Below are 115,343 nucleotides of genomic sequence, written 5' to 3'. Positions count from 1 at the left end.
AACAACATTTCTAATTGCAGCTATAGTTTCTTCTTCTTTTAACATTTCTCGGTTATCCCAAGCTTTCTCTATGATTGAACGAATCTCTGTCATTATTAAAATATTTTAAGCAAATATAAATTAGTATCTATTTTTGAATAGCGAAAATACATTTTTTAAACAGAAAACGATTCCTTGTTTAAAATGAGTATTTTTGCAAAAAATAAAATAATTTGGCACGAATACTTGCTATAGATTTTGGATTAAAACGAACAGGAATTGCTGTTACAGATGAATTACAGATTATAGCTTCTGGATTAACAACTGTTCCTACAGAAGAATTAATTTCATTTTTAAAAGATTATATCTCTAAAGAAAACGTAGAATTATTTATTGTTGGAAAACCAAAGCAAATGGATAATACCGACAGTGAAAGCGAACAACTTATCCTACCTTTTCTTGAAAAATTAACTAAAGAGATCCCAACTGTACCCGTTCAGCGTATAGATGAACGTTTTACCTCTAAGATGGCTTTTCAAACAATGATTGACGGTGGTTTGAAAAAGAAACAACGAAGAAATAAAGCATTAGTTGATGAAATTAGTGCTACCATAATTCTTCAATCATATTTGTACAACAAATAATTTAAAGAAATAAACGTTATTTGTACTTTTGCATGCGTTTAAAAAAATAATTTATTTATGGTTTTACCAATTGTTGCTTATGGCGATCCTGTTCTTAGAAAGGTTGGAAAGGAAATCGATAAAGATTACCCTAACCTTACAGAACTGATTGCTACCATGAAAGAGACGATGTACAATGCTTCTGGTGTTGGTTTAGCAGCTCCACAAATCGGAAAAGACATTCGTTTATTTGTTATTGATGCATCACCTTTTGCTGGTGATGAAGATTTAAGTGATGATGAGCGTAAAGTTTTAGAAGGTTTTAATCGTGTGTTTATTAATGCAAAAATTCTTGAAGAAGAGGGTGAAGAATGGGTTTTTAACGAAGGTTGTTTAAGTATTCCTGATATACGTGAAGATGTATGGAGAAAACCTACTATAACCATTGAATATCAAGACGAAAATTTTGAAAAGAAGACCGAAGTTTTATCTGGTTTAGCTGCTAGAGTTTTTCAACATGAATACGACCATATTGAAGGTGTTTTATTTACCGATAAACTTTCTTCTCTTAAGAAAAGATTAATCAAGAAAAAATTAGAAAATATTTCAAAAGGAAAGATTAATGCAGATTACAGAATGCGCTTTCCTAACTTAAAAAGATAATTATATACATGGAATTTAGTAAAATTATAGCAGTAGCAGGAAAACCTGGTTTATTTGAAATTTTATCACAAACAAAAAGTGGTGTAATTGTAAAATCATTATTAGAAGATAAGCGTATGCCAATAACGGCTACTCATAATGTAAGCTTATTAGAAAACATTGCTATTTTTACCTATGCTGAAGATATTCCTTTAGCACAAGTATTTAAAAATATTGCTGATAAAGAAGGTGGTAAAGAAGCTATTTCTCATAAAGAAAGTGCAGCAAAGTTAACAGCATACTTTGCTGAAGTATTACCTGATTATGATGATGAAAGAGTATATACTTCAAATATTAAGAAAGTAATTCAGTGGTATAATATTTTAGCTAAAGCTAATTTTGACTTCTCTACTTTAATTCAGGAAGAAGTTACTACTGACGAAGAAGAATAGCATATGTTAAACACTCGTAAACAACAATTAGAAGCTTTCAATCGTCTTTTAGATATCATGGACGATTTACGAGAAAAGTGCCCTTGGGATAAAAAACAAACACTAGAAAGCTTACGTCATTTGACTATTGAAGAGGTTTACGAATTAGGAGACGCTATTTTAGATAACGACTTAGAAGAATTAAAAAAAGAATTAGGCGATGTGCTTTTGCACATCGTTTTTTATGCAAAAATAGGAAGCGAGAAAAAAGCTTTCGATATTGCTGATATTGCCAATGCAATTTCTGACAAACTTATTGAACGACATCCACATATTTATGGCGATGTTTCTGTTGAAAACGAAGAAGATGTCAAAAGAAATTGGGAAAAACTAAAGCTTAAAGAGGGGAAAAAATCTGTTTTAGAAGGTGTTCCTAAAAGCTTACCTGCATTGGTAAAAGCAAATAGAATACAAGATAAAGTTGCTGGAGTTGGTTTTGATTGGGAAGAACCACACCAAGTTTGGGAGAAAGTTCAGGAAGAATTAAATGAACTGAATGAAGAAATTGAAAAAGGAAATCAACAAAACATAGAAAAAGAATTTGGAGATGTACTCTTTTCAATGATTAACTACGCACGATTCATTAAAGTAAACCCAGAAAATGCCTTAGAGCGAACTAATAAAAAATTTATCAGTCGTTTTCAATATCTGGAAAGTAAAGCTAAAGAAATTGGAAAAGAGTTATCGGATATGAGTTTAGCTGAAATGGATGTGTTTTGGAATGAGTCCAAAGCATTTTTTAAGTAAATAACATGAATGTACTGTTTGTTTTAGGTGGTGGTAATTTAAACACCCAAATTGCTCAAGTTGCTTTATTTCTTGGTCTTAAAGAAAAAGGTGTACATATTTACTTAATTGGTCCAATTACAGATGATGTTCGTGAGTTTATTTCTTCACAAAACCCAAATGCTACATTTTTAGATGTATATCCTAAGAAAAAAATAGATGCTGAATATCAAGAAGCCTTTTCAGAATTAATAATTCAACATACTATTGATCTAGTCCATTTTATTAGCGGAAAAGCTGCTAGAAGTGGATTAATAGCATTACGTAAACACCCTGAAGTTAAAACAGTTATTTACTTTGGTTCTGTAAGTTTACACTGGTACGATCCAAGTTCTTATTTGACCTATTTAAACCCTAGGATTGATGCAATTATTGGTAATAGTAATTTTGTTTACAACCATGTAAAAAAGCAACTTTTCGGCAAACATAAACAAAAAGCTATTCGCATCTTTAAAGGATATAGTTCTGAGTGGTTTTCTGACGTAAAATCCTTTGATTACACACAAATTGGAATTCCAGAAGATGCTGTTGTTGTGTGTTCTATAGGAAATCATAGAAAAGTAAAAGGAACTAGGTATTTCTTAGAATCTTCTAATTTTTTAGATTCTGAAAAAGAAATTCATTATGTGTTAATAGGAGAAAATACAGACGCTCCACACATAGATAGTATCAGAAAAAATAGTAAGATTAGTAATCGTATTCATGTTTTAGGAAAACGAAATGATGTTCCTAATTTACTTGCCGGTTGTGATATGTATGTTCAAACTTCTTTAAGTGAAGGTTTTGGAAGAGCAATTAGTGAAGCCATGAGTATAGGTAAACCTATTATTATGACCAATGCTGGTGGATGCACAGAACTTATTGATGAAAACTCTGGTATTGTAGTTCCTTTAAAAGATTCTAAAGCAATTGGAAAAGCAATTTCAAAATTAGCTAATGATTCAGTATTGTGTAAACAAATGGGTAAAAATGCTAAAAACAGAATCTTAAATGTGTATAGCATTGAAAGAACTGTAAACGAAACATTAGATTTGTATAAAAAACTACTTAGTGAGTAATATTGTAATTATAACAGGAGGAAGTAAAGGAATAGGATTTGCATTGGCTAATAAGTATGCCGAAGAAAAGTATATAGTTTTTACTCTTTCTCGATCAATTACAGAAAATAAAAACCTAAAAGAAATAGCTATTGATTTATCCGATATTAAGTCTGCAACTAATAGCTTTACTAAACTTTTAGAAGAAATTAAAGAATTAAATCCTGCATCAATAACGTTAGTTAATAATGCTGGAAGGCTAGGAAAAATTGGTAATTTAGAAACCATTCCATCTGATGATATTCATCAATCAATTTTATTAAACACAACTATCCCTTTAGTCTTATCTGGTTTATTTATTGATAAACTTTCAGAAACAGATTGTAAAAAACAAATAATTTCTATTTCATCGGGAGCAGCAACTAAACCATATAGTGGTTGGAGCGTTTATTGTAGTTCAAAAGCTGCTATTGACATGATGACAGCAACCATAGCACAAGAACAAAGTGAATTAAAAAACGGTGTAAAAGCTTATGGAATTCGTCCTGGAGTTGTTGATACTAATATGCAAACTCAAATACGTAACACTTCTGTTTCCGACTTTAAAAATGTGCAGCGTTTTATCGATTTAAAGGAAAACAAAGAATTATACACACCCGAATTTGTAGCACTCCGTATTTTTGATTTAGATACTAAAAGCAAATTAAAAAACGGAAAAACTATAGATTTAAGAGATTCGTAAAATAAAAAAGCCTCACAAATGTGAGGCTCTCTATTAATCTAATTTCTTAGCATTCTTTACTTTTTGCTTTGTAAGTGCGATATCAATTACTTCACTCATTTCAGTCACATAATGGAATTTCAATCCTTTTAAATAACTTTCTTTAATTTCGTCAATATCTCTTTTATTCTCAGCACACAAAATAATTTCTTTGATATTAGCTCTTTTTGCTGCTAATATTTTCTCTTTTATTCCGCCAACTGGTAATACTTTTCCTCGTAACGTAATTTCACCAGTCATTGCTAATTTATTTTTTACTTTTCGTTGGGTAAAAACTGAGACTAAAGAAGTCAACATTGTAATTCCTGCACTAGGTCCATCTTTAGGTGTAGCACCTTCAGGAACATGAATATGTACATCATAATTATCAATTATTTCTGGGTTGATTCCAAACAACTCAGCATTAGATTTGATATACTTCATTGCAATCGTAGAAGACTCTTTCATTACAGTACCTAAATTACCTGTAATAGAAAGATTTCCTTTTCCTTTAGATAAAATTGATTCTATAAATAATATATCTCCACCAACACTTGTCCACGCTAAACCAGTAACAACACCAGCAGTGTCATTATTTTCATACTTATCACGCTCTAACCTTGCTGGACCCAAAATAGTCTCTATATCTTCATTAGTTAGCGTAACGTTATACTCATCTTCCATTGCGATAGATTTAGCAGCAAAACGGACTACTTTAGCTACTTGCTTTTCTAAACCACGAACTCCCGATTCTCTAGTATATCCTTCAACAATCTTTTCTATTTGAGCTTTTCCTAACTTTAAGTGTTCATCTTTTAGTCCATGCTCTTTTAATTGTTTTGGTATTAAATACTTTTTGGCAATTTCTACCTTTTCTTCAATCGTATATCCAGTAACATTAATTATTTCCATACGATCTCTTAATGCCCATGGAATTTGATTAATATTATTAGCTGTTGCTATAAATAACACTTTAGAAAGGTCATAACCAACTTCTAAGTAATTATCGTAAAACTCCGTATTTTGCTCAGGATCTAATACCTCTAGCATTGCTGATGACGGATCTCCTTGATGACTCTGACTTAACTTATCTATTTCATCTAATACAAATACAGGATTAGAAGTTCCTGCTTTTTTAATATTCTGGATTAATCGACCTGGCATAGCTCCTATGTATGTTTTTCTATGTCCTCTAATTTCTGCTTCATCACGTAAACCTCCTAATGACATTCTAACATACTTTCTGCCTAAAGCCTCTGCTACTGATTTACCTAACGATGTTTTTCCAACACCTGGAGGACCGTATAAACAGATTATAGGAGATTTCATATCACCTCTCAACTTTAATACCGCTAAATGCTCGATAATACGCTGTTTAACTTTTTCTAATCCAAAATGATCTCTGTCTAATATTTTTTGTGCCTTTTTAAGATCGAATTTATCTTCTGAGTATTCGTTCCATGGCAATTCTAATAATAATTCTAAATAGTTACGTTGTACACCATACTCTGCCATTTGAGGATTCATTCTTTTTAATCTATTCAGCTCCTTCTCAAATGTCTCTCCTACCTCTTTCGTCCATTTTTTCTTTTTAGCCTGAGCTTTCATTTCTTCAAGCTCCTGATCATGAGATACCCCACCAAGTTCTTCTTGAATGGTTTTTAATTGTTGGTGTAAATAATATTCTCTCTGTTGTTTATCTAAATCAGATCTGGTTTTAGATTGAATATCATTACGTAACTGAAGCTTTTGTAACTCTCTATCTAAGTTTTTAAGTGTTAAAAGCGCTCTTTCCTTTAGATTATCTTTTTCTAATAAAACCTGTTTCTGCCCAACACTTAAATCCATATTAGAAGAAATAAAGTTGACTAAAAATGAGTTTGATTGAATGTTTTTGATAGCAAAAGACGCTTCTGAAGGTAACATTGGATTCTCTTTGATAACATCCAAAGCCAATTCTTTAATAGACTCAATAATTGCATCAAATTCTTTTTGATCGTCTATCGTACGTTCTTCAATTGCTTCTGAAACTCTAGCTTTTAAATACGGTTCTTCTTGTATAAGCTCCTCAATTTCAAAACGCTTTTTCCCCTGAATAATAACAGTAGTATTACCATCAGGCATAGTTAAAACTCGTAAAATTTGGGCTACAACTCCAGTATGATAAATATCGTCTAAGGTTGGATCTTCAACCTCACTATTACGTTGTGCTACAACTCCAAGAATTTTACTTCCTTTATTAGCATCTTTAATTAATTGTATCGATTTATCTCTTCCTGCAGTAATTGGTATTACTACTCCTGGAAATAACACTGTATTTCTTAAAGGAAGAATTGGTAATTCATTAGGAACATCCTCATTATTAATAATTTCCTCATCCTCAGGCGTTAATAAAGGGATTAATTCAGAATCTTCATTTAACATATCTTGTAAAGACAAGTTGTCTAGATGTATTACTTTAGATCTACTCATATCTTAATTATCTGTCAATATGACATTATATAGCTTTCTTTATTAAAATAAAAAAGAAGTGTTAATTTATAAAAACATTGAAAAACAACAAGTTAGTAATTATTACACTCTTAATTCAATGTATGTAAGTCAATAGTTATGCCAACTACTAAATTTTAAGTAATTACGATGTAACATATCTTTATTAGATTCGTCTTATTTTTATTACTTTTTAATACTACTATGAAAACCAAACTATTATTCAGCATTTGCTGTGCACTATTCTTACTAAATTGTACTTCAAAAAAAAATACCGATGAGTTTATAAGCAATGCATCTGGTCGTTACTTTTTCAACGCAGATGAAGTTATTGAGGTTGTATTTAAAGATAAAGAGTTATATTTAAATTGGAGAAATTCTGATTTAAAGCCATTGAAAGTAAATGACAGCATATTTTATGTAAGAGAATTAAATGAAAAATTAATTTTTAACACAAAAAAACATAAAATAGTTTTAGCTGAAAAAAGGGAACATAAAGGTGAAAAATTCACTTTTTTAAAGTTAAAAAAAGGAGAAAAAACTCCTAGTGAATATTTAGAAGACAACAACTATGAGCTTGCTTTAAACGGATATAAGGAAATTCAAGAAAGAGATAGTTTAAATCCTATAATTAAAGAGCGAAATTTAAACAGAACAGGATATCGATATCTTAACAATGATGAAATTGAAAAAGCCATCAATGTTTTCAAAATAAATACAGAGTTATATCCAACCAGTTCTAATACCTTTGATAGTTTAGGTGATGCTTATCTTAAAAGTAATGATACTATTAAAGCTATCGATAGCTATAAGAAAGCGCTAAGTATTAATCCTGAAAACAGAAGTTCTATGAGAAACTTGAAAAAACTTACGGACGAGAAATAGCATGGAACATTTAAAATATCCTATTGGTAAAGTTGTAATTCCTTCCGAAATTAAAAAAGAGAATATTAAAAGTTGGATTGTAACTATAGAAGAATTTCCAACTAGATTAGAAAAGCTTGTAAATAATCTTACTGAACAACAATTAGATACGCCTTATAGAGATGGTGGATGGACAATTAGACAGGTTGTACATCATTGTTCAGATAGTCATCATAATTCTTACACTCGATTTAAATGGACTTTAACAGAGGATAAACCTGTTATTAAAGCCTATTATGAAGATCGATGGGCTGAGCTTTCTGATACTAAAGAAGGTCCAATATATTTATCTATAAATACCTTAAAAGCTTTGCATGCCAAGTGGGTATATTTTTTACGATTATTATCAAATGAAGATTTAGAAAAATATTTCATTCATCCTGATGGTAATGAAAAAGTAACCTTAAAAGAAAATATTGGAATTTATGCATGGCATTGTAATCACCATTATGCACATATTGAGAATTTAATTAAAAAGATGGGTTGGTAGCTATTTTGAATCTGGTAAAAGAATAAAAATAGCTATTCCAACAAAAACTATAATCTGTAACCATTTCAAATAGACTCCTACGTTCTGATTCTTTTTAATTAACTCTGATATAGAACCTGCCAAAATTGCTATTAGAGAAAATATTATAAATGAAACCAACATAAAAATTCCTCCTAAAACATAAAACTGTATAACTGTCGATGTAGTTATAGAAAATAAAAACTGTGGAAAAAATGCTAAAAAGAAAATGGTAACTTTTGGATTTAAAATATTCATCCAAAAACCAGTTTTAAATAATTGAAACGTTGTCTTCTTTTCTATATTTTCGGTTGAAAAAGCAATTTTAGCGTCACTTTTATAAACCATATAAGCTAGATATAATAAGTACCCCGCTCCAAATAGCTTTATAATAAAGAAAATATTTTCGTTGGCTTTTATTACTTCAGAAACACCAAAAGCAATTAATGTTGTATGAATAATACAGCCAGTTATTAATCCTAAAACAGTTGCAATACCAAACTTTTTGCCATTTACTATACTTTGTGTAAGTACAAAAATATTATCTGGACCTGGTGAAATAGCTAATGCAGCTGTTGTTAATGCAAAAGAGATTAATGTTTCAAACATGAATTAACTTCTTTTTAAAATTGCTTTATTGATTCTCTTCACTAAAGAAGGTCCTTCATAAATAAAACCAGTATAGATTTGAACTAAATCAGCCCCAGCATCGATCTTTTCTAGCGCATCTTTTTCAGAATGTATACCTCCTACTCCAATAATTGGAAAAGCTTTATTAGAATTATCCGCTAAATATTTTATTACCTTCGTACTCTTCTCTTTGATTGGTTGACCACTTAAACCTCCATTTCCAATTTCTTTTAATCTATCTTCGGAAGCTTTTAAACCTGTTCTATCTACTGATGTATTAGAAGCTATAATTCCATCAATTTTAGTTGCTGCAACTAGTTCGATGATTTCGTCTAGTTGATTTGTGTTTAAATCTGGAGCGATTTTTAATAAAATTGGTTTCTGTACTGATTTTAAGTTGTTAATTTTTTGGACTTCTGTAATTAACTCCTTTAAATAATCTGCATCCTCTAGCTTTGCATGACTTGAAACATTTGGACAACTTACATTTAGCACAAAATAATCTACATAAGGATGTAATTCTTCAAAACATTGTGTATAATCTGCTGTATAATTCTCAGGTTTTGTAGCAGTGTTTTTACCAATATTACCTCCAATAATTACCTTACCTTTATTCTTTTTTAATTGCGTTATTGCTGCTTGTAAACCTTCATTATTAAACCCCATTCTATTGATAATTCCTTTATCATCTTTTAATCTAAATAAACGCTTTTTAGGATTTCCTTCTTGGCCTTCTGGTGTTACAGTACCAATTTCAATAAAGCCAAAACCGAAATCAGCTAATTCATTATATAAAACTGCATTCTTATCAAAGCCTGCTGCTAACCCAACCGGATTTTTAAATGTTAACCCGAATAAATTACGCTCTAACTTCTTGTTATTCAACTGATATAAACTTCTAAAAATTGAACTTACAAAAGGTATTTTAGATAAAACTTTTATCAATGAAAAAGTAAAATAGTGGATTTTTTCAGGATCAAAAAGAAAAAATATCGGACGTATGATTAATTTGTACATTACTTTTATTTTATAAAAAAAGCTCCCAAAAGGAGCTTATATTATCTTAATTCTGCGCCAACATTCTTTTCGAATGTTTGCTGTAATTTTTGCATTATTTTATCTATCTGCTTATCGTTAAGTGTTTTATCTTCATCTTGTAACACAAAACTTACTGCATAAGATTTTTTACCTTCAGGTAGATTTTTTCCTTCATAAACATCAAACAAATCTACTTCTTTTAACAATTTACGTTCAGCTTGAAAAGCTAAGTTATATAAGTCTTTAAACTCAACTTTCTCATCTAACAATAAAGCTAAATCTCTTTTTACAACTGGGAATTTTGCCAAATCACTTACTTTAATTTTTTTATTTCCAACCAACGGTAAAATAACATCCCATTTAATATCAGCAAAAACAACTTCTTGTTTAATAGAAAATTCTTTTAAAATAGCTCTTTTTACTACACCAAAATCTACCAACTTAGTTTTTCCTAAACTCAACGTTAACCCTTCAGAGAATAAGTCAGATTTAACCGGAGTAGTTTTAAAGTTAGCTAAACCGATTCTTTCAAATAAGCTAGTTAACACTCCTTTTAAATAAAAGAAATCAGATGGTTTATTCTCTAAAGTCCAAGTATCTTTTACTCTATTTCCTGTAACAAATAACGTTAAATGCTTTTGCTCTTCATATCCACTTTCATATTTGTGATATGTTTTACCAAATTCAAAAAACTTTAAACTGTTGTTTTTTCTATTAATGTTATATGCTATGCTTTCTAATCCACTAAAAAGTAACGATTGTCTCATGACTTTTAAATCGCTACTTAAAGGATTCAACATTTCTACATTAAAGTTTTCATTTAAATCCTCCGATAATTCAATATAATCTTCTTTAGTTAAAGAATTTGACATCGTTTCGTTGAATCCAACTGCTACTAACTGATTAGCAATAGTGTTTTCAACTTTTACTTGTATATCGTTATCAAATGAAATTGACGCATTTAACTTATGAGAAAACTCGATATTGTTATATCCATAGACTCTTAAAATCTCTTCAATAATATCAGCTTCTCTTTGAACATCAACTCTATAAGATGGAATTACTAGACCTAAACCGGCTTCCGTAACACTATTAATTTTGATTTCTAAAGAAGCTAAAATCTTCTTGATAGTTTCTTTAGGAATCTCTTGACCGATTAATCTATAAACACTATCAAAAGATAAAAACACTTCAAAGTCATTTACCTTTTCTGGGAAGAAATCTAAGATATCTGAAGATAATTTTCCTCCTGCATATTCTTCAATTAACAAAGCAGCTCTTTTCAATGCATACTTTGTTTGATTGATATCAATTCCTCTTTCGAAACGGAAAGAAGCATCGGTGTTTAACCCATGACGTTTTGCTGTTTTACGAATAGCAACTGGATTAAAATAGGCGCTTTCTAAGAATACAGTGGTAGTATTTTCTGTAACTCCTGATTTTAAACCACCAAAAACACCTCCAATACACAAAGGATTACCTTCAGCATCACAAATCATAATGTCCTCAGAAGATAATTCTCTTTCAACTTCATCTAATGTGATAAACTTAGTTCCTTCTTCTAATGTTTTAACAACTACTTTATTTCCTCTAATTTTAGATGCATCAAAAGCATGTAAAGGCTGACCTAATTCATGTAACACATAATTTGTAATGTCTACAATATTGTTCTTAGGTGTAATACCAATTGCCTTTAACCTATTTTGAATCCATTCTGGTGAATCTTTTACTTCTACATCAGTAATAGTAATACCACAATATCTAGGAACTAATTCTTTATTTTCAACCTCAATATCAATCTTAAGTCTTCTCTCATCAACATGAAAATCAGAAACAGAAGGTGATATTAATTCAAGATTTACATCTTTTTGCATTAAACCAGCTCTTAAATCACGAGCAACACCATAGTGACTCATAGCATCCGCACGGTTTGGTGTTAAACCAATTTCAAAAACATGATCCGTTTCTATATTAAAAACTTGAGCACAAGGAGTACCAGGAACTAAATCTTCGCTTAAAATCAAAATTCCATCATGACTGCTTCCTAAACCAAGTTCATCTTCGGCACAAATCATTCCGTGACTTTCCTCTCCACGAATTTTACCTTTCTTTATTTTGAAACCTTCCCCTTTTTCATCATATAACATTGTTCCAATAGTAGCAACAGGAACTTTCTGACCAGCATCTACATTTGGCGCACCACAAACAATCTGAACAGGTTCACCTTTTCCTAAGTTAACAGTGGTAACTTTTAATTTATCTGCGTTAGGGTGTTTTTTACATGTTAAAACTTCTCCTACTACAACTCCCTCTAAACTTCCCTTAATACTTTCCTTTAACTCAATACCTTCAACTTCTAACCCAAGATCAGTTAATAATTCTCCTGTTTTTTCAGGAGACCAATCTAATTGTAAAAATTGTTGTAACCAGTTATACGATATCTTCATGTTGTTTTTTCTCTTTTGGCTTGCAAATTTACACTTTTATATAGAAATAATAGACAATTTTAGCGATATATAACTTTACTCTTAATTTTAGACTTAATTGATAATAAGTATGTTAATAACTTATTAATTCATAATGTTTTGTTAATATTTTGTTAACATAAACTAATGAAATTTGCTTGGTTTTAACAAAATAAAAAATGAGAAAATTACTACCCTTACTCCTACTGATACTCTCGCTATCGGTAGAAGCTCAAATTCCGTCGTACTATAACGATGTAAATTTAAGCTTAAACGGTTCGGCATTGAAAGACGAACTAGCTACCAAAATTATTTCTACACACAATATTTTTTTAAGCTATACTCCAGGTGTGTGGGATGCTTTAAAGCAAACAGATTTAGACCCGACCAACTCTTCTAGAGTTATCTTAATTTATGGTTGGAATGATTCGGACTCTGATATCACAAATGATAGAACAAGAGGAAGAGATCAAAATGGAGGAAACTCTGGAGACTGGAACAGAGAACATGTATATCCTAAATCTTTAGGGAATCCTGATTTGGGAACTTCAGGTCCAGGTTCAGACGCACACAGTTTACGACCTTGTGATGGTTCTAGAAATTCCTCAAGGAATAATAGAAAATTCGCAGCTGGTAGCGGAGTTGCTTCTTACATTACGCCAGAAGGATACTGGTATCCTGGTGATGAATGGAAAGGTGATGTTGCCAGAATGATGATGTACATGTACTTGCGCTACGGAAGTAGAACTTTACCTACCAATGTTGGGGTTGGTAGTTCTGTACCTACTGATACAAATATGATTGACTTATTCTTACAATGGAATGCAGAAGATCCTGTATCTGATTTAGAAAAACAACGTAATCCGATTTTACAAGTTGAACAAGGAAATAGAAATCCGTTTATCGATAACCCAGCATTTGCTACTCAAATTTGGGGTGGTCCGCAAGCTGAAGATTTATTCGGTAATACTGGTGGAAACGACACACAAGCTCCTACTACTCCAACCGGATTAGTTGCTTCTAGTGTAACACAGAGTACTGTTGATTTATCGTGGTCTGCATCAACAGATAATATCGCTGTTTCTGGGTATACTATTTTTAGAAACGGAACTCAAATTGCAACTACACAAAATACTAACTACACAGTAACTGCCTTAAGCTCTGGAGTTACGTATTCTTTTTTTGTAAGAGCATATGATGCCGCTGGAAATACTTCTGGAAATAGTAATACTGTTTCAGCAACTACACAATCTGGCGGAGGATCTGGAAACGGAAATGCTTCAGACTTATTAATCTCTGAATATGTAGAAGGATCTTCTTACAATAAAGCTATTGAAATTGCTAATTTTACTGGAGCTTCGGTTGATTTATCTTCTTATTCTTTAAGAAAAGCTACAAATGGTTCAGGTAGTTTTTCAAGTATTTTAAATTTAAGTGGTCAATTAGCAAACGGACAAGTATATATAATTGCTAATACAAGTGCTTCTGCTGCTATTACTAGTGTTGCAAATATTACCGAAAATAGTGTAACTACCTTTAATGGAAATGATGCCATAGGTTTATTTAAAAATGGCGTTTTAATTGACTTGGTAGGAAATCAAAGTAGCAGTGCAACTTTTGCACAAGATGTTACTTTGAGGAGAAAGTCTTCAATAACTGCTCCAAATAGTAGTTATGTAACTTCTGAATGGGATACATTTACGATAGACACTTTTTCTGATTTAGGAACTCATACAATGGATACTGCTGTAGCGGATACAACTGCTCCATCTACTCCATCTGGATTAATTTCTTCTAACACTACTCAAACATCTACGGATTTAGCTTGGAGTGCTTCTACTGATAACGTTGCTGTATCTGGATACGATGTATACCAAGGAAGTACTAAAATTGCAACTGTAACAACAACAAGTTACTCAGTAACTAATTTAACAGCAAATACTGGTTATAACTTCTCTGTTAAGGCTTTTGATGAAGCTGGAAATGTTTCAAACTCTAGTAATACAGTTAGTGTAACTACATTACCTGAACCATCAACAAATGGAGATTTAATTATTTCTGAATATGTTGAAGGATCGTCAAACAATAAAGCTATTGAAATTGCAAACTTATCTGGAGCTACGGTAGATTTATCAGAATATTCTTTAAGAAAAGCAACTAATGGTTCTGGAAGTTTTACAAGTGTTCTAAATTTAAGTGGACAATTAGCTAACGGTGATGTTTATGTAGTGGCGAATTCTAATGCAACTGCTGCCATTATAAATGTAGCTAACATCACTGAAGCAAGTATTACTACTTTTAACGGTAATGATGCTATCGGTTTATTTAAAAACGGAGTTTTATTAGATTTAATAGGAAATCCTAGCAGTAGTGCTAATTTTGCTCAAGATGTAACATTACAGAGAAAATCTACTATAACTTCTCCTAACGCTACTTACACAACTTCTGAATGGGATGTTTTAAGTGTTGATACTTTTAGTGGGTTAGGTAATCTTAATAATGGTGGAACTAACCCAACGGGACCAGTAGTTTTATCTGAATCTTATTTTGAATCAGGATGGGATAATTGGACTGATGGTGGTAGTGATGTTGACAGATATTCTGGAACTCGTTCTTTTGAAGGATCTTTTTCTATTCGTTTAAGAGATAATTCAGGAACGGGATCAGCTATGACTTCTGAAACTTATGATTTAACTACTTATGATACCGTAGAAGTTGATTTCTATTTCTATGCCTATAGCATGGAAACTGGAGAAGATTTCTGGTTACGTTACTATGATGGAAGTACTTGGCAAACTGTAGCTGTTTGGGCTAGCGGAACTAATTTTAATAACAGTACTTTTTACAATGCAACAGTTACTTTAAATAAAGCTGATTATAATTTTGCTTCTAACGCACAATTTAGATTACAAGCAGATGCTTCGAATAATAGCGATTATATTTATATAGATCAGGTTACCATTACAGGTACTTCTGGTACTGCAGCAAGATCTACAAATGCAATAGCTGCAACTACTTTAACAGAATTAAATTACGTAAACACTGATGAGTTTGATGCTTTTGAAGGTGACTTTAAAATGTATCCTAACCCAGTGGCAGGTAATTTTATTACTATTCAATTACAAGATAGAAACGTTGAGAACGTAACATATACCATTACTTCTATTTTAGGACAAGTTATAACAACTGGAAACCTAGAAGAAAATCACATTAACGTAGGTACACTTAAAACTGGAGTGTATTTACTAGAAATTAATGATGGAGAAGAAAGAATGACTCAAAAGTTTATAAAGAAATAAGTTTGCAAGCTTTATAAATAAAAAACTCGGAAGATATCTTCCGAGTTTTTTTATGCTTTAAAACTATTTTGTTTGTTTAAGTATTCTTTACTTTTAAAATAAAGAAGTAATAATTTCTTTTATCGTTATTCCTTCAGCTTCTGCTTTATAGTTCTTAACAACTCTGTGAGACAAGATTGGAACTGCAATAGCTTGAACGTCTTCAATATCTGGTGAGTATTTGCCATTCACAGCAGCATGCGCTTTTGCAGCTAAAATTAAGTTCTGTGAAGCTCTTGGTCCAGCACCCCAATCAATATACTTTTTTACCATATCTGTAGCTAAATTCGAGTTTGGTCTTGTTTTACCAACTAAAGAAACTGCATACTCTATTACGTTATCTGCTACAGGAATTTTTCTTATTAGCTTTTGAATTTCAATGATTTCAGAAGGACTAAATAAAGAATTAACTTTTTGCTCATTAATCGAAGTCGTACTTTTAACAACTTCAACTTCTTCTTCAAACGAAGGATAATCTAAATTAATAGAAAACATAAAACGGTCTAACTGAGCTTCTGGTAAAGGGTAGGTTCCCTCCTGCTCAATTGGGTTCTGCGTTGCTAATACAAAGAAAGGCAAATCTAATTTATAATGATTTCCAGCAATTGTAACCGATCTCTCTTGCATCGCTTCTAATAAAGCAGCTTGAGTTTTAGGTGGTGTTCTGTTAATCTCATCAGCCAAGATGATATTGGAGAATATTGGACCTTTAATAAATTTAAACTTTCTAGTTTCATCCAAAATTTCACTACCTAAAATATCAGAAGGCATTAAATCTGGTGTAAACTGAATTCTGTTAAAACCTAAACCCAAAGAATTAGAGATTGTGTTTACTAACAATGTTTTGGCCAAACCAGGCACTCCAATTAACAGAGAATGTCCTCCACAGAAAATGGATAATAATGTAAAGTTAACAGCTTCGTTTTGCCCTATAATAACTTTACCTATTTCTTGTTGTAATTGGGCGTATTTTTTAACAAGATTATCTACCGCTGTAACTTCAGACATATATTCTTAGTTTTCTTTTTTCCAATTAGCTTTAAAAGTACATTTTTTATAGTCTTCTCCAAGCTTTATATAGGTTTCTAATATTTTCTCTTTAGACCACTTTTCTATAGTTTCTTCTTTTTTCTTAGCTAATGCTAACTGTTGAACCTTCACATAATCTTTCACCAAATCTGCAGTATGTGTATTGGTTCTGTTTTTCATTAAAATTAACATATACATTTTCTTTTGAGTATTTGTTTCTTCGTAAAAGACCTCCGAATACTCTCCTGTTTGTAATTCATTAATTCTACCATATAAAGCAGGGTCCATACGTGTTAATTCCCATGTTGGTTCACCAGTGTAAGGATTGATGTAAAGTCCATCACTATTTTTAGTATCCTCATCCTGTGAATATTTTTTAACCGCTTCTTCAAAAGTTATCTTTCCATCGACTAATTCCTGTCTTACTTTTTCAAGTTGATCTTTTGTCTGTTTAAGCTTTTCATCGGTAACTTGAGGCATGATTAAAATATGAGAAACCTCTCTTGCTTTACCTTTAATTTTATGAAGTAATACAATGTGATACCCGAAATCTGTTTTAAAAGGCTCCGATATTTGTCCTTCATCCAGACTAAACACCACTTCTTTAAACTCTCTAATAAACTGCGTTTCTTTTGTTACTGGTCCTAAAAACCCTCCAGTTTGACCAACATTTGGCTCATCAGAATTGATAATAGCTTTTAACTTAAAACTAGCACCATCTTCAATAATTTGTCTTCTAATTTCAGTTAACTTGTCAATTACTCTTTTATTTTCTTCTTCTGTAGGTTCAGCTTTTATAACAATCTGTGCCAATTCTACTTCAGCTGGAAACTCAGGAAGTTCTTCCTTTTCTTTTAAACCGTTGAAGTATAAACGTACTTCTTCTGGAGTAACATCAACATCTTCAGTAACTTTAGCTTGTTCTTTTTCTATTAAAGTATTTTCCTTTTGTACACGAGACAATTCCTTCTTAAGATCATCTATATCGTTAAAACCATACGCGGCAACAACTTTATCTACCGAACCATACTCTTGAGTAAAATATTGAATACTTCTATCGACTCTAGAATCAATTTCAGATTTTGAAACTGTTACACTATCTACAACAGCATGATGCGCTAAAAGTTTCTGTTGCATTAATTCTTCTAACATTTCACAGTTAGAAATCTTAATTTTTCCCTCACTCCTAAGTTCTACTTCTTGTTTAAACTTTTCAATATCTGAATCTAAAACAATATTCTTACCAACTACAACGGCAACTCCATCAATTTTTACTTTTTGTGCAAACAAATTAGCAGTTGTAAACATCATAAAAAGTGAAAGGCTAATACTCTTTAAATTCATTATTTTTAATTGCATCATTAATCAACGTTTTTTCTATATCTCTAACTAATTCTATCTTACGTTTATGTAAGATTAATTGTTTAATATTATTTTCTATGTAACTCAGTGGAGCAATGTCGTTTCTTAGCAAAACATCGTTCACAGCGACCAAATATACTCCTAAACTATCTTCCCTCTTTATGAATTTTGATTTTTTTAACAAATTTTCTTTCGCTTCATATCTAAAAGGTGGAATTTTTTGAAGAACATTGTCATAAGTAGTCCAAGAAGAATCTCTTAATTGATAATCTTTAAAATTAATTGTTAACGACTCTAAATCTTCTAAATCTTCTTCTTCTTCAGATTTAAATTTCTCGATAGCTTCCTTTTTGTCTAAAAAGTCGTTTCCAAAGTACACGTATTTTATCTGTAACAATTCTTCATTAAGCTTAAAATTCTCTTTATTATTTTCATAATAGGTAAGAATTGCTTCTTCAGTTACAATAGTATCTAACTGTTGCTTAATTAAACTTTCTTTATAACCATTTATATAAAGGCTTTGCCTGTAGGTTTTAATTAGATCGTCTATTTTTTTACTGTTAACTTCCGAAATATTTTCTTCTGCTTTTTGTAATAAAAGTTGTTGTTTTGCCCAAGTATTTATGTAACTCTTAGCTAATACAATACTATCATTTCTTGAAATTCCCCTAGGAATAACACCAGCTAATTCTGATAAATACAAGTTTGTTTGTCCTACTGAAGCTACAATAGGCTCTTTACGTTCTTCTTTTTTAGTAAAAAGATCAAGAGATTTTAATTTGTCACAAGAACCAATTACAAAAAGACTCAAAAAAATGATAACAAATTTCCTCACGTTTCTTTTTTTATTGATTGTAATACTTTTTTAATTTCTTTAAAACTTTGTTATTAATCTTAATAGTGTTTTCTTTCTTCAAAGCCGTAAGCCACTCTTCTTCTAAATATTTTTGATAATCATTAATTACTTCTCCTTTAATATTTTTGATATCCTCAGATTTGTAGTTTGATTTGTTTTTTTCAAAATAACTTGTCAATCCTTCATCATCTTTTTGAGAAGCATCCCAGATTTTAGTTTTCATTAAATCGAAAAGTAAAAGTCCGTCTTTATACTCTTGTAAGGTATTTTTATATTCAGGATACAGATTCACCAAATCCTCTTTGTAATAATTTAATACTTGATCATCTTCAAACTTACTCCACAACTCTTCAATACTTAAATACTTCTTATTCTTTATATAGTCTAAAAATTCTTTAAGAGGAATGGTATTTTCTTCAATCGTTAAAATAGCATTCTTTTTATCCTCGTCTGAAAACTGAAAATCTCTGTTTAAACTAACCTGATTTAGAATATCTTTATGAACAGTAACTTTGTATTTAGATTTTAAATCCTTTATTAATTTCTGCATAGAAAGCTTTCCTCTGTTACTAGTTCTAATTCTAGCTTCTAATTCAGATTTTAATTCTTTTAACGGTTTAACTGGATAATTCTTAAGTAGCTTAACAATATGCCATCCATATCTAGTTTTAAAAGGCTCGCTAATGGCTCCCTCTTTTTCTAATTTAAAAACTTCGTTTTCAAAAGAAGGGACCATTCTACCTGATGAAAACTTTGGTAAAACTCCACCATTAACAGCAGATCCTTTATCTTCTGAATATTTTTTGGCTAATTCTTCAAAGGACTCTCCTTTTTGTAATTTCTGGTAAACTGAATCTATTTTAACTTTTCCTATGATGCTATTATCTCTAGCTAAAATATGTGCAACTTCAAAAGCTCCTTTTGATTTTCTCTTATCAGTTACTTTTACTATATGATAACCAAACCTAGTTTTAAATGGCTCAGAAACATTCCCTACTTCGGTGTTATAAGCAGCGTTTTCAAAAGGATATACCATTCTAAACGCAGAAAAATAACCTAAATCTCCACCATTCATTTTAGCTGAAGGATCATCTGAATACTCACGTGCTAACTTGTCGAAAGATTCTCCTTTGTTAATTCTATCTTTAATAGAATCTAAAATACTGATGATTTCAGTAGTATCTCTTTTAGTACTTTTCTTAGAATACGATATAAGAATATGACTAGCTCTAACTTCTTCTGTAGTTCTATTATATGCCTCTTCTAACAATGCTTTCTTAAAATCTTCGTCTTGAAGATAAGGAGTCATTAATTGATTCTTATAACTTCTAAACTCACTCTTATACGTTTTAGAAGTATCTAATTTAAGCTTATAAGCTTCTATCAGCTTTAATTTGTAATTTATAAAAAGAGCTAGATTTTTATCTATTCCTTTCTCACTATCGCTTATCTGATCTAAGTTTTTCTCATATACTCTTTTAAACTCAGATACATATACCGGATCATCATTAATAGTAAGTAATACTTTGTCTTTCTGAGCAAAACTCATTTTACCGAAAAACAAAAAAATAGTTGCAAAAATGATTTTCTTCATAAAATTATAACGATATGATTCCTTCAATTTTTTCGGCTCTTTGATAGTATTCTATAATTTCATCTGAACTCTTCATACTTATATGAATAGAAACACTAACATATTTACCTGTTCTTGATTTTTTAGTTTCAATTACTGCTCCTCCTTTATCAAATAGATCTTTAACTTCTTCTACTTGATTCCCATTAGTTGGAACGATAAATTTATATAAGTATTTTAAAGGAAATGTAGATGTTTCCTCTAATTTGGTTTTAAGTTTTATGTAAAAAGCCTCTCTGTCAGTCATGGTATCCCCTTTTGAATAGTTACTTTTTTCTTGAATAAATTAAGCTCTAAAATATTTAGGAGAACAAAATTACACTATTTATTACATATAACTAATGAAACTTTTATTTTTGCCGTATGCAACAAAAAATTGTTTTAATTGGTGGACCAGGCACTGGAAAGTCTTCCGTTTTAAGGTATTTAAAGCGTCAAGGATTTATGTGTATGCCTGAAATTTCTAGAGAAGTAACAAAAAAAGCTCAAGAAGAAGGAATTGAACAGCTATTCTTAACAGACCCTATTTTATTTAGTTACAAACTATTAGAAGGAAGAGAACAGCAGTATCTTGATGCTGAAAAATCAAATGACAGAATTGTTTTTTTTGATAGAGGGATTCCAAGTATTCATGCTTACATGCGCTATTTTAACACTGAATTTCCATCTGTTTTCCTAGAAAAAAGTGAACAATATCGTTATACCAAAGTTTTTCAATTTTTGCCTTGGGAAGATATTTATCGATCTGATAACGAGCGTTACGAAACTTTTGAACAGTCTGAAACCATCAGTAAATATTTAAATGAAGCCTATGCTGAATTAAATTACGAAATTATAAACGTACCTTTTGATACTGTAAGAAATCGTTGCGATTTCATTTTGAGTCATATGTAAAAAATGTCTGATCCTTTAAAAATATTGGAAACCTATTGGGGTTTCTCTTCTTTTAGACCAAAACAGAAAGAAATTGTTGATAGTATCCTTTCTAAAAATGATACTGTTGCATTGCTTCCAACTGGTGGTGGTAAATCAATTGCTTTTCAAGTTCCTGGTTTATTTTTTGATGGTGTATGCGTCGTAATATCTCCTTTAATTGCTTTAATTGAAGATCAAGTTACCAATCTTCAAAACAAAGGTATAAAAGCAACACACATTCCTTCAGGATCTTCTGTAGATGATATTGTACGTATTTTTGATAATATTAAGTACGGTAACTATAAATTTTTATACCTATCTCCAGAAAGACTGCAATCTAAATTAATTCAAGATAGAATTAGCGATTTAAAGATAGCTCTTATCGTAATAGATGAAGCGCATTGTATATCCGAATGGGGACATGATTTTAGACCTTCGTACACTAAACTAAATATTCTTAGAAAACTAGTCCCAAACTCAAAAATAGTAGCGTTAACTGCAACTGCTACTAAAAAAGTTTTAGAAGATATTATTCAAATTCTTGAATTAGAAAAGCCAACGATTCTTAAAGAGTCTTTTCATAAAAAAAATCTTCATTATCATATAATAAACACAAACGATAAGTTGTCTAAGCTTAGTCAAGTTTTTAAAAAAAATAAAGCTCCAAGTATTGTCTATGTTAATTCTAGAAAGAAAACCAAAGAATTATCAAATTATTTAAACTATTCTGGATTTAATAGTAGTTTTTATCATGGCGGATTATCTGTAAGTGAGAAAAAAAATGCTTACGAAAATTGGATGAGTGAGAAAACTCCAATTATGGTTGCTACTAATGCTTTTGGAATGGGAATTGACAAAGCAAATGTAAAAACAGTAATTCATTATAATTTACCTTCCTCTATTGAAAATTATGTACAAGAAGCAGGTAGAGCTGGCAGGAATAAAGAAGATGCTTTTGCGATTTTCTTAACTAATCTTTCTGATATTGAAACTTCAAAAGAGATTTTTAAGAGATCTCAACCTTCAATCAACGAAATTAAAGAAGTACATAAAAAACTATATCAATATTTTCAAATTGCAATCGGTGAATATTCAGAAGAAAAGTACAGATTAAACATTTTAGAATTTTGTAATTCATATAAATTTATTTCTCTAAAAGTATTTAGTATTCTACAGATTTTGAATAATTATGGAATAATTGAACTAAATCAAGCCAGTCAGAAAAGCTCTAGTATTCAATTTTTAGTCAATAATCGTCAGCTTTTAAATTACAAAGAATCACACAATGCCAGAAGAAAATTTTTAGATACTTTATTGAGAATGTATGCTGGACTTTTTGAAAACGAAGTTAAAATCAATGAATTTTCAATTGCGAAAAACGTAGGCATTACTTCCGATAACGTAATTGAATCATTAGAAAAATTAGCTCTAGATGGTATTTTAAAATACCATAAGTCAACTTCAGATAGTGAAATAGTTTTTTTAGTTCCGAGAGAAGATGATAAAACAATCAATAGAAACAGTAAATTAATTACTAGCTTCTTAAAACATAAGGAGGAAAAATTAGAAACATTAATTAACTATGTTCTAAATGATAAAGTTTGTAGAAATATACAATTACTTAATTACTTTGGCGAATTTGTAGATAAACCATGTGGGAACTGTGATGTTTGCAGAAAAAACAATAAACCAGCGCCTACCATTTCTTCTAGTATAATGGAAGTTTTAAAAACTAAAAAATCGTTGAACGCTCTTGAGTTATGTGAATTATTACCGTATCCTGAAAATGATATTTTAATACATTTGCGAGAATTAATAGCGGAAGAAATAATAGAAATCACAAACACTAATACATACTTTTTAAAATAAATGAAAGATATACGAATTGTTTTTATGGGTACTCCCGATTTTGCGGTTACCATTTTAAAAAAACTAATTGATACTAATTATAATGTTGTTGGAGTTATTACTGCTCCTGACAAACCTGCTGGTAGAGGACGAAAGCTAAATCAATCGGCAGTAAAAAAGTATGCATCTACACTAAACATTCCTATTCTCCAACCTACCAATCTAAAAAGTGAAGATTTTATAAATGATTTAAAAGCTTTAAACGCAAATTTACAGATTGTAGTTGCCTTTAGAATGCTTCCTACAATTGTGTGGAAAATGCCAGAGTACGGAACATTTAATTTACATGCGTCCTTATTACCAGAATATAGAGGAGCTGCTCCTATTAATTGGGCTATTATTAATGGTGAAAAGAAAACTGGAGTAACAACATTCTTTATAGATGATAAAATTGATACAGGTGAAATCATCTTAAAAAGTGAAATTGACATCAAAGAAGATGAAATTGTTGGAGATCTGCATGATAGACTAATGTATCTAGGTGCCGATTTAGTCACTAAAACTGTTGATTTAATTGCTTCGGATGAAGTTGCTACATCTAAACAACCTGAGCTTGAAGAAAAAGCTGCGCCAAAGTTATATCCTCACAATTGTAAAATTGATTGGTCTCAATCACTTTCTGACATTTATAACCATATAAGAGGTTTAAATCCTTATCCTGCTGCTTGGACAACCATTAAAAATGGAGATGAAGAAATTACAGCTAAAATATATGGTGTATCAAAAGAAGTTATTAATCATAATTTAAACACTGGAACTATCGTGACCTCTAAAAAAGAATTAAAAGTTGCTGTTAAAGATGGTTATTTGATAATTAATGAGATAAAGCTTTCTGGTAAGAAATTATTAGATATTCCAAGCTTATTAAATGGTTTTACATTTGAAAAAGAAGCGATGATGCTCTAGCCCTTTATAGACGTGGGGTTAATGAATTTTTCCGTTTTTTATTTAGGGTTATTAACAAATTGATATAACTTATTAACAAATTATTGGATTTTTACCCCCTAAACTTGCGCAATATCGCATTAAATCTATATTTGTTGAGCATTAATGCAAAAAACATTAATTAATTTTAAAAATCTATAAATTATGAACAAGTCTGATTTAATCGACGCGATGGCTGCTGACGCAGGAATTTCAAAAGCTGCTGCTAAAGCTGCTTTAGATTCTTTAACTAACAACGTAACTAGCGCTTTAAAGAAAGGTGACAAAGTTGCATTAGTTGGATGGGGAACTTGGTCAGTTTCTAAAAGAGCTGCTAGAAATGGTAGAAACCCACAAACTGGTAAAGAAATCAAGATCGCTGCTAAGAATGTTGTAAAGTTTAAAGCTGGTGCTGGTTTAAGCGATTCTGTAAACTAAAAAATTTATAGTTTAAGAACATAATAGAAACACTCGATTTTTTATCGGGTGTTTTTTTTGTGTAACAATTCAAAAAATGATGTGTCTTTAGTATAAACGATAAAATTTAACATCATGAAATATATAATTACTTCCTTAGCTTTATTTATTGCTACTTTTTCATTCTCTCAAAAAACAGTAAATGCTTCAGATATTTTAAGAGATATAAAAGATGGGAAAAAAATTACTATTAATAATGCAATAATTGAAGGAGTATTAGACTTGACTTATATGGATGACGCTCTACCTTCTTTACCGAAAAGAAGTCGTTGGTGGAATAATGGAGGTTCTAACACTGTTGAAAAAGATATATCTAGTAGTATTTCTTTTACAAATTGTACGTTTAAAGACGATGTTTTAGCGTACGTTCCTCATGAAGATAGTGGATACACTTTTATTGCTAATTTTGAAGATACTGTAGTTTTTAAAAATTGTACTTTCGAAAGAAAAGCTATGTTTAAATACTCTGATTTTGATGAAAATACTGATTTTAGCGGGACTAAATTTTTAGATGATAGTACCTTTAAATATGCTGAGTTCTCAAGAAATATCTCTTTTGAAAACACTCTTTTTGACGAACCTGCTACATTTAAATATGCTGATTTTAGAAAATTTGTAAGCTTTGCCAACTCAACTTTTAAGGAAACTGCTACCTTTAAATACACTAAATTTAAAAACGGGGTTTCGTTTAACAACGTTAAGTTTCAAGAAGACTTAGATATTAAATACACAAAGGTTGATGGAGAGTTTGATATTAAAAATATGGAAGTTGGGTTTGATATTGACTCAAAGTACACAAAAATAAATGGTAAAAGCTTTAGTAAATACGTATTGAAAAGCAAATAAACTTATCTACTATATAAAAAAAAAGAAGAAGTGCTTATTCCGGCACTTCTTCTTTTTTTTGTTTCTTACTTCCTTCGTACAACTCGTATTTCACAAATCGACAATCTAAATCACCATTTTTAATTGGCAATCGTTGAGAGGTTCTTAATCCAACATATTTTAATGCAGAAAAATCTGATGTTATTAACCAAGCTGTAGAATTCGGATAACCATTCTTTAACGTATCTCCAATACTTTTGTAAAACTCTTCAACGTTAATGTTTAAACGCTCTCCATAAGGTGGATTGAATAAAATTGTTGTTTTACCAAACACTTCTTTTTTAGAATTGAAAAAGTTCACATGGTGCACACCTATAAATTCTTCTAAGTTAGCATTTACAATATTTTGTCTAGCTTTATTTACAGCTGAAGGTGCTTTATCAAATCCCATAATTTTAAAATGAGAACTTCTAATTTTCTTTAATAAAGAATCCTGAATTATAAAGTATAAATCTTCATCATAATCTTTCCAATTTTCAAAAGCAAAATGCTTACGATTAATGTTAGCCGGAATATTATTAGCAATCATTGCTGCTTCAATTAACAATGTTCCAGAACCACACATTGGATCAATAAAATTTTCTTCACCTTTATATCCTGATAATAATACAAGTCCAGCAGCTAAAACTTCATTAATAGGTGCAATATTTGTAGCGCTTCTATAACCTCTTTTATGAAGTGAATCTCCAGAGCTATCTAAAGAAACAGTTAACCATTCTTTATGAATATGAATATGGATTTTTACATCAGGTTGTTTTAAATCAACATTCGGACGCTTCTTGTATTTAAGCATGAAATAATCCGCAATAGCATCTTTTGATTTTAAAGAAATATAATGTGAATTTGTAGTGAAATTTCTGGAAAAAACTACTGCATCAACTGCAAAAGTTCCATCAACATCTAAAATACGTTCCCATTTTATTCTTTGAATAGCTTCATATAAATCCTCTTCATCAAAAACCTTACTCTTCTTAATTGGTTTTAAAATTCTAATAGCAGTACGTAAAGCGATATTAGCTTTATACATAAAACCTTTATCTCCCTTAAAGTAAACGCTTCTAATAGCCTCATTTACATCTCTAGCTCCTAACTTTCTTAATTCATCCGCTAATACTCCTTCTAGTCCAGAAATGGTAGTTGCTACCATTTTAAAATCTTTATCCATGCTCATTGTTTAACACTACAAAAGTACGCTTTACTCTCTAAAGTTTAAAAGTATAAAGACTAAAGTTCTAAGATTAAGAGAATTTTGAATTTTATTAATTTACAAGCTCATCACTTCTAGTTTTCAGCTATTTGATAATTAAAACTGAATATTGAAATTTAAAAACAGAGAACTGAATGCTCAATACAGAAAATGTAACTATTAAAATACTGTAAGTTTTCACTACTTTTGCGTCCAACTTATTCCTATGGAGACAAAAGATTGGTTTACTTCTTGGTTTGATACCACTTATTATCATACTTTATATAAAAACAGAGATGATAATGATGCTCAGTTATTTATGCAAAACATCACTAACTTTTTAGAGCTTCCTAAAGATGCGCACATAGCCGATTTACCATGTGGTAAAGGAAGGCATTCTATCTACTTAAATTCGTTAGGATATAGAGTTACCGGTGGAGATTTAAGCAAAAATAGTATTGAACATGCTAAGCAATTTGAGAACGAAAAATTGCATTTCGAGGTTTGGGACATGCGAAAATCTTTAGAAAATAAATATGATGCTGTTTTCAATTTATTTACAAGCTTTGGTTACTTTGATGACGATCAGGAAGATTTAAAGGTTTTAAAAGGAATGAAAAGTGGACTTAAAGATTCGGGTGTATTGGTACTTGATTTTTTAAATGTTCAGAAAACCAAAAATAATCTTGTTGAAAAAGAGACCAAAGAAGTAGACGGAATTACATTTCATATAGAGAGGGAAATAAGAGATGGTTTTATTTTAAAACATATCTCCTTTTTTGCTGATGACCAACAACACTCCTACACTGAAAAAGTTAAATTTTTAGATTTAGCAAAAATGAAACACTATTTTAATAGTGCAGATTTAACTATTATAAATACATTTGGAGATTATAATTTAAATGAATTCGACGAAGAACAATCTAGTCGATTAATATTAATTGCTAAATGAGTTATATACTCTTAATTGGAGCTGTTTTATTAGGTGGTGTCTTTGTATTATTTAAAAAACCTAATAAATTGTATACGAGATTATTATTAGCTTTTAGCGGAGCTTATTTATTGTCTGTAACAATTTTACATCTACTTCCTGAGATTTACTATAATCATTCTAATGAACACGATTCTCATACTTTAGGAATTTTAATTTTAGTTGGAATTTTAGTGCAGTCCGTACTTGAATCCTTCTCAAAAGGAGCTGAACATGGTCATGTACACTTACATTCTCATTCTAATAAGTTTCCTTGGTTATTATTTGTGAGTTTGTCTATTCATGCGTTTTCAGAAGGATTACCTATACACAATGCTAATGATAATTTATTATGGGCAATTGTTGTACATAAAATTCCGATTGCCATTATTTTAACCACCTTCTTTTTACATTCAGAATTCTCAAAAACTAAGACTTTTTTATTTCTTTTTGTTTTTAGTTTAATGAGTCCGTTAGGTTATTTTTTAGGAGAAAATATAGACTTCTTACAACAGTACCACAAACAAATTACCGCATTAATTATTGGAGTTTTTCTTCATATTTCTACCATTATCCTTTTTGAAACATCTGAAAACCACAAATTCAATTTTCAAAAGTTTACAGCTATTCTTCTAGGTATCTTATTGACCGTTTTTACTTTACATTAAAATATATCCATATATTTAAATATCCTAAACTACCTATTAGTAGGTATATTTATTTATCTATGTAGTTCAGATATTTGAAACTACTAATCAATATATATTTGTAATGAAAAAAAATCCAAATTGGCCAATTTGTAAACCAGGTAAACCTGGAAATGGTTACTCTAGTTTGCACAAAAAAAATTTTAATGTTCTATTAAAAGAAAGTTACTTTAACCCTTCAAAAAAATATGTTAGTGTTAAAATACCTTGTCCTAAAAAAGATTTCGAAATTCAAAAAGTCTATGAGGTTTCGAGCGATATTTTTTTAGAAATAGGAATAAATGTTAGTAATTTAAGAATTTTACTAATACATATTTCTGAGCCAACTGCTGCTTCTACATTAGGTTTAGACATAAATTTTTTTCTAGATGGTAAAATTTTATTTGATGAAATATATGATCTAGAAACCTGTCAACCGATAAAATTCGACATTAAAAATCATGAATCTCTTTTAGTTATAACGTTAAACGATGATAAAGATTTATGTTCTAGTAAAATATTAGACAATAAAATTGATAAGCTATCTGAATTGTTAATAATAAAACCAGAAGAAGCTGGAGGTGGAGTAATTGTTACTGGTCCTTAAAACTAATGACTTTATCAAAAAAAATCACTCAAAATATTCTACAAATCATGCTTTTAATGGTTTGTAGTTTTATGTATGCTCAAAAAGAAAAGCCTACTAGTTATTATTATAAATCTGCTATTCATTTTGGAAACTTAAACAAAACTGACTCTGCTTATTTTTTAATGAAGAAAGCCAAAGATGGATATAAAGTTTTAAAAGATAATGATAGTATATTTCTATGTAATTTAAAATTATTTGATATTGTAGGTTGGCAAGAAAATCTAAATAAAGATAGGCTACATTACTTAACAGAAAACGAAGAAATTAGCACTAAAGACAAATTATTATTAATTGGATTGAACAATCGGTTTGGAGTTTATTTTTTTAATCAAAATTCTCCAGAAAAGTCGGCCTCATATTTTCATAAATCCATCTATCTTACAACTAAAATCAAAAGACCTGATTACAAATCAAATGTATTTATCAATTTAGGGCTACTATATTCTAAAAAGTACCAGGACTCTGCCAATGTTTATTTAAATAAAGCTTTAAATATTATTCCAAAAGAAAACACAAATAAAATTGCTAGTGTTTATATCAACTTAATTAATCTTTATCAAAATCAATCAAAATTTACAAAAGCCATAGAACTTTTAAAAAAAACAGATCAATTGATTTTAAATGAAGGGAAATTGAAATATAAAAAAATTATTTATAGAAAATTTTCAGAATGTTATCAAAGGTTACAAGACTATAAAAAAGCTTTTCAATATCAATCTAAATACATTACTTATAAAGACAGTTTAGATGTTTTTAATCAGAATAAAGCTATTAAAGAATTAGACGAAAAATATAAAGTAGCTGAAAAAGACAAAGAGAACTTAGAACTTCGACAAAAAAATCTACTAACCGAACAAAAAAGAAAACAAACGCAAAACTTCCTTTTTGGTTCTTTAATACTTTTATTTTTCGGTGGAACTATTGCTTATCTAAACCTCAAAAACTCTCGAAAAAAACGTTTATTAGCAGAACAGCAAAAAGAACTTGAAAAACAGAAAAATTTAACGCTATTAAAAGAACAAGAAATCACAACTATAAATGCAATGGTTGAAGGTCAAGAAAAAGAACGTATACGAATTGCAGAAGATTTACACGATAATATTGGAAGTGTTCTTGCCACTTTAAAATTACATTTTGAAAATTTAAAACTTAACAGAGAGAAAAAACACTTCAACCAAGAAGAACTGTATAATAAAACTGAAAAATTAATTGATGAAACCTATTTAAAAGTTCGCAGTATTGCTCATGCAAAAAATGCTGGTGTTATTGCTAATCAAGGCTTACTAGTTGCTATTAAAATGATGGCTGAAAAAATTTCATCTGCCAATCAATTAAACATTGAAATTGTAGATTTTGGTTTGGATAGAAGATTGGATTCAAATACAGAAATAACAATCTTTAGAATTATTCAAGAACTCATAACGAACATTATAAAACATGCTGAAGCATCAGAAGCTACTATCAATATTTCTCACTTTGATGATAACTTAAACATTATTATTGAAGATAATGGCAAAGGTTTTAATCCAAGTATAATTCCTTACAATAATGGAATGGGATTAGGTTCTATTAAAAAAAGGGTTGAATATTTACACGGAAATTTTCAGATTGATTCTGCTATAAAAAGAGGCACCTCAATAATTATTAATATCCCTTTATAATACCTAATTATGAGTATAAATTAGGAAACGTTATTTCCTATATTTGAGTAAAGACCAATTAATTATGATAACAATAATCATGGCTGAAGATCATCAAATGCTAATTGATGGTGTTAAATCTTTTTTTGAATATGATGAAACTGTAAACATTATAGGTACTGTAAATAATGGTGAAGACTTGGTTAAGTTGGTTTTGTTAAAACAACCTAAATTGGTTATTACTGATATCCGTATGCCAAAAATGGATGGTATTGAAGCTACTAAAATCATAAAAACTAGACTTCCTCATATTCGTGTTCTCGCACTAACAATGTTTGACCAACCTGATGCTATAAAACAAATGTTAGATGCTGGTGCCTCTGGTTATTTATTGAAAAACTCAGGTATTAAAATGCTCTCTAAAGCTATTGTTACCGTTGCGCAAGGTGAGACTTTTTTTGATCCTAACGTTGCTTTTAATTTTATGAATGATTATATAGATACTAATGTTACTGTAGGAAAGTCAGAAAAAGTACTACTATCCAATAGAGAAAAAGAAATACTGAATTTAATTGCTAATGGAAAAACTTCAAAAGAAATAGCTGAAGCCTTATTTATTGCAAAAACTACAGTTGACACACATCGAAAAAACATGATTCGTAAACTCGATTTAAAAAACGGTAACGAACTAGTTAAATACGCTATTGATAAGAAATATCAGTTTTAATTTTACCTATTTGTAGGTAGAAAAAACACTTCCTTTTAAACATACTTTTGAATATACACAAACCAAAATTCAACAAGTATGTTTTTAATCAGTTTACAACTCTTCATTCCAAGTTTTCTTGGTGCACTAGGACAAGAAGTTCTGCACTGGTTTAATTTAAGTAGAAGTTTAGGAAATAATGTTAAAGTTTTTAACTCTAAAATCTACTGGATTATTACCATAGTTTCAATACTCTTTTTTGGAATTACCTCAAATTACATTGTCGATTTTATAAAAATTGATGCTATAACCACAAATACGAAGCTATTTCTAACCGGAATGTTTTATCCAATAATTATCAAAAGTCTATTAAAAGTCGTTACTAACTTATTTAATAGCGCTGATAGTATAACAGAAGAACATTCAGATAACATACAAATAAAAACCTTTAATAACACAAAAGAATTTAAACCATTAGATTATTTAAATAAATATTAATATTATGAATCAAAAAATCACTCTATTTTTAAATGAGTCAGAGCTACTACAACTCAAGAACTTTATCAATGATCAAAGTAATTCACAAAATCTAAGCAATCAAATTCAATTATCTACAGAAAGAAATAATTTAGATGATTTTGTAAAAAGAAAAGTCTTTGAAGAACTATCAAGTTTAAGTGGATTTGAAATCCAAGATATCAAAGAAAGTCAAAGTTTAAAAGATGATTTAGGTTTAAGAATATATCACAAAAAAGCTTTAAAAATACCTTTTCAAAGAATTGTATGGAATTTTAACTCCTCAGGCATAATTACTGTGAGTGAGTGTGCTAGTTTAGTAACAGTAATCAACTGCATCAATTTAATAAAATCTAAATCATGAGAATCAAATATTTTATTTTTTTATTCATAATGTCATTGAAAATATATTCACAGCAAATAAATAATGACTCTAGTAACTTCTGGGAAAAAATAACATTAAGAAAATCTTTTGAAAGTAAAAACTCAAATGCTGAACCAGCTCAAATCACTTACACCAAACCGAAAAACAAAGTGGACTCATGGTTATTGAACGCCGCTATAGGTTTCAATATACTTAAAGAAAATAAACACAACAAAGTATTAACATTATCTCCTTATTTTGAATACCACTTGAATACATTAATAGAGAAGGAACAAGATAATTGGTTAGCCGGCTTAGCTTTAGAGATACAAATTCATGATATCTCATTAAATTCCGACAATAGCTGGACTCCTATTTTAATTTCATCTGTAAAATACAATAATGATAATATAAAAGATATAACATCTTTTCAAGGGAATTACTATATTACTTTTATTGCACGAGGAACAGGTATGAAAGCTAGAACTTTTTGGATCCCTAATAATACTGTAAAATTTGGTAATTTAACTAAATTCTTATGGTCTCCATATATTGGATTAGAAAACGAAAATAGAATATCTACTGAATCTAATAATGATAAAGGAAATATTTACAGAGCTTACTTAAGAATCAATAGTAATTTTTCTCTTTTTCCTAATAATGATAAAATTAAGAATAAATTTGAAATAAATTTCGATTGGCAGTATCGCTATAATTTAGTAGAAAATGTTACGAACTTAGAAAAAATAAGTCATAACTATTTTTCCACTAGTTTCAATTATCTGTTTTACATTAGTGATGATGAAAAAAAATCGGCTAAAATTGGGATTGATTATGTTAATGGAGAAAACCCCTCTATAAATTTCGAAGAACAATCTTTTTATGCTGTAACATTAAAATTTAAACTTTAATTAATATTCATTTTATTCCCCCTCTCTATTCACCAAATCCATAGAAAATGCGGGTAAGCAAATAGCTATATACTCGCATTCTTCTTTAAAAGGGTTTGAGTATTGAACTCTCACATTCTTTTCAATTTTAATTGATTGTCCTGCTTCTAAAACAATAGTTTCTCCATCTATTATAAATTGCTTTTTCCCTCTAATGATATAAGTATACTCTTCAAATTCTGGAGTTTGAAAAGGTTCACTCCAACCAGAAGGAGCTATCATATGTGCAATGCTAATTTTTGAATCTTGTGTAGTGGCATTACCAAAATGTTCTTCTATTAATTTTCCATCTGTGGTAGGAACAACAAACGGAGATTTTTGTATCGTGTATTTTTTCATGATAAAAATTAATATCTGTAACAAAAATAAAAAATGGAACACCAATTGTGCTATATAGATTAAATAAATTAATTATAACTAAACAACTAAAAAACGGTGTAGTTTTGCTACATTTGTCGCGTTTTTCTCAGCTAATTTTTTGAGAAATGACAAGTTGACATTTAATATTTATCGATGGAAGAAAAAAAATTTGACTTCAACTCCTTTTTAGGAATGTTATTATTAGTGGGAATTTTATTATGGTGGATGAACTCTAATAAACCAAATGTTGAAGAAGAGCAATCTAAAACAACTCAAACTGAGTTAACTACTCAAATAGACTCAACGGCTACAAGTCCTACACTTACTGAAAATACTATCGCAAATGATTCTTTAAAGCAAATCGCTTTACAAAATCAATTAGGTGCTTTTGCTTATGGAGCAGCTACTAGTACTGATGGTGAAACTACAATTGAGAATGAATTAGTAAAATTAATCATCAGTAATAAAGGAGGACAAATAAAAGAGGCTTTAGTTAAAAATTATAAAACATACGACTCTTTACCTTTACACATTATTAAAGATAAAAACGCGTCTTTTAACATCAATTTTGGTACTACAGATAATAGAATTTTAAATACTAAAGATTTATTATTTAGTCCTGAATTAACTAAAAATGGAGAGAATACTATTCTTTCTATGAAGTTAAAAGTTTCTGAAACTAAATTTTTAGAGTATCGCTATGAAATTAAACCAAACGATTATAGAATTGGTTTTGCTGTGCGCTCTCAAGGTTTAAGTAATGTTATTAATGGCGGACAACCAATTAACTTATCTTGGGATTTAAAAGCTTTACGTAAAGAAAAAAGTTTACGTACTGAAAACATGTATTCATATTACTACTATAAGCAAGATGGTGATGTTGAATATTTACAAATGAAAGATGATGAAGTTGCAAGTCAAGTAGACTGGGTTGCTTATAAACAACACTTCTTCTCTGCTGTTTTATCTACTGACACTCCTTTTAAAGATGCAAAATTAAAATCTGTAGATTATTTAGGAGAAGAGCAAGATTCTGTTTTTACAAAAACTTATAGTTTAAATACACCTTTAGCTTTACAGAGTGGAGAACTAAATTATAACATGCAGTGGTTTTACGGACCAACTGATTATAATTTATTAAAGACATATGAAGGAACAGATTTAAAAGAAATTTCTGACTTAGGTTGGGGTATCTTCGGATTCTTAAACAGAACTATTTTCTATCCTGTATTTAACTTATTAAAAGGATTTATTGGAAATTATGGTTTAATTATTATTTTAATGACCATTGTTACAAGAATTATCTTATCTCCTGTATTATATAAGTCATATTTATCTAGTGCAAAAATGAAGGTAATTCGCCCAGAGATGGAAGAAATAAACAAAAAATACCCTGGTAATGAAAATGCAATGAAACGTCAGCAAGAAATTATGGCGGTGCAACGAAAAGCTGGAGTTAGTATGATGTCCGGTTGTATTCCTGCATTATTACAAATGCCTGTGTTCTTTGCTTTATTTAAGTTTTTCCCAACCAATATTGATTTTAGACAGAAAGCATTCTTATGGGCGAACGATTTATCTTCTTATGACACCATAGCTAAACTACCATTTAGTATTCCATTCTATGGAGATCATATTAGTTTATTCCCGATTTTAGCTTCTATTGCTATTTTCTTTTACATGAAAATGAATCAAAGTCAACAATCAGCTATGCAAGCTCCTCCTCAAGAAGGAATGCCAGACATGACTAAAATGATGAAGTATATGATTTACTTCTCTCCTATCATGATGTTATTCTTCTTTAATAACTATGCAAGTGGATTAAGTTTATATTACTTTATTTCTAACTTACTTACAATTACAATTATGTTTATCATTAAAAACTATGTAATTGATGAAGCAAAAATTCATGCACAAATAGAGGAAAACAAGAAAAAACCTGTTAAAAAGAGTAAATTCAGAGAGCGTTTAGACGCTGCCATGAAACAAGCTCAAGAACAACAAGAAGCACAAAAAAAGGCTGCACAAAACAGAAAAAAATAATATATAAATAAGTTTATATTTTAACGTAAAAAGCTGCATTTGTTATGTTTAACGATGCAGCTTTTTTGTTTAACAAACTTTTAACATCAAGTGCTTAAACCATTACGGAACTTTGCTGTCAAAGTATAGTTAATCTATTATCATCACATACATGAATAAAATTACAATCCTATTTATACTCTTTTGTACTTCCATATTTGCACAAAGAGGAACTAATATAACTGTTACTGGAAAAATTATGGAGGCTTCTTCTAAACAACCTCTGGAATATGCAACATTTATTATAACAGATGTAAAAACTAAAAAAGTTACCGGTGGCGTTACCGATTTAAATGGAAACTTTTCAGTTGCAGTACCAAAAGGACTTTACGATATGAAAGTAGAGTTTATCGGTTTTAAAACTAAGCAATTACCACAAAAAGAGCTGTCTGCTGACATCAATTTAGGTGTAATTACATTATCTGAAGATACAGAAACCTTAGAAGAAATTGAAATCGTAGCTGAGAAATCTACTGTAGAGATCCGTTTAGATAAAAAAATATATAATGTAGGGAAAGACATGACTATTAAAGGAGGAAATGCTTCTGATGTGTTAGATAACGTTCCTTCTGTAAATGTAGATGCTGAAGGTGCTGTAAGCTTACGTGGTAACGAGAATGTTCGAATTTTAATAGATGGTAAACCTTCTGCTTTAGTTGGTTTAAATGGAACTGATGCTTTACGTAATTTACCTGCCGATGCTATTGAAAAAGTTGAAGTTATCACCTCTCCTTCTGCACGTTACGACGCTGAAGGTACAGCTGGAATTTTAAATATTATTTTACGAAAAGGTAAAATTACTGGATTCAATGGTTCTTTAAACACTACGGTTGGACATCCAGCTCAATTTGCTTTAGGTACGAGCTTGAATTATAGAACTAAAAAAGTAAATTTATTTTCAAATCTTGGATACAATTTTAGAAAAGGTCCTGGAAATTCTCAAAGCTTTTTCTCAAATTATGATAATGGTGTGTTAAATGATTTTAGAAATGAGGATAGAACTTTTAATCGAAAAAGTAATAATTACAATGGTTCTATAGGATTAGAATACTACATCAATAAAAATAGTTCCATAACAGGTACATTTTTTTACAGAACATCTAAGGATGATGATATTGCTACCAACTTTACTGAATTCTTTGACGTTAATAGAAATAAAACAGGTGATCAAACTCGTATTGAAAACGAAAAAGAAGATGGGACAGATACTCAATATTCTATTAATTATACCAATAACATCGATGACAAAGGTCAAAAATTGACAGTTGATTTACAATATGGCGATAGTAAAGAAAGTGAACCTGCTTTAATTACAGTTGATGGAGTTTTATCAGAACAAAATTCTCAAATCACAAATTCAATTTCTAAATTAGTTCAAATCGATTATGTTTTACCTATTGGAGAAAATAGTCAATTTGAATTAGGACATAAGTCCGATTTACAAGATTTAAATTCTGATTTTAGAGTTCGTGATGGAAACGGAAACACATTACCTTCTGATCCTTCTAATGCTATAGATTTTAAACAAGATATTTATGCTTTTTATACTCAGTTTGGTAGTAAACTTAACAAGTTTTCATATCTATTTGGACTTAGAACTGAGATTACCAATATTGATTTATATTTAATTAATAACGATTCTTTTAACGAAAAGAATTATACTGAATGGTTTCCTACAATCAACTTTGGATATGAGTTGAATGATAATGATAATTTTACACTAGGATATGCAAGACGTTTAAGAAGGCCTCGTTATTGGTTTTTAAATCCTTTTGAAAGTAGAAGTTCTGCAACCAATGTTTTTAGAGGAAACCCTGATTTAAATCCAACATATACGAGTTCTTACGATCTAGGTTACAATACAAGAATTAGTAAATTTAATTTAGGAGCTTCAGTATATTATCAATACTCCACTGATGTTATTCAAAGAGTTTCTATTTTGGAAGAAAGAAATGTAGACGGGGTGTTAACTGATGTTACTGTTCGTCAACCATTAAACTTAAATGATGAACAACGTTATGGCTTTGAGTTTACTGCAAATTATAATCCAGCTAAAAGTGTTCGTTTAAGTGGTTCTTTCAACTATTTCAAATTTAAAACAGATCCTTTTAATTTTACTTATACTAGTAATTCAGGCGAAACAGTTGTAACTAATTTAGATGAAGTAAATGAAAGTAGTTGGTTTGCACGTTTCAATTCTCGTGTTACTTTACCTGCTAAAATAGAATGGCAAACAAGAATTATGTATCGTGGCCCACAAGATGATGCGCAAAGCACTAGAAAAGGTATGTTTGTTACAAATATAGCTTTAAGTAAAGATTTATTTAATGAAAAGGCTACGTTGGTTTTAAACGTAAGTGATTTATTCAACACCAGAAAAAGAGAAAGCACAACTTTCTTATATGAAGAAGATGATACATTACGCTCTGTAAATGAAAGTAGTTTTCAATGGAGAGAACGCCAAATATCATTAAATTTTACCTATCGTTTCAATCAAAAGAAAAAAAGAGAACGCCCTGAGAGAAATAATGGAGATGGTGATGGAGGCGAAGGATTCGGAAGTTAATATTTAGAACCTATTTATAAATCAAAAGCTCACATTATAGTGAGCTTTTTTTATGACCGTATTTTAGTGCATAAAAAAAGCCCGCAAATTGCGGGCTTTTATATATTATATTTTTAAAACTACTTTCCTTCAGCAGCTTTTTTTGCTTCTCTCTTCAATTTTAAATTTTCCCAGATAGTTCCACCAATCCAATAAGGAACTACAAACGTTAATAAGAAAATTAACAACCAAAAACCAGTTGTAAATATGAACATAAATAATACTAATCCTGAAAACTCTGAAAAATTTAACATCTTTTGTTTTGATAAATAATTACTGCTTGCAAAAATAGAATATATTTTCGTTTTTTTCTATGATTTCTTAAAATATTTCAACAATAATTTAAACAAACAATTCTACTAGTTTTCTTAACTTTGAAACCACTTATAAACTAATCGTATAATAATGGAATATAGAATTGAAAAAGACACAATGGGTGAGGTAAAAGTACCTGCCGATAAGTATTGGGGAGCACAAACTGAGCGTTCTAGAAATAACTTTAAAATTGGACCAGCTGGTTCAATGCCTTTAGAAGTTGTTTACGGATTTGCTTATTTAAAGAAAGCTGCTGCTTATGCCAATTGTGAATTAGGTGTACTTGCTGAAGAAAAACGTAATTTAATCGCACAAGTTTGTGATGAAATTTTAGCTGGTAAGCACGACGATCAATTCCCGTTAGTAATTTGGCAAACTGGTTCTGGTACGCAAAGCAACATGAATGTAAACGAAGTTGTTGCCAACAGAGCTCATGAGATCGCAGGAAAAAAGATTGGTGAAGGAGAAAAAACAATTCAACCAAATGATGATGTAAATAAATCGCAATCATCTAACGATACATTCCCAACAGGAATGCACATTGCTGCTTACAAGAAAGTAGTTGAAGTTACCATCCCAGGAGTTGAGCAATTAAGAGATACATTACAAAAAAAATCAGAAGATTTTAAAGACGTTGTAAAAATTGGACGTACGCATTTAATGGATGCTACTCCCCTAACCTTAGGTCAGGAATTTTCTGGGTATGTAGCACAATTAAACTTTGGTTTAAAAGCATTAAAAAATTCATTAGCACATTTAAGTCAGTTAGCTTTAGGTGGTACAGCTGTTGGTACTGGATTAAATACTCCTGAGGGTTATGATGTTCTAGTAGCTAAGTATATTGCAGATTTTACTGGTTTACCATTTATTACTGCAGAAAATAAATTTGAAGCTTTAGCTGCACACGATGCTTTAGTTGAAACGCATTCAGCTTTAAAACAATTAGCCGTTTCGTTAAACAAAATTGCGAACGATATTCGTTTAATGGCATCTGGACCACGTTCAGGTATTGGGGAACTAATTATTCCAGCTAATGAACCAGGTTCTTCTATCATGCCAGGTAAAGTAAACCCAACACAAGCAGAAGCTATTACTATGGTTTGTGCGCAAGTTATGGGTAATGATGTTGCTGTTACTGTTGGAGGAACACAAGGTCATTATGAATTAAACGTTTTCAAACCAATGATGGCAGCCAATGTATTACAATCTGCTCAATTAATTGGAGACGCTTGCGTGTCTTTTGATGTAAATTGTGCACAAGGAATTGAGCCTAATTATGGAAGAATAACTGAGTTAGTAAACAATTCTTTAATGTTAGTTACGGCTTTAAACATTAAAATTGGTTATTACAAAGCTGCTGAAATAGCAAATACAGCTCATGCTAACGGAACTACTTTAAAAGAAGAAGCTATTAATTTAGGCTACGTTACTGCAGAAGAATATGATGAGTGGGTAAAACCAGAAGATATGATTGGAAGTTTAAAATAAGCTCCTTTTAAAATTATAAAATCTAATAGAACCACAACGCTTGTTGTGGTTTTTATTTTTTTATTACAAATAAAAACACTGATATTAAAACACTTATAAAACCAATATAAATCAAATCTAAAAATCTTAGATTATTGGCATGCTGTTTGAAAATAGCTTATTAATAACTAAAAACAAAACTTATGAAACTACGAATACTACTCTTATTAGGCTTATATATTTCATTTGCTACTTATGGTCAAAAGAAAACTAAATATGAATCTTTTAAAAACGAGCTTACACAAAAAAAGTATGCTCCAGAAATGGTTTTAGACAAAGCCATGAATTATACTTCTCAAAACGATATTTATGTTTCTGAATTAATCGACGCTTGTCGTTTTTTTACTAGTGATAGAAGAAAATACAGAATTTGTGTAAATGCATATCCAAAAGTAATTGATAAACGAAATTTCTTTCAGGTGTATGATCTTTTTTCTAGCTTTTCTTTTGCCATGAAATTATATCACAATACACAAGCAAATCAAAATGTTATTTCCCAAATTGATTACCCTAATGCAGATTATTATCATGGAATTATAACAAATACGTGTAAGCAACCTATGTCCGAATATCAATTCAATAATTTATATAACAAAAGAGGAAATAGGAGAAATTATACTGTAAACGATTTAAAAGATATTATTTCTCATAACTGTTTAAGCACAGCACAAATTATGAAGTTGACAGAAATGGTACAGTCTAATGGAGAGCGTTTTGAATTGCTACAATTTTCTTTTCCTTATTCATTTGATTTAGAAAATTTCTATTATACAGAACAATTAATCAATGAGAATTATTTAAAACAACGTTTAATTAGGTTTATAGATCTTGAAATTACAAAAATAAACAATCAACCTGGCTATAATAATTGTTTGCCTTTATCTCAAAATGAATTTGAGTATGTTTTAAAATCTATAAAAGATGAACGATTTTCTAAAGAACGTTTACAATTAGCAAAACAACATTTAGAGCGTAATTGCTTTTCAATTCCTAGAATTAGAGCTATTGTAAATGAATTTAGTTTTGATAAAGATAAATTAGATATCCTAAAAGTTAGTTTTCAAAATTGTCCTGAAAAAGATCAATTTTACAAGCTAAAAGAAACACTAAGTTTTTCTAGATACAAAAGAGAATTTGATCAGTTTCTCCTTAATAACTAAAGTAAAGGAACTTTTTATTATATATGATTTAAAAGCACAGTTAATAACTGTGCTTTTCTTTTTTAGCACTACAAAAGAATCACCCATAACCAAAAAAAATACGTTTGGGGAATATTTTTCATTAAATCAGTAGATTAAATCTTATTTTTAGTACTGATTAACCTAAACTTTAAACTTACTAATCAATGGAAGAATCTAATAACTACAAGTCATCTTCATGTTGGAATTGTGATGGAGATATTGAAACTATTACAAAACGTCTTAAAGAGATGTTTGTTGAAATGGGACAAAAAACACGCATAGAAAGAGGACAAAAACCTGCAGAAAGAGCTGTTTTTAGAAAACAACACGGAATTGCCTACGGAAATTTTGTTATTAATAAAGATATAGAAGAACGTTTTAAATTAGGACTATTTGCTGGCGATTCTTATGAGTGTGCTGTTCGTTTTTCGAGCGATACTACTCCTACTTCACCTGATTTGCATTCTACTTTAGGTGTTGGTCTGAAACTTTTCGGTATAAATGGAGAAAATATTTTAGACGGTGGTACAAATGCAGACTTCATCATGCAAAATATCGATCGCTTTTTTGCTCGTGATGCTCAACAAATGTGCAGTTTTACAACTGCTGGTGTAATTGATAGAGATTATGATTCATATATAGATAAACATCCTGAACTTGCTGCTATATTACAAGCAATGACTAAGGAAGAAGCGAGTGTTTTAAGTGCAAGTTATTGGGCGATTCTTCCTTTTAAATTAGGCGACAATCAAATCGTAAAGTATCGTTTAGTTCCAGAAAACACTTATAAAGGAACTCCTTTCAATGAAAATGATTATTTAAAAATTGATCTTGAAAAACGTTTATTACAAGGCGATGCTACGTTCAGGTTTGAAATTCAATTAAGAACAAATCCTGATACCATGCCAATTGATGATGCACAAGTGGTTTGGAGTACGGAAGAAAGTCCATATATCTGTATAGCAAAACTTCATTTACCAAAGCAAAATGTTGCTGGAATTGGTCAGGCTGAATTTGGAAGCAATTTAGCCTTCAATATTTGGAGAACACTACCACAACATGAACCATTAGGTTCTATTGCTGAAGTTAGAAAAGTAGTGTACGCTGCAAGTGCAGAAGCTCGTCATCAAGCGAATGGAGAATTATTAGAAGAGCCAAAAGAAAGAAATCCTAAGTTCCAAGGAAATACTGATGAAGATGATGATTGTATTGTTACTGCTGGAATTTATCCACCAATAGGAATAATGCGAGTTGGAAATAGCCAAAAAGAATATTTCATTGGCCCTTTAACCGATGAACCAATAGCGCAAGAAGATCCTTATGCTTATAGAGATGAAATCGGAGCCTTGAAAAGACAAGCTGCACAATTTAGGGTTTATGGTTTTAATGCCGCTGGGAAGGCAGTAAAAGAATTAACTGCTGAAAATGCAAAAATTACTTGGCATTGCCATTTAGCGAATCAAAAAGCTTCATGGTATCAGTTTCAATTGGCTTTAGATATTCCTGAAGCTGCCGATGCTCCGCCTTCATTCTTACGAAATATTAATGTTCCTAATCGTGAATCGTTATTAATTGATGGAGGAGCAAAGTCCATTTCCGGAACTAATATTCAAGATGGTCCTTTCTTCGAAGGAGAGTTTTTATCTAAAAAAGTGTATTTAGGTGAAATGAAAACCGATGAAAAAGGTAGATTAATTATGTTAGGTGGACATGGAAAATCTGAAAATATAGATGGCGATATCGCTATTACATTTGCCAATAACGAAGGTTGGTATGATGATACTTCTGACGGACCTGTTACTGCTGAAGTAGAATACAACGGAACAAAATTAAAAGTTGATCCTGCTTGGGTTGTTTGTGCCCCACCAGATTATGCTCCGATGCAAAAATCGGTAAGAACCATGTGGGATTTAATGAGAAGTGTAGCCGTAAAATCTGGAATGTTAACAAGACCGCAACGACCTTCTTTTACAAAAGATATATTGCCAATTTTCCAACGTATGACAGATTTACAATGGGTAAATGCTGGATTTGCTGGTGCTTTTGGTTGGGGTGGACAATTCAATTACACTTCGAAAGAATGGATCAAAAAGTTGGGTAATCCTTCTCCTGCATTTTTAGAAATGAGAAGAACGATTTCTAATAACTTTAGAAGAATTGAAGTAACAGGTGCAGAAGCTCCACAATTATGGCCTTGGTTATATGGAGATGCTATTAGTATTCCTTCAACAGGTTCTGTACGTCAGCATGCTACCTTATCTGAATTACAATTGGAATTTTTAGATCAGTGGGTTACTGGTGATTTTGACGCTGATTATATGGATACTGAAGGTTGTCCGTTTCATGAAAAACAAAAAACCATTGATGATTTGCCTGTTCATGAACAACCTGATATGCTAACTAAAGCCGCTATGGATTTTTGTTTAGCAGATGCATTCCATCCTGGGTGTGAAATGACTTGGCCTATGCGTTCTTCTGGAATGTATATGGCTCCGTTTAGAGTAAAACACGCAAAAGCTACGCCTCCTGTAAACAATATATATTACGGGCCAACCATGAGTAGTGATACCTTAACGTTAGCAAAAGGTCCGATTTTAGGAGGACAAGTTGCTGGTGGAATTACACGTTGGATGGCAATTCCATGGCAAACTGATACAGCAAGTTGTAGAGATGGATATACAACGACATATGATCCATATCTACCTACTTTCTGGCCGGCAAGAGTTCCGAATAATATCTTGAACGAAAAACGTTATGATCAAACTTTAGATACTAATTTAGCAGAAGAAACTCGTATGGAAGCTTTTGCAGACAGAGCAGATTGGTTAAATGATCTTCCTTTAGATGGTGCTGCACCTAATTATACTAATCAGATTAATAGTATGATTAAGTATTTTGACAAACTTGCAGTTGTTCAAAAACGTCCTGGAGTTCAAAATGATCCAAATTTCCCAAAGGAAATGCAAGTAGGTATTACGCCTACTCCAGCCCAAGAAGAAGCACTTTTAAAAGCTACCTTAAAAGATTTACATACTACTTTAAATACTGATAGTTTAAATTCTGCAACAAAAGATGTTTTAGTTGACGCAGTAGATAAATTATCACATGACAATTTATTGAATGAAGAATTCTTATTAGAAGGAGCTCAAAATCAATTATTAACTTTAGTTGAAGACGAATTAATGAAAGATTTTGTTCAAACTCCAAATGTTATTCATACAATTAGTTTATTAGCTTCAAAATTGCATAACATTAATAGAACAAAATCTCATCAAGAAGCTCCTCAAAAGAGAACAGAAGTTGGAATACCAGAGAAAATGACACGTTTTTCAAGATATATTCCAAAATAATAAAGGAGTTTGTTTATATGATGGATAATAATGATACAGAAATAGCAATAATTGGTGGCGGCATTGCAGGTTGCATTGCCGCCATTGCTTTATCGAATAACTATAAAGTAACCCTTATTGATAAACTAGAACAACCGATTGATAAAGTTGGAGAATCTTTAGCTCCTGCTACACAACGTGTTTTTAATGCATTAGGAATTTCTTTAAATAATACTGAGCTAAAAAACTTATTCATTGATAATTTAGGAATGCAATCCTATTGGGGAAGTGATCAATTACAAATACTTGATCATTTGAGAAACCCAGATGGATTATCAAAAAGTGTTGACCGAAAAAAACTCTGTTTATTTCTAAGAGAAAAAGCTTCGGAAAAAGGTGTAAAAGGATTTTGGGGATTTAGATTATTTAATAGTACTTATTCGGATGAAAAATGGAAAATAACTTGTAAAAAAGATAATCAAAAGAATAGAGAAGCAATTACAGTCTCTGCAGATTTTGTAATAGATGCTACAGGTAGAAACGCTCACTTTGCAAGAAGTTTAGGAATAAAAAGAACCAATTATGATTCTCTACTCTCTTGTTGGTTTACACTTCCAAATACAGAAAGAAACACCATGAGTTCAATTATAAGTGATGAGTTCGGCTGGTGGTATACAGCAGTTCTTCCAGATAACAAAAGAGTTATTTCCTACCAAACTGATACTGATATCTTTGATAAAAGTCTTTTTAAAAATTTCTTGTCGTTTTCTCAATTAACGAAAACCAATTCAGTTATTTCTAAATTAATTGAGCATAAAGAAAATGAAATTGATTTTAAAGGTGTTGTAAGTGCTAATTCTACAAAACTACATACGGTAGTTGGGCAACAATGGATTGCTTTAGGCGATGCTGCAATTAGTTTTGATCCTTTATCTTCTCAAGGAATGTTTAATGCCATGGCTAATGCTATGCAAGCTTCACAACTTCTAAAAAAATATGATATTTCTTCATTAAAATACCAAGAAGAAATGAGTCAGTTTTCAAAAGAATATACTTCACAAATTAATTCTGTTTGGACTCATTATTTAAAACATAAAAATCTTTTCTACAGCGCTGAAAATCGATGGACTAATGCTATATTTTGGAAAAGAAGACTAGAAAATGCTTTCGTATTGTAAAATCTACTATTTTTGCTGCCCTTTTTTTATCTTTAAAATAAAAATATGAATACACACGAAGAATATATGAGTGAAGCAGTAAAAGCTGCTTTAAAAGGAATGCAAAATAATGAAGGTGGTCCGTTTGGATGTATTATAGTTAAAGACGGAGAAATAGTTGGGCGTGGAAACAATAAAGTTACCTCAACTAATGATCCTACAGCGCACGCAGAAGTAACTGCCATTAGAGATGCGTGTAAAAACTTAGGTTCATTTCAATTAGATGGATGTATCGTATATACGTCTTGTGAACCTTGCCCTATGTGTTTAGGAGCAATATACTGGGCAAGACCAGACAAAGTATACTATGGAAGTAACCAAATAGATGCAGCAAATATCGGATTCGATGATGAGTTTATCTATAAAGAAATACCATTACCTTACGAAAAAAGAAGTATTCCGTTTGAGCAGGTAGGAAGAGAAATCGCTTTAGAACCATTTCAGAAATGGTCTGAAAAAGACGACAAAATTGAATATTAAATATTAAAATCCTTACTTTGTTAGTAGGGATTTTTTATAACCTAATACTAATGATTACACTAGAAAACGAACAAATTAAAGCTACTTTTTCTTTATCTGGAGCCGAACTCATAAAGCTATATTCTAAAGAAACAAAACTTGATTATTTATGGAATGGTAATCCTGATTTTTGGAAACGCCACGCTCCTATTCTATTTCCAATTGTTGGTAAACTAAAAGACAACTCCTATCTAGTGGATAATAAAACATTTCATTTATCACAGCATGGCTTTGCCAGAGATAATGAATTTACACTTGTTTCTCAATCGATAACTGAACTAGTGTTTGAATTGTCTTTTTCAGAAAAAACACTAGCTATATATCCATATAAATTCAGACTTTTAGTTGCATATCGTTTGGAAAAAAACAAACTCGAAACTTCTTACAAAGTTGAAAATGTAGACAATAAACCTATATTCTTTTCAATTGGAGCACATCCTGCTTTTAAATGTCCAATTACTGAAGAAACTTCGTTTTCAGACTATTTCATTGAATTTGAGAAAGATGAAAATCCGTTACAATTTTCATTGAACAAAGAAAATGGTTTACGTATTGAAACACCAACGGAAAAACAACTTCCAAAAGAACTTCCTTTAAATTATAATTTGTTTATAGAAGATGCTTTAATTTATAAGAATATTACTTCTAAAGTAATGTCATTGAAATCAAAAAAACACAAACACGGAATTAATTTTGAATGTTCAGATTGGGAATACGTTGCATTTTGGACCGTAAATAAAGCTCCTTTTATATGTTTTGAGCCTTGGATGGGAGCCGCCGACTTAGAAACTACTAATCAAGATTTCACAACTAAAGATGGAATTATTGAATTAGATATAAATAAAGAGTTTAAGCAGTGTTATGTTGTTACTTTATTTTAGTGAGTTTTACGTGTTATTTAATCTGAAAAATTATTAGGCTTTTATAAAAAATAGATTAAAATTCCAGCTATTCCCAGAAATACACACAAAGGTGAAAAATACTTATAATCATTCTTAGCAAACTGAGTTCCTTTTACCTTTTTAAAAAAGCCTACATAGTTAAAATCACCAATGGCTCTTATGATAAAAATCGAAGAGAAAAAAATGATACCATATTGTTTAAGGAACAACGGTAACATAGAAAAATCAAAAACTTTTGAGGCTTGTAAATAAATAACAGCCACAAAGAATAAAAATACCGCAACCAAAAAGGTTAAAATCGGTGGCGCTTTAAAAATTCTTACCTCATCCGTTTTAGTTGGGATTACTCCACCTAATGCGAAGTTCCCTCCAAATGCCCAGTAAATATGAAGAAATGAAATCGCTAAAAAAATAATTCCGCATGTAATCCCTAGAAAAAATACCATAATAATTCGTTTTTTAATGTAAGTTTGTCACTGCTCAAAGTTATAAAGCTTTTATGGTAACAATATTGATTAATATCAAGGAATTAGTTCAAGTTAGAGATAAAAATGTAAAAAAGGTTTCAGGCAAAGAAATGGCTGAGTTACCTACTATAAAAAATGCCTTTTTAGCTATTGAAAAAGAACGAATTATCAATTATGGTTCTATGGAAGAGATTCCATCTTACCAAAGTGCAATGATTGTAGACTGTAAAGGAAAAATGGTATTTCCTTCTTGGTGTGATAGTCACACTCATATTGTTTATGCTGGTAATAGAGAACAAGAATTTGTTGATAGAATTAATGGTTTAACGTATGAAGAAATTGCTAATCGTGGTGGAGGAATTTTAAATTCAGCTAAAAAATTACAAAATACATCAGAAGAAGAACTATACGAGCAATCTAGTAAACGTTTAAAAGAAATCATACAATTAGGAACTGGGGCAGTTGAAATTAAATCAGGTTATGGTTTAACCGTTGATGCTGAACTAAAAATACTTCGTGTTATAAAAAAGCTAAAGGAAAATTTCCAAATTCCTATTAAAGCAACTTTCTTAGGAGCACATGCTTTTCCTACTGAATATAAAGAAAATAAAGATGCTTATATTGATGTAATTATCAATGAAATGCTTCCAGAAATTACCAAAGAAAACTTGGCCGATTTTATTGATGCTTTCTGTGAAACTGGTTATTTTTCTGTATCGCAAACAGAAAGAGTAATTGATGCTGGAAAAAAGCACGGACTTGTTCCTAAAATTCATGTAAATCAATTTACCTCAATTGGTGGTTTACAAGCTAGTGTAGTAAAAGGAGCTTTATCTGTAGATCATTTAGAAATTATGACAGATGATGATATTGAAGCTTTAAAAGGTTCTGATACAATGCCTGTTGCATTGCCATCCTGTTCTTATTTCTTGAGCATTCCTTATACTCCAGCTCGTGATATTATAAATGCTGAATTACCTTTAGCATTAGCAACAGATTATAATCCTGGTTCAACTCCTTCTGGAAATATGAATTTTGTTGTTTCTTCGGCTTGTATTAAAATGAAAATGACTCCAGAAGAAGCTATTAATGCAGCTACTATAAATGGAGCATTTGCCATGAATTTATCTGACGAAGTAGGTTCTATTACGAAAGGAAAAAAAGCGAATCTTTTTATTACAAAAGAGATTCCTTCGTATGGCTTTTTACCTTATAGTTTTGGTTCAAATGTAATTGAATCTGTATATCTTAATGGAAAACGAGTTTAGTTTATGTTACAAACTTTTTCTCAAGAAAATATTAGTGAATTTGTAGCTACCAGAAAGGGAGAAACAAAACTAGGAGAATGTGTACAGTGTATTACAGATTCAAAAAAAGTCGAGGAAGAACTCCAAAACTCTGATGCCAAGTTTGTAATAATTGGTGTCCCAGAAGATATTGGTGTTCAAATGAATTATGGAAATCCTGGTGCACACACAGCGTTTATTCCTGCTTTAAAAGCTTTATTAAATACACAACAAAATCAGTTTATTAATGGTAATGAAATTATGATTCTAGGTTATTTAGATTTCTTAGATGAAGTTGTGAATTTTAATCCTAATGATAGAGAAAAAGGTAATGAACTTGTTCAAGAAATAGACGCTGAACTATCTAAATGGATCGCACTTATTATTGCTTCTAATAAAATTCCAATTGTTATTGGAGGAGGACACAACAACGCCTATGGAAATTTAAAAGGACTATCCGAAGCAAACAATGATGCCATAAACGTTGTAAATCTTGATGCTCATACTGACCTTCGAAAATTAGAGGAAAGACATAGCGGAAATGGTTTTTCTTATGCTCTAAAGAATGGTTTTTTAGATCACTATTTTATGTTTGGTTTGCATGAAAATTATACTCCGCAATATATTTTTGAGTTTATTCATGATAATATCAATCTAGAATACAACATGTACGAAGAGATAGAAGTTTATCAAACTACCTCTTTTAAAAGTGAATTACAACGAGCATTAAACTTTGTTTCAGAAAAACCATTTGGTATAGAAATAGATTTAGACTGTATTCAATATTTTCCAAGTAGTGCAATGACTCCGAGTGGTTTTACACCTCAACAAACCAGGCAGTTTGTTCATTATTTTGGAAAACATAAAAATGCTTCGTATTTACATGTTTGTGAAGGAGCTCCTTCTATTTCTAATGAAAAAATGGCAACAGCTCAAGTGGGAAAATTTATAAGTTATTTAATTACAGATTTTATAAAATCAAGAAATAACTAGTATAAAAAAAGACCATTTTTAAATGGTCTTTCTTGTTTTATCTCAGAATTGTTCTCCCTACTTTTCCTTCTAAATGTTTCTTGTTCTTATCTTCTATAATTTCGAGCTTATGATTATATACATGAATCAAACTTGTATCATATCTGTTATAATTTAACAATACCTCTCTTTTTGTATCTATACAATTTGAATCTAGAACCCAACTGCTGTTGCATCTTGCTGGAAATCGCTGTCTTTCAATATATCTGATGAGAAAAGATTTTCTACTATTCGGCTTAATTCGAATTTTGTAATCTTTCTTACCGTCAATTAAAACACCATCAACAATTCCTTCTAATAACACCGGATAATCATAATCGTTGATAAATTCTATCTTTGCGTATCGACCTCTATTAACGGATGCAATATGATACGATATTTTAGTATTTGCTATACTTCCTCTATTAAAGGCCTTAGACTTATTTGAAGCTTCTTTAAGTACTTTATTTTTATTCTCATTGACTGGTGAAATAAACATACTAATTGCAAAAACACATGATAATAATAGTTTCATAACTTTCTCTTTTTAAAATTATAGCTATAAGATACAAAATACTAGCTGTATAGTAGGTCCACATAATATTAATATTGCTTATTTGATTCATAAGCTTATCTTATCCATGAAAAAGTTCATTATATATTATACAATACACTTCTTTATTAAAAATAATCAAAACGTCATTTTTTTGTTGTTTCTAACATTTTCAATTTTACATTTTTAAAGAAATTTCAACAAAATTTATACTGTTCCAATTAAAAAACTATAACAATTAATACTTTTTTTATAAAAAAGCTTATATATTTAAACTGTAAGTTTTTCCCTAAAAAACATTCATTGAAAAAAAGAATATTTATCTTAACGGTAATAGTTATTGCTCAATTTCTATGCACATCTTTGTGGTTTGCTGGCAATGGTATTATAAATGATTTAATAAGTGCTTTTGATTTAAACGAGAGCTCCTTAGCAAATTTAACATCCTCTGTACAATTTGGTTTTTTAGTTGGTACTTTACTATTTTCATTACTAAATATTGCTGATCGATTTTCTCCTTCTATAGTATTCTTTTTTTGTGCTTTAGCAGGAGCTTTATGTAACTTAGGTATTATCTATAGTTCAAACACTTTTATCAGTCTTATGGCTCTTCGTTTTTCAACTGGTTTCTTTTTAGCTGGTATTTATCCTGTAGGAATGAAAATTGCAGCGGATTATTTTAATAAACAATTAGGAAAATCTTTAGGTTTTTTAGTAGGAGCTTTAGTTTTAGGAACTTCTCTTCCTCACTTACTAACTGCTTTAAAAACTTCTTTACCTTGGGAATCGGTTATTGCTGGTACTTCTATTTTAGCTGTTCTTGGTGGTGGAGCAATGTTAGTTTTAATTCCTGATGGTCCTTTTAGAAAACGCACCGATAAATTGCATTTAAATGCTATAGTAGATGTGTTTAAAAATAAGTCTTTTCGTTCTGCTGCTTTTGGTTATTTTGGTCATATGTGGGAATTATATACTTTTTGGGTCTTTATTCCTTTGATACTTAAAACGTATAATACGTTACACCCAGAATCCTCTTTTAACATCTCTTTATGGTCTTTTATAATCATAGCTATTGGTAGTCTAGCTTGTGTAGTAGGTGGATATTTATCGTTAAAATGGGGTGAACAAAAAATAGCTACAGCTGCATTACTACTATCAGGTATATGCTGTTTGATATCTCCTACACTATTTCTATTTAATGAAATCTGGCTGTTTTTCTTATTGTTGATATGGGGATTTGCAGTAATTATGGATTCTCCTCTTTTTTCAACACTAGTCGCTAAAAATGCTCCTAAAGAAATTAAAGGAACTGCGTTAACCATTGTAAATTGCGTAGGATTTTCTCTAACTATAGTAAGTATTCAAACAATTAATTTTTTGTCGGATTATATTAATATACAATACCTATTTATGTTTTTAGTAATAGGTCCAGTTTTTGCTTTGCTAAATTCCAAAAAGGATTCTGTTTATTAGCCAATCCAATTTTTAAAATCTTTTACACGCTCTCTACTTACAATAATTTCTTGCTCGTCATAAGAGTGAAGTACTAACTTTAATCTTGAGTTACTGTACTTTTCCACCTGTTTTATTTGATTTTTATTAATGATAATTGATCTATTAACCCTAAAAAAATAAAATGGATTTAAAATTTCTTCAAGTTTACTAAGAGAAAAATTTACTATTCCTTTACTGGAATTAGAATTCAAATATGTATAATTATCATTACTTTCAAAATAATGAATATCTCTATCTTTTATAATTTTAATTTTGTTTCCAAACTTTATTGTATAAGTTGTCTTGAATTTATGAGAAGTAAATTCTGAATGTATTTTCATTAAATTATTATAGTTTTCCTCCCTTTCACAAATTTGACTAGCTTTTAAAAGTGTTTTAATTAAGTCATTATCATTAATTGGTTTTAACAAATACGAAATACTATTAAAATCAAAAGCCTTTATACTATAATCGCTGTAAGCAGTAGTGAAAATAATATTTGAATGTATATCTATTTTTTTAAATATTTCAAAACATAATCCATCAGATAATTGAATGTCTAAAAAAACTAAATTTGGATGATTATTATTTTTGAACCAAGAAATAGAGCTTTTTATTGAAGTCAATGATTTGACTACTGTAATATTGTTTTTTATCAATAAACGTTCTAATCTTCTTGCCGAAGGTAACTCATCTTCTATTATTAATGCAGTCATTTTAATCTGAAAGTAATGGTAATCTAATTATATATAAATTTTCTGACTCTTCAATCTCTACTTCACTGTTAGAAATAAATGCATACCTCTTCATTATATTATTTATCCCAATTCCTCTTCTTATAAACTCTGAATATCTTTTATTTTTTTTATTTTTAATTTGTAAATAATTATTTTCTGAACATATTTCTATTTCCATAGGCACTTCATAGGATACTTCATTATGTTTAAAAATATTCTCCAATACTTGTTGGAGGGAATTAGTTAAAATATATTTTTCCAATGCTTCCTCATTTACATCTAGTTTTAATTGAACTCCATCTTCAAATCGCATTCTCATTAATTCTAAATAACTTTCTGCAAACTTTATTTCATCCTTTAATTTAATAACATCATTTTTCTCATTATCTAAAAAATACCTATACACATTTGATAAGCTTTGTGAAAACTCTATAGCTTTATAGGGTGATTCCTCAATTAAACCTGTCAAAACATTTATATTGTTAAATAAAAAATGAGGACTCAATTGTTTTTTCAATAAAGAATAATTTATTTCTGAAGCTAAAGACTTTTGTTTCAACTCTTCTTTTTCTTGATTATCTAACTTTTTTAAATAATAAAAATGTGTTAGAAGAATGACATAGATAACATAAGGTAAATGCAATATTATTATCGGTATTGCAATCATCGTAATTCTACTAACCATGTTACCTTTAAAAAGGTAAAAAGCTTCACTTGAAAAAATTAAAAACGAGACTAAAAGCGTTAAAATAGTTAAATACAATAAGAAAATATTTCTGGTGCGATTTACTTCTAACCCTTTACTATAAATCTTATTTAAGAAATGAAAAGCAATAAATGTAGTTAAAAAACCTATTGGAAAAAGTTCTGTCCAAACTGTTAGTATATTAAAAGAATATGAACTTCCTATATAAATGATAATGGAATAAAAAATTACGCCCGACAAAGGAATTAATATGATTTGCTTTAACGAATACTTAACTAGACCTTTTTTATTATCTGAGACAGATTTATCTTTTGCAATTAAAACTTGAATCAAAAAAGACAAAGCTCCAAAAGCAACCCCTAAAAGACCTATTATAAAGCCTTTTATATGTAAAAGAACTAAATAGTTTTTATCAATAAAGTTTGTTACAAATAAACACAGAACAAAAATTGTAACCGACATTAACAAAAAACCTCTTCGTTTGTTTTGACTATTTTCGAAAAATAAAATAGAAAAAAAAATTACTATAAGAGATATTGATAATGTAATTGGAATAACTCTAAAAATATCTGGCTGTGAAATTTTAGCAGTGAAAAATAGAAGGATGAAAGCTAATAAGTGAAGAGAAAAAACAATTAATATTGACTTTTTTAACGGTGAAACAAATTTATACATACTTTTTTTACTACTAAAATGAAGTATAATTTAAACTCCTTAAAACTTAATTAAGTGAACTGTTGTTTTTTACTAGTAAACTGTTAACCAATCCAATTTTTAAAATCTTTTACACGCTCTCTACTTACAATAATTTCTTGCTCGTCATAAGAGTGAAGTACTAACTTTAATCTAGAATTACTGTAAGCTACAATATCTTTTATGGCATTAACATGCACTATATATGTTCTATTAACTCTAAAAAAAGACTCTGGATTTAGTTGATCATGCCAATGTTCTAATGAGTAGTCTATTAAATAGTTTCTATTTTCACTGGTATGAATGTATGTCGCTTTATTTTCGGAATACAAACACTCAATATTATCTGTATGAATAATCTTAATATGCTGTCCAATTTTAATAGTAAATCGCTTCTTATACTTACGATCAATTGGATTTATTAATAGTTTACGTATTTCATCAATATTCACCTGCAAACTACTTTCAGCTGGTTGTTGCTCTTTATATTTATTTACAGCCACTTTTAACTCGTCATCATCAATTGGCTTTAATAAATAATCAATAGAATTTAATTTAAACGCTTTTAAAGCATACTCATCATAAGCTGTTGTGAAAATAATTGCTGACTTCACCGGAATTTCTTCAAAAATTTCAAATGATAAACCATCAGACAATTGAATATCTAAGAAAATTAAATCAGGATGCGCGTTCTCTTGAAACCAATTTAAAGCTTCCTCTACAGAATGTAACATGGTGTTTACCTCTATTCCCAACTCATTAAGCATTCTATTTAATCTTCTTGCTGCTGGCTTTTCATCTTCTATGATAAGTACGTTCATTATATTAATTTTTAATATCTATTATTACGCATGTGCTTTTGGATAGTTCTCTGCTCCCAATCTCTACCGAAAAGAAAGTTTAATCCAAATAGTTTAAATGCTTGAATAGCGATTGCAATTCCCCAAAAAATCCAAACCGCAAATGTATCAAAATCAAATAAAGCTTCTTCGAAAGTTTCTCCATTATTAATATTTCTACGGATTTTCATAACAGATATGAAAACGTTGATAATAATGTACACTGCAAGGTGTTTATAAAACTTTTTTAAATCTTCAACTCTCTTTTTAGCTATTAAATAATTAGCTTCATCTTTGTTATTTTCTAAAAACATATCACTACTATTTATTTAATAATCTTTTATCCTTATTCTGTTCTTTTTCCATTAGCTCTCTAATCTTACGTTCTTCCCAGTCTTTAGATATTACATTTCCAAAGCCGAAAACTCCCAACCAATGAAAAAAAACTCCAATACCCCAAAACAACCAAGTTGAGTATGCCCCGAAATGTGTAATAGAATCTGTAAAACTTTTTCCATCATTCATCATTCCAAAAACAATTATAGCTGTTAAAAAGATATTTACTCCAACGTACGCTATAAAATGGCCATAAAAACCTTTTATATCTTTTACTCTTTTTTTCGCTTTTAAATAGCGTTGTTCTTCTATATAATTACGTTCCATAATTAATTGTTTTTATTCATTAATTCTCGAATCTTCTTTTCTTCCCAGTCTTTTCCTAAAAGATTTTCATTAAATGCTAAAAACGCATGAATTCCTACGGCTGCTCCCCAACCTAAAACAGAAAACCAAAACCATTGAAACTGTGGTGATGTAAGTAAATTAACTGCAATAATTATCGGTGTATTTAAAAGAAAAAGTGTCAAGTGAATATAAAACCCTTTAATTTCTTTTACTTTCTTTTTAGCTTTTAAATATTTCTGTTCTTCTATATATTTATTTTCCATTTTTATAATCTTGTTTCATTAATTCTTTAATTTTATTCTCTTCCCAATCTTGTCCTAAAAAGATTTTATAACCTTCGAAGATTTGTAATGCATGTAATGCTAGGCCAACTCCCCATCCAATCATTGAAAACCAAAACCAGTGATAATTTGGTGTATATTTTAAATTTATTACAATTAGTATTGGTATAATAATCATGTATACTAGTAAATGGCTATAAAACTCTTTGATTTGTTGAACTCGTTTTTGAGCTTTTATAAATCTTAATTTTTCTTCATCGGTTTTCATAACACTAAAACTTATCGTTATCCATTAACTCTCTGATCTTTCTTTCTTCCCAATCTTTTCCTAAAAACAAACTGTAGTTATAGGCTTCTAATCCGTGAAATAATACTCCTATTCCCCATCCGATAATTGGAAAGTAAAACCAGTGAAATTGTGGAGAAAAGCGTAAGTTAATGAATATGAATATTGGTATAAAAATGATATAGGTTATTAAGTTTTGATAAAACTCTTTCATTCTTTCAACCTTTTCAACTGCTTTTATATATCTACTATTTTCAAAGTCATCTATAATTTTCATGGTGTTATTCGTTTTAAGTAACAGTGGTAAACTCACTGTAAATGTTTTGTTATTATTTTCAATATGAACTTCTTCATCTGATATCAATCCATATCTATCTGCAATATTCTGTAATCCTACTTTTGTGCTCTTTTTTCCTATCGCTTCTTTCGGATTTATAGTATTTTGAATTTTTAAATAACCATCTTCTTCAAAAATTGATATTCTTAATGGTTTAGAACTTGAAACTACGTTATGCTTTACTGCATTTTCTAATAGTAATTGTAAAGACAACGGAACTATTTTTAAGTCATTATTACTAACTGCAGTTGGTAATTCAAACTCCAATGCATCTTCAAAACGCATTTGTAGCAGTTCCATATATGTTTTTGCAAACTGTAACTCTTCGGAAATAGGAATCAATTCTTTATTTCTCTGCTCTAAAACATATCGATATACTTTAGATAGCTTAGTGGTAAATTTTTCTGCTTGAATTGGATTTTCTCCTATCAAAGAAGTTAACACATTTAAGCTATTGAATAAAAAATGTGGATCTATTTGACTTTTTAAAGTTTCGAATTTAGCCGTTTCAGTTTTCGCAACAATTTGCTGTTGTGTAGTTTCTTGATTCATGGTTTTCTTCCACTCAATCATAAAACCTTTTGCATGAAAAAATGCAGCAACTCCTAACGAAAGAACAATAGCAAATAAGTGTACATAAAGCATTCTTTCAATAAACAAAACACTAAACTCGTTATCAAGTACAAGAACATATTGTATGTAGTGAATTACAAAAACTCCAACAGTTGTATAAATTACAGTTGCTATTATCCCTGCCCAAACTCTGCTATTTGTTTCTCTAACCCAATCCCATTTATCATTTAAAAATTCATTAATAATGCCATTTCCTAATCCAAGAATAAATGAGTATAAAGCTGAAAACATAAAGACAATACTTGCTCCTCTAATAGTGAATTGTCTGTTGATTAATGTAAATAAAACTCCGAAAAATACAGTCATTTTTACACAGACAATAATGTCGTTTTTTAATTCAGTTTTCCAATAGTTTGCAATACTCATATTTCAGCTTTAAATTCTTCTTATAATTTAATATCTAAAGATACATCTTTATCGGTAATGGTAAATTTTGCATCGTCGTATTGTGGAGGACCAAAATTCATCACATTGTTAGATGCTCCATAAGCTTCTAAAGGCATACCGTTTGATTGAAAATCCATTTTACCGTTGTTGTTTTTATCATGAAAACATGTAATTGCATATTCTCCAGCGGGAACATTTTTAAATACAATTTTACATTTTCCGTTTTCTATGGTACTTTCAGCTACTTGAAGAGGATTCATCTTCATAAACGTTTCTTTGTTATGCAACCCAAACTTTACAGTTCCTTCATTAGATGAAACATTAGAAATAGTTACCGTAATAGTTTGTGCATTTTGAGAAAACAAACTAAAGGTAGTTGTTGTTAGTGCGATTAATAAAGTGATTAAAACTTTCATGTTATGTTGATTTTAAGATTAATTACACAACAAAGGTGCTCTGATATTGTTTATTTTGAAACTAAACAATACTGAATTGTAATTTTTTAATGATGAATTGTAATTTTTTGAAAATAAAGTTTTGTGTATTCGTTTTTTTTATACATTTACACCATGCATTCAAACAATAAGACAAATCAAATTTACATCCGACGCCGCCGCCCCATGCGACGTAGCTAGTCTTTCTAGCTGAAGAGTCTAGTAATATTTGTACCATCTTATTTATCCTTATTATGCATCTTACATTTACATTTTATATTTTATCTAAAGAAGTTATCATTACTGATAACAATATAAATGCACGACGATTTTTTCCTCGCCCGTAAGGGCAATTCTACTTTATAGAACTTAGGTGAGTCCGGTTCTGATTAAAACAAATAAGTACAACAAACAAAACAATTAAACATCAAAATAATGGAGATCATTATTGCAGATATATCACATAGTCGTTACGCAGAAGAAATCTGCATTACTATTGAAAATGCCGCAAAAATTAGAGGAACAGGTATTGCTAAAAGACAACCTGAATATATTATTTCTAAAATGCAAGAAGGAAACGCTGTTATTGCCTTAGACAATGATAAGTTTGCTGGTTTCTGCTACATAGAATCTTGGAGTCATGGAAAATTTGTTGCCAATTCTGGATTAATTGTTCATCCTGATTATAGAGGTCTAAGCTTATCCAAAAAAATAAAGCAGAAAGTATTTGATCACTCTAGAAAAAAATTTCCAGAGGCAAAGATATTTAGTATTACAACAGGATTAGCTGTGATGAAACTAAATAGTAATTTAGGATATAAACCTGTTACCTTCTCTGAACTAACTACAGATCAAACCTTTTGGAATGGCTGTAGAACTTGTGTAAACTATGATGTTTTGCAAAGAACAAATCAGAAGATGTGTTTATGTACTGGAATGTTGTATGATCCTGCTACAGAAAATAGCAATCAACCTAAAAGAAAAATAACTGAAAAGACATTCGCTAGGTTGAAAAGAATCAAACAACATTTATTCTTAAAAAAAGAGAAAAAATAATAACTCGTCATACTGCTTCGAATATCCGAAAGCTTATGAAATAATAAGACAAGACTTTACAATACAAAAATAAAGTCAACATAAGTAAGTTCAGAATGACGGAAGCTAATTAAAATAAAATGAAAAAATTAGTCTTAGCCTACAGTGGTGGATTAGACACCTCATATTGTGCAGTTCATTTAACCAAAGATAAAGGTTTTGAAGTGCATGCCGTAAGTGTAAATACCGGTGGTTTCTCAGAAAAAGAAATCAAAAATATAGAAACTAAAGCATATGAATTGGGTGTAAAAACTTATAAAAATATAAATGCTATTAGTAATTACTACGAAAAGGTAATTAAATATTTAATCTATGGTAATGTTCTTAAGAATAATACCTATCCATTATCAGTTAGTGCAGAAAGAATTATTCAAGCAATAGAAATAATTAATTATGCAAAAAGTATCGATGCAAAATACATTGCGCACGGAAGTACCGGAGCAGGAAATGATCAAGTAAGATTTGACTTGATATTTAATACCTTAGCACCAGAAATTGAAATTATTACACCAATTAGAGATCAAAAACTAAGTAGACAAGAAGAAATTGAATACTTACAAAGTCATGGTGTAGATATGAAATGGGAGAAAGCGAAATACTCTATTAATAAAGGATTATGGGGAACAAGTGTAGGTGGAGATGAAACCTTAACCTCTCACCTACCTTTACCAAATGAAGCATATCCTTCTCAACTAGAGGCTACTTCAGAACAAACTATATCTATTACATTTAAAAATGGAGAGCCAATTGCTTTAAATAAGCAAATTAGCAAACCTGCTGTAGTTATTGAGCAGTTAAATGAATTAGCTTCAAAATACGCTATTGGTAGAGATATTCATGTTGGTGATACTATTCTTGGAATTAAAGGTAGAGTTGGTTTTGAAGCTCCTGCAGCAATAATATTGATAAAAGCACATCATTTATTAGAAAAACACAACCTAACCAAATGGCAATTACAGCATAAAGATTATGTCGCTAATTGGTACGGAACTCATTTACATGAAGGCTTGTATTTAGATCCGGTTATGAGAGATTTAGAAGCCTTATTAAGTAGTAGTCAGAAACAAGTTTCTGGTGAAGTATTTATTACCTTAAAACCATATCATTTTTCATTAGACGGAATTAACTCTAAAAACGATTTACTACAATCTAAATTTGGAAGTTATGGGGAAATGAATAATGCGTGGACAGCTGAAGATGCTAAAGGTTTTATAAACATCTATGGAAATCAAACTAAAATCTATCAAAACACTGTACATCATGATTAAAGTTGGAATTATAGGTGGTGCTGGTTATACAGCTGGAGAGTTAATTAGATTATTGATTCATCATAAAGAGGTAGAAATCGATTTTGTATTTAGTACTTCTAATGCTGGAAACAATATCAGTCATATACATCAAGATTTAGTTGGTACAACAAATCAAAAGTTTACAAATACTATAAATCCAAATGTAGATGTTGTTTTTCTGTGTTTAGGTCATGGTAATTCAGGAAAATTTTTGTCTGAAAATGAATTTTCAAAAACTACAAAAATTATTGATTTAAGCAACGAATTCAGATTAGAAAGTGATTCGACTTTTCAAGGAAATCAATATGTTTATGGCTTACCAGAAATTTATAGAGAAGAAATAAAAAATGCTAATTATATAGCAAATCCAGGATGTTTTGCTACTGCAATTCAACTGGCAATTATTCCATTAGCCTTTCATAAGTTAATTAAAAATGATATTCATGTAAATGCAGTTACTGGCGCGACTGGTGCAGGAACAAGTCTATCACTAACAAGTCATTTTACTTGGAGAGATAATAACTTCTCGTATTACAAGCCTTTTGTACATCAACATTTAGGAGAAATCAATCAAACTATTAGTAATCTTCATGGAAAAAACGAACACAAAGTTCATTTTCTACCTAATAGAGGAAATTTTTCCAGAGGAATATTTGCTACTGTATATACTGAATTTGATGACAGTTTAGATGTTGCTGTTGCGTTATATAAAAGTTTTTATAAAGATGCTGCTTTTACATTTATAAGTGATGATTTTCTTCATTTGAAACAAGTGGTGAATACAAACAAATGTTTAATTCATTTACACAAGCATGAAAATCAATTATTGATTACTAGCTGTATTGATAATTTAGTGAAAGGTGCTTCTGGACAGGCGATTCAAAATATGAACTTAATGTTTGGCTTTGAAGAAACAGAAGGTTTACAATTAAAAGCTAATTTTTTCTAAATCTTATTTTCATGAAAATAGCAATCATAGGAACAGGAAATTTAGGAAAATCAATAGCTAAAGGATTGATTAATGCTAATGCTATTGCAAGCTTATACCTAACAAAGAGAACTCTAGAAGAAATTGAAGAATTTAATGCATTTGGTAATGTAGAAATAACTACAAACAACGAAGAAGCTATTAAAAATTCTGATATATTAATCTTTGCCGTTCAGCCAAAACACTTTGAAAACATATTAAAGAATGTAAAAGGTTTTCTTACTGAAAAGCATGTGATTATTTCAACAATTACAGGTTTTTCAATAGAAAAGATCGAAGCTATTATAGGACAAGAGCATTTTATCATCAGAGCTATGCCAAATACGGCAATCGCTGTTGGAAAATCAATGACTTGCTTATGTGCCAATACAAAAGGAAATGAACGTATTGAATTAGCCAAAACCATCTTTGATCAATTAGGAAACTCAATGGCTATTTCAGAAAGCTTAATGCAATCTGCAACAGTAGTTTGTGCAAGTGGTATTGCCTTTTGGATGCGCTTAATTAGAGCAACTACTCAAGCAGCAATTCAGTTAGGTTTTGATGCTAAAGAAGCACAAGAATTAGCCATGTTTACGAGTGAAGGTGCTGCTAACTTATTAATTCAATCTGGTAACCATCCAGAACAGGAAATTGATAGAGTTACTACACCGAAAGGTTGTACTATAGAAGGATTAAACGAAATGGAACATAAAGGTTTAAGTTCTTCTCTAATTCAAGGGATGGTTGCATCCTACAATAAAATTAATACCATTAAAAAAGAACAACTATGAGTTTATTTAACGTTTACCCTTTATTCGACATTACACCTGTAAAGGCAAAAGATGTATACGTATACGATGAAAATGGAACACAATACTTAGACTTATATGGTGGACATGCAGTAATATCAATCGGACACTCACATCCTACCTATGTTGAAAAATTACAAAAGCAAGTAGCTACTTTAGGTTTTTATAGTAATTCAATTCAAAATCCACTACAAGAAGCCTTAGCTGAAAAACTAACAAAACTTTCAAAATGTGAATCGTATGAATTGTTTTTATGTAATTCAGGTGCGGAAGCGAATGAAAATGCTATCAAACTAGCATCTTTTCATACTGGAAAACATAAAATAGTTGCTTTCAAGAATTCATTTCATGGAAGAACTTCTGCGGCTGTAGTTGCTACAGACAATCCTAAAATTGTAGCTCCAGTAAATGCACAACAAGCTGTTGAATTTATCGAATTTGGTGATGTAAATGCATTGACTGATATACTAGCTAAAGGAGATGTTTGTGCTGTAATCACAGAAATTATTCAGGGAGTTGGTGGTTTAGATGAAGCTACAACTGAATTTTACAAAACAGCAGAAACACTTTGTCAAAAATTCGGAAGCTTATTGATAGCCGATGAAGTACAATCTGGCTTTGGAAGAACAGGAGATTTTTTCGCTTTTCAAAAGCATGGAATTGAACCTGATATTATTTCTATGGCTAAAGGAATGGGGAATGGTTTTCCTATCGGAGGAATCCTAATTCACCATAAAATTAAAGCTTCTTTTGGTTTATTAGGAACTACTTTTGGAGGTAATCATCTTGCCTGCACTGCTTCTTTATGCGTTTTAGAAACTATTGAAAACGAAAACTTATTGCAAAACGTTGAGGAAGTTTCATCGTATTTTATCAATAAAACAAATCATATATCAGAAATAAAAAATATCAAAGGTCGGGGACTAATGCTTGGATTAGAATTTGACTTTCCAATTGCTGAATTGCGGAAAGATTTGATTTATAACCATCATATCTTCACAGGAAGTTCAAAAAACCCGAACCTACTACGTATTCTTCCATCTTTAACATTAAAGAAAGAACATGTAGATGTATTTATCGATGCACTAACAAAAGCATTAGAGTTACAGAAAGTATAGAATTAATATCGTCATGCTGAATTTATTTCAGCATCTCATTAATGATAATTCAAATTCTCTTGAGATCCTGAAACAAGTTCAGGATGACGTTATACTAAAAACTCAAAACCATGAAAAAATATACTGATATAAATGATATCACAAACATATCTCAAACTATAAACGAAGCAATTCAATTAAAAAAGGCTCCTTTCGAATACAAAAATTTAGGAACTAATAAAACACTAGTAATGCTGTTTTTTAATGCTAGCTTAAGAACTAGATTAAGTACAGAAAAAGCAGCAAGAAACTTAGGAATGGATGTAATATGCCTTCAAATTAATAATTCTTGGAATTTAGAGTTTGAAGACGGAACCATCATGAACCTTGATACTTCTGAACATATAAAAGAAGCTGCCAAGGTTATAGCGCAATATGCTGATATCATTGCTGTAAGAGCTTTTCCATCATTAAAAAACAAGGATTTAGATTATGCAGAAGTGATTATCAATAGTTTTACAAAGTATGCAAATATTCCAGTTGTAAATTTAGAAAGTGCAACAGCTCACCCTTTACAAGCACTTGCTGATGCAATAACTATTAATGAATTTTCTACAAATAAAAGACCTAAAGTTGTGTTATCTTGGGCTCCACACCCGAAAGCGTTACCACAATCTGTGGCAAATTCTTTTGTTACCATGATGCAACTGCTACCTGTTGATTTTACAATTACACATCCAGAAGGTTATGAATTGAATTCAGAAGTGACAAAAAACACTAAAGTAACTTATAACCAAGATGAAGCTCTTAAAGATGCTGATTTTGTGTACGTTAAAAACTGGAGCTCTTATAAAGATTATGGAAATATACTTTCACAGGATGAAAACTGGATGATTACTCAGAAAAAAATAAATAATGCCAAATTTATGCATTGTTTACCTGTAAGAAGAAATGTAGTTGTTGAAGATGCTGTACTAGATTCAGATAATTCAATCGTCATCAATCAGGCAAATAATAGAACCTATGCAGCGCAAATTGTGCTTAAGCAAATATTAGAAGAACTAAATACTTAAAAAAGTCTCGACTTAGCTCTAATTGACTTTTGTCACCTTGAGCGCAGTCGAAAGACTTTTCACTAAAATTAAAAGCATGAAAACTCTTAAGATTATAAAAATTGGAGGAAACATCATTAATAATGAGGTCTTACTAAATGAGTTCTTAGATGATTTTGCTACATTAGAAACTCCAAAGCTATTAGTACATGGTGGAGGAAAATCAGCTTCAGAACTTTCTCTTAAAATGGGAGTTGAACCTAAAATGGTAAACGGAAGACGGATTACAGACGAAGAAACTTTAGAAATTATCACCATGGTTTACGGTGGTAAAATCAATAAAAATATTGTTGCTCAATTGCAAGCGAGAAATGCTAACTCAGTTGGGTTTTCGGGCGCTGATGGCAATACTATTGTAGCTTTAAAGAGACCTGTAAAAGACATTGATTATGGTTTTGCTGGTGATGTTGTAAATATTAATACAGAAACTATTAGTGTTTTATTAGCAAATAATATTGCTCCTGTTTTTTGTGCAATTACTCATAATCAAAAAGGACAATTATTAAATACCAATGCAGATACTATTGCTTCGGAATTAGCTGTAGCACTTTCAAAAGAATATAAAGTTGCTCTTTATTACTGCTTTGAGAAAAATGGTGTACTTAGTAATATTGAAGACGACAATTCGGTTATTGAATACATTAATAATCAAAAATTTGAACAACTTAAAAACGAAGGTATTATAAACGACGGAATGTTACCGAAAATACACAATTGTTTACAATCTATACAAAAAGGAGTATCAACTGTACACATCGGAAATAATAAAATGCCTTTTGAACCACATATAAAATGTACCACATTTCAACAATAATGACACAAAAAGAATTAACCTATAGCGCTATTGATTTACTCAAAAAACTCATTGAAACTCCTTCTTTTTCTTCTGAAGAAGATAAAACTGGTGATTTACTAGCTTATTGGTGTACAATTCATAATATAGAATTCAAAAGGACTAAAAATAATATTTGGGCAGTTAATAAATACTTTGATGAAAGTAAACCTACCATTCTTTTAAATTCTCATCACGATACTGTATATCCTAACAACGGATACACAAAAGATCCTTTCAAAGCTATTGTAGAGGATAGGAAATTATATGGATTAGGTAGTAATGATGCCGGTGGTTGTTTAGTTTCTTTATTAGCTACATTTAGTTATTTCTACAATCAAAAAAACTTAAAATACAATTTAGTTTTTGTTGGTTCTGCTGAAGAAGAAAGTAGCGGTCCTGATGGCTTAAATAGCATGCTATCAATTATTCCTAAGATAGATGTAGCTATCGTTGGCGAGCCTACTCAAATGCAATTAGCCATTGCAGAAAAAGGATTAATCGTGTTTGATGCAAAAGTAAAAGGAACTCCAAGTCATGCTGCACATCCAAATAACGACAATCCGATTTACAATACTATTGAAGTTTTAGAATGGTTTAAAAATTATCAATTTGAGAAAACTTCAGATGTTTTAGGTGATGTAAAAATGACGGTAACTCAAATTAAAGCGGGAAAACAACATAACGCAGTTCCTTCTGCAGTTGATTTAGTTGTTGATGTTCGTGTAAACGATAAATACTCTAATCAAGAAATCGCAGATATTTTAAAAAAGGAGGCACCTTGTGTAATGGTACCAAGAAGTTTACGATTAAACTCGTCTTCAATAGATATCAATCACCCGCTAATACAATCAGGAATAGCTATCGGTAGAACTACTTATGGATCTCCTACCCTTTCAGATCAATCTGTATTAAGTTGTCAATCTGTAAAATTAGGACCTGGAGATAGTACACGTTCTCATACCGCTGATGAATACATCAATATTGATGAAATCAAAGAAGGAATAGATATTTATATTAAGATTTTAGAACAAGTAATAAAATAATTTAATGTCATTTCGAATGAAGAATAAATGAAGGAATCTAAAGATTACTTCTAGTTGTAGAATAGCTTCGACTCCGCTCAGCTACCAATTACAATGATAAGGAGATTGAGCGAAGTCGAAATCATACGAATCTGTATTAAATACTAAAAATAAGATAAGTTATCATTCCTTACTTGATGCAGAATCTATATTAGTTTATTTAGATTCCTGCCTTAGTAGGAATGACAAACAAACACCATTTATTATGAAACTTTGGAAAAAAGAATTTTCTCTAGACAAAGCCATTGAAAATTTTACCGTTGGAAACGATAGAGAAATCGATATTCATATTGCAAAATACGATGTAATAGCTTCTAAAGCTCATGCAAAAATGCTAGCTTCTGTAGGTATTATTTCTTCTGAAGAAGCAACTGCACTTATCAATGTACTTGATAAGTTATTAGTACAAATTGAAAACAATGAATTTACCATCGAACAAGATTTTGAGGATGTGCATTCAAAAATAGAGTTTGAACTTACCAAAGAACTTGGAGAAACTGGTAAAAAAATTCATACAGCAAGATCAAGAAACGATCAAGTTTTGGTGGCTTTACAACTGTATTATAAAAGTGAGCTTACTATCATTATTGAACAAGTTAAAACACTTTTTAACACACTTATTTCTTTAGCTAATCGATATAAAGATACGTTACTACCAGGCTATACTCATTTACAAGTTGCAATGCCTTCTTCTTTTGGCTTATGGTTTTCTGCCTATGCAGAAACGTTGTTAGACGATATAGAACTGCTTACATCTTCACTAAAAATAGTTGATCAAAATCCGTTAGGCTCTGCTGCAGGATATGGTAGTTCCTTCCCTATAGATAGAGATATAACAACTAAAGAATTAGATTTTGCAACACTAAAGTACAATGTGATTGCCGCCCAAATGGCTAGAGGTAAAAATGAACGAATAATTGCAAGTTCCTTAGGAAATTTAGCAAATACTTTGAGTAAATTTTCAATGGATATTTGCTTGTATATGAGTCAGAATTTTGGTTTTATTACTTTTCCAGATGAATTAACTACAGGAAGTAGCATTATGCCTCATAAAAAAAACCCAGATGTTTTTGAATTGGTTAGAGGAAAATGTAATCAACTACAAGTATTACAAACCGAAATGCTTTTAATTTCTAATAATTTACCGAGTGGTTATCATAGAGATTTTCAATTACTTAAAGAAAATATGATTAATGGTTTTGAGAATATGAAAACCATTCTAGACATTTTCAATTATAGCATTCAACAAGTTATAGTTAAGGAAATTGATATACATGATGATAAATACAAATACCTCTTTACCGTAGATAACATCAATAACTTAGTAACAAACGGAATTCCATTTAGAGAAGCCTATATCAAAATAAGTGCTGAAGTTGAAAAGGGCACTTATGTTCCTGATTTGTCAAAAAAACACACTCATATTGGGAGTATTCATAACTTAAGTTTAGATAAAATTAAGGAAAAGCTTGCTGCTAAATTTTAGTTAAAGTTGTCATACTAAGTAATACTTACACATATTAAAATGTACTTTGGAGAAAATCTTTTATTTATGAAAGTTATTTTCTTTGGGTACATTTTTTTAGTATCATTTTTAGGTTACAGCCAAACAAATAAAGTTCTTCCAGTAGATGAATCTTTTAAGCAATTCTTAAGTTGTAGAGATTTTACCATTTCTTATAATGAAAAAGAAGCTTATTTTACTATTCAAAATTTGAATGAAACGAAAGGAGCTATTGTGAAGGCAGAAAAAGTAAAAGATGAATGGAAAAACTTTGAAATTGTTTCGTTTTCAGGAGAACATAGAGACATTGAACCTTTTTTAACTCCCGATAATTTAAGATTGTATTTTTCATCTAATCGACCAAAAGATAATACTACTGAAGAAGGTGATTATGATATTTGGTATGTAGAACGTGCATCCATAGATTCAGCTTGGTCTAAACCAAAAAATGTTGGAAGTCCAATAAATACTCAATACAACGAGTTTTATCCTTCTTTAAGTAAAAATGGAAATCTATACTATACTTCTGATAAATTTACAACAATAAGTAAAGATGATATTCTTCTTTCAAAATGGAACGGAACGACCTACGAACATCCAATCCAATTAAATGAAAACATTAACAGTAAGGGATATGAATTTAATGCCTTTATTTCACCTGATGAAGATTTCATACTATATACGGTTTACGGAGCTAAAGACGGTCTAGGAAGTGGCGATTTATACATCAGTTTTAAAGATGAAAACGGTGAGTTTTTAAAACGAAAAAATTTAGGAAACCAAATAAATTCAAATAGAATGGAGTATTCTCCTTTTTATGATAAGGTTTCTGAAAACCTATATTTTACAAGCAAAAGAGACGAAACAAAGAATAAAAAAGCTACTAATTTATCAGAGTTTAATGAACTTGCAAAGAGTTATATAAACGGTCTTAGTAGGATATATAAGATTAAGATTGATATTAAAGAATTAAAAAGAAACTAGTCCTTTTTCTTAAACTTCTCAATTAAAAATACATTACCAAATAACATGGTAAAGGCATAGCCAATATCTTCTATTGGAATGGTTAATAAACGAATTCCTAAGTTTTCATCATTATTATACCAAACAACAGGCTCTTCAAGTCCTGTTCCAGTTAGAATACCGTTTACGATAAAAAACGGAATTAGAATGATTAAAAAAGCAATGTAGAAACGTCGTAAATACTCTAAACCATAAATAAGACTTACTCCTAACAAAACAATTAAAAAAGAATAATTTACCGCAGTATAGGCTCTATCAAAATTGAAAAAAAGTATTGGTAGTAGCACACAGATAATGGTAATTGTAATTGCTTTTGTAATATCTTTGGCAATCAGTAAGTTTGGTTTAAAGTACGCTAAAGAATAATGAATAAAAATACTTGCATAAGGTATACAGAAGAAAAATAACCACTCCTCTATCGGCATTCCAAATAGCAAAAACGGTAAATGATAATCTGGATTAAAACCCCACACACCATTTTTGGTAAATATAGCATCCCAAATTAAAAATACTGTAGCAACTATAGTTAGAGATAATAAAACAGCTTTCCAATGTTTTATAAATCGCATATTCTTTTCAAAAGAATACAACAAAGGAATGCTTATTGAACCTATATTGAGAAGTAAGTATAGGTATTCCACTATTTTAAATATTCTTTAAAATATCTCATAGGAACATATAACATTCCAAAACACTCACTTTCGTGTTTACCCATATTTTTATGGTGTATTTTATGTGCTTTACGCAAGGCTCTAAAGTACCAATTATCTGTTTTATCAAACCATTTAAATCTTCTATGAATCAGTACATCATGAATCAAGAAATAAGCAATACCATAAAACAAGATTCCTAAACCTATAAAAAATAGAAAGTTTAGTTCTGGACGAATACCAAAAAAGAATAACAACATACTTGGAATCGCAAAAACAACGAAAAAAGCATCATTCTTTTCAAAAACGTGAGGATACCCTGGTTGGTGATGATCTTCATGTAAATACCACCCAAACCCATGCATAACATATTTGTGTGTACACCAAGTTACACCTTCCATTAAAATAAAAGTTCCTAAAGTAACTAAAGCGAATACTAACATTAAATAAGGTTTAATTTATATTTTACATAACTTCTTGCCAACAAATTTATCTTCATTGGATTAGAAATCCTAATTCTAGTGTCCATTATTTTTGATGATGGAGTAGCTTTTAATTTATTTAATAGTTTTCTGTAATATCTGTACGCCATATAAACACCAAACTTTGCTTCAACAGGTAATTGCAATATTCCATTAGAAAAAGCAAATTCAAAATCAGCTTCAATATCTTTTACAATTTCTTCTTTGGACTTATTATCTAATTGATGAAAATTTACATTAGGAAAATAAGATCTATTCAACAACTCTACATCATCCTTTAAATCTCTTAAAAAATTTACCTTTTGAAAAGCTGAACCTAAACGCATTGCAGCTTCTTTCAATTTATTGTACTTTTCTTCATCACCTTTAACAAAAACACGAAGACACATTAATCCAACTACATCTGCAGACCCATAAATATATTGGTCATACTCTTCTTGTGTTTTATACTCAGTTTTTGATAAGTCTGCTCTCATGCTACTTAAAAAAGCCTGGACTAAATCATCTGTAATATTATTAGCTTTTACCGTATGAATGAAAGAATTTAATATCGGATTTAAACTAATTCCTTGATGTAAAGACAAATAATAATCTTTTTCAAACCTGTTCAATAACCCTTCTTTATCGTAATCGTGAAACGTATCTACGATTTCATCGGCAAAACGAACAAAACCATATATATTATAAATATGCTCTCTAATTGATTTAGATAACATGCGTGTAGCCAATGAAAAAGAGGTGCTATAACTTGTAGTTACTAGCTTACTGCATTTGTAGGAAACATTGTCAAAAATAGTTTTCATGAAAGGGAAGTTTTTAGGATTAAATCTGATGCTATTTTTCCTGAAATTAACGATGGTGGCACGCCAGGTCCCGGAACCGTTAATTGACCAGTGAAATATAAGTTCTTAACTTTTTTGCTCTTTATTTTTGGTCTCAAAAATGCTGTTTGTGTTAAAATATTTGCTAATCCGTATGCATTACCTTTAAAAGAATTATAATCTTTAATAAAATCATTAACACAATAGCTCTCTTTAAAGATAATATTTTCTTTTACATTTTGTCCAGTTAATTTTTCTAATCTTTCTAAAATGATATCAAAATATTTGTCTCTAAGTTCCTGATTATCTTCTAATCCAGGTGCTAGTGGAATTAAAAAAGTTGCTGCTTCTTTACCTTCTGGTGCAAGCGAACCATCAGTTATACTTGGAAAGCTTGCATAAAAAAGAGGTTTTTCGGGCCAAGTTATAGTATCATAAATAGACTCCGCATGAACATCAAAATCGGTATCAAAAAATAATGTATGATGTTCTACATTTTTTAGTTTTTTATCAAATCCTACATAAAAAAGTAATGAAGAAGGTGCAAAAACTCGTTTATTCCAATAGTCCTTAGAATATTGTCTTACGTTTTCTGGTAGTAATGATTCTGTGTGAGCATAATCTGCACCACTTAAAACTAAATCAGTCTCTAATCTTTTACCATTTATTATAATAGCTTCAACTTTACTAGTTTTATCAACAATAATCTCTTCAACATTTGCACTAGCTACAAAATTTACTCCCAATTGCTCAGCAAGTGTAACCATTCCTTCTACCACTTTATACATACCTCCTTTTGGATGCCAAGTACCTAAGCCGAAGTCTGCATAATTCATAAAATTATAAAAAGCAGGTGTATTACTTGGTTTAGCGCCTAGAAACAATACAGGAAATTCAAGAATTTGGATTAACTTCTTACTTTTAATCTTTTTTCGTACTTGCTTACGAATAGTAGAAAAAAACTGACTTACACGAACTGCAGTTTGTGGTGTTATTAATTCTAACGGAGAAACGCCAGGTCTGTAAACAATATCTTTAACTGCAATATCATAATTTTGTTTAGCTGCATTTATGAACTTCTTCAAATGCTTTGAACTTCCTTTCTCCTCTTGCTCAAATATCTCGCAAATTTCTTCAAAGTTTCCAGGAATAGTAATACTATCCAAAGTATCAAAGTAAACCTGATAGGCTGGGTCTAGTTTTTCTAATTGATAATAATCTGAAGGCTTTTTACCAAAATCGGCAAAGAATTTTTCAAAGACATCTGGCATCCAATACCAAGTAGGCCCCATATCAAAGGTAAAACCATTGTTTAAGTATTGACTAGCTCTACCGCCAAACGTATTATTTTTTTCAAACACCGTTACTTCGTAACCTGCTTTTGCCATGTAACAAGCGGCAGAAAGTGAAGAAAACCCTGAGCCAATTATAGATATTTTGTTATTCAAAAGGTTAATTTTTATTGTTTAAAAGTATAAAAAAAAACCCAATTGTTTAATTATTTTAACTAATATTTAAACAAAATAAAATTAAAAATCTTCTAACATCTCAATAACAGAAGGGTACAATAAAATATTTGATGTAAAATTATAATTTTTAGCTTCCTCAGCTTTTTTCCCCATAGCTATGAGTTTATGATCTGTTCCTTTTAAGATAGCATCAATCTCAGAAAAATAGTCTTCTAATTTATCATCATAAGGTTTAACTGTCATAGATGTTATAAAACAAACTTTAAGCTCTCCTTCAAAAAAGTAGTTTAAATTATCTAACGGTAAACTTTGTCCTAAATAAATGGTTTGACAACCTCTTAAAACCAATTCGTAATTCAGATACATTAATCCTATTTCATGAATTTCTCCATCTGGTAAAAACAACACATAAGTGTAATCTTCATTAGTAGCAGCATATTCTAATTTTTCTGTATTTAATTGAATTTTTTGAATAATTAAATTAGAAATAAAATGTTCATGAGCTGGCATTAGTGTATTGGTTTGCCATAGAAGACCAATATGATTTAAAAAAGGTAGAAATACCTCTTTGAAAATCTGCCTAAACGTTTTCTTATGTAATAGCTTATTATAAGTATTATTAAAAAGTACTTTGTCAAATTGAAACATTGCCATTTTGAACGCATTGATAGCCTCATCATTAACAGCATATTTAAATGCTAGCTCTCTTGCATTAGTAACAATTTGCTCTTCAGACATTTCTGCTATCTTAGAAATCTTATAATTATGTTTATTAAGAAGAACGACATTCAATAATTTTAATAAACTTTCGGAAGAATAATAACGGATATTAGTATCTGACCTATTAGGCTCTAATAAATTATATCTCTTTTCCCATATTCTTATGGTATGAGCCTTGATTCCAGATATGTTCTCAAGGTCTTTAATAGTAAAAACTGTCTTTATATTGTTCAACGTTACAAGGCTTTTATTAAACAAATATATTAATTTTTTAGCTTTTAGATAAATTTTGAGCGTTAATATGTAACATTTTATATATTCGACCTACTTATTGTTTAAACTAACTAGAGGAAATTGTGTCAGATAGTCTTGAAGACAAGTTTTTAAATGATTTTGAATCAAATCAGAATATAGTTCATAAAATTTGTAGAATTTATACTACAAATTCGAATGATCATAATGATTTGTTTCAGGAGATAACTATTCAAGTTTGGAAAAATTATTCCAAATTTAGAGGTGATGCGAAGTTTAGTACTTGGATGTATAGAGTTGCATTAAATACAGCTATTTCTTTATACCGAAAATCTACTAAATCTGTAAAAACTCAAGACATATCAGACATAGCCTATAAAATTAAGTCTGTTGATTATGATGATACAGAAGAAAAACAACTGAAAGCATTATACAATGCAATTCAGAAGTTAAATGATATTGACAAAGCTCTAGTGTTTCTTTATTTAGAAGATAAATCGTATAAAGATATCTCAGAAACGTTGGGAATAAGTGAAGTGAATGCTCGTGTTAAAATGAACAGAGCAAAGGATAAATTAAAAAAAGTATTAAACCCATAAACACGTATGGATTTATTAGATAAGTATAAAAAAGCTTGGGAAAACCAGCCTGAGGATGATCAAAAAGTATCAAAAGTTGATATTTATAGAATGACTAAGTTACGATCTTCGTCGATTGTAAAATGGATTTTTATTATTGGGCTGATGGAATTTGTTCTATGGAGTGTTTTAAACATCATGATATCTAAAACTAAATATTTGGATATCTATGAAGAGTTAAACATGCTAACATTGCTCAACTACACCTATTATTTTAATCTTGTAGTTGTTATTGTTTTCTTATATCTATTTTACAAAAATTTCACTTCGATTAATACTACTGATAACACCAAGAGTTTAATGAGTAAAATTATTAAAACTCGTAAAACAGTTAAGTATTATATGTACTATAACATTATTGGAGGTGTTTTATTAATGATTATTTTCAATATTATTATTCTTAATACTCCAAATGGTATTGAAATGCTAATGCCAAATGAAGCTGGAAAATTTGCTGATAGTTCAGAACTAGTAACAGCATTTTTAATATCTCAAACTATTGTCATATTATTAATGATTGGATGTTTAGTCTTGTTTTATTACTTATTATACGGAATTTTACTTCGTAAGCTAAATAAGAATTACAAAGATTTAGCTAAACTGGATGAATGATGAAAAAAGTATTTTTACTTATTTTTCTATCAATTGCTTTCACTGGAATTAGTCAAGAAGCTAATGATTCAAAATTCTGGGACAAGGTACGATTTGGTGGTAGTTTTGGCGTTGGTTTTGGTAATAATACATCCAATGTAGCCATATTTCCTTCTTCCATTTACGAATTCAACGAAACTTTTGCTATGGGTGTTAATTTAGGATATCAATATGCCAAAAGAAATGATGTAAAATCCAATGTTTTTAGTAGTGGACTTCTTGGTTTAGTAAATCCTATATATGAAATTCAGCTTTCTGCTGAATACGAACAATTATTTGTAAATAGTTCATTTGGAGATTTCCGTGAAAGCTATAATTACCCCGCTTTGTATTTTGGTGCGGCATATCAAATTTCAAATAATTTTGTAATTGGTTTACGATATGATGTTTTATACAATACTAACGAAAGCATCTATGCATCTGCCTTATCACCTATCGTAAGAATCTTCTTTTAGAAATTTTTTAACTCTGTTAAAAGCTTTTTATGCATTGAGTCTGTATAATCAAGATGGGTAACTATGCGTATTTTACCTTCCCCCATTGAGATCATTAAAATTCCTTTGCTTCTCATTACCTCAATAAACTCCATCGGATTGATAGTATCGTTTACATAAAAAATGATAATATTAGTTTCAACAGGTTCAACTTTTTTTACAAAGTGAAGGTCGCCTAAAACTGTTTCTATTTCTTTAGCTTTCTGGTGATCCTCTGCCAATCTATTAACATGATTATCTAATGCATAATTTGCCGCTTCAGCTAAATACCCAACTTGTCGCATTGCACCACCAAATAATTTTCTGATTCGTAATGCTTTTTCCATATGCTCTTTACTTCCCACTAAAATAGAACCTATTGGTGCTCCTAAACCTTTTGATAAACAAATTGAAATGGTATCAAACAACTCTCCGTATTGCTTTGGTGTTTCATTCTTAGCAACCAGCGCATTAAACAATCTTGCTCCATCTAAATGATATGCTAAATTAAATTCACGAGAAACTTGTTCAATCTTCTTTAACTCTTCAAAATCCCAACAAGCACCTCCGCCTTTATTGGTAGTGTTCTCAATACAAACTAATCTAGAATAAGGAACATGTATATCTGATCTTCCTTCAGCAGCATATCGTAACTGCTCTGCTGTAAACATTCCTCTGTTTCCATCAATTAATGTACAAGTAACACCAGCATTAAACGCTGCTCCTCCACCTTCATAATTATAAACATGTGCCCATTTATCGCAAAATAATTTATCTCCTGGTTGTGTGTGTAACTTAATAGCTGTTTGGTTTGCCATTGTTCCAGATGGAAAAAACAAAGCATCTTCCATACCAAACATATCTGCTACTTTTTCTTGTAACATATTAACTGTTGGATCTCCCTTAAAAACATCATCTCCTACTTTAGCATTCATCATTGCTTTTAACATTCCCTCAGTAGGTTTTGTAACTGTATCGCTTATTAAGTTTATTTCCATTTTTAAGTATGTTTTTAAAGTGTATTTTTGCAAATATGATTACACATGAACAGCTAAAAAATATCGCTGAACGCGTTGCCAAGTTAAAAGGTTATTTAGAGATTGACAAGAAATTAATTGAAATTTCTAACGAGGAAGAGAAAACTGCTGATCCTGATTTTTGGAATAACCCAAAAGAAGCTGAAAGCTTAATGAAATCGTTACGTTTAAAGAAAAAATGGGTGAATGATTACAATGAAGTTCTAGCCATGAGTGAAGACTTAAACGTTTTATATGATTTTTATAAAGAAGGTGATGTTGAAGAAAGTGAAATTAATGAACAATACGAAAAGACAAATTCTTTTTTAGAAGATATTGAGTTTAAAAACATGCTTTCTGAAGAAGGAGATAGTTTAAGCGCAGTGATTCAAATTACAGCTGGAGCTGGTGGAACTGAAAGTTGTGACTGGACAGAAATGCTCACGCGTATGTACACTATGTGGGCTGAAAAACAAGGATTTAAAGTAAAAACGTTAAACTTCCAAGAAGGTGATGTTGCTGGAATAAAAACAGTTACGTTAGAATTTGACGGTGATTATGCTTTTGGTTGGCTAAAAGGTGAAAACGGTGTACACAGATTGGTTAGAATCTCTCCTTTTGATAGCAATGCTAAAAGACATACCTCTTTTTCATCAGTATATGTATATCCTGTTGCGGACGATTCTATTGAAATTGAAATCAATCCAGCAGACATTGAAATTACAACAGCCAGATCTAGCGGTGCTGGAGGACAAAATGTAAATAAAGTTGAGACTAAAGTACAGTTAGTTCATAAACCTACTGGAATCCAAATTCAGTGTTCTAATTCAAGATCACAGCATGATAACAGAGCTACTGCATTACAAATGTTAAAATCTCAATTATATGAGATTGAACTTCAAAAAAGACAAGCCGCTCGAGCTGATATTGAAGCTAACAAAATGAAAAATGAATGGGGAAGCCAAATTAGAAATTATGTAATGCACCCTTACAAACTTGTTAAAGACGTTAGGACAGCTCATGAAACTGGTAATGTTGATGCTGTTATGGATGGAAATATTAATCCGTTTTTAAAGGCTTACTTAATGATGATGGGGCAGAAAGAAATCTAAAGTCTAAAGTCTAAAGTCTAAAGTCTAAAGTCTAAAGATAAAATTTATAATAAAAAAACATGATAAAAATATACCACAATCCAAGATGTTCTAAATCTAGACAAGGTTTAGCTATTATAGAAGAAAGCGGAAAAGAATTTACAGTTGTTAAGTATTTAGACGAAACTTTAGATGAAAAGGAATTATCTGAACTTATAACGCTTCTTAATATCTCTCCAATAGAACTGGTAAGAAAAAATGAAAAAACCTGGAAAGAAGATTACAAAGGAAAAGAATTAAGCGATCAAGAGATTATTAAAGCTATGGTTGAAAATCCTAAACTAATTGAAAGACCAATAGTAGTAAACAATAAAAAAGCTGTTATTGGTAGACCTCCTGAAAGCATCAATGATATTTTGTAGAAATTAAAAAGCTCGCTAAAGGCGAGCTTTTTTTATGTATTTCAAATACTTTTTATACTTCCTCTAACTGACTTTTTGTTTTTGTTCTTCCATAATAATAAATGTAGATATAACACATCATAATCAATACAAAAGCTAATTTAAAACCTAAACTATCCACTAACATTCCGTATAACGGAGGAATAACAGCTCCTCCAAAAATAGCTGTACATAAAACACCTGAAGCTTGTGGTTTAAGATCTTCTAAACCTTCTAAACTTAAAGAGAAAATTGTCGGGAACATAATAGAGTTAAATAATCCAACTGCTAAAATTGCCCACATAGAAGCTAAACCTGTTGTTGCTACAGAAATAATAATCATTAAGATAGCTAAAGATGCAAAAAGTCCTAATACTCTTACTGGTGATAATATTTTTGTTAAGTAAGCGCCAATAAAACGACCAATCATTGCTCCTCCCCAATAAAAAACAACAAATACACCTAATAAAGATTTTGGATCTGAATCTGTAAATGATTTATTAAATAAGGTAGCAATTGTATTAGCAATAGACATCATAGTTTCATTTGAAGAAATTAAAGGCGCTAAATTCATATCCATAAAATAATTTACCAAATAACTACCAATAGCTACCTCAGCTCCAACATACACAAAAATGGCAATTACTCCCATTACTAAAGACTTTTTGCTTAATAACGTCTTATAGCCTTCATTGGGAACTTTTTCCATTACTTTAGGGAGCTTTACAAAAACAAATATGACGGCCAACAACACTACAAAAAAAGCAATACTTAAAAAAGGTGTTTGTACTGCTGATGCTTCAGAAATATAATATGCTTCTTTTTCAGCGCTTGCCAAACTTGCAATTTCTTCTTGAGTTTTAACTTTATCACTTAAAATTAACATTGCTCCAATTGCTGGTGCTATTGTTGTTCCTAAAGAATTAAAAGCCTGAGATAAATTCAATCGACTACTAGCGCCATCTTCAGAACCTAAAACTGCTACATAAGGATTTGCTGCAACTTGAAGAATTGTCATTCCTCCAGCCAACACAAAATAAGCCAACATAAAAACACCAAAAATACGATAGGAAGCAGCTGGATAAAACAATAGGCAACCCAAAGCCATTGTTATTAGTCCTAATACAATTCCGCGCTTATAACCTATTCTAGCAAGAATATTCCCTGCAGGAATTGATAATAAAAAATAAGCACCAAAAAAAGCAAACTGAACTAGTCCTGCTTGAAAATAAGATAATGTAAATACTTCTTTTAATCTAGGAATTAAAGAATCTACTAATACGGTAATAAATCCCCATAAGAAGAATAAAGAGGTTAAGAAAACAAAAGCCGTTTTATACGATTTATTGGTTGTTGTCATATGAATTATTTGGTCTTTAAATAAAAATCTGATTGAATATTTTTTGTCTCTCCATTTTTAAACATGTTATAGCTAAACCATTCGTGAATTGAATAACTTCCTACTTCACCTTTTTTGTTTAATGCAATATAACACACTTGAAAATCTTTATAATTACTATTTGGTCTACTTACAATTCTTTTAATAGCCTCTTCACAAGCTTCTTGTGGCGATTTCCCTTGTCGCATTAACTCAACAATTAAAAAGCTACCAACTGTTTTTAACACTTCCTCTCCTAATCCAGTAGCAACTGCACCTCCAACTTCATTATCAACATACAAACCAGAGCCAATTATAGGTGAATCTCCAATTCTACCTGCCATTTTATAAGCCAATCCACTTGTTGTACAAGCTCCAGAAATATTTCCTTCAGCATCCAAAGCTAACATTCCAATCGTATCGTGGTTTTCAATGTTTATAATTGGTTTGTATTCTGATTTCACTTTCCAATCTTCCCATGCTTTCTTGGAATCTTCCGTTAATAAATCCTCCTTAACAAAACCGTTAGTTAATGCAAATTTCTCTGCTCCTTCTCCAGCCAAAATTGCGTGAGGCGTTTCTTCCATTACCTTTCTAGCCAAAGAAATTACATGCTTTATGTTTTTCACTCCAACTACAGCTCCATAATCACCTTTCTCATTCATTACACAAGCATCTAGCGTAACATCTCCATCTCTATCTGGTAAACCTCCAATTCCAACAGTTTGATTCTTCGGATTTGCTTCCTCCTTTTTACAACCTTCAACTACTGCATCTAACGCAGAACCACCATTTTTGAGGACTTCTGCCGCCGCATTAATCGCGTCAGGAAAATTCCAAGTTCCAATAGCTATTGTAGTAATTTGTGACTGAACTTTCTCCTTTTTTTCTTCAGCACTTGACTCTTCTTTCTTGCTGACACAATTGTATATAGTTAGCAACGAGAGCAAACTTAGACTAATTGCTGGTATACTTTTTATAAATTTTCTGCCTTTCATCCTATTATTTTATCATTATTTCATCAACAAAAATCCATGAACGTCCATCGTGTGGATAGCCTAAATGCCATTTTGGTAATTCTCCTAATTTTTTGGCTTTGATTTTTATGTAACGAGCAAATAAACGCTGATTCACTTGCACTTTATTAATCTTAACTTCATCTGTCTGAAATGGCTTTGGTGCTTTCCATTCTTTAATTTTTCGGAATGATTTTCCGTTGTTGGAATAATAGATTTCAACATCAGTAGGTAGGAAAATCCAACTTCGCTGATCGCGTAAAAAATTTATTTCAACACTGGAAATTTGTTTCCGCCTTCCAAAATCAACAATTGCTTCCACATCTTCATTCCAGTATCCTTGCCATGTACCTGTTCTAAAATCTTCTGTTCCTAGAATTCCATCAATTAAAGCGTTATTTCCACCAGCATTGTATTGATTCGCATACTTTGTTTTTAATTCGATTTTTATATTCGGATCAATTTTATAGAAATCGGTAGTTATAATCGAACTTTTAATTTCCCCCCTTTGAGAATAAACTTGTAGCGTCGACTTTTCTTCAATTGTAAAAGGATTTTTATATTCTTGGTATGCACTTCCATTTAATGAATAATAAGTTAGTACATGTTTCTCTACATTCGCTAAAACAACCTGCGTACTTCCTTTAAAAGCTACTTCTCCTTTTTCTATAAATGGAGCTGGAACAATTAAATATTCATTTATACTTGTAACTGGATGTTCTTCTTCTTTCGTTCCCCAATCTGAAGGAGTATCGATCATCTCAAAAACTATAGTGCCTCCATTGACAATTTCTTCATGAGTAATGTAAGTCCTATTCAATGACTTTCCATTTAGAAAAGCTTCTTTTATATACACATTTTTATCGCTCAGATTCTTGGCTTGAACAGTAAATACTTTTCCATTCTCAAGATTAAAAGAAGCTTTATTAAACAATGGTTTTCCAATGATATATTGATTTGAACCTGGAGTTACGGGATAAAACCCTAAAGAACTAAAAATATACCAAGCACTCATTTGTCCGCAATCTTCGTTTCCTGAAATTCCATCTGGAGAATTTGTATATTGTTCCGTTAAAATTTGCTGAATCTTTTCTTGAGTTTTATGAGGTTTTCCCACAAAATTGTACAAATAAGCCATGTGATGACTAGGTTCGTTTCCATGCGCATACTGACCAATTAATCCCGTGATATCTGCTTGATGACGACCTGAGGTCTCTGCTTCAGCTTTAAATAGCGTATCCAAATTCTTTTCTAAAACCAACTTCCCTCCTAGTAACTTTATGTAGCCAGAAATATCTTGAGGAACATAATTACTATACTGCCATGCATTTGCTTCTGTGTAATTAAAGTTTACTTCGTAAGAATCAAACGGAGCAAACCAAGTATTTCTAAAACGACCTCTCATAAATTGAGATTTCGGATCAAAAATATTCTTATAATTCTGAGCTCTTTTTATATACGTTTTATAATCCGCAGGCTTATTAATTGCTTTTGCCATTTGAGCAATCGTCCAATCATCATAGGCATATTCTAAGGTTTTAGAAACCGATTCACTTTCTTTCTCTACAGGAATATAACCAAGACTTTTATATGATTTTAATCCCAACTTATCACGAGTTGCAGAATGTTTCATGGCTTGTAATGCTTTTTCTGCGTCATATCCTTGAATTCCTTTTAAATACGCATCAGCTATTACAGGAACAGCATGATAACCAATCATACAACCTGTATAATTTGCAGATAAATCCCAAATTGGCATAATTCCACCTTCCTCATACTTTGCTAAAAATGTATTGATAAAATCATTCGTTCGTTTTTGTTCAATAATAGTATATAAAGGATGTGTAGCTCTGTATGTGTCCCAAAGAGAAAAAACGGTATAATAATCGAAATCTTTAGTTTGATGAATTTCTAAATCCATTCCTCTATATCTACCATCAACATCTTGATATATATTGGGAGCAATCATTGCATGATACATGCTGGTGTAGAAATTCGTTTTATAATCATCATTATCGCTCTCTACTACAATTTTTCTTAACTGCTTCTCCCAAATATCTTGTGCATCAATATATACTTCTTGAAATGATTTATTGCTAATCTCTTGTTGCCAATTATTTTGTGCTCCTTTTTCATCAACGGCTGAAATTCCAATAGTAATTTCCATTGCAATCCCCTTAGAAATACCAAAATCAAAAGCCGCTTTTACTTTCTTACCACTTTGAGCATCATCTAAAAAAGTTACTTTTTCAAATGGTTGGCTAAAATGAATATCATAAAATAAATTTTGATTAGTTGCCCATGCTTTTGATTTTCTATATCCAGAAATGGTATTCTTAGAATTAACAGTCACTTTTGAATCTAATACTTCATCTCGATGCTCTAAATCTAAAATTATAATTTGTTTAGAGCCTTTTGGAAAATTATATCGGTGCATTCCACTTCGTTCAGAAACGGTTAATTCAACATCAATATTTGTATCATCTAAATGGACTTTATAATAACCTGCTTCTGCAACTTCTTTTTCATGAGAAAACTTTGATCGATAACCTTCTTTGCCATCTGCTCCATTATTAAAAACAATATCATTCGTAGGCATTAATAAGATATCTCCATAATCTGAAACTCCAGTTCCACTTAAATGCGTATGAGAAAATCCGTAGATATATTCATCAGAATAATGATACCCAGAACAACCATCCCATCCATCCAAACGAGTATCTGGACTTAATTGCATCATCCCAAAAGGCATTGTTGCACCAGGATAGGTATGTCCATGGCCACCTGTTCCAATAAACGGATTCACATATGAAATTAAAGGTTTTGTGATTTTTGCGGGAGTAATTGTTCCTTTTTTACAACTATACAGTAATAATCCTATTAAGAAAAGGAGTATTGTTTTAAGCTTCATTTGGTTTAGATTCTTATTTTTAAGTTCCCTAATATACTAAAATGAAAATTTTAAAATACTTCATTCCGTTTTTATTACTATGTATTCAATGTACAAAAGAATCTAAGAAAGCAATTCAACCGGCTATTATTCCTATACCAGAGTATCAAGAAGTTAAAAAAGGTTCATTTGTTTTTTCAAGTGGAACTCATGTTACAGGAGATTCTGAGGTATCAATAGTAATCAATTATTTTAATACGTATGTAGCAACAAATCTTAACATAAAACCAAACGCTAATAACGAGACGAATACTATTACTTTTTTGATTGATAACGAAATTAAAAACGATGAAGAATATCATTTGTCAATTACAGAAAATAACATTCAAATAAAGTCTAAGACAGCTAAAGGTGCTTTTTATGGAGTACAAACTTTACTACAATTAGTACCAACAAAAAATGATTCAAAAGAAATTGCGATACAATGTTTAGAAATTAAAGATAAGCCTGAATTTGCTTATCGAGGAATGCATTTAGACGTTGCTAGACATATGTTTTCTGTATCATTCATTAAAAAATACATTGACGTTATTGCCTCATTGAAATACAATACTTTTCATTGGCATTTAACTGAAGATCAAGGTTGGAGAATTGAAATAAAGAAATATCCTAAGCTACAAGAAATTGCAGCATTTAGAGATGAAACACTTATTGGACATTATAATGATCAACCACAGAAATTTGATGGTAAAAGATATGGAGGTTATTATACCCAAGAAGAAATAAAAGAGATTGTGAAATATGCTTCTGAACGTTTTGTTGAAATCATTCCTGAAATAGAAATGCCTGGACATTCTCAAGCTGCCATTGCTGCGTATCCAAAATTGGGATGCACTGGAGAAAAAGTTGAAGTTGCTAAAAAATGGGGCGTTTTTAGCGAAGTATATTGTCCTTCGGAAACAACTTTTAAATTTTTGGAAGATGTAATAGATGAAGTAATTGAATTATTTCCTGGAAAATACATTCATATTGGAGGAGATGAAACTCCTAAAACGAATTGGAAAAACTCGACTTTTTGTCAAGAATTAATCAAAGAAAAAAACTTAAAAGACGAACATGGTTTGCAAAGCTATTTCATCAAGAGAATGGAAAAATACATCAATTCTAAAGGAAAACAAATTATTGGTTGGGATGAAATTTTAGAAGGAGGTTTAGCTCCAAATGCTACGGTTATGTCTTGGCGAGGAACAGAAGGTGCAGTTAAAGCAGCAAAAGAACATCATAATGTAATTTTAACTCCTTTATCTCATTGCTATTTCGATTATTATCAATCTGAAAATGAAAACGAACCTTTAGCCATTGGTGGTTTTTTGCCTCTAGAGAAAGTTTATAGTTTTAATCCTATTCCAGAAGAACTAACCCAAGAAGAATCTAAATATGTTTTAGGAGCTCAGGGAAATATTTGGACTGAGTACATAAAAACTCCTGAAAAAGTTGAATATATGGCTTTTCCTAGAGCAGTAGCTTTAGCCGAAGTTCTTTGGTCTAAACCCGAACATAGAAATTTTGAAAACTTTGAAAACAGACTTGAAATTTTCCATGAACAATTAAAAAGTAAAAAAGTCAACTTTGCAAATCATTTACATGAAATCGAAGGGGATTTATCTAAAAATGAAAATGATGAACTTGTGTATTCTTTAGAGTCAGCTTCAAAGAAATCTGTTATTAGATATACTTTAGATGGAACAACTCCATCTATTACTTCAGATGTGTATAAAACTCCGATTCTAATTGATAAAACTACCCATATTAAAGCAGCGAGTTTTGATACTGAAAAACAAGTAAGTTCCTTATTTACAACAAAAGTTAAATTACACAAAGCAGTTGGTAAAAAAATTAGTTTAAATGTTGAGCCACATCGATCTTACAACGCTGGAGGAAAACAAGCTTTAATTAATGGAATTTCTGGTAGTGATAAACGATATGGTGATAAAGAATGGCTTGGTTTCTCTGGAGACGATGTAAAAATCACCATTGATTTAGACACTTTAACGTCTATAAACAGTATCAAAATGCGTTTTCATAATGGAAACGGACAATGGATTTACGCTCCTGAAAATATTAATATAGTATTTGACAATAAAGCAAAACATAAGTACGAAATTAAAAATGATAGCTTGCTAGTAAACTTTACTACTAATTTCGATGCTATAGAAACTAAAACGATACAAATAGAAATTCCCAACTACGGAATTATTCCGGAAGGAAGACAAGGTGGAGGCTTTAATGCTTGGACATTTATTGATGAAATAATTATTGAATAATGAAATTAGAAGTTTGTGCAAATTCATATCAATCGGCTTTTAATGCAGAAAAAGCTGGAGCTCATCGAATAGAATTATGTTCAGAATTAAGTTTAGGAGGTATAACACCTTCATACGGATTGATACAAAAAGTAACTTCTGAATTAACCATAGAAACCTTTGTGTTAATTCGACCTAGGAGTGGAAACTTTGTGTACTCTGAGGATGAATTTGAAATAATGAAACAAGACATTGTAAAATGTAAATCATTAGCAGTGAATGGGATTGTTTCAGGTGTTTTAAGAAAAGATAATACAATCGATATAGAACGAACTGAAGAATTGATTTCTTTAACTTATCCGCTTCCTTTTACTTTTCACCGAGCTTTTGATTTGATTACGAATCCAATTGACGGAATTAAGAAATTAATTGAGTTAAAAGTTAATCGAGTATTAACTTCTGGTCAACAAAACAAAGCGTTAGAAGGTATTTCTTTATTGAAAGAATTAAATCAACAATTTGGTCATCAGATTATCATTCTACCTGGTTCTGGAATAAATTCTAATAATGTTTATGAATTCAAAAAAGCAGGTTTTACTGAAGTTCATGCTTCAGCTTCTAGTAAAATTGAAGAAAGTTCCGCTTTAAGCTTCGATGGAATTACTCAAACAGTTTCTGACTCAGAAGAAATAAAGAGGATTTTAAACGTTATAACTTCTTCACAAAATTCTTATTAATCAAAAATGTGATTACTGCAGAGATATTTTACCGTCATTGCGAATGAAGTATAACGAAATGAAGCAATCTGCAAATCAAAAGTAAGATTACTTCGTCGTTACCTCCTCCTCGTAATGACGTATCGTTCAGATTTATTTACATTTAAAAATCATTAAGAACTCTTAAAAAAGTACGATTTTAAAAAACCTAATCCGTAACCATAAAATTGAGTGAGAGTAGTTACAATACTTAAATAAGCAACTTTAAAACTTTTATTCTGTAGTAAAGAGTCTAGGAACAAAACAACAAAATAAGCTACATAACACAATAAAAATTGCCAGTAACCAAACAACGCTAAGACTAAGAATATATCTAAACCTACAATAAATAAAGATGGAAACCAATAGGTAATTTTCTTTGTACTTGGAAATCTTCTATTCAATTCTGGGCGTGCTGTTCCAAAAGAAAAGGTTTGCTTAAAAAATTGTTTGATACTTGTTCTTCTTTTGTGATAGACATAAGCTTCAGTAATTAACTGTGTGTCGTATCCTTCGCTCCATAATCGAAAAGATAAATCAATGTCCTCTCCTACTTTATAATGATTGAAACCTTTTGTTTTTTTAAAAGCTTCTTTAGAAATTCCCATATTGAAACTTCTTGGCTGAAACTTCCCTACACTTTTTTTCTTGCCACGAATTCCTCCTGTAGTAAAAACAGAAGTCATAGAATAATTAATAGCTTTCTGCAATGGAGTAAAACTCTCATGTGCTTTATCAGGTCCTCCGAAAGCATCCGTAAAATTATGTATTAAAGCATTTTTTACACTACTTAAATAAGTAGTTGGTAAAATAACATCAGAATCTAAAATAATAAAGTAGTTCCCTGTAGCTCTTTCCATTCCGAAATTACGTGACATTCCAGCTCCAGAGTTCTCTTTATAGTAATATTTTAAATGTAGGTTTGAAGCGTATTTTTTAATAATATCTTCAGATGAAATATCTGATCCATCTTCCACAATTAAAACCTCATAATCATCTCCGAAGTCTTGTTTCGTTAAACTATAAAGTAACTCATCAATTTCTTTTGGTCGATTATAAACCGGTACAATTATGGAAAAGGATAAATTCATTTATACTAGGACAGATTCATTAATTTCTTTGGTAATTCCGTTCCAAAGATGAACTCTCATTTTTAAAGCTTTTTTAGCATAAAATAACACATCTTCCCATTTTTGTTGGTCATCCCCACATAATTCCTCTATCATTTCAAGTGATAATGGTCCGTGTTCATCTCCATCTAATTCAATATGCCTCTTTAAGTAATAGGTTAATTTACTGTAGTTAGCATTACTTTCTTCTTCAGTGTTTTTAACAATTTCTAAAAACATATCTGGAATTAAATCTTCACGACCGAACGTAAAAACAGATGCAATTAAATGAGATTCTTTTGTTTGAATCACTTCAAAAGTAAAAGACACAAAGTCTAAAACACCCTCATTAACATTACTCTTTTTAAGAGCCTCTTTAATATCATTTCCATCATACACTTCTGAAATGAAGTTAGCAATTAAAGAGGTATTCGCTCCCACTTGTTTCATTGCATCAACATACATTTCAAAATGACTTTTAGGTTCTCCTAATTCATTTACATCAGTCTCTTCTCCTAAAACTATTTCGTTAATAAAACGAGCTGTTTTAGTATTAACCTTTGGAAACCAAGGTAAACTTACACAAGTTAATTCACGTTGTAACGCTTTTAGAAGCGACATAAAATCCCAAACTGCAAATACATGAGATTCCATAAAGACTTTTACATCATCAATATTCTTTAAAGAAGCGTAAAGCTCGTGCTCTCTTAACGTTAATCGTAAACCTTCTAACTCTTTTTCTATGAAAGATATTTTGCTCATAAATTATACCTAATAAAAAATGCAAATCTAAAGATTTGCATTCTTGTATTTTGATTCTTTTAATAAGAAAAATTTATTCTTCTGTAAATCTTTCCATTACTGCATCACTCACACCCATGTTAGAGAATCCTCCATCGTGGAATAAGTTTTGTAATGTTACTTTTTTAGTTAAATCAGAAAACAATGAAATTGTATAATCTGCGCACTCTAAAGCAGTTGCATTTCCTAACGGAGACATTTTTTCTGCATATGCTAAGAATCCATCGAATCCTTTTACTCCGCTACCTGCAGTTGTTACCGTTGGCGATTGTGAAATTGTATTTACACGAACTTTATGATCTCTTCCGAAGAAATATCCAAAACTACGCGCAATAGACTCTAAATATGCTTTATTGTCTGCCATATCGTTGTAATCTGGGAAAACTCTTTGTGCAGCCATATAGGTTAATGCTACAATACTTCCCCACTCGTTCATTGCTTGTTTGTTATATAAAACATTCATTGTTTTATGAAAAGATACAGCAGAAACGTCCCAGCCTTTAGTTGTAAAATCGTAGTTAGGATCTGTATAGTGCTTTCCTTTACGAACGTTTACAGACATTCCAATTGAATGCAAAACAAAATCTAATTTTCCTCCTAAAATTTCCATAGATTTTTCAACTAAACTTGTTAAATCTTCCATAGAAGTAGCATCGGCAGGAATCACTTGCGATCCAGTTTTCTCAGCTAATTCATTTAATTGCCCCATTCTAAGTGCAATTGGTGCATTAGTTAATACAAACTCAGCTCCTTCTTCGTGAGCTCTTTCTGCAACTTTCCAAGCAATTGAATTTTGATCTAAAGCTCCGAAAATAATTCCTTTCTTACCTTTTAATAAGTTATACATGTTTTAGTGTTTATTTTCCTATTGGTTAATTAATTTTAAGCGTTGAATAAAACTCATTTTACGTTTTACTCTATTTATTGACGCATAAATTGATTCTAACGTTTTGTTGTTTAAAGTCTCTTGAACTGCTAATTTATAATACTTATGAGCATTCATTAAATCTTTTTTTAATTCATATGCTTGTCCCATTTTATTATAAATAGTTGACTTATCTACAACAGAACTTTGTACTACTTTGTTGCCAAAAGTAATCATTTCATCATTAAGATACATATCTATTAGTAAATATGCATAATTACTGTAGGCAGCATGGTAATCTGGCGCGAATTTAATCGCCAATTCTAAATGTCTTTTTGCTTTAGGAAAATTGTTATACTTTAAATTATACAACCACCCTAAATGATTGTGAGCTCTTCCGTAATCTGGAAACTCATCTAATAATTCTAATAACATTTCTTTAGCTTCAACTATCTTATTTTCTTCGATCAATTGATCTGCTTCGAAGAATAAATCCTCTGCTCTATTATCACTCATACTCCTTAATTTAATAGTTCTTTTGCATGTATTAATGCGCTTTCTGATATTTCTTTACCACTAAGCATTTCGGCTATTTCAGCAACTCTTTCATCGGTTGAAAGTAATTTTAAATTAGATGCTGTTTTACCATTTTTATCTTCTTTAAACACCTTAAAGTGCGACTTTCCTTTTGAAGCTATTTGAGGTAAATGTGTAATGGCTATTACTTGCATATACTTACTCATTTGCTCCATTATGGTAGCTATTTTATTTGAAACTTCTCCAGAAACTCCAGTATCAATTTCATCAAAAATTATGGTTGGTAGCTTACTATTTTCTGAAAGGATTTTTTTAATTGACAACATGATTCTTGACAATTCTCCTCCAGAAGCTACTTTCTTTAATTCTCCAAAGTTCCCTCCTTTATTCGCTGAGAATAAAAATGCTAATTCGTCTTTACCATTACTTAAATAACTCTCTGACGGAGAAATTTCAATAGAAAAACGTGCATTTGGCATACCTAACTCTGCAAGAAGAAACTCCAACTCTTTTGTTAACTTAGGAATTGCTTTGCTTCTTTCTGTTGTAATTAAGGAAGCTACTTCATCAAGTTTAACCGCTACCTCATTAACTTCTTGCTGCTTTTTATCAATAACTTCAGAAGCATTTTCAACACCTTCTACTTTTTCTGCTAGCTGTTCATGAATTTGTAATAATTCTTCCAATGTAGCAACTTGATGTTTCTTCTGTAAAGAATAGATAAGCTGTAATCGTTCATTAACTATTTCTAACTCATTTGGATTGAATTCTACATTTTCATTTGATTTCTCCAATTCTACAGCAATATCATCAAGCTCTATCTTTATACTAGAAACTCTTGAATGTAAATCTTCATATTCTTTAGAAAATGTGCTGATTTTTTCTAATGCATGTTCTAAAGAGTATAACAAATTTTGAACACCAACTTCTTCGTTAATCGTAATCTGTAAAGCTTCAGAGAGACTAGTTTTAATATCTTCTACATTATTTAAAACATCTAATTTAGCTTCTAAATCTTCTTGTTCATTCTCTTTTAAATCAGCTTCTTCTAACTCTTTGAATAAATGTAAATTATATTCGTATTGTTGATTCTCTTGTTCTTGATTTTCTTTTAATAAACGAAGCTCTTTAACAAGTGAATTATACTTTTTTAATCCTCTTTTATACGAGGCTACACGTTTATCATTCTTAGCAATTGCATCAATTACAGAAAATTGAAATAACGTATCAGAGAGTTGAAGTGTTTGATGTTGTGAGTGAATATCTACTAACTTCGATTTTAATTCACTTAACACACTTAAAACAACTGGTGAATCATTCACGAAAGCTCTTGATTTACCTGAAGGTAAAATTTCTCTTCTAATGATAGTTTTCTCTTCATAATCAAGATCATTTTCTTCAAAAAAATCTTTTAATGCATAAGAAGACAAATCAAAATCAGCTTCAATAATACATTTTGAATCACTTTCTTTCAACGAACTTAAATCGGCCCTATTTCCAAGGACTAATCCTAAAGCTCCTAAAAGTATTGATTTTCCAGAACCTGTTTCTCCAGTAATAATAGATAAACCATCAGAAAAACTGATAGATAACTCATCTATTAGTGCATAATTTTGTATGGTTAAATGATGTAACAAAAGCTATCTTTTATAGCCCGTAAAAATAAGGAATTTTAGAAAGAATAAGACAACAATTTCATTACCTAAAAAAGTTTAACTAGAATTTACAACTTTATTTCTTTCCACTTACTATTTTGAGTCGGCGCTACACGCTCTAAAATCTCTTTTACTTTGGCTTCGTAACCTGAAGATTTACCTGTTGAAAATATATTTACGATTTCATCTGACTTGGCATCTAAAAATACTCGAATCATATAATTCCCAACTGTTATATTAAAAAGCTTCTCTAAATCTATAACTGCTTGAGCAATTGCTTTTTTAGCTTCAATTTCTTTCTCTGTAAAATTATCAAAACCTAATCTGTGATAGTTGTAATAAATGGCTCTTAGCGTGTTAAATTTTGCCGACAATAAATTGTCTATTAATGTAAATCTATTCTGTGCTCCTACTTCATTTTGCCAAGCAGCATCTCCGCTTTGTTGTGCTTGAAGCATCACATTTTGAGCTTGTTTTAAATAATTTTCTCCGCCATTTAAGGCAAAAGAATCTGCATCAATTCCAATAATTGTATACACATAAAATACAATCACAGAAACCAAATTAGAATCAAAACTATTTGGGTTAAAAATCAACGGTTCAAACTCATTATATTGGAAACTTAAACTAGTATCGTTGATGTTTAATAATGTCGTTTCATAAGAGGCATTATAAACTGGTCGTGCTGATTGTACTTGAATACTTCCTGTAAAATTATTCCCATTCTGTTCGTTGATAATAATTGTAAATGCACAATTAATTCGTTCCTGAGGAAGTACTTTTTTGCTAGTCCATCTTGTTTGATTGATAAATTCAGTTATAGATTGTTCTAGCGTAGAAAAGACCTGTTTATTGGTGCTTTGTACTCTATCAGAATTTACAACAACTACCGCATTTAACTCTTCTTGAGCAATTAGAATTAAAGACGATAAACATAACGTTAAAACAAAAAATAATCTCTTAACAAACATAGAGCACTAACTAGTTGTCAGGTCGGGCGCAGTCAAGACCTTAGTTTAAATTATTAACCTCTCAACTGCGCTCGAGGTAACTAAAATTAATTCGAAATTCTTGTAATAATTTCGTTAATTATATCAACAGCAACTTCACTCTTTGATTTAAGATCATATACTGTTTCTTTAAAACTAGCATCAATAATAGTAATTTTATTTGTATCTCCAGCAAAACCTGCGCCTTTATCTCTAAGTGAATTCAGCACAATAACATCAAGGTTTTTGCTTTCAATTTTCTTTTTAGCATTTGAAACTTCATCATTAGTTTCTAAGGCAAAACCAACTAAAAATTGATTCTTTTTTGCTATTCCTAGTGACTTTAAAATGTCTTGTGTAGGTTCAAGCTCTATTACTAACGAAGTATCTTTCTTTTTTATTTTTTGGTCGGCCACATTTTTTGGTCGATAATCTGCAACTGCTGCAGACAATATTGCAATATCAACTTCTTTGTAATATTGATGACAAGCATCATACATTTCTTGAGCCGATGTAACATCAATTCTATGAATTAAAGAATGTGATACTTTTTGATGTGAAGGTCCAGCAACTAAATACACTTCTGCTCCTAATTTTGCTGCAACTTTAGCAATTTCAAATCCCATTTTTCCAGAAGAATGGTTTCCTATAAAACGAACTGGGTCAATTGCTTCATAAGTTGGACCTGCTGTTAATAACAACTTCTTACCTTTTAAAGGTAGTTTAGAAAGAATATCACTTTCTATAAAACTTACAATATCCTCAGGCTCGGCCATTCTTCCTTCACCAACTAATCCACTAGCTAATTCACCCGAAGTTGCAGGAATCATGATGTTTCCAAAACTTTGTAATTTTTCTAAGCTATTTTTCGTAGAAGCATGTTTGTACATGTCTAAATCCATAGCTGGAGCAAAATACACAGGACATTTAGCTGATAGATAGGTTGCTAATAATAAATTATCACAAACACCATTGGTCATTTTCGATAATGTATTTGCTGTAGCTGGAGCAATTAGCATAATATCTGCCCACAAACCTAACTCAACATGATTATTCCATAATTCATTCTCATCTTCTTGATCGTAAAAAGTAGAATGAACAGGATTTTTAGAAAGTGTAGAAAGTGTTAGAGGTGTTATAAAATCTTTAGACGCAGGAGTCATAATTACTTTGACTTCTGCGCCCGATTTTATAAATAAACGTACTAAACTAGCGGTTTTATAAGCTGCAATTCCAGCTGTAATTCCTAATAGTACCTTTTTTCCTTGAAGTACAGACATACATTATTTTGTGTCTGGAGATCTGTGATAGATCTTCTCGTTTAACCATTCTTCAACAGCAATCGCTGTAGGTTTTGGTAAACGCTCGTAAAATTTAGAAACTTCAATCTGCTCTTTGTTCTCGAAAACTTCTTCTAAGCTATCATTATAAGTAGCAAATTCATCAAGCTTATCAACTAATTCTTTTTTTAAATCAGAATTAATTTGATCTGCTCTCTTTGCTATAATAGAAATGGCTTCGTAAATGTTATCTGTTTGTGCTTCTACTGCTTCTCTGTTATAAGTAACTGTAGTAACAGCTGCCTTCGTTTCTTTATAATTCATATTTAACTTTTACTATTAACTATTAATTGCTGTATTCTCTCTTGTTCTTTATTTAATACGTCTAACATTTCCTCAGACTCCTTTTTAAACTTCGATTCAGGGAAATTTCGCTTTAACTTTTCATATGCCTTAAGAGCATTGTTGATACGCTCCTCTTTTTTTCGGTCTATACTTTTCATCGCAAAGTCGTGAGCTGCTTTAAATCTTAAATATAAAGCCTCTTCTTTGTAACGAGTACCTAAATAATCAGTAATCAAATTATCAAAAGCCGTTATTGCTGCTCTATAGTTTCTTGAATCAGTTTGAGCTGTGATATAATAACCTTTTGCTATTTCAAAAGCTTTAGTTTCTAACTTAAACTGTAATTCGTTATAATATTTATTTGCTTCAGCTAAACGAGGAGAATCTGGGTATTTATCAATAAAAGATTGAAAAGATTCTAATGCTTTGTTAGTATCCGTTGGATCTTTACTGTATACAGGTGCCGCTTTATAATAACTCAAAGCTGATAAAAAATCTGCTTCCTCTTGTTTAGAACTTTTAGGATAATTTTGTGAAAAACGATTGAAATAGTATCCTGCTATACTATAATTTTTTTCATTAAAATTTGAATTAGCAACCATATATTGGATTCTCTCCATTTGTGGTTTTGTACGATATGCGGGCGTAACTTTTTCAAATAAACGTAAAGCTTTGCTATACTTTTTAGCTTCATACATTTTTACCGCCATCTTATACTGCTCTTCAATAGAACCTCTATTTAAAACCTTTTGGTACTCTCCACAAGAGGTTAATAGTACTAACGATAAAACGAAATATATCTTTCTGATCATTTTTTGCATTTTGCAAAATTAGTAATTAATTATGTATTATTAAAATGAATTCGTAGTTACGAGTTCGTGTGCAATAACGTACAATTAACTATATGTTCCTATTAAACGTTTGTTAAATTTACTTTGGAGCATTTTGCTGCCCAACTAATTGCTTCACATCATTGTCGAATAAGTACAAGCCTCCTTTATCATCTCCAATTAGATTAATTTTGTCTAGTATATTTCTAGCCAATGCTTCTTCTTCTATTTGTTCTGCTACATACCATTGTAAAAAGTTATGAGTTGCGTAATCTCTTTCCTCTAACGTAATATGCACTAAATCATTAATTGATTGCGATACCATTACTTCATGATCAAACAAGGTTTGAAACATATCTTTGAATGAACCAAACTTTGGTGATGGAGCTTCTAAAGCTGGAACCATTGCGTGTCCGCCACGTTCATTTATAAATTTAACTAGTTTTAGCATGTGCATACGCTCTTCATCTGAGTGTGCGTACATAAATTGAGAAACTCCTTCAAATCCTTGAACTTCTGCCCAAGATGCCATTGCTAAATATACTTGTGATGACTGTGCCTCTATTTGTATTTGCTTATTTAATGCTGATTCTATTTTTTGTGATAACATAATTCTTTATTTTACAGTACAACAAAGATGCAAAAAAGCTCATAATTCTAGACTATGAGCTTTATTTAATTTCTTATAGAAGTATTTGGTTTATTGATGATCTATAAAATCAGATATTTCTGTTTGTAACTCTTCTGAAGCTTTTACTAAAGGTAAACGTACTTGATCTTCACAAATCCCTAATTTTTGTAACATAGCCTTTATTCCTGCTGGGTTTCCTTCTGCAAAAATCATATCAATACTATCAGCCACATTGTAATGTAACTCGTAAGCTTCTTTAGGCTTTCCTTCTAATCCCAATTGGATTAAACTAGAAAACTTTTCTGGCAATCCTTGAGCAATAACACTTATTACTCCTGCCCCACCAGCTAAAACCATAGGTAAAGCAATCATATCATCCCCTGAAATCACTAAGAAATCCTTAGGTACATTTTGAATTATCTTCATTGCTTGCACCATATCTCCTTTAGCCTCTTTTACAGCTATAATATTATCGAAATCATTTGCCAAACGAACAATTACTTCTGGAGACATATTTGAGGATGTTCTTCCAGGTACATTATACAATATTATAGGCTTTTCAGTCGCTTCTGCTATAGCTTTAAAATGCTGATATATTCCTTCTTGCGTTGGCTTATTATAGTAAGGAGAAACTGATAAAATAGCATCAAAATTAGATAAATCGGTGTTTTTTATTTCTTCTACAACAGCAGCTGTGTTGTTGCCTCCAATTCCAAGAACCAAAGGTAGTCTAACATTATTTACTTCAATTATCTTAGTTTTAACTGCCTCCTTTTCTTCTTTAGTCAATGTTGCAGGTTCGCCTGTTGTTCCTAAAACAACTAAATAATTGATTCCATTATTTATTTGGTAATTAACTAATCTTTCTAATCCATCGAAATCAACCGAACCATCTTCAAAAAAAGGAGTGACTAAAGCAACTCCTGTTCCAATAAATTTTTGCATTTCCTTCTTTAAATTTGATTCAAAATTACTGCTTTATTTAATATGAAAAATGGTTTATTTACAGAATACACAAATTTTTTAAGCTTGTTTAATTTTCTTCACTTTAGAAATAAGTGATTCAACTTTATCACTCAAATAATAAGTTATTATACAAGTTTCAGTAAAGCGCTTATAATTATATATTTATTATAAAATCATTTTATTTTAACATTTTTGAAATGAAATTCATTTTTATGCGTCTAAACCCGAAACAAATTTTAAATAATTATGAAAAAATACTTACCATTAATACTGAAACTTATTGCGGCTATCATTATGCTACAAACTTTATTTTTTAAATTTACTGGAGCTCAAGAAAGCATTGATTTATTCACCAAAGTAGCCGGTGAAAACGAACACTTAATGCGTATAGGAACTGGAGTTTTAGAATTGATTGCTTCTATTTTATTGTTTGTACCCAAAAAAGTTTGGCTTGGTGCTGGTTTAACTCTAGGATTAATGGGAGGTGCTATTTTCTCTCATTTAACTAAAATTGGTATCGAACATAATAATGACGGTGGAACTTTATTTATAATGGCTGTTATTACCTTACTAGCTGGTGGAATTTTATTATTTCAAAACCGAAAAGACATTCCCTTCTTAAAACTATAATTCAGAATTAAGAGATTTTGCTATCATGGCTTTACAAATCATGTATTGAGCAACAATATATGTAATCATAATTAAGCTTCCTAAGTCAATAGTATTCAAGTAAAATTTATTGATAGCAATTATACTATCAGAAAGAATAAAAATTAAGGCACCAACAAGCAACCATAAATTTTCGGTTGCTTTGTTTTTTATATAATTTACTAAAGAAAAAGTTCCGAAAGCAGAAATAACCAATCCGTACACTATTACTGGAATCAATAATTCTTTTAAATTGTTTATAGTTAAAAAAACAATTCCCCCAAAGTAAAAAACAAAAGGTAAAGCAGATTTGATAAAAGTCGTTACTTTAATTTTTGGTAAAAATCCTTTTATAATTCTTATGTATAAAAGATGAGTCAATAAAAAAGAAACTAAACCAAAAACAAAATACTTTTCTGGAAACAACAATAAAACATCACCCCAGAAAGAAAAAAATAACGCCGAAATAAACAAAAAACTTGGCTTTTTTACTGAAATCAAATACAAAATAGCTAATAAGACTGTTATTAGTGGTTTACAGATAAATTCTAACAGTTCACTCTGAATTATAGTTCCATATATTTCAAAAAATGAAACTATTAAAAACACTATTGATACGAGAATTATTGTAAAGTTTTTCATGTAGACGTATAGTTTAGTTATTTAGAAATTTGCTTTTCCCTTAATATGAAAGATTTATAAAACAAGAAACAAGAAAGCATCCAAATACTCAAAGAAACTAGATCAAAATAGACATTTGAAATATTAAAAATTACGATAGCATAAACAGCATCAGAAATAACTCTAACGCTTATTGTTAAAAATAATAATGCATTAGCTAAAATCATATTATGCTTATAATTCAAGAGAGAAACTGAAAATAACAGTGAAACTGTAACTCCATAAAATAATATAGAAAAAAAACAATTCCCTTTATCTTGAATTACATATATAAATACAATTAAAAATAAAATTAATGATAAAATAAAGTAAATACCTACTTCCTTCTTTGCATTTTTTGAAATAGTATTCAACATCATTTTTACAAGAAGAAAATTTCCAATTCCATAAATTAAAAGAGCTAACCAAAACATGTTCAATGAAGAACTTACAATATCTGCTATTACTATAAATAAAAAGGTAGATATTATCAAAGGACTCTTTTTTTTACTCTCAAAACTATACAACATCAAAAGAAAAATAATTGGAACCGGTTTTAAAGAATTCCTTAAAGCATTATTCTCTGGTGTTACAGTTGCTAACATGTAAAGGTATAACACACTGGTTATAATAAACCCAATATATAATGCTATTTTGGTAACTCTATTCAAATTGTATGAATTTACTTTTCTAAACTTAAGGCTACATCATTCGTTGAAAAAAATTAGAAACTTGCTTTTCATTAAACAAAAAACCTCTGTAAAATAAGAAATTAGATATTAACAAGGTACTTAAAGAGAAAATATCAAAATACACATCCGATTCACTAAACAATACAATTGCATAAATAGAATCAGAAATTATACGAAAACCGATTGCAACAAGTAAAATAAAATTAGCATGCTCCATACTTTCTATGTAATTCATTAATATAAATGAAGTAACTAGACAAATACAGACACCATAAAATAATATTGGAATCATAGAGTTACCCGGATCATTTAAAACAAAAACGTACACTATAGTAAATAGGAACCCAAATAAGAGTAAGTATATTAATAACAACTTATAAGTTTCCTTATTTATATGTTTTCGTATTGAATTTACCAACAACAGATACGATAAACCATAACTTATAATACCGTAATTAAAACCGTAAGGAATTGACGTTAATACATCACCTATCATACTTAATAACAAAAAACCAATATACGTTTTGGTATATTTCTTTGTTTCAATCAAGTAGAGGATTACCAAAATAAGTGTAGGAAACGGCTTAATTTCAAACTTATATTCATGATCTACCACAATTAAATATATGCTGATTACACAAATTATTGCGTACAGTACAAATAGTAATCTTTTTATGTTTTTTTGTTTAAACAAGAATATTAGTTTATCATTCTTAAAAAATCATCCTCAGAAATAATTTCAATTCCTAAATCTTGTGCCTTAGTTAATTTACTAGGCCCCATATTATCTCCAGCTACAATAAATGAAGTTTTCTTTGAAATTGAACTACTAACTTTACCACCATTATCTTCTATAGCCTTTTTTAATTCATTTCTACTCATTTGGTAAAAAACTCCTGAAACAACAATCGACTTACCTTCTAGTTTGTTTGTTTGATTTTGAAGTTCTTCTTGAGAAACCTCCAATTGCAATCCATAACTTTTTAATCGGTTGATTAAAGTATTGTTTTTTTCATCATTTGCAAAAAGCATTACACTTTCTGCTATTTTTTCTCCAATCTCATCAACATTAATAAGCGTTTCAAAATCAGCATTTAAAAGGTTATCTATAGATTTAAAATGCTTCGCTAGTTTTTTTGCTACAGTTTCACCAACAAATCGAATACCCAGAGCAAATAATACTTTTTCAAAAGGAATCTCTTTTGACTTTTCAATTCCTTCAATCATATTTTGAGCAGATTTTTCTGCCATACGTTCTAATGGGATTACTTGATCGACGCTAAGCTCATACAAATCTGCATAATTCTCTATTAAACCTTCTTTAAATAACAACTCAACGGTCTCCGCTCCTAACCCATCAATATCCATAGCTTTTCTACTGATAAAATGCTGGATTCTTCCAGTAATTTGTGGTGCGCATCCAAATTCATTCGGACAATAATGTTTAGCATCTCCTTCAGTTCTAATTAATTCGGTGTTACACTCTGGACAACGTGTAGCATATTGAGTTGGTTCTGAATCAACAGGTCTCATGGATAAATCAACTCCCATAATTTTAGGAATAATCTCCCCTCCTTTTTCTACATAAACAGTATCACCTATTCGGACATCTAATTTTTCAATTTGATCTGAATTGTGCAACGATGCTCTTTTTACAATAGTTCCTGCTAAATAAACAGGTTCTAAATTTGCTACAGGTGTTATAGCTCCTGTTCTTCCAACTTGATATGTTATTTCATTTAACACTGTTGATACTTGCTCAGCCTTGAACTTATAGGCAATTGCCCATCTTGGCGACTTAGAAGTATATCCTAATTCTTCTTGTTGATATAAAGAATTTACCTTTACCACAACACCGTCTGTTTCATAAGGTAACTCGTGCCTTTTTGTATCCCAATAATTAACAAACTCTAAAACTTCACTAATAGACTTAGCTAACGCAATAGTTTCAGGAACTTTAAAGCCACAGTTTCTCGCAGCGTTTAAACTTTCAAAGTGAGTTTTATATTTTCTTTCATTTGTAACAACCTGATACAACAAACAGTCCAAAGGTCGTTTAGCAACTTCTGCGCTATCTTGTAATTTTAAACTTCCGCTAGCAGTATTTCTAGGGTTTTTATAAGGTTCTTCTCCATTTGCAATTCTATCTTCATTCATCGCATTAAACCCTTCTAGTGGTAAAATAATTTCCCCTCTCATTTCAAAATCAGAAACAAAATCATTAGTTATTACTAAAGGAATCGACCTTATCGTTCGGATATTGGTAGTTACTTCATCTCCTTGAAAACCGTCTCCACGTGTAACGGCGCTTATCAAGCTTCCGTTTTCATAGGTTAAATTAATAGAAGCCCCATCATACTTTAATTCACATGTGTATTCAATTTCCGAAGTACCCAATAATTTTTGAATACGTTTTTCCCAATCTAACAAATCTTCTTTTGAATAAGAATTATCCAAAGAGAACATTCGGTTTTTATGTGTTACGGTATTAAAATTTTTAGTAACCTGTCCACCAACTCTTTGCGTAGGAGAATTAGGATCAAAAAACTCAGGGTGCTCTTCTTCTAATTTTTCAAGTTCTTTTAGTTTTATATCAAACTCATGATCAGAAATTGTAGCATTATCAAGAACATAATAATTGTAATTATGCTTGTTTAATTCGTCTCTTAACGATTGAATTTTATCTAGTACTTTCATTATTGTCTTACCTTACCCGTTAATAAGCTAACTCCTTTTGGAAATGGATTACCAGAAGACCTTCTAAATGAAACTATTTGTCCACAATGCCAAATAGCATCTGCTATAGGTCCGTTTAACTGATTCCAAAATGGGTACTCTTCTACGTTACCATTTCCTCTTTTAATTTTCATTACAAATTTTGAAAGATCCTTAGCCTCTTTTAAAATATCACTAGCCTTTTTGAAATTAGTAAGAGTTAGTGCTCTCATTTCATTAAATGATAACGAGTCCTTATCTGGAAAAGTCATTTCTGTATTTTCAACAGCACTAAGTGTCATGATAGATAATATTAAAATATGATCTGCTGTTTCTAAAATGCTTCTGGTGTTATCTCCTGGTTTGTATTGTAAATCTTTTTCTTTTAAATCTTTTGTTGCCCAATAATATCTAAACCCTAAACCATCAATTAATCTACTTGCAACTGATCCTGCTGTATAGGTTTCTGGATAATTAGGAATCTCATGATAAGGTAATTCCTGAGCTTCAATATGGTTTGCCATAACAAAAAATAAGATTAAAGATAATAAGGACTTCATGTATAAAGTTTAAAAAAATGGTTTTGCAATTTACTATTTTTAAACAAAAAAAATCCGAAGTATTTACCTCGGATTTTTAAAGTTGAAATAGTAGTTGTCTACTAATAATAAGTATATCGACGAACTTTTGCTATGTGCTTAGCCAAACGCATTACTTGGTGAGAATAACCATATTCGTTATCATACCAAACGTAAATTACAATTGTATCTCCATCTACAATTGTAGCTTTACTATCAAAAATCGAAGGAGCTGTTGTACCTACTATATCACTAGATACTAATTCATTACTTAATGAATATTTAATTTGCTCAACTAAATCTCCTTCTAAAGCATATTGCTTCATAATTGCATTAACCGCTTCTACAGTAGTTTCTGAATTTAATTGTAAGTTCAAAACAGCTAATGATCCATTAGGAACAGGAACTCTAATTGCATTTGAAGTTAATTTACCTTCTAATGCAGGCAATGCTTTAGAAACTGCTTTACCAGCTCCTGTTTCAGTAATTACCATGTTTAAAGCAGCTGCTCTTCCTCTACGATATTTACTATGCATGTTATCTACTAAGTTTTGATCATTAGTATATGCATGAATCGTCTCTAAATGTCCTTTTTTAATTCCAAAGTTATCTTCTAATACCTTTAATACTGGTGTAATGGCATTTGTTGTACAAGAAGCCGCTGAGAAAATATCAATTGAATCAGGATTGTTTTCCTTATGATTAACTCCATGAACAATGTTTGGTACTCCTTTACCTGGTGCTGTTAATAACACTTTACTTGCTCCTTTAGCTGTTAAATGACGACTTAAAGCCTCTTTATCTCTAAAAGCTCCCGTATTATCAATTACTAAAGCATCATTAATTCCATAAGAAGTATAATCGATTTCTTCTGGTCCGTTAGCCGAAATCATATAAACAGTAGTACCGTTAATAATTAATGCATTGTTTTCTGCATCAACTTGAACAGTTCCTAAGAAATCTCCATGAACAGAATCAACGCTTAATAAAGAAGCTCTTTTCTCTAAAACAGATTCGTCTATTTTACCACGAGTTACTACAGCTCTTAATCGTAATTGAGAACCTTTACCCATTTTTGAGCTTAACTCTCTTGCTAATAAACGACCAATTCGACCAAAACCATAAAGAACCACATCTTTTGGTTCAAAGTTTGTAGCCTCTGTAGCATCTTTTAATTGATTTTTTACGAAATCAACTGTATCTAAATCAGCATCTTCAATTAAATAATATTCGTACGCTAATTTACCAATATCTAATTTAGACGCAGGCAAATCAATAGTTTGAATAGCTTTAGCAATACTTAAAGCATCCTCAATAGAAATAGGTTTTGTTACAAACTCTCTAGCGTAATCAATTAAATTTAAAACCTCGCTAGCTCTTTTGTCTACTAAAGGATTTCTAAATAACACTAATTCAATTGATTTATCATACCATAAATCATTTACAATATTGATAAATTCAGTAGTAGCTCTTCTAACTTGAGCTTGATTTACCACTTCTTTTTCGTAATTTGTTATTGTTGACATAGTTGTGTTAACTAAATTTTTAAAAATTTGGTGCAAAAGTAGTTATTTCAAACGATTTCGTAAACCAAAAAATAAAAAAACTCGATATTAAAAATATCGAGTTTTTCAAGCTTTACATTTTACAATCCGTATCGCTCAATTTGTCCTTCTGGACTTACGAGTTCTATTATTAATCTTCTTCCACTTCTTTGCGAATAACTATCTAATAAAGTAGCTGCTTCAGATGCAGAATATATTTTATTTCCGTTGATTTTAGTTATTACATAACCTTCACCTACATTATATTCAACAAAAGCCGGATTTGTAGTTTGCACTATCTTAGCTCCGTTTTCTAATTTTCTTTCTTTTTTCTCTTTCTCTGTTAAATCTTTTAATCTTATGCCTAAAACTCTGGAATCAAAAGAAGTTCTTTTCATTAGAGTAACCGTTTTTGTGATAGATTCTCCCTCTCTATCAATAGTAACTTCTACCGATTGCCCTGGTCTTTTGGCATTTAACTGTCCTTTTAAATCAGCTATTTTACTGATTTTTATATTATTGATTTTCTTAATAATATCTCCTTGCTTTAAACCTGCTAAATCAGCTCCTTCTCCTGGTGTAACTTCTATAATTTCAACACCTTCAACTTCATCTCTATCAGGTCTAAAACTGAATCCCATTACAGCTTCCTGAACATTACCAAACTCTAATAAATCATCGATAATTTTCTTTGCTATATTCGATGGAACTGCAAATGAATACCCGATAAAGGAACCTGTTCTTGAACTAATTGCTGTATTAATACCAATTAACTCTCCTCTTGTATTTACCAAAGCTCCTCCACTATTTCCTGGATTTACTGCTGCATCTGTTTGAATAAACGCATCAATACTTGTATTTCCTTGTAAATCTCTTCCTTTTGCACTTATAATTCCAGCAGTTACAGTTGAGTTTAAATTATATGGATTACCCACTGCCAATACCCACTCTCCAATTTTTGCATAATCAGAATTTCCAAAAGTGATGTAAGGCAATTCAATTTCTGAATCAATCTTTAACAACGCAATGTCATTAGTTGCATCTGCACCAACTAATTCTGCTTTGTATTTCTTTTTATTATTTAATGTAACTTCTAAATCAGTTGCTCCATCAATTACGTGATTATTGGTAACAATATAACCGTCAGAAGAAATGATTACCCCGCTACCAGTTCCAACTCTCTCTTGCTTTCTCTTTCCATTTCCTGTTCCGAAAAACTCTTCAAAAGGATTGTATACTTCTTTAATTGCTGTATTTTTTACGTGAACAACTGTATTTACTGTTTTCTCTGCTGCTTCGGTAAAATCTGTTGGTGCAGAGGCTGTATTTAATACTGTTGGAGTATAACTAGCATTCATTGTTTGCAATGCTGGCTCTACTGTTTTCTCTACAATTACTTGTGGTTTTTCAATAAAAATTTTATAAACTCCTAAGGAAGAAACTCCTCCCAAAAATGCAATAGTCAATATTCCTAAAACTCTTTTCATATTATTAAATTTTTAAGCTACTCAAAGATACAATTTTAACATTTTAACACAATCTGTTTAACTTCTCTTTAACGTACTTTAACCGCTATTTAACACCCCTTTTTTCCTTAGTAAATACGTATATTTGCTCTAATGAATTTAGTTTTTTATAAATACCAAGGAACAGGTAACGACTTTGTAATAATTGATAATAGAACTTCATTTTTTCCTAAAGAAAACAAAGTGCTTATCAATAAATTGTGTAATCGTAATTTTGGAGTCGGTGGAGATGGATTAATCTTACTTGAAAATGACGATAATGTAGATTTTAAAATGGTGTATTTCAATGCAGATGGAAATCAAAGCACTATGTGTGGAAATGGAGGACGATGTATTGTTGCTTTTGCCAATAGACTAGGTGTTATAAACAATATAACTACTTTTAATGCCATAGATGGATTACATCATGCAACAATAAATAATGGAATCGTTTCTTTACAAATGATTGATGTTGATACTGTGGAGCTAAAAAACGGTTATGTTTTTACAAACACAGGTTCTCCACATCATGTTGAAATAGTTGAAAATATTAGTTCTTTTGATGTATATAATAAAGGTAAAGAAATTCGTAATGGTATTTATGGTTCTGAAGGTAGTAATGTAAACTTTGTTGAACAGTTAGACACAAACTCATTTAGAATTAGAACCTATGAGCGTGGTGTAGAAAACGAAACTTTAGCATGTGGAACTGGAGCCACTGCAGCAGCAATAGCAATGCATAACACTAATAAAACTCAAGCTAAAGAAATCAATATTAAAGTAGAAGGCGGACAATTATCTATTTCATTTGATGTAGAAAATAATTCTTACAAAAACGTGTTTTTAAAAGGTCCAGCAGAATTTGTCTTTAAAGGCGAAATTGAAATTTAATGCAATTACTCACAGGTAATCATATCAAGTTAAGGGCTGTTGAGCCCGAAGATTTAGATTTTCTCTTTCAAATAGAAAATAATGAGCTTTTTTGGGAAGTTAGTCATACGCAAACTCCTTTTTCTAAGTACTTATTGAAACAATATATTGAGAATTGTCATTTAGATATTTATGAAGCTAAGCAATTACGTTTAGTAATAGAAGAAACGAATCAAAATCAACCTATTGGACTTATAGATTTATTTGATTTTAACCCACAACATAAAAGAGCAGGTATTGGAATTGTAATTCACGAAAAGCATCAACATAATGGCTATGCTAGTGAAGCGTTACAATTACTCATAAATTACAGCTTTTCAAATCTGCATTTACATCAATTATTTGCTAATATTGCTATTGATAATCAAAAAAGCATTTCGTTATTTAAAAAACAAAACTTTAAGGAAGTTGGAACTAAAAAAGACTGGCTATATTGCAAAGGAAACTTTAAAGACGAAATTATATTTCAATTAATCAATGAAAAATAAGATCATTATTATAATTAGTGTTTTACTCATTATCTCTAGTGCTGTAGGATATTATTTTTATAACAAAATATTTGCTCCTGCTGTAAAAAAGGACACTACAATCTTTATCAAAACAAATAGTTCAATGAAAGACTTACAGAATTCGTTGAATGGAGTTATTGAGAATAAAGATGATTTTAATTGGGTATCAGAAAAGAAAAAATTTTCTAACCCTAAAGCAGGAATGTATGTATTAAAAAAAGGAATGAGTCTTAATGATTTAGTAAATTTATTTCGCTCAGGAAATCAAACAGCTGTTAAAGTTACTTTTAATAATCAAGATACATTAGAGAAATTAGCAGGTAGAATTGCACAACAAATTGAAGCAGATAGTGTATCATTAGTAACCGCATTTAAAGATACTGCTTTTTTAAACAAGAATAATTTTACCGAAAAATCTGTATTAGGAATGTTTATACCTAATCAGTATGAAGTTTATTGGAATACTTCACCTGAGAGATTCAGAGATAAAATGCTTGATCAATACAATAAATTTTGGAATAAAAACAGGTTAGAAAAAGCAAATAAATTGGGCTTAAGTAAAGAACAAGTTATAACCTTAGCATCTATTGTTCAAAAAGAAACTGCTCAGACATCTGAACGACCTAAAGTAGCTGGTCTGTACTTAAATAGATATAAAAACAAATGGCCTCTAGAAGCAGATCCAACTATTATTTACGCTTTAAGAGAAATTAATGGGCAAGATTTTATAGTGAAAAGAGTTTTGTTCAGGGATATTGAAAACACCAAAAAATCACCATACAATACATACAAAAATGTAGGCCTACCCCCTTCTCCAATTTCAATGCCTGATATTTCTTCTATTGAAGCTGTTTTAAATCCAGAAAAACACGACTATTATTTTATGTGTGCAAGTGTAGATAATATTGGCTTTCATGAATTTGCGAAAACACTATCTCAGCACAACAGAAATGCAGCAAAATATCAACGATGGATTAATAATCAAGGAATTAAGCGATAATTTTAACAAAAAATTATTTACAACTGATTAACAGCTTTTTAGGAAATTTAACAATCATACAAGTTTAACTATTAATATATTATCAAAAATTAGCTAATAAAAGTACATTTTTGATAAAACCTTATAATATACAAAATCTCAAAGTTTGTTTTGAACTGTATTTTTGTCATATATTTGCGCCCGCTAAACAGAAAGTATATTAATTATCAGAAAATTAGGGGCAATTTTAATTTTTATTACACTATTTAGTTTTACAGATAAGAAGGGGAAATTATCAGAGAAAACTAAGCCAATAAACTACACTACAACCGAGGACCTATTAATCCTAGAAAAAGACTTCATAGGATTTAAAGAAGCTTTAGCTTTTAAAGAATCACAAGGTAAATATAGAGTTGTAAATACTCTCGGATATCTTGGGAAATACCAATTTGGTAAAAGCACATTACGTCGTTTTAAAATTTATGATACTCAAAAATTCCTGAAAAACCCTGAACTACAAGAGAGGGCTTTCACTGCACTTTGTAAGGTGAATAAATGGATTTTAAGAAGGGATATTTCCCGTTTTGTAGGAAAACGCATAAAAGGTATCGTTATAACTGAATCTGGAATTTTAGCAGCAGCTCATTTAGCAGGTGCTGGAAACGTAAAAAAGTTTTTACGTTCTTATGGTAAGTTTCAATTTAGAGATTCATATGGAACGTCAATAGAATCGTATTTAAAGAAATTTGCAGGATACGATGTTTCTCACATCAAAGCAGACAAAAAAGCTACCGTATAAAAAACAATTACTTATTACATTATAGATTTTTAATTAGGCCTGTATAATAAAAATTGCAGGCCTTTTGTGTAAATCAGGGTTTTCAGATTTCCATTTAGAAACAGGAAGTGTTTTAATGTATTCTGTTGGCAAAGTAATATCACAAGCCACACAAAGTCTAGTATTTGGTTGTAAAGTAGTTCGTAAATCATCTAACATTTTACCGTTTCTGTAAGGAGTTTCAATAAAAATTTGTGACTGTTTTTTATCTCTTGAAACTTTTTCTAACTCCTTTAAAACTTTCTTCTTATCAGATTTATCAATAGGTAAATACCCATTAAAAGCAAAATTTTGACCATTCATTCCCGAAGCCATCATTGCTAATAAAATAGAAGACGGACCAACTAAAGGAATTACTTGTATTCCTTTTTCATGTGCTTGTTTTACTATCGTTGCTCCTGGATCAGCTACACCCGGAACTCCCGCTTCAGATAAAACTCCTACCGAAATCCCATGCTGACAAACATCTAAATAATTTCTTGTTTCTAGTTCGTGTGAAAACTTATCAATCTTCATGAAATGTAGCTCAGACTGCACTTTGCTAGGTGTAATTCTCTTAATATACCTTCTTGCTGTTTTTTCGTTCTCAACAATAAAATAATCGAGCGATTCAATTACTTTTTTAACAGAAATAGGCATTACTTCCAATGGTTCTGTATCTCCTAAAGTTGTTGGAATTAAATAAAGTTTACCTAACATAAGCTACTTATTGTATTTGAGAAGCAATAATTTCACATGCTTCATCTAACATCCTAAATACATTATCGAAACCTTTATCTCCTCCATAATAAGGATCAGGTACATTTAAATTTTGATTAGGATGTGATTCGTTTAAAATCATTCTCACTTTAGATTCCTCTTCACTGTTTCTAGCTAAGTCTAAAATATTACGATAATTACTTTGATCCATAGCATAAATTAAATCAAAGTTATCAAAATCTTCTACTAAAAACTTTCGTGAACGTTGATTCGTAATATCAATCCCATTCAATCTAGCTACAGCTATTGACCTTGGATCCGGTAACTCTCCTTGATGAAATCCTGAAGTACCTGCAGAATCTACGATAACAGTATCAGAAATAATTTTTGATCTTAGAATACCTTCAGCTAATGGCGAACGACAAATATTCCCCAAGCAAACCATAAGTATTCTCATATAAAATTAAATTTTAGAATGTTAATTTCTTTGTTAAATCGTCTACGTACTTTCTAAATTGCTTATCTGTCTCAGTTAAATTATCAACAGTTTTACATGCATGAAGAACAGTTGCATGATCTCTTTGTCCAATTTGACTACCAATGCTCGCTAATGAAGATTTAGTCATTCGTTTAGCAAAATACATAGCTAACTGGCGCGCTTGAACAACATGTCTTTTTCGAGTTTTTGATTGTAATGTTGCCACATCCATATCAAAATACTTAGAAACTACTTTTTGTATATAGTCTATAGAAACTTCTTTCTTCGTATTCTTAACAAATTTATCAACTATCTGTCTAGCTAATTCTAATGTAAATTCCTTTCGATTAAATGATGCTTGAGCAATCATTGAAATAATAACACCTTCAAGTTCTCTTACATTAGATTTTACATTCTTCGCAATATACTCTACAATATCTTCTGGCATCTCAACACCATCTCTAAACAACTTACGTTGCAATATTGAAACTCGAGTCTCATAATCAGGATTTTGCAACTCCGCAGACAATCCCCACTTGAAACGAGATAATAATCTCTGTTCAATATCTTGCATATCAACAGGCGCCTTATCTGAAGTTAAAATAACCTGTTTTCCATTTTGATGTAAATGGTTAAAAATATGGAAGAATACATCCTGTGTACCTGCTTTACCAGATAAAAACTGAACATCGTCAATAATTAATACGTCAATCATCTGATAGAAATGAATGAAATCATTTCTTGTATTTGATTTTACAGAATCGATAAATTGTTGTGTAAACTTTTCAGAAGAAATGTATAAAACTGTTTTATCAGGATATTTGTCTTTAATATCAACCCCAATAGCGTGTGCTAAATGAGTTTTCCCTAAACCTACTCCTCCATATATAAGTAATGGATTAAAAGATGTTCCTCCAGGTTTATTTGCTACGGCTATTCCAGCAGAACGTGCTAATCTATTAGAATCTCCCTCAACAAAATTATCAAAATTATAATTTGGATTTAACTGAGATTCTATCTTAACTTTTTGTAAACCAGGAATTATAAAAGGATTCTTTAACTCCCTTTTAGATTCTAAAGGAACTGTTACCTTTTGAGGTTTTAAAGGATTTCTGTTTGAACTTGGAATTTTAACAGTTTGCGGACTGTTACTACTGTAAGTATTCTCCATTCGAACATCATAAATTAACTTAGCGTGCTCTCCTAATTCTTTGATTAAAGCTACTCTTAATAATTTAATATAATGTTCTTCTAACCATTCATAAAAAAACTTACTAGGAACTTGTACAGTTAATGCCTCTCCAGACAACTTAACAGGTTTTATTGGTTCGAACCATGTCTTGTATGCCTGAGGTTTTATATTGTCCTTTATAAAAGACAAACAGTTTAACCAAACTAATTCAGCAGATTTATTCATTTAAGTTTTTCAGAAAAAAATTATGTTCACAACTATAAAATTGCGAAAAAAAATATGTTTAATTACCCTCCCTACGGGTGAACAAAAGTGTGAATAAATTTCAGTAAAAAAAAATCAAATTGGTATTGATTTTTATTTTTTTTTTATGTAAGATTCGATAAAAAACTTAATGACAGTTAATCACAATTCTAATGTAAGGGTACGATACGGCGAAACAGATCAAATGGGGGTAGTTTATCACGGAAATTACGCTCAATACTTTGAAATAGGCCGCACAGAATGGCTTCGTTCCCTAGGGATTACATACAAATATATGGAAAAAACAGGAATAATTCTTCCTGTAATTTCCCTGAATTGCAATTTTAAGAAATCTGCTTTTTATGATGATGAATTAACAATCACTACCATATTAAAAAAAGCTCCAAGTGTTAAAATAGAGTTTGATTATGAAATAAAAAATCAACATCAAGAAATTATATGTACTGGTAATACTATCTTAGCCTTCTTAAATCAAAAAACAATGAAACCTATTCGTTGTCCTGAATATATCTTGGAAAAACTAAAAGTTTCCTAGACTAAATTAAAAAGTAAGGAAATCATATAAATTAACTCAATGAAAATATATACTAAAACTGGAGATAAAGGAACCACTGCTCTATTTGGTGGTACAAGAGTTCCAAAACACCACTTACGAATAGAAAGTTATGGAACAGTAGATGAATTAAATTCTTATATAGGTCTTGTTAGAGATCAAGAAATAGATGATATCTCTAAAAGTTCCTTAATAAAAATACAAGATGAATTATTTACGCTTGGAGCAATGTTAGCAACTCCTCCAGAAAAAGAAATCTTAAAAAATGGAAAAGAGCGTTTAAATATTCCTAAAATAAATAATAGTTCAATAGAATTTTTAGAACATGAAATTGACACTATGAATGCGCAATTACCTCCTATGACTCATTTCATTTTGCCAGGTGGGCATCAAGCTGTGTCATTCTGTCATATAGCTCGTTGTGTATGCAGAAGAGCAGAGCGTTTAAGCGTAGCTTTAAATGAAGAAGAAACCGTAGATTCTAGTATTTTAATGTATCTAAACCGACTTTCTGACTACCTTTTTGTGTTGGCACGAAAGTTGACTTTCCTTTTGAAAGCCGAAGAGGTGAAATGGATACCTAAAAAGCTATAAAAAAGTTCTTTTTTTATTAACTATTACATTTTCAAAAAAAAACTTGACTTTTTCAGTTTAAATTTTATTTTTGCAAAACACTAAAACAGATTTAGAAATGTATTGGACACTTGAATTAGCATCTTATTTAGCAGATGCACCTTGGCCGGCAACCAAAGACGAATTAATTGATTATGCTATTCGTACTGGTGCTCCTTTGGAAGTGGTAGAAAATCTACAGGATATCGAAGATGAAGGTGAGATTTACGATTCTATCATAGAAATTTGGCCAGATTATCCTACAGAAGAGGATTATCTTTGGAACGAAGATGAATATTAAAAACATAAATTCAAAGAGTCTCTTATAGAGGCTTTTTTTTTGCTTACTTTTAAGCACCAAATAACTAATTATACTCTGAACTTAATTCAGATTAAAACATACTCAAAATGAGCATTTTAAACTCAATTATTAAACTTTTTGTAGGAGACAAACAGCAGAAAGATTTAAAATCTTTACAACCAATTGTAGATAAAGTTAGGTCTTTCGAAAGTCAAATTGCCAATCTTACGCACGATCAATTAAGAGAAAAAACAACCGAATTCAAATCTAAAATTAAAGAGGCTACTCAAAAATTTGAAGATGAGATTTTAAAACTAGAAGCAGAAGTAAAAACAGCAGATATTGATCGTCAAGAAGAAATTTATGCTGAGATAGACAAACTTAAAGATGAGACTTACAATGCATCAGAAGCTGTTTTAGCTGAAATTATGCCTGAAGCCTTTGCTGTAGTGAAGGAAACTGCTAAACGTTTTGCTAATAATGAAGAAATAGAGGTTACAGCAACACCATATGATCGTGAGTTATCTGCTACCAGACCACATATAAGTTTAGAGGATGACAAGGCATTTTGGGCTAATTCTTGGGACGCTTCTGGTAAAGAAGTAACTTGGGATATGGTTCATTATGATGTTCAGTTAATTGGTGGTTCTGTTTTACATCAAGGTAAAATTGCTGAAATGATGACTGGAGAAGGTAAAACATTAGTATCTACCTTACCTGTGTACTTAAATGCTCTTACTGGAAAAGGTGTTCATGTTGTTACGGTAAACGACTACTTAGCAAAACGTGACCGTGCTTGGATGGCTCCAATTTTTGAGTTTCATGGATTATCAACGGACTGTATCGATTTTCATCAACCTAATTCTGAAGAAAGAAGAAAAGCCTATAACGCAGATATTACATACGGAACTAATAATGAGTTTGGTTTTGATTATTTAAGAGACAACATGGCTTCTTCTAAAGAAGACTTAGTGCAACGTGAACCTAATTATGCAATTATTGATGAGGTTGATTCGGTGTTAATTGATGATGCTCGTACTCCTTTAATTATTTCTGGTCCCGTACCTCAAGGTGATCTTCATGAATTCAACGAATTAAAACCATTAGTTGGAGACTTAGTTAGCTTACAAAACAAATATTTAGTAGGTGTATTAGCGGAAGCTAAAAAGCTATTAAACGAAGGGAACACAAAAGACGGAGGATTCTTATTGTTAAGAGTTTATAGAGGATTGCCTAAAAATAAAGCCTTAATTAAGTTCTTGTCTCAAGAAGGAATAAAACAAGTATTACAAAAAACTGAAAACTTCTACATGCAGGACAATAACAAATTAATGCCTGAAGTAGATGCTGAGTTATGGTTTACGATTGAAGAAAAGAACAATCAAATTAACTTAACAGATAAAGGTATTGCTCATTTATCTGACAAAACTCAAAACAGTACATTTTTTGTACTTCCAGATATTAGTATAAAAGTTGCTGAAATTGAAAAAGCAGAAAATACTCCAGAACAAAAAGCTGAGCTTAAAGAAGAATTATATAGAGAGTTTAGTGTAAAGAGTGAACGTATCCATACTATGAATCAACTTTTAAAAGCATATACTCTTTTTGAAAAAGATGTTGAGTATGTTGTAGTTGATAATAAAGTAATGATTGTTGACGAACAAACAGGTCGTATTATGGACGGTCGTCGTTACTCTGATGGATTACACCAAGCTATTGAAGCAAAGGAAAATGTGAAAATTGAAGATGCTACACAAACTTTTGCAACTGTTACGTTACAGAATTACTTTAGAATGTATCGTAAATTATCTGGAATGACAGGTACTGCAATTACTGAAGCAGGAGAATTCTGGGAAATTTACAAGTTAGATGTTGTAGAAATCCCTACAAATAAACCAATTTCTCGTGATGATAGAGAAGATTTACTGTACAAAACTACTCGTGAAAAATACAATGCTGTAATTGAAGAAATTGTTAAACTAGTTGGGCAGAACAGACCCGTGTTAGTAGGTACAACTTCTGTTGAAATTTCAGAATTATTAGGAAGAATGTTAGCAATGCGCAAAATTCCTCATAATATTTTAAATGCAAAATTACACAAGAAAGAAGCTGATGTTGTTGCAGAAGCTGGTAAACCAGGACAAGTTACAATTGCAACTAACATGGCTGGTCGTGGTACCGATATTAAATTAACTGATGAAGTAAAAGAAGCAGGTGGTTTAGCTATTATTGGTACAGAACGTCACGATTCTCGTCGTGTTGACCGTCAGTTACGTGGACGTGCTGGTCGTCAAGGAGATGTTGGTTCTTCTCAATTCTTTGTTGCATTAGACGATAATTTAATGCGTTTATTCGGTTCTGATAGAATTGCCAAAATGATGGATCGATTAGGATTGAAAGAGGGTGAAGTAATTCAGGATCGTTTAATCACAAAATCAATTGAGAGAGCTCAAAAGAAAGTAGAAGAAAATAACTTCGGAATACGTAAACGATTATTAGAATATGATGATGTTATGAACTCTCAACGTGAGTTTGTATACAAACGCCGTCGTCATGCTTTAGATGGAAAACGCTTACAAATTGATATTGCAAATATGATTTATGATACTTGTGATGCAGTTGTGCGTGCTAATAAAATGAATAAAGATTTTCAAAATTTTGAGTTTGAATTAATTCGTTTTTCATCTATGACTTCTCCTTTCACTGAAGAAGAATTTAACAGTAAAGATGAACAAGTATTAGTTGATGAACTATACAAAATAGTATCAGAAAACTATAAAAAAGATGCTGAAAGAAATGCGACACAAGCATTCCCTGTTATCAAAAATGTATATGAAAACGAAGGAGATCGTTATGAGCGAATTGTAGTTCCTTTCACTGATGGTTCTAAAACAATTCGTGTGGTTACCAATTTAAAGGAAGCTTATGAAACAGAAGCTAAGTCTTTAGTTAACGATTTTGAAAAGAACATTACACTTGCAATTATAGACGAGAACTGGAAAGATCATTTACGTAGAATGGACGAGTTAAAACAAACTGTTCAAAATGCTACTTATGAACAGAAAGATCCATTATTAGTATACAAGTTCGAAGCATTTGAACTTTTCCAAGAAACTATTGATAAAATCAATAAAGAAGTACTTTCTTTCTTATTCAAAGGAAAACTTCCTACAGAAGATGAGTCTCAAATTTCTGAAGCTCGTGAACAAAAGAGAGAAAAATTAGACTTACGTAAAGACGAAGTTCAAAATTCAACACAACAAGCTTTTAATAATGCTCGTAACCAACAAACACAAGAACAACAAATTATTGAAACTGTTGTTAGAGAACAACCGAAAATCGGACGTAATGAACGAGTTACAATTAAAAACGTAATGTCTGGTGAAGAAAAAGATGTTAAATACAAACAAGCCATTCCTTTAATAGAACAAGGAACTTGGGTATTACATAATAACTAAATCACTCTGTACTGAAAGTACAGAGGTTTTATTATACTGGGGACTAAAAGTCCCCTTTTTCATTCTAATATAAAATTAGAATTATCC

Annotated in this window: 113 protein-coding genes (1 of these 113 running past the window's edge); 59 read left to right on the top strand and 54 right to left on the bottom strand. The window is 30.5% G+C overall.

Going from position 1 to position 115,343, the window contains the following annotated elements; translation table 11 throughout:
- Nucleotides 1–93, bottom strand: partial view of a 2,3,4,5-tetrahydropyridine-2,6-dicarboxylate N-succinyltransferase gene (locus tag EV195_RS06605; RefSeq protein ID WP_132794145.1) — the start only. 723 nt of this gene lie to the left of the window's left edge; the window shows 93 of its 816 coding nt (coding positions 1–93); the start codon lies at nucleotides 91–93; its stop codon lies beyond the left edge, outside the window.
- Between the two features lie 119 nt (nucleotides 94–212).
- On the opposite strand from EV195_RS06605, the gene ruvX reads away from it, so the two are divergent.
- Genes ruvX through EV195_RS06575 form a run of 6 tightly spaced genes read left to right on the top strand, consistent with a single transcriptional unit; the run spans nucleotide 213 to nucleotide 4,300 of the window.
- Nucleotides 213–623, top strand: a complete 411-nt coding sequence (ruvX, locus tag EV195_RS06600) for a Holliday junction resolvase RuvX (protein WP_132794144.1) — start codon at nucleotides 213–215, stop codon at nucleotides 621–623.
- A gap of 57 nt (nucleotides 624–680) precedes the next feature.
- Nucleotides 681–1,265: a peptide deformylase gene (gene def, locus EV195_RS06595; protein WP_132794143.1), complete on the top strand. Its 585-nt coding sequence runs from the start codon at nucleotides 681–683 to the stop codon at nucleotides 1,263–1,265.
- A gap of 8 nt (nucleotides 1,266–1,273) precedes the next feature.
- Nucleotides 1,274–1,696, top strand: coding sequence for a DUF5606 family protein (locus tag EV195_RS06590; protein WP_132794142.1), 423 nt, complete (start codon nucleotides 1,274–1,276; stop codon nucleotides 1,694–1,696).
- Nucleotides 1,697–1,699: 3 nt separating this feature from the next.
- On the top strand, nucleotides 1,700–2,482 hold the full coding sequence (gene mazG / locus EV195_RS06585; RefSeq protein WP_132794141.1) for a nucleoside triphosphate pyrophosphohydrolase: 783 nt from the start codon (nucleotides 1,700–1,702) through the stop codon (nucleotides 2,480–2,482).
- Between the two features lie 5 nt (nucleotides 2,483–2,487).
- Nucleotides 2,488–3,579 carry a glycosyltransferase family 4 protein gene (locus EV195_RS06580; RefSeq protein ID WP_132794140.1) on the top strand — a complete coding sequence of 364 codons (1,092 nt, stop codon included), beginning with the start codon at nucleotides 2,488–2,490 and terminating at the stop codon, nucleotides 3,577–3,579.
- Nucleotides 3,572–4,300 (top strand): SDR family NAD(P)-dependent oxidoreductase, encoded by a 729-nt coding sequence (locus EV195_RS06575; RefSeq protein WP_165915696.1) that lies wholly within the window; start codon nucleotides 3,572–3,574, stop codon nucleotides 4,298–4,300. Before EV195_RS06580 ends, EV195_RS06575 begins: the two co-directional genes overlap by 8 nt.
- Before the next feature lie 33 nt (nucleotides 4,301–4,333).
- On the opposite strand, the gene lon is transcribed toward EV195_RS06575, so the two are convergent.
- Nucleotides 4,334–6,790 (bottom strand): endopeptidase La, encoded by a 2,457-nt coding sequence (lon, locus tag EV195_RS06570; RefSeq protein WP_132794138.1) that lies wholly within the window; start codon nucleotides 6,788–6,790, stop codon nucleotides 4,334–4,336.
- Between the two features lie 222 nt (nucleotides 6,791–7,012).
- Between lon and EV195_RS06565 the strand changes: the two genes are divergently transcribed.
- Together EV195_RS06565 and EV195_RS06560 are read left to right on the top strand one after the other, a co-directional pair.
- Nucleotides 7,013–7,693 carry a tetratricopeptide repeat protein gene (locus tag EV195_RS06565; protein ID WP_132794137.1) on the top strand — a complete coding sequence of 227 codons (681 nt, stop codon included), beginning with the start codon at nucleotides 7,013–7,015 and terminating at the stop codon, nucleotides 7,691–7,693.
- Nucleotide 7,694: 1 nt separating this feature from the next.
- A complete protein-coding gene (locus EV195_RS06560) occupies nucleotides 7,695–8,222 on the top strand; it encodes a YfiT family bacillithiol transferase (RefSeq protein ID WP_132794136.1) in 528 nt (175 codons plus the stop codon).
- Here EV195_RS06560 and EV195_RS06555 read toward each other — a convergent pair whose 3' ends face one another.
- The 3 genes from EV195_RS06555 to pheT are packed head-to-tail and all read right to left on the bottom strand — an operon-like array spanning nucleotide 8,223 to nucleotide 12,355.
- Nucleotides 8,223–8,849 carry a LysE family translocator gene (locus EV195_RS06555; protein ID WP_132794135.1) on the bottom strand — a complete coding sequence of 209 codons (627 nt, stop codon included), beginning with the start codon at nucleotides 8,847–8,849 and terminating at the stop codon, nucleotides 8,223–8,225.
- A gap of 3 nt (nucleotides 8,850–8,852) precedes the next feature.
- Nucleotides 8,853–9,887: a quinone-dependent dihydroorotate dehydrogenase gene (locus tag EV195_RS06550; protein ID WP_132794134.1), complete on the bottom strand. Its 1,035-nt coding sequence runs from the start codon at nucleotides 9,885–9,887 to the stop codon at nucleotides 8,853–8,855.
- A gap of 41 nt (nucleotides 9,888–9,928) precedes the next feature.
- Nucleotides 9,929–12,355 carry a phenylalanine--tRNA ligase subunit beta gene (gene pheT / locus EV195_RS06545; protein WP_132794133.1) on the bottom strand — a complete coding sequence of 809 codons (2,427 nt, stop codon included), beginning with the start codon at nucleotides 12,353–12,355 and terminating at the stop codon, nucleotides 9,929–9,931.
- Between the two features lie 197 nt (nucleotides 12,356–12,552).
- Here pheT and EV195_RS06540 point away from each other — a divergent pair, with 197 nt between their 5' ends.
- Nucleotides 12,553–15,672 (top strand): endonuclease, encoded by a 3,120-nt coding sequence (locus tag EV195_RS06540; protein ID WP_132794131.1) that lies wholly within the window; start codon nucleotides 12,553–12,555, stop codon nucleotides 15,670–15,672.
- Nucleotides 15,673–15,765: 93 nt separating this feature from the next.
- Here EV195_RS06540 and EV195_RS06535 read toward each other — a convergent pair whose 3' ends face one another.
- From EV195_RS06535 to EV195_RS06515, 5 genes are read right to left on the bottom strand one after another with little or no spacing between them, the layout of a single operon-like run.
- The gene (locus tag EV195_RS06535) at nucleotides 15,766–16,719 is read right to left on the bottom strand and encodes an AAA family ATPase (RefSeq protein WP_132794130.1); all 954 of its coding nucleotides are present in this window, start codon (nucleotides 16,717–16,719) and stop codon (nucleotides 15,766–15,768) included.
- A gap of 6 nt (nucleotides 16,720–16,725) precedes the next feature.
- On the bottom strand, nucleotides 16,726–18,102 hold the full coding sequence (locus EV195_RS06530; RefSeq protein WP_243693081.1) for a peptidylprolyl isomerase: 1,377 nt from the start codon (nucleotides 18,100–18,102) through the stop codon (nucleotides 16,726–16,728).
- Nucleotides 18,065–18,937 (bottom strand): hypothetical protein, encoded by an 873-nt coding sequence (locus EV195_RS06525; protein ID WP_132794128.1) that lies wholly within the window; start codon nucleotides 18,935–18,937, stop codon nucleotides 18,065–18,067. The genes EV195_RS06530 and EV195_RS06525 overlap by 38 nt, the downstream gene beginning before the upstream one ends.
- A gap of 10 nt (nucleotides 18,938–18,947) precedes the next feature.
- Nucleotides 18,948–20,552: a peptidylprolyl isomerase gene (locus EV195_RS06520; protein ID WP_132794126.1), complete on the bottom strand. Its 1,605-nt coding sequence runs from the start codon at nucleotides 20,550–20,552 to the stop codon at nucleotides 18,948–18,950.
- 4 nt (nucleotides 20,553–20,556) lie between these two features.
- The gene (locus EV195_RS06515) at nucleotides 20,557–20,838 is read right to left on the bottom strand and encodes a DUF493 family protein (protein WP_132794125.1); all 282 of its coding nucleotides are present in this window, start codon (nucleotides 20,836–20,838) and stop codon (nucleotides 20,557–20,559) included.
- A gap of 116 nt (nucleotides 20,839–20,954) precedes the next feature.
- Between EV195_RS06515 and EV195_RS06510 the strand changes: the two genes are divergently transcribed.
- The 5 genes from EV195_RS06510 to EV195_RS06495 all read left to right on the top strand — a co-directional run bounded on the left by EV195_RS06510 (nucleotide 20,955) and on the right by EV195_RS06495 (nucleotide 25,661).
- Entirely contained in the window at nucleotides 20,955–21,485 is a 531-nt protein-coding gene (locus EV195_RS06510) for an AAA family ATPase (RefSeq protein ID WP_132794123.1), read from the top strand.
- A 3-nt stretch (nucleotides 21,486–21,488) separates the two neighbouring features.
- On the top strand, nucleotides 21,489–23,375 hold the full coding sequence (locus EV195_RS06505; RefSeq protein WP_207899774.1) for a RecQ family ATP-dependent DNA helicase: 1,887 nt from the start codon (nucleotides 21,489–21,491) through the stop codon (nucleotides 23,373–23,375).
- Nucleotides 23,376–24,320 carry a methionyl-tRNA formyltransferase gene (gene fmt / locus EV195_RS16800; protein WP_207899773.1) on the top strand — a complete coding sequence of 315 codons (945 nt, stop codon included), beginning with the start codon at nucleotides 23,376–23,378 and terminating at the stop codon, nucleotides 24,318–24,320.
- 183 nt (nucleotides 24,321–24,503) lie between these two features.
- Nucleotides 24,504–24,776 (top strand): HU family DNA-binding protein, encoded by a 273-nt coding sequence (locus EV195_RS06500; RefSeq protein ID WP_132794121.1) that lies wholly within the window; start codon nucleotides 24,504–24,506, stop codon nucleotides 24,774–24,776.
- A 114-nt stretch (nucleotides 24,777–24,890) separates the two neighbouring features.
- Nucleotides 24,891–25,661 (top strand): pentapeptide repeat-containing protein, encoded by a 771-nt coding sequence (locus EV195_RS06495; protein ID WP_132794120.1) that lies wholly within the window; start codon nucleotides 24,891–24,893, stop codon nucleotides 25,659–25,661.
- Between the two features lie 34 nt (nucleotides 25,662–25,695).
- Here the strand turns inward: EV195_RS06495 and EV195_RS06490 are convergent, their stop codons facing one another.
- A complete protein-coding gene (locus EV195_RS06490) occupies nucleotides 25,696–26,865 on the bottom strand; it encodes a THUMP domain-containing class I SAM-dependent RNA methyltransferase (RefSeq protein WP_132794351.1) in 1,170 nt (389 codons plus the stop codon).
- Nucleotides 26,866–27,112: 247 nt separating this feature from the next.
- Here EV195_RS06490 and EV195_RS06485 point away from each other — a divergent pair, with 247 nt between their 5' ends.
- The 8 genes from EV195_RS06485 to EV195_RS06450 all read left to right on the top strand — a co-directional run bounded on the left by EV195_RS06485 (nucleotide 27,113) and on the right by EV195_RS06450 (nucleotide 33,328).
- Nucleotides 27,113–27,838, top strand: coding sequence for a class I SAM-dependent methyltransferase (locus tag EV195_RS06485; protein WP_132794118.1), 726 nt, complete (start codon nucleotides 27,113–27,115; stop codon nucleotides 27,836–27,838).
- Entirely contained in the window at nucleotides 27,835–28,524 is a 690-nt protein-coding gene (locus tag EV195_RS06480) for a ZIP family metal transporter (protein ID WP_132794116.1), read from the top strand. Before EV195_RS06485 ends, EV195_RS06480 begins: the two co-directional genes overlap by 4 nt.
- A gap of 103 nt (nucleotides 28,525–28,627) precedes the next feature.
- On the top strand, nucleotides 28,628–29,149 hold the full coding sequence (locus tag EV195_RS06475) for a hypothetical protein (RefSeq protein ID WP_132794114.1): 522 nt from the start codon (nucleotides 28,628–28,630) through the stop codon (nucleotides 29,147–29,149).
- 5 nt (nucleotides 29,150–29,154) lie between these two features.
- Nucleotides 29,155–30,852 carry a tetratricopeptide repeat-containing sensor histidine kinase gene (locus EV195_RS06470; RefSeq protein ID WP_132794113.1) on the top strand — a complete coding sequence of 566 codons (1,698 nt, stop codon included), beginning with the start codon at nucleotides 29,155–29,157 and terminating at the stop codon, nucleotides 30,850–30,852.
- Nucleotides 30,853–30,916: 64 nt separating this feature from the next.
- Complete coding sequence (locus EV195_RS06465; protein ID WP_165915695.1) at nucleotides 30,917–31,558, top strand: response regulator; 642 nt, start codon at nucleotides 30,917–30,919, stop codon at nucleotides 31,556–31,558.
- 78 nt (nucleotides 31,559–31,636) lie between these two features.
- Complete coding sequence (locus EV195_RS06460) at nucleotides 31,637–32,035, top strand: hypothetical protein (protein WP_132794111.1); 399 nt, start codon at nucleotides 31,637–31,639, stop codon at nucleotides 32,033–32,035.
- 4 nt (nucleotides 32,036–32,039) lie between these two features.
- Complete coding sequence (locus tag EV195_RS06455; RefSeq protein ID WP_132794109.1) at nucleotides 32,040–32,417, top strand: hypothetical protein; 378 nt, start codon at nucleotides 32,040–32,042, stop codon at nucleotides 32,415–32,417.
- 35 nt (nucleotides 32,418–32,452) lie between these two features.
- The gene (locus EV195_RS06450; RefSeq protein WP_132794108.1) at nucleotides 32,453–33,328 is read left to right on the top strand and encodes a hypothetical protein; all 876 of its coding nucleotides are present in this window, start codon (nucleotides 32,453–32,455) and stop codon (nucleotides 33,326–33,328) included.
- Nucleotides 33,329–33,340: 12 nt separating this feature from the next.
- Here EV195_RS06450 and EV195_RS06445 read toward each other — a convergent pair whose 3' ends face one another.
- Nucleotides 33,341–33,706, bottom strand: a complete 366-nt coding sequence (locus tag EV195_RS06445) for a cupin domain-containing protein (RefSeq protein WP_132794106.1) — start codon at nucleotides 33,704–33,706, stop codon at nucleotides 33,341–33,343.
- A 174-nt stretch (nucleotides 33,707–33,880) separates the two neighbouring features.
- Between EV195_RS06445 and yidC the strand changes: the two genes are divergently transcribed.
- Nucleotides 33,881–35,770, top strand: coding sequence for a membrane protein insertase YidC (yidC, locus tag EV195_RS06440; protein WP_132794104.1), 1,890 nt, complete (start codon nucleotides 33,881–33,883; stop codon nucleotides 35,768–35,770).
- A gap of 151 nt (nucleotides 35,771–35,921) precedes the next feature.
- The gene (locus EV195_RS06435) at nucleotides 35,922–38,375 is read left to right on the top strand and encodes an outer membrane beta-barrel family protein (protein ID WP_132794103.1); all 2,454 of its coding nucleotides are present in this window, start codon (nucleotides 35,922–35,924) and stop codon (nucleotides 38,373–38,375) included.
- A 119-nt stretch (nucleotides 38,376–38,494) separates the two neighbouring features.
- Here the strand turns inward: EV195_RS06435 and EV195_RS16650 are convergent, their stop codons facing one another.
- Nucleotides 38,495–38,668, bottom strand: a complete 174-nt coding sequence (locus EV195_RS16650) for a hypothetical protein (protein ID WP_165872123.1) — start codon at nucleotides 38,666–38,668, stop codon at nucleotides 38,495–38,497.
- Between the two features lie 151 nt (nucleotides 38,669–38,819).
- Here EV195_RS16650 and fumC point away from each other — a divergent pair, with 151 nt between their 5' ends.
- The 6 genes from fumC (at nucleotide 38,820) to EV195_RS06405 (ending at nucleotide 47,383) form a co-directional block, all read left to right on the top strand.
- On the top strand, nucleotides 38,820–40,217 hold the full coding sequence (gene fumC / locus EV195_RS06430; protein ID WP_132794101.1) for a class II fumarate hydratase: 1,398 nt from the start codon (nucleotides 38,820–38,822) through the stop codon (nucleotides 40,215–40,217).
- Between the two features lie 182 nt (nucleotides 40,218–40,399).
- Nucleotides 40,400–41,416: a DUF4476 domain-containing protein gene (locus EV195_RS06425; RefSeq protein ID WP_132794099.1), complete on the top strand. Its 1,017-nt coding sequence runs from the start codon at nucleotides 40,400–40,402 to the stop codon at nucleotides 41,414–41,416.
- A 185-nt stretch (nucleotides 41,417–41,601) separates the two neighbouring features.
- Nucleotides 41,602–44,787, top strand: a complete 3,186-nt coding sequence (locus EV195_RS06420; protein ID WP_165915694.1) for a LodA/GoxA family CTQ-dependent oxidase — start codon at nucleotides 41,602–41,604, stop codon at nucleotides 44,785–44,787.
- Nucleotides 44,788–44,804: 17 nt separating this feature from the next.
- Complete coding sequence (locus EV195_RS06415) at nucleotides 44,805–45,944, top strand: NAD(P)/FAD-dependent oxidoreductase (RefSeq protein ID WP_132794098.1); 1,140 nt, start codon at nucleotides 44,805–44,807, stop codon at nucleotides 45,942–45,944.
- A gap of 45 nt (nucleotides 45,945–45,989) precedes the next feature.
- Nucleotides 45,990–46,463: a nucleoside deaminase gene (locus EV195_RS06410; protein ID WP_132794096.1), complete on the top strand. Its 474-nt coding sequence runs from the start codon at nucleotides 45,990–45,992 to the stop codon at nucleotides 46,461–46,463.
- A 50-nt stretch (nucleotides 46,464–46,513) separates the two neighbouring features.
- On the top strand, nucleotides 46,514–47,383 hold the full coding sequence (locus EV195_RS06405) for an aldose 1-epimerase family protein (protein WP_132794095.1): 870 nt from the start codon (nucleotides 46,514–46,516) through the stop codon (nucleotides 47,381–47,383).
- A 41-nt stretch (nucleotides 47,384–47,424) separates the two neighbouring features.
- Here the strand turns inward: EV195_RS06405 and EV195_RS06400 are convergent, their stop codons facing one another.
- A complete protein-coding gene (locus EV195_RS06400; protein WP_132794093.1) occupies nucleotides 47,425–47,850 on the bottom strand; it encodes a DUF3995 domain-containing protein in 426 nt (141 codons plus the stop codon).
- 53 nt (nucleotides 47,851–47,903) lie between these two features.
- On the opposite strand from EV195_RS06400, the gene hutI reads away from it, so the two are divergent.
- The gene (gene hutI / locus EV195_RS06395; RefSeq protein WP_132794092.1) at nucleotides 47,904–49,139 is read left to right on the top strand and encodes an imidazolonepropionase; all 1,236 of its coding nucleotides are present in this window, start codon (nucleotides 47,904–47,906) and stop codon (nucleotides 49,137–49,139) included.
- A gap of 3 nt (nucleotides 49,140–49,142) precedes the next feature.
- Nucleotides 49,143–50,150 (top strand): formimidoylglutamase, encoded by a 1,008-nt coding sequence (locus EV195_RS06390; RefSeq protein ID WP_132794090.1) that lies wholly within the window; start codon nucleotides 49,143–49,145, stop codon nucleotides 50,148–50,150.
- A 37-nt stretch (nucleotides 50,151–50,187) separates the two neighbouring features.
- Here EV195_RS06390 and EV195_RS06385 read toward each other — a convergent pair whose 3' ends face one another.
- A complete protein-coding gene (locus EV195_RS06385) occupies nucleotides 50,188–50,703 on the bottom strand; it encodes a hypothetical protein (RefSeq protein ID WP_132794089.1) in 516 nt (171 codons plus the stop codon).
- Between the two features lie 321 nt (nucleotides 50,704–51,024).
- On the opposite strand from EV195_RS06385, the gene EV195_RS06380 reads away from it, so the two are divergent.
- Nucleotides 51,025–52,194 (top strand): MFS transporter, encoded by a 1,170-nt coding sequence (locus tag EV195_RS06380; protein WP_132794088.1) that lies wholly within the window; start codon nucleotides 51,025–51,027, stop codon nucleotides 52,192–52,194.
- Here the strand turns inward: EV195_RS06380 and EV195_RS06375 are convergent.
- The 9 genes from EV195_RS06375 to EV195_RS06335 form a co-directional block, all read right to left on the bottom strand.
- Entirely contained in the window at nucleotides 52,191–52,931 is a 741-nt protein-coding gene (locus tag EV195_RS06375; RefSeq protein ID WP_132794087.1) for a LytR/AlgR family response regulator transcription factor, read from the bottom strand. The genes EV195_RS06380 and EV195_RS06375 overlap by 4 nt on opposite strands.
- A gap of 1 nt (nucleotide 52,932) precedes the next feature.
- A complete protein-coding gene (locus EV195_RS06370) occupies nucleotides 52,933–54,333 on the bottom strand; it encodes a sensor histidine kinase (protein ID WP_132794086.1) in 1,401 nt (466 codons plus the stop codon).
- Between the two features lie 83 nt (nucleotides 54,334–54,416).
- A complete protein-coding gene (locus EV195_RS06365; RefSeq protein WP_132794085.1) occupies nucleotides 54,417–55,172 on the bottom strand; it encodes a LytR/AlgR family response regulator transcription factor in 756 nt (251 codons plus the stop codon).
- Between the two features lie 11 nt (nucleotides 55,173–55,183).
- Nucleotides 55,184–55,504: a 2TM domain-containing protein gene (locus tag EV195_RS06360; protein ID WP_132794084.1), complete on the bottom strand. Its 321-nt coding sequence runs from the start codon at nucleotides 55,502–55,504 to the stop codon at nucleotides 55,184–55,186.
- Between the two features lie 7 nt (nucleotides 55,505–55,511).
- Nucleotides 55,512–55,853, bottom strand: coding sequence for a 2TM domain-containing protein (locus tag EV195_RS06355; protein WP_132794083.1), 342 nt, complete (start codon nucleotides 55,851–55,853; stop codon nucleotides 55,512–55,514).
- Between the two features lie 2 nt (nucleotides 55,854–55,855).
- Nucleotides 55,856–56,137, bottom strand: coding sequence for a 2TM domain-containing protein (locus EV195_RS06350; protein ID WP_132794082.1), 282 nt, complete (start codon nucleotides 56,135–56,137; stop codon nucleotides 55,856–55,858).
- Entirely contained in the window at nucleotides 56,127–56,423 is a 297-nt protein-coding gene (locus EV195_RS06345; RefSeq protein ID WP_132794081.1) for a 2TM domain-containing protein, read from the bottom strand. The genes EV195_RS06350 and EV195_RS06345 overlap by 11 nt, the downstream gene beginning before the upstream one ends.
- Before the next feature lie 4 nt (nucleotides 56,424–56,427).
- On the bottom strand, nucleotides 56,428–57,777 hold the full coding sequence (locus EV195_RS06340) for a 2TM domain-containing protein (RefSeq protein WP_132794080.1): 1,350 nt from the start codon (nucleotides 57,775–57,777) through the stop codon (nucleotides 56,428–56,430).
- Between the two features lie 20 nt (nucleotides 57,778–57,797).
- On the bottom strand, nucleotides 57,798–58,214 hold the full coding sequence (locus tag EV195_RS06335) for a DUF2141 domain-containing protein (RefSeq protein ID WP_132794079.1): 417 nt from the start codon (nucleotides 58,212–58,214) through the stop codon (nucleotides 57,798–57,800).
- 453 nt (nucleotides 58,215–58,667) lie between these two features.
- Between EV195_RS06335 and EV195_RS06330 the strand changes: the two genes are divergently transcribed.
- From EV195_RS06330 to EV195_RS06285, 10 genes are all read left to right on the top strand, one after another.
- The gene (locus EV195_RS06330; RefSeq protein WP_132794078.1) at nucleotides 58,668–59,288 is read left to right on the top strand and encodes a GNAT family N-acetyltransferase; all 621 of its coding nucleotides are present in this window, start codon (nucleotides 58,668–58,670) and stop codon (nucleotides 59,286–59,288) included.
- Nucleotides 59,289–59,407: 119 nt separating this feature from the next.
- Nucleotides 59,408–60,595, top strand: a complete 1,188-nt coding sequence (gene argG, locus EV195_RS06325; RefSeq protein ID WP_132794076.1) for an argininosuccinate synthase — start codon at nucleotides 59,408–59,410, stop codon at nucleotides 60,593–60,595.
- Nucleotides 60,588–61,565 (top strand): N-acetyl-gamma-glutamyl-phosphate reductase, encoded by a 978-nt coding sequence (argC, locus tag EV195_RS06320; RefSeq protein WP_132794074.1) that lies wholly within the window; start codon nucleotides 60,588–60,590, stop codon nucleotides 61,563–61,565. The genes argG and argC overlap by 8 nt, the downstream gene beginning before the upstream one ends.
- Nucleotides 61,566–61,576: 11 nt before the next feature.
- Nucleotides 61,577–62,377, top strand: coding sequence for a pyrroline-5-carboxylate reductase (gene proC, locus EV195_RS06315; protein WP_132794072.1), 801 nt, complete (start codon nucleotides 61,577–61,579; stop codon nucleotides 62,375–62,377).
- The gene (locus EV195_RS06310) at nucleotides 62,374–63,513 is read left to right on the top strand and encodes an aspartate aminotransferase family protein (protein WP_132794070.1); all 1,140 of its coding nucleotides are present in this window, start codon (nucleotides 62,374–62,376) and stop codon (nucleotides 63,511–63,513) included. The genes proC and EV195_RS06310 overlap by 4 nt, the downstream gene beginning before the upstream one ends.
- A 110-nt stretch (nucleotides 63,514–63,623) precedes the next feature.
- Complete coding sequence (locus EV195_RS06305; RefSeq protein WP_132794068.1) at nucleotides 63,624–64,565, top strand: Rossmann-fold NAD(P)-binding domain-containing protein; 942 nt, start codon at nucleotides 63,624–63,626, stop codon at nucleotides 64,563–64,565.
- A gap of 76 nt (nucleotides 64,566–64,641) precedes the next feature.
- Entirely contained in the window at nucleotides 64,642–65,418 is a 777-nt protein-coding gene (argB, locus tag EV195_RS06300; RefSeq protein WP_132794066.1) for an acetylglutamate kinase, read from the top strand.
- The gene (locus EV195_RS06295) at nucleotides 65,418–66,482 is read left to right on the top strand and encodes a M20 family metallo-hydrolase (protein WP_132794064.1); all 1,065 of its coding nucleotides are present in this window, start codon (nucleotides 65,418–65,420) and stop codon (nucleotides 66,480–66,482) included. The genes argB and EV195_RS06295 overlap by 1 nt, the downstream gene beginning before the upstream one ends.
- A gap of 244 nt (nucleotides 66,483–66,726) precedes the next feature.
- Nucleotides 66,727–68,007: an argininosuccinate lyase gene (gene argH / locus EV195_RS06290; protein ID WP_132794062.1), complete on the top strand. Its 1,281-nt coding sequence runs from the start codon at nucleotides 66,727–66,729 to the stop codon at nucleotides 68,005–68,007.
- A 66-nt stretch (nucleotides 68,008–68,073) separates the two neighbouring features.
- A complete protein-coding gene (locus EV195_RS06285; protein WP_165915693.1) occupies nucleotides 68,074–69,009 on the top strand; it encodes a TolB family protein in 936 nt (311 codons plus the stop codon).
- Here EV195_RS06285 and EV195_RS06280 read toward each other — a convergent pair.
- The 5 genes from EV195_RS06280 to EV195_RS06260 form a co-directional block, all read right to left on the bottom strand.
- Complete coding sequence (locus EV195_RS06280) at nucleotides 69,006–69,689, bottom strand: lycopene cyclase domain-containing protein (protein WP_132794058.1); 684 nt, start codon at nucleotides 69,687–69,689, stop codon at nucleotides 69,006–69,008. The two genes, EV195_RS06285 and EV195_RS06280, sit on opposite strands and share 4 nt — an antisense overlap.
- Entirely contained in the window at nucleotides 69,689–70,141 is a 453-nt protein-coding gene (locus tag EV195_RS06275; protein ID WP_243693080.1) for a sterol desaturase family protein, read from the bottom strand. Before EV195_RS06275 ends, EV195_RS06280 begins: the two co-directional genes overlap by 1 nt.
- A complete protein-coding gene (locus tag EV195_RS06270) occupies nucleotides 70,141–70,983 on the bottom strand; it encodes a phytoene/squalene synthase family protein (RefSeq protein WP_132794056.1) in 843 nt (280 codons plus the stop codon). The genes EV195_RS06275 and EV195_RS06270 overlap by 1 nt, the downstream gene beginning before the upstream one ends.
- Nucleotides 70,980–72,449, bottom strand: a complete 1,470-nt coding sequence (locus EV195_RS06265) for a phytoene desaturase family protein (protein ID WP_132794054.1) — start codon at nucleotides 72,447–72,449, stop codon at nucleotides 70,980–70,982. The genes EV195_RS06270 and EV195_RS06265 overlap by 4 nt, the downstream gene beginning before the upstream one ends.
- 81 nt (nucleotides 72,450–72,530) lie before the next feature.
- Nucleotides 72,531–73,424, bottom strand: coding sequence for a MerR family transcriptional regulator (locus tag EV195_RS06260; protein ID WP_207899772.1), 894 nt, complete (start codon nucleotides 73,422–73,424; stop codon nucleotides 72,531–72,533).
- Between the two features lie 122 nt (nucleotides 73,425–73,546).
- Between EV195_RS06260 and EV195_RS06255 the strand changes: the two genes are divergently transcribed.
- Genes EV195_RS06255 through EV195_RS06245 form a run of 3 tightly spaced genes read left to right on the top strand, consistent with a single transcriptional unit; the run spans nucleotide 73,547 to nucleotide 75,186 of the window.
- Nucleotides 73,547–74,041, top strand: coding sequence for an RNA polymerase sigma factor (locus EV195_RS06255; protein ID WP_132794050.1), 495 nt, complete (start codon nucleotides 73,547–73,549; stop codon nucleotides 74,039–74,041).
- Nucleotides 74,042–74,047: 6 nt separating this feature from the next.
- Nucleotides 74,048–74,692: a hypothetical protein gene (locus tag EV195_RS06250; RefSeq protein ID WP_132794048.1), complete on the top strand. Its 645-nt coding sequence runs from the start codon at nucleotides 74,048–74,050 to the stop codon at nucleotides 74,690–74,692.
- Nucleotides 74,689–75,186, top strand: a complete 498-nt coding sequence (locus EV195_RS06245; RefSeq protein WP_243693079.1) for a hypothetical protein — start codon at nucleotides 74,689–74,691, stop codon at nucleotides 75,184–75,186. Before EV195_RS06250 ends, EV195_RS06245 begins: the two co-directional genes overlap by 4 nt.
- On the opposite strand, the gene EV195_RS06240 is transcribed toward EV195_RS06245, so the two are convergent.
- A complete protein-coding gene (locus EV195_RS06240) occupies nucleotides 75,183–76,202 on the bottom strand; it encodes a threonine aldolase family protein (protein ID WP_132794046.1) in 1,020 nt (339 codons plus the stop codon). The genes EV195_RS06245 and EV195_RS06240 overlap by 4 nt on opposite strands.
- Nucleotides 76,203–76,237: 35 nt before the next feature.
- On the opposite strand from EV195_RS06240, the gene prfB reads away from it, so the two are divergent.
- Both prfB and arsC read left to right on the top strand, forming a co-directional pair.
- The gene (prfB, locus tag EV195_RS06235; RefSeq protein WP_132794044.1) at nucleotides 76,238–77,332 is read left to right on the top strand and encodes a peptide chain release factor 2; all 1,095 of its coding nucleotides are present in this window, start codon (nucleotides 76,238–76,240) and stop codon (nucleotides 77,330–77,332) included.
- Nucleotides 77,333–77,391: 59 nt separating this feature from the next.
- Nucleotides 77,392–77,733 carry an arsenate reductase (glutaredoxin) gene (gene arsC, locus EV195_RS06230; protein WP_132794042.1) on the top strand — a complete coding sequence of 114 codons (342 nt, stop codon included), beginning with the start codon at nucleotides 77,392–77,394 and terminating at the stop codon, nucleotides 77,731–77,733.
- Between the two features lie 52 nt (nucleotides 77,734–77,785).
- On the opposite strand, the gene EV195_RS06225 is transcribed toward arsC, so the two are convergent.
- Genes EV195_RS06225 through EV195_RS06215 form a run of 3 tightly spaced genes read right to left on the bottom strand, consistent with a single transcriptional unit; the run spans nucleotide 77,786 to nucleotide 83,056 of the window.
- Entirely contained in the window at nucleotides 77,786–79,111 is a 1,326-nt protein-coding gene (locus EV195_RS06225; RefSeq protein ID WP_132794040.1) for a sugar MFS transporter, read from the bottom strand.
- Nucleotides 79,112–79,116: 5 nt separating this feature from the next.
- Nucleotides 79,117–80,127 (bottom strand): N(4)-(beta-N-acetylglucosaminyl)-L-asparaginase, encoded by a 1,011-nt coding sequence (locus EV195_RS06220; RefSeq protein WP_132794038.1) that lies wholly within the window; start codon nucleotides 80,125–80,127, stop codon nucleotides 79,117–79,119.
- A gap of 4 nt (nucleotides 80,128–80,131) precedes the next feature.
- Nucleotides 80,132–83,056, bottom strand: a complete 2,925-nt coding sequence (locus EV195_RS06215) for a GH92 family glycosyl hydrolase (protein ID WP_132794036.1) — start codon at nucleotides 83,054–83,056, stop codon at nucleotides 80,132–80,134.
- 41 nt (nucleotides 83,057–83,097) lie between these two features.
- Here EV195_RS06215 and EV195_RS06210 point away from each other — a divergent pair, with 41 nt between their 5' ends.
- Together EV195_RS06210 and EV195_RS06205 are read left to right on the top strand one after the other, a co-directional pair.
- Nucleotides 83,098–85,359 (top strand): beta-N-acetylhexosaminidase, encoded by a 2,262-nt coding sequence (locus EV195_RS06210; protein WP_132794034.1) that lies wholly within the window; start codon nucleotides 83,098–83,100, stop codon nucleotides 85,357–85,359.
- Entirely contained in the window at nucleotides 85,359–86,075 is a 717-nt protein-coding gene (locus tag EV195_RS06205; protein ID WP_132794032.1) for a copper homeostasis protein CutC, read from the top strand. Before EV195_RS06210 ends, EV195_RS06205 begins: the two co-directional genes overlap by 1 nt.
- A gap of 152 nt (nucleotides 86,076–86,227) precedes the next feature.
- Here EV195_RS06205 and EV195_RS06200 read toward each other — a convergent pair whose 3' ends face one another.
- The 11 genes from EV195_RS06200 to dapA form a co-directional block, all read right to left on the bottom strand.
- Entirely contained in the window at nucleotides 86,228–87,184 is a 957-nt protein-coding gene (locus tag EV195_RS06200; RefSeq protein ID WP_132794030.1) for a glycosyltransferase, read from the bottom strand.
- A complete protein-coding gene (locus EV195_RS06195; RefSeq protein WP_132794028.1) occupies nucleotides 87,185–87,964 on the bottom strand; it encodes a DUF3050 domain-containing protein in 780 nt (259 codons plus the stop codon).
- Between the two features lie 73 nt (nucleotides 87,965–88,037).
- Nucleotides 88,038–88,850 (bottom strand): enoyl-ACP reductase FabI, encoded by an 813-nt coding sequence (locus EV195_RS06190; protein ID WP_132794026.1) that lies wholly within the window; start codon nucleotides 88,848–88,850, stop codon nucleotides 88,038–88,040.
- An 18-nt stretch (nucleotides 88,851–88,868) separates the two neighbouring features.
- A complete protein-coding gene (locus EV195_RS06185) occupies nucleotides 88,869–89,384 on the bottom strand; it encodes a hypothetical protein (RefSeq protein ID WP_132794024.1) in 516 nt (171 codons plus the stop codon).
- A gap of 5 nt (nucleotides 89,385–89,389) precedes the next feature.
- Entirely contained in the window at nucleotides 89,390–91,042 is a 1,653-nt protein-coding gene (recN, locus tag EV195_RS06180; protein ID WP_132794022.1) for a DNA repair protein RecN, read from the bottom strand.
- Nucleotides 91,043–91,128: 86 nt separating this feature from the next.
- On the bottom strand, nucleotides 91,129–92,031 hold the full coding sequence (gene porD / locus EV195_RS06175) for a type IX secretion system protein PorD (RefSeq protein WP_132794020.1): 903 nt from the start codon (nucleotides 92,029–92,031) through the stop codon (nucleotides 91,129–91,131).
- An 86-nt stretch (nucleotides 92,032–92,117) separates the two neighbouring features.
- Complete coding sequence (coaBC, locus tag EV195_RS06170) at nucleotides 92,118–93,329, bottom strand: bifunctional phosphopantothenoylcysteine decarboxylase/phosphopantothenate--cysteine ligase CoaBC (RefSeq protein WP_132794018.1); 1,212 nt, start codon at nucleotides 93,327–93,329, stop codon at nucleotides 92,118–92,120.
- Nucleotides 93,330–93,332: 3 nt separating this feature from the next.
- On the bottom strand, nucleotides 93,333–93,653 hold the full coding sequence (locus EV195_RS06165; protein WP_132794016.1) for a DNA-directed RNA polymerase subunit omega: 321 nt from the start codon (nucleotides 93,651–93,653) through the stop codon (nucleotides 93,333–93,335).
- Between the two features lie 2 nt (nucleotides 93,654–93,655).
- Nucleotides 93,656–94,486 carry an outer membrane protein assembly factor BamD gene (locus EV195_RS06160; protein ID WP_243693078.1) on the bottom strand — a complete coding sequence of 277 codons (831 nt, stop codon included), beginning with the start codon at nucleotides 94,484–94,486 and terminating at the stop codon, nucleotides 93,656–93,658.
- A 118-nt stretch (nucleotides 94,487–94,604) separates the two neighbouring features.
- Nucleotides 94,605–95,114, bottom strand: coding sequence for a ferritin (locus EV195_RS06155; protein WP_132794012.1), 510 nt, complete (start codon nucleotides 95,112–95,114; stop codon nucleotides 94,605–94,607).
- A 90-nt stretch (nucleotides 95,115–95,204) separates the two neighbouring features.
- A complete protein-coding gene (gene dapA, locus EV195_RS06150) occupies nucleotides 95,205–96,080 on the bottom strand; it encodes a 4-hydroxy-tetrahydrodipicolinate synthase (protein WP_132794010.1) in 876 nt (291 codons plus the stop codon).
- A 267-nt stretch (nucleotides 96,081–96,347) separates the two neighbouring features.
- Here dapA and EV195_RS06145 point away from each other — a divergent pair, with 267 nt between their 5' ends.
- Entirely contained in the window at nucleotides 96,348–96,731 is a 384-nt protein-coding gene (locus EV195_RS06145; protein ID WP_132794008.1) for a DoxX family membrane protein, read from the top strand.
- Here the strand turns inward: EV195_RS06145 and EV195_RS06140 are convergent.
- The 7 genes from EV195_RS06140 to EV195_RS06110 form a co-directional block, all read right to left on the bottom strand.
- The gene (locus EV195_RS06140) at nucleotides 96,726–97,391 is read right to left on the bottom strand and encodes a lysoplasmalogenase (RefSeq protein ID WP_132794006.1); all 666 of its coding nucleotides are present in this window, start codon (nucleotides 97,389–97,391) and stop codon (nucleotides 96,726–96,728) included. The two genes, EV195_RS06145 and EV195_RS06140, sit on opposite strands and share 6 nt — an antisense overlap.
- 17 nt (nucleotides 97,392–97,408) lie before the next feature.
- On the bottom strand, nucleotides 97,409–98,080 hold the full coding sequence (locus EV195_RS06135; RefSeq protein ID WP_132794004.1) for a hypothetical protein: 672 nt from the start codon (nucleotides 98,078–98,080) through the stop codon (nucleotides 97,409–97,411).
- 31 nt (nucleotides 98,081–98,111) lie between these two features.
- Nucleotides 98,112–98,795 carry a lysoplasmalogenase family protein gene (locus tag EV195_RS06130; RefSeq protein WP_165915692.1) on the bottom strand — a complete coding sequence of 228 codons (684 nt, stop codon included), beginning with the start codon at nucleotides 98,793–98,795 and terminating at the stop codon, nucleotides 98,112–98,114.
- A 5-nt stretch (nucleotides 98,796–98,800) separates the two neighbouring features.
- Complete coding sequence (gene ligA / locus EV195_RS06125; protein ID WP_132794000.1) at nucleotides 98,801–100,798, bottom strand: NAD-dependent DNA ligase LigA; 1,998 nt, start codon at nucleotides 100,796–100,798, stop codon at nucleotides 98,801–98,803.
- Nucleotides 100,798–101,376 (bottom strand): DinB family protein, encoded by a 579-nt coding sequence (locus tag EV195_RS06120; RefSeq protein WP_132793998.1) that lies wholly within the window; start codon nucleotides 101,374–101,376, stop codon nucleotides 100,798–100,800. The genes ligA and EV195_RS06120 overlap by 1 nt, the downstream gene beginning before the upstream one ends.
- Before the next feature lie 101 nt (nucleotides 101,377–101,477).
- Nucleotides 101,478–102,920, bottom strand: coding sequence for a glyceraldehyde-3-phosphate dehydrogenase (locus EV195_RS06115; protein ID WP_132793996.1), 1,443 nt, complete (start codon nucleotides 102,918–102,920; stop codon nucleotides 101,478–101,480).
- Nucleotides 102,921–103,039: 119 nt separating this feature from the next.
- Nucleotides 103,040–104,425: a S1C family serine protease gene (locus EV195_RS06110; protein WP_132793994.1), complete on the bottom strand. Its 1,386-nt coding sequence runs from the start codon at nucleotides 104,423–104,425 to the stop codon at nucleotides 103,040–103,042.
- Nucleotides 104,426–104,557: 132 nt separating this feature from the next.
- Here EV195_RS06110 and dapF point away from each other — a divergent pair, with 132 nt between their 5' ends.
- From dapF to EV195_RS06090, 4 genes are all read left to right on the top strand, one after another.
- Nucleotides 104,558–105,334 carry a diaminopimelate epimerase gene (dapF, locus tag EV195_RS06105; protein ID WP_132793992.1) on the top strand — a complete coding sequence of 259 codons (777 nt, stop codon included), beginning with the start codon at nucleotides 104,558–104,560 and terminating at the stop codon, nucleotides 105,332–105,334.
- On the top strand, nucleotides 105,334–105,861 hold the full coding sequence (locus EV195_RS06100; RefSeq protein WP_132793990.1) for a GNAT family N-acetyltransferase: 528 nt from the start codon (nucleotides 105,334–105,336) through the stop codon (nucleotides 105,859–105,861). Before dapF ends, EV195_RS06100 begins: the two co-directional genes overlap by 1 nt.
- Nucleotides 105,851–106,882: an endolytic transglycosylase MltG gene (mltG, locus tag EV195_RS06095; RefSeq protein ID WP_132793988.1), complete on the top strand. Its 1,032-nt coding sequence runs from the start codon at nucleotides 105,851–105,853 to the stop codon at nucleotides 106,880–106,882. Before EV195_RS06100 ends, mltG begins: the two co-directional genes overlap by 11 nt.
- Nucleotides 106,883–107,084: 202 nt before the next feature.
- Nucleotides 107,085–107,660: a peptidoglycan-binding protein LysM gene (locus EV195_RS06090; RefSeq protein ID WP_132793986.1), complete on the top strand. Its 576-nt coding sequence runs from the start codon at nucleotides 107,085–107,087 to the stop codon at nucleotides 107,658–107,660.
- Nucleotides 107,661–107,693: 33 nt separating this feature from the next.
- Here EV195_RS06090 and EV195_RS06085 read toward each other — a convergent pair whose 3' ends face one another.
- The 3 genes from EV195_RS06085 to dnaA are packed head-to-tail and all read right to left on the bottom strand — an operon-like array spanning nucleotide 107,694 to nucleotide 110,293.
- Nucleotides 107,694–108,398: an SAM-dependent methyltransferase gene (locus EV195_RS06085; protein WP_132793984.1), complete on the bottom strand. Its 705-nt coding sequence runs from the start codon at nucleotides 108,396–108,398 to the stop codon at nucleotides 107,694–107,696.
- A 7-nt stretch (nucleotides 108,399–108,405) separates the two neighbouring features.
- Entirely contained in the window at nucleotides 108,406–108,855 is a 450-nt protein-coding gene (locus tag EV195_RS06080) for a low molecular weight protein-tyrosine-phosphatase (RefSeq protein WP_243693077.1), read from the bottom strand.
- A gap of 13 nt (nucleotides 108,856–108,868) precedes the next feature.
- Nucleotides 108,869–110,293 carry a chromosomal replication initiator protein DnaA gene (gene dnaA, locus EV195_RS06075; protein ID WP_132793982.1) on the bottom strand — a complete coding sequence of 475 codons (1,425 nt, stop codon included), beginning with the start codon at nucleotides 110,291–110,293 and terminating at the stop codon, nucleotides 108,869–108,871.
- Between the two features lie 169 nt (nucleotides 110,294–110,462).
- On the opposite strand from dnaA, the gene EV195_RS06070 reads away from it, so the two are divergent.
- The 4 genes from EV195_RS06070 to secA all read left to right on the top strand — a co-directional run bounded on the left by EV195_RS06070 (nucleotide 110,463) and on the right by secA (nucleotide 115,256).
- Nucleotides 110,463–110,867 (top strand): acyl-CoA thioesterase, encoded by a 405-nt coding sequence (locus tag EV195_RS06070; RefSeq protein ID WP_132793980.1) that lies wholly within the window; start codon nucleotides 110,463–110,465, stop codon nucleotides 110,865–110,867.
- 39 nt (nucleotides 110,868–110,906) lie between these two features.
- The gene (locus tag EV195_RS06065; RefSeq protein ID WP_132793978.1) at nucleotides 110,907–111,479 is read left to right on the top strand and encodes a cob(I)yrinic acid a,c-diamide adenosyltransferase; all 573 of its coding nucleotides are present in this window, start codon (nucleotides 110,907–110,909) and stop codon (nucleotides 111,477–111,479) included.
- Nucleotides 111,480–111,576: 97 nt separating this feature from the next.
- A complete protein-coding gene (locus EV195_RS06060; protein ID WP_100924424.1) occupies nucleotides 111,577–111,798 on the top strand; it encodes a DUF2795 domain-containing protein in 222 nt (73 codons plus the stop codon).
- Between the two features lie 107 nt (nucleotides 111,799–111,905).
- Complete coding sequence (gene secA, locus EV195_RS06055; protein WP_132793976.1) at nucleotides 111,906–115,256, top strand: preprotein translocase subunit SecA; 3,351 nt, start codon at nucleotides 111,906–111,908, stop codon at nucleotides 115,254–115,256.
- Nucleotides 115,257–115,343: the final 87 nt, after the last annotated feature.

It is taken from the genome of Tenacibaculum skagerrakense (assembly GCF_004345825.1).
GTDB lineage: Bacteria > Bacteroidota > Bacteroidia > Flavobacteriales > Flavobacteriaceae > Polaribacter > Polaribacter skagerrakensis.
Note: the sequence above shows the minus strand (reverse complement) of the source record. Positions and strands in the feature narration are given on the sequence as shown.

Excerpts from the sequence above, each read along its gene's own strand:
- def (WP_132794143.1), top strand. The coding sequence starts at position 681 with ATGGTTTTACCAATTGTTGCTTATGGCGATCCTGTTCTTAGAAAGGTT.
- EV195_RS06590 (WP_132794142.1), top strand. The coding sequence starts at position 1,274 with ATGGAATTTAGTAAAATTATAGCAGTAGCAGGAAAACCTGGTTTATTT.
- mazG (WP_132794141.1), top strand. The coding sequence starts at position 1,700 with ATGTTAAACACTCGTAAACAACAATTAGAAGCTTTCAATCGTCTTTTA.
- EV195_RS06580 (WP_132794140.1), top strand. The coding sequence starts at position 2,488 with ATGAATGTACTGTTTGTTTTAGGTGGTGGTAATTTAAACACCCAAATT.
- lon (WP_132794138.1), bottom strand. The coding sequence starts at position 6,790 with ATGAGTAGATCTAAAGTAATACATCTAGACAACTTGTCTTTACAAGAT.
- EV195_RS06565 (WP_132794137.1), top strand. The coding sequence starts at position 7,013 with ATGAAAACCAAACTATTATTCAGCATTTGCTGTGCACTATTCTTACTA.
- EV195_RS06560 (WP_132794136.1), top strand. The coding sequence starts at position 7,695 with ATGGAACATTTAAAATATCCTATTGGTAAAGTTGTAATTCCTTCCGAA.
- EV195_RS06555 (WP_132794135.1), bottom strand. The coding sequence starts at position 8,849 with ATGTTTGAAACATTAATCTCTTTTGCATTAACAACAGCTGCATTAGCT.
- EV195_RS06550 (WP_132794134.1), bottom strand. The coding sequence starts at position 9,887 with ATGTACAAATTAATCATACGTCCGATATTTTTTCTTTTTGATCCTGAA.
- pheT (WP_132794133.1), bottom strand. The coding sequence starts at position 12,355 with ATGAAGATATCGTATAACTGGTTACAACAATTTTTACAATTAGATTGG.
- EV195_RS06540 (WP_132794131.1), top strand. The coding sequence starts at position 12,553 with ATGAGAAAATTACTACCCTTACTCCTACTGATACTCTCGCTATCGGTA.
- EV195_RS06535 (WP_132794130.1), bottom strand. The coding sequence starts at position 16,719 with ATGTCTGAAGTTACAGCGGTAGATAATCTTGTTAAAAAATACGCCCAA.
- EV195_RS06530 (WP_243693081.1), bottom strand. The coding sequence starts at position 18,102 with ATGATGCAATTAAAAATAATGAATTTAAAGAGTATTAGCCTTTCACTT.
- EV195_RS06520 (WP_132794126.1), bottom strand. The coding sequence starts at position 20,552 with ATGAAGAAAATCATTTTTGCAACTATTTTTTTGTTTTTCGGTAAAATG.
- EV195_RS06515 (WP_132794125.1), bottom strand. The coding sequence starts at position 20,838 with ATGACTGACAGAGAGGCTTTTTACATAAAACTTAAAACCAAATTAGAG.
- EV195_RS06510 (WP_132794123.1), top strand. The coding sequence starts at position 20,955 with ATGCAACAAAAAATTGTTTTAATTGGTGGACCAGGCACTGGAAAGTCT.
- EV195_RS06505 (WP_207899774.1), top strand. The coding sequence starts at position 21,489 with ATGTCTGATCCTTTAAAAATATTGGAAACCTATTGGGGTTTCTCTTCT.
- fmt (WP_207899773.1), top strand. The coding sequence starts at position 23,376 with ATGAAAGATATACGAATTGTTTTTATGGGTACTCCCGATTTTGCGGTT.
- EV195_RS06500 (WP_132794121.1), top strand. The coding sequence starts at position 24,504 with ATGAACAAGTCTGATTTAATCGACGCGATGGCTGCTGACGCAGGAATT.
- EV195_RS06495 (WP_132794120.1), top strand. The coding sequence starts at position 24,891 with ATGAAATATATAATTACTTCCTTAGCTTTATTTATTGCTACTTTTTCA.
- EV195_RS06490 (WP_132794351.1), bottom strand. The coding sequence starts at position 26,865 with ATGGATAAAGATTTTAAAATGGTAGCAACTACCATTTCTGGACTAGAA.
- EV195_RS06485 (WP_132794118.1), top strand. The coding sequence starts at position 27,113 with ATGGAGACAAAAGATTGGTTTACTTCTTGGTTTGATACCACTTATTAT.
- EV195_RS06480 (WP_132794116.1), top strand. The coding sequence starts at position 27,835 with ATGAGTTATATACTCTTAATTGGAGCTGTTTTATTAGGTGGTGTCTTT.
- EV195_RS06475 (WP_132794114.1), top strand. The coding sequence starts at position 28,628 with ATGAAAAAAAATCCAAATTGGCCAATTTGTAAACCAGGTAAACCTGGA.
- EV195_RS06470 (WP_132794113.1), top strand. The coding sequence starts at position 29,155 with ATGACTTTATCAAAAAAAATCACTCAAAATATTCTACAAATCATGCTT.
- EV195_RS06465 (WP_165915695.1), top strand. The coding sequence starts at position 30,917 with ATGATAACAATAATCATGGCTGAAGATCATCAAATGCTAATTGATGGT.
- EV195_RS06460 (WP_132794111.1), top strand. The coding sequence starts at position 31,637 with ATGTTTTTAATCAGTTTACAACTCTTCATTCCAAGTTTTCTTGGTGCA.
- EV195_RS06455 (WP_132794109.1), top strand. The coding sequence starts at position 32,040 with ATGAATCAAAAAATCACTCTATTTTTAAATGAGTCAGAGCTACTACAA.
- EV195_RS06445 (WP_132794106.1), bottom strand. The coding sequence starts at position 33,706 with ATGAAAAAATACACGATACAAAAATCTCCGTTTGTTGTTCCTACCACA.
- yidC (WP_132794104.1), top strand. The coding sequence starts at position 33,881 with ATGGAAGAAAAAAAATTTGACTTCAACTCCTTTTTAGGAATGTTATTA.
- EV195_RS06435 (WP_132794103.1), top strand. The coding sequence starts at position 35,922 with ATGAATAAAATTACAATCCTATTTATACTCTTTTGTACTTCCATATTT.
- EV195_RS16650 (WP_165872123.1), bottom strand. The coding sequence starts at position 38,668 with ATGTTAAATTTTTCAGAGTTTTCAGGATTAGTATTATTTATGTTCATA.
- fumC (WP_132794101.1), top strand. The coding sequence starts at position 38,820 with ATGGAATATAGAATTGAAAAAGACACAATGGGTGAGGTAAAAGTACCT.
- EV195_RS06425 (WP_132794099.1), top strand. The coding sequence starts at position 40,400 with ATGAAACTACGAATACTACTCTTATTAGGCTTATATATTTCATTTGCT.
- EV195_RS06420 (WP_165915694.1), top strand. The coding sequence starts at position 41,602 with ATGGAAGAATCTAATAACTACAAGTCATCTTCATGTTGGAATTGTGAT.
- EV195_RS06415 (WP_132794098.1), top strand. The coding sequence starts at position 44,805 with ATGATGGATAATAATGATACAGAAATAGCAATAATTGGTGGCGGCATT.
- EV195_RS06410 (WP_132794096.1), top strand. The coding sequence starts at position 45,990 with ATGAATACACACGAAGAATATATGAGTGAAGCAGTAAAAGCTGCTTTA.
- EV195_RS06405 (WP_132794095.1), top strand. The coding sequence starts at position 46,514 with ATGATTACACTAGAAAACGAACAAATTAAAGCTACTTTTTCTTTATCT.
- EV195_RS06400 (WP_132794093.1), bottom strand. The coding sequence starts at position 47,850 with ATGGTATTTTTTCTAGGGATTACATGCGGAATTATTTTTTTAGCGATT.
- hutI (WP_132794092.1), top strand. The coding sequence starts at position 47,904 with ATGGTAACAATATTGATTAATATCAAGGAATTAGTTCAAGTTAGAGAT.
- EV195_RS06390 (WP_132794090.1), top strand. The coding sequence starts at position 49,143 with ATGTTACAAACTTTTTCTCAAGAAAATATTAGTGAATTTGTAGCTACC.
- EV195_RS06385 (WP_132794089.1), bottom strand. The coding sequence starts at position 50,703 with ATGAAACTATTATTATCATGTGTTTTTGCAATTAGTATGTTTATTTCA.
- EV195_RS06375 (WP_132794087.1), bottom strand. The coding sequence starts at position 52,931 with ATGACTGCATTAATAATAGAAGATGAGTTACCTTCGGCAAGAAGATTA.
- EV195_RS06370 (WP_132794086.1), bottom strand. The coding sequence starts at position 54,333 with ATGTATAAATTTGTTTCACCGTTAAAAAAGTCAATATTAATTGTTTTT.
- EV195_RS06365 (WP_132794085.1), bottom strand. The coding sequence starts at position 55,172 with ATGAACGTACTTATCATAGAAGATGAAAAGCCAGCAGCAAGAAGATTA.
- EV195_RS06360 (WP_132794084.1), bottom strand. The coding sequence starts at position 55,504 with ATGTTTTTAGAAAATAACAAAGATGAAGCTAATTATTTAATAGCTAAA.
- EV195_RS06355 (WP_132794083.1), bottom strand. The coding sequence starts at position 55,853 with ATGGAACGTAATTATATAGAAGAACAACGCTATTTAAAAGCGAAAAAA.
- EV195_RS06350 (WP_132794082.1), bottom strand. The coding sequence starts at position 56,137 with ATGGAAAATAAATATATAGAAGAACAGAAATATTTAAAAGCTAAAAAG.
- EV195_RS06345 (WP_132794081.1), bottom strand. The coding sequence starts at position 56,423 with ATGAAAACCGATGAAGAAAAATTAAGATTTATAAAAGCTCAAAAACGA.
- EV195_RS06340 (WP_132794080.1), bottom strand. The coding sequence starts at position 57,777 with ATGAGTATTGCAAACTATTGGAAAACTGAATTAAAAAACGACATTATT.
- EV195_RS06335 (WP_132794079.1), bottom strand. The coding sequence starts at position 58,214 with ATGAAAGTTTTAATCACTTTATTAATCGCACTAACAACAACTACCTTT.
- EV195_RS06330 (WP_132794078.1), top strand. The coding sequence starts at position 58,668 with ATGGAGATCATTATTGCAGATATATCACATAGTCGTTACGCAGAAGAA.
- argG (WP_132794076.1), top strand. The coding sequence starts at position 59,408 with ATGAAAAAATTAGTCTTAGCCTACAGTGGTGGATTAGACACCTCATAT.
- argC (WP_132794074.1), top strand. The coding sequence starts at position 60,588 with ATGATTAAAGTTGGAATTATAGGTGGTGCTGGTTATACAGCTGGAGAG.
- proC (WP_132794072.1), top strand. The coding sequence starts at position 61,577 with ATGAAAATAGCAATCATAGGAACAGGAAATTTAGGAAAATCAATAGCT.
- EV195_RS06310 (WP_132794070.1), top strand. The coding sequence starts at position 62,374 with ATGAGTTTATTTAACGTTTACCCTTTATTCGACATTACACCTGTAAAG.
- EV195_RS06305 (WP_132794068.1), top strand. The coding sequence starts at position 63,624 with ATGAAAAAATATACTGATATAAATGATATCACAAACATATCTCAAACT.
- argB (WP_132794066.1), top strand. The coding sequence starts at position 64,642 with ATGAAAACTCTTAAGATTATAAAAATTGGAGGAAACATCATTAATAAT.
- EV195_RS06295 (WP_132794064.1), top strand. The coding sequence starts at position 65,418 with ATGACACAAAAAGAATTAACCTATAGCGCTATTGATTTACTCAAAAAA.
- argH (WP_132794062.1), top strand. The coding sequence starts at position 66,727 with ATGAAACTTTGGAAAAAAGAATTTTCTCTAGACAAAGCCATTGAAAAT.
- EV195_RS06285 (WP_165915693.1), top strand. The coding sequence starts at position 68,074 with ATGAAAGTTATTTTCTTTGGGTACATTTTTTTAGTATCATTTTTAGGT.
- EV195_RS06275 (WP_243693080.1), bottom strand. The coding sequence starts at position 70,141 with ATGTTAGTATTCGCTTTAGTTACTTTAGGAACTTTTATTTTAATGGAA.
- EV195_RS06270 (WP_132794056.1), bottom strand. The coding sequence starts at position 70,983 with ATGAAAACTATTTTTGACAATGTTTCCTACAAATGCAGTAAGCTAGTA.
- EV195_RS06250 (WP_132794048.1), top strand. The coding sequence starts at position 74,048 with ATGGATTTATTAGATAAGTATAAAAAAGCTTGGGAAAACCAGCCTGAG.
- EV195_RS06245 (WP_243693079.1), top strand. The coding sequence starts at position 74,689 with ATGATGAAAAAAGTATTTTTACTTATTTTTCTATCAATTGCTTTCACT.
- EV195_RS06240 (WP_132794046.1), bottom strand. The coding sequence starts at position 76,202 with ATGGAAATAAACTTAATAAGCGATACAGTTACAAAACCTACTGAGGGA.
- prfB (WP_132794044.1), top strand. The coding sequence starts at position 76,238 with ATGATTACACATGAACAGCTAAAAAATATCGCTGAACGCGTTGCCAAG.
- arsC (WP_132794042.1), top strand. The coding sequence starts at position 77,392 with ATGATAAAAATATACCACAATCCAAGATGTTCTAAATCTAGACAAGGT.
- EV195_RS06225 (WP_132794040.1), bottom strand. The coding sequence starts at position 79,111 with ATGACAACAACCAATAAATCGTATAAAACGGCTTTTGTTTTCTTAACC.
- EV195_RS06220 (WP_132794038.1), bottom strand. The coding sequence starts at position 80,127 with ATGAAAGGCAGAAAATTTATAAAAAGTATACCAGCAATTAGTCTAAGT.
- EV195_RS06215 (WP_132794036.1), bottom strand. The coding sequence starts at position 83,056 with ATGAAGCTTAAAACAATACTCCTTTTCTTAATAGGATTATTACTGTAT.
- EV195_RS06210 (WP_132794034.1), top strand. The coding sequence starts at position 83,098 with ATGAAAATTTTAAAATACTTCATTCCGTTTTTATTACTATGTATTCAA.
- EV195_RS06205 (WP_132794032.1), top strand. The coding sequence starts at position 85,359 with ATGAAATTAGAAGTTTGTGCAAATTCATATCAATCGGCTTTTAATGCA.
- EV195_RS06200 (WP_132794030.1), bottom strand. The coding sequence starts at position 87,184 with ATGAATTTATCCTTTTCCATAATTGTACCGGTTTATAATCGACCAAAA.
- EV195_RS06195 (WP_132794028.1), bottom strand. The coding sequence starts at position 87,964 with ATGAGCAAAATATCTTTCATAGAAAAAGAGTTAGAAGGTTTACGATTA.
- EV195_RS06190 (WP_132794026.1), bottom strand. The coding sequence starts at position 88,850 with ATGTATAACTTATTAAAAGGTAAGAAAGGAATTATTTTCGGAGCTTTA.
- EV195_RS06185 (WP_132794024.1), bottom strand. The coding sequence starts at position 89,384 with ATGAGTGATAATAGAGCAGAGGATTTATTCTTCGAAGCAGATCAATTG.
- porD (WP_132794020.1), bottom strand. The coding sequence starts at position 92,031 with ATGTTTGTTAAGAGATTATTTTTTGTTTTAACGTTATGTTTATCGTCT.
- coaBC (WP_132794018.1), bottom strand. The coding sequence starts at position 93,329 with ATGTCTGTACTTCAAGGAAAAAAGGTACTATTAGGAATTACAGCTGGA.
- EV195_RS06165 (WP_132794016.1), bottom strand. The coding sequence starts at position 93,653 with ATGAATTATAAAGAAACGAAGGCAGCTGTTACTACAGTTACTTATAAC.
- EV195_RS06160 (WP_243693078.1), bottom strand. The coding sequence starts at position 94,486 with ATGATCAGAAAGATATATTTCGTTTTATCGTTAGTACTATTAACCTCT.
- EV195_RS06155 (WP_132794012.1), bottom strand. The coding sequence starts at position 95,114 with ATGTTATCACAAAAAATAGAATCAGCATTAAATAAGCAAATACAAATA.
- dapA (WP_132794010.1), bottom strand. The coding sequence starts at position 96,080 with ATGCAAAAATTTATTGGAACAGGAGTTGCTTTAGTCACTCCTTTTTTT.
- EV195_RS06145 (WP_132794008.1), top strand. The coding sequence starts at position 96,348 with ATGAAAAAATACTTACCATTAATACTGAAACTTATTGCGGCTATCATT.
- EV195_RS06140 (WP_132794006.1), bottom strand. The coding sequence starts at position 97,391 with ATGAAAAACTTTACAATAATTCTCGTATCAATAGTGTTTTTAATAGTT.
- ligA (WP_132794000.1), bottom strand. The coding sequence starts at position 100,798 with ATGAAAGTACTAGATAAAATTCAATCGTTAAGAGACGAATTAAACAAG.
- EV195_RS06120 (WP_132793998.1), bottom strand. The coding sequence starts at position 101,376 with ATGAAGTCCTTATTATCTTTAATCTTATTTTTTGTTATGGCAAACCAT.
- EV195_RS06115 (WP_132793996.1), bottom strand. The coding sequence starts at position 102,920 with ATGTCAACAATAACAAATTACGAAAAAGAAGTGGTAAATCAAGCTCAA.
- EV195_RS06110 (WP_132793994.1), bottom strand. The coding sequence starts at position 104,425 with ATGAAAAGAGTTTTAGGAATATTGACTATTGCATTTTTGGGAGGAGTT.
- dapF (WP_132793992.1), top strand. The coding sequence starts at position 104,558 with ATGAATTTAGTTTTTTATAAATACCAAGGAACAGGTAACGACTTTGTA.
- EV195_RS06100 (WP_132793990.1), top strand. The coding sequence starts at position 105,334 with ATGCAATTACTCACAGGTAATCATATCAAGTTAAGGGCTGTTGAGCCC.
- mltG (WP_132793988.1), top strand. The coding sequence starts at position 105,851 with ATGAAAAATAAGATCATTATTATAATTAGTGTTTTACTCATTATCTCT.
- EV195_RS06085 (WP_132793984.1), bottom strand. The coding sequence starts at position 108,398 with ATGTTAGGTAAACTTTATTTAATTCCAACAACTTTAGGAGATACAGAA.
- EV195_RS06080 (WP_243693077.1), bottom strand. The coding sequence starts at position 108,855 with ATGAGAATACTTATGGTTTGCTTGGGGAATATTTGTCGTTCGCCATTA.
- dnaA (WP_132793982.1), bottom strand. The coding sequence starts at position 110,293 with ATGAATAAATCTGCTGAATTAGTTTGGTTAAACTGTTTGTCTTTTATA.
- EV195_RS06070 (WP_132793980.1), top strand. The coding sequence starts at position 110,463 with ATGACAGTTAATCACAATTCTAATGTAAGGGTACGATACGGCGAAACA.
- EV195_RS06065 (WP_132793978.1), top strand. The coding sequence starts at position 110,907 with ATGAAAATATATACTAAAACTGGAGATAAAGGAACCACTGCTCTATTT.
- EV195_RS06060 (WP_100924424.1), top strand. The coding sequence starts at position 111,577 with ATGTATTGGACACTTGAATTAGCATCTTATTTAGCAGATGCACCTTGG.
- secA (WP_132793976.1), top strand. The coding sequence starts at position 111,906 with ATGAGCATTTTAAACTCAATTATTAAACTTTTTGTAGGAGACAAACAG.